The following is a 112,760-nucleotide window of genomic DNA, read 5'->3' as shown; positions in this document are numbered from 1 at the left end:
CGTCGAGGGCGTCGCTCAGCCGTTCGGCCTGGTTGGGCGGGTGCTGGCCGAGCTCGTGCGCATAGACCTCGTGCCGCAGCCGGTAGATCCACTCTCTGTCGGACGCGGACCCGGGGCGGATCTCCAGCATGACCATGTCTAGTCCGACGTACGCCGACACCAGCCGGTTTCCTGGTGAATGCTAGGGGTGGGCGGCCAGCAGGCGGGCGCGGCTGTTGCTCAGGTGGACGCGGGTCGCGGCGCGCGCGCCCTCGCCGTCCTGGCGCTCGATGGCCGCGTAGATGTTCTCGTGCTCGACCACGATCTGCTCGAAATGCCCCTGCCCGGCGGGCGACAGCCGGTCACGCGGCACGATGATCATGGAGGGGCCGAACGACGTGATCAGGTCGGCGAAGTAGCGGTTGCCGGTCGCCAGCGCGATGCGGAGGTGGAACTGGAAGTCGGCGTTCACCGCCGTGCTCGGGTTGTCGGCGCTCGCGGCGAACCGGTCGAGCGCCGCCCGCAGGTCGTCCAAGCGTGGCCCCCCACCCCGGCGGGCGGCGAGCGCGGCGGCCTCGACCTCGAAGGCCATGCGGAAGTCGAGCAGGTCGACCACGTCATCGACGGTCAGCTCGCCGCTCTGGCCGAACTCGAACCTGGCCGAGCCCGGCCGCGCCAGGACGAAGCTGCCGCGGCCGTGCTGGGTCTCGACGAGCCCGGCGGCCTGCAGCCGCGAGATGGCTTCGCGGACGACCGTCCTGCTCACGCCGTACGTCTCCACCAGGCTGCTCTCGGTCGGCAGCTTGTCGCCGGGGTGGATGACGCCTTCCTGGATGCGCGCCGTCAGGTCGTCGACGAGGGTCTGGGTCAGGCTCGCCATCGCGGGGTCAGTCCTTTCTGGTGCCGAACTCGCACTGGTCCGCGGTCCACTTGGCGGCCTGCTCGCTCGGGGTCAGCCCGAGGCCGGGGCGGTCGGGCACGATCATCCTGCCATCGCGGATCTCCAGGCGCTCCTCGAACAGCGGCTCCAGCCACTCGAAGTGCTCGACCCAGGGCTCCAGCCCGTAGGCGGCGGCCAGGTGCAGGTGGATCTCCATCGCGAAGTGCGGGGCCAGTTGCAGGCGGTTGTGCTCGGCCAGCGCCGCCAGACGCAGGAACGGCGTGATGCCACCGATGCGCGGCGCGTCGGGCTGGATGACGTCGGCGGATCCGAGGCGGATGAGCTCGGCGTGCTCGGCGACGCTGGTGAGCATCTCGCCGGTCGCGATCGGCGTGTCGAGCGAGGCGGCGAGCGCCGCGTGGCCGGCGCTGTCGTAGGCGTCCAGCGGCTCCTCGATCCAGACCAGCCCGAACTCCTCCAGGGCCCGGCCCATGCGCTGGGCGGCCGGCCGGTCCCACTGCTGGTTGGCGTCCACCATGAGGGGTACGCCGTCGCCCAGGTGCTCGCGCACCGCGCCGACCCTGGCCAGGTCGATCCGGGAGTCGGGGTGGCCGACCTTGAGCTTGATGCCGCTGATGCCGCGTTCGAGCGCGGCGCTCGCGTTCTCGATGACCTGCTCGATCGGGGTGTGCAGGAAGCCGCCGGAGGTGTTGTAGCAGCGTACGGAGTCGCGGTGGGCGCCCAGCAGTTTGGCCAGGGGGAGTCCGGCGCGCTTGGCCTTCAGGTCCCACAGCGCGACGTCGAGGGCCGCGATGGCCTGCGTGGACAGCCCGCTGCGCCCGACCGACGCGCCCGCCCAGACCAGCTTCTCCCACAGTCGGGCGATGTCGCTGGGGTCCTCGCCGAGCAGGTCCGAGGCGATCTCCCTGGCGTGCGCGTACTGGCCGGGGCCGCCGGCGCGCTTGGAATAGCCGAAGCCGAAGCCCCGATGCCCGCTCTCGGCGCCGATCTCGGCGAACAGGAAGGCGATCTCGGTCATCGGCCGCTGCCGCCCGGTGAGCACTTTGGCGTCACTGATCGGGGTGGCGAGCGGTAGATAGACCGAGGAGAGCCGGATCCAGGAGATGCGGTCGGAGGTAGTCATGGCGGTCATCGTACAACTCGCCATGTCATCATACAACTACTAGAACTCGCTGGTCCCCGACAGGTCCATGGGGGCCATGCGCTCGATGGCCAGCCTGGTGCGCTCCATCGCCTCGGTGATCTCCTTCGTCCGTTCCTCGGTGAGGTTGGCGATGGGCACCGAGCAGCTGATGGCGTCGGTCGGCGGGCTGGTGTAGCGCAGCGCGAAGCCGAAGCACATGACGCCGGCGTAGTTCTCCTCGTCGTCGATGGCGTAGCCGCGCCGGCGCGTCAGCTCCAGATCCCGGGTCAGGGCGTCACGGTCTACCAGCGTCTTAGGCGTCAGGGGAGTGAGCTGCGCGGGGATCGGCACCTCCAGGCCGGTGCCGAGCCGCTCGGCCAGCAGCGACTTGCCCATGGCCGTGCTGAAGGCGGGCAGCCGGCGCCCGACCCGGCTGAAGGGGCGCAGATACTGGCTCGACTCCTTGGTGGCCAGGTAGACGATGTCGCCCCGGTCCAGGCGGCCGAAGTGGATGGTCTCGTCGAGCAGCGCGCTGAGGTCGTTGATGTGCGGCTGGACGATGCGCAGGTACGGATCGGTGTCGAGATAGGTGGTGCCCGCCAGCAGGGCGCGGATGCCGATGCTGTACAGCGTCCCGCTCGCGTCGGTGCGCACCCAGCCGCGCTCGACCAGCGTGCGGATCAGCGCGTAGATGCTGCTGCGCGGCGCGCCGAGCGCGTCGCTGAGCTCGCGCAGCCGGGCCGGCCGGTTCTGTCGCGAGGCGAGGAGCTCAAGGAGTTCGACCGTGCGGGCGGCGGACTTCACGCCCCGCACGCCGCTCTGCGCCGTGCCCTCGGCCTCGTCTAGGGGGAGTGTCATCGCACCTCATCTGTCGGGGGACGGCCTGTTGACACATTACCAATTTTGGAGCGAGACTGCTCGCCACGTAACAGGCATCTACATATGGAGACAGGATGACCGCTACGTATACAACTGACGATGTACGCGCCAGGCTTCGGCGGGGCATGGAGACCGGCGTTCTGTCGTTCCCCCTGACGTCGTTCGACGCCGACGGGGCCCTGGACATCGACGCCTTCCGCGCCTACCTCCGCGGCCAGATCGCGGCCGGTCCCGGCGCGGTGTTCCCGTGCTGCGGGACGGGGGAGTTCTTCTCCCTGGCCGAGGACGAGTACGAAAGAGTCGTCACGGCCGCGGTCGAGGAGGCGGCCGGAGCGCTGCCGGTGGTCGTGGGGGCCGGCTACGGCTGGGCCCAGGCCGCCAGGTTCGCCGCCATCGCCGAGCGGGCCGGGGCCGACGCGTTGCTGCTGATGCCGCCATATCTTGTGGAGGCGCCCCAGGAGGGCTTGGTCGAGCACGTACGGCGGGTCGCCGCCAGCACGTCGCTGCCCGTGATCGTCTACCAGCGCGCCCAGGTGAAGATAGCGGTGAGCAGCATCGCCGGACTGGCCGCGATACCGAACGTGATCGGCTTCAAGGACGGTCACTGCGACCTCGACCAGTTGCAGCGGCTCAAGCTGGCCGCGCCGCCGGAGTGGCTGTTCTTCAACGGCGCCGCGACGGCCGAGATGCAGGCCCGCGCCTACCGGAGCATCGGCGTGCCCGCCTACTCCTCCGCCGTGCACGCCTTCGCCCCCGAGATCGCCAAGGACTTCTTCCGCGCCTTCCGCGCCGACGACGACGAGCGGGTCGAGCTGCTGCTGAGCCGCTTCTACGTCCCCCTGGTCGAGCTGCGCGACAAGGGCATCGGCTACGGGGTCTCGCTGGTCAAGGCCGCGGCTAGGCTGCGAGGACTCCCCGTGGGCTCCGTACGCGCCCCGCTCGCGGATCCCCCTCCCGAGCACCTGGAACAGCTCCGCGCCCTGCTGGACACCGGCCTCGACCTCGTCCGGTAAGGAAGGAATCCCCATATGTCGCAACCCATCTCTCGGATCGTCAAGGCGACCGTCACGCCGATCCTGATCAGCGACCCGCCGCTGCTCAACGTCCTCGGCGTGCACCAGCCGTACACCCCGCGCACCATCGTCGAGCTCGAGACCGACAGCGGCGCCACCGGGGTCGGCGAGACCTACGGCGACACCGAATACCTGGAGGTGGCGCGCAACCTCGCCAAGGCCGTCATCGGCAAGCCGCTCACCGCGCTGAACGGGCTGCACGAGCTGGCCTACGACTCGGCGGGGCTGACGCCCGGCACGATCAACGAGTTCGACCCGGCCGGGCTGCGCGGCAGCCGTACCAACGAGAAGATCGTCCGCAGCGTGGTCTCGGCGTTCGAGGTCGCCAGCCTGGACACCCTCGGCAAGACGCTCGGCCTGCCCGTGCACGCGCTGCTCGGCGGCAAGGTGCGCGACCGGGTCGACTACAGCGGCTACCTGTTCTACCGCTGGGCCGAGCACCCCATGGAGGACGCGCCGCGCGACGACTGGGGCGCCGCCCTCGACCCCGAAGGCGTCGTACGCCAGGCACGGCGCTTCACCGACACCTACGGATTCCGCTCCTTCAAGCTCAAGGGCGGCGTGTTCCCGCCCGAGGAGGAGATCGCGGCCATCAAGGCGCTGGCCGAGGCCTTCCCCGACCACCCGCTGCGCCTGGACCCCAACGGCGGCTGGTCGCTGGAGTCGAGCGTGCGCGTCGCCGAGGAGCTCGACGGCCTGCTGGAGTACCTGGAGGACCCGACCACCGGCATCGACGGCATGGCGCAGGTGCGCGCCAGGACCGGCGCGCTGCTGGCCACCAACATGTGCGTCACCACGTTCGGCGAGATCCCCGAGGCGTTCGCCAAGGACGCCGTCCAGGTGGTGCTGTCCGACCATCACTACTGGGGCGGCCTGCACGCCACGCGCGAGCTCGCGGCACTGTGCCGCACCTATGGAGTCGCGCTCTCGATGCACTCCAACACCCATCTCGGCATCAGTCTCGCCGCGATGACCCACGTCGCCAGCGTCATTCCGGACCTGGAGTACGCCTGCGACAGCCACCGGCCCTGGCAGACCGAGGACGTCATCACCGAGCCGCACCGCTTCGTCGGCGGCGCCCTCGAGGTGTCCGACGCCCCTGGCCTCGGGGTCGAACTCGACCGCGACGCCCTGGCCGCCCTGCACGAACGCTGGAGCGCGCTCAGCGGTTTCCGCGACAGGGACGATGTGGCCGCCATGCGCGTGGCCGACCCCACGTGGGTCCAGCCCCCGCTTCCACGCTGGTGAAAGAGAGAACACTGTGATGAGAATGTCATCCACGATCGGCCTGCGCATCGGTGGCGCCCTGCTGGCAGTGGTCGCCATGTCCGCCTGCTCGGTCAAGGGCGGCGGTGCCGGCGACGGCGCCGCCTACCCCAGCAAGGCCGTGGAGTTCACCGTCCCGACGGAGCCGGGCGGCAGCACCGACCTGGTCACCCGCGCCCTGGCCAAGAGCATCGAGAAGCCGCTCGGCAAGCCCGCCGTGGTGGTCAACAAGCCGGGCGCCAACGGCAAGATCGCCGGTAAGGACGTCTTCAGCAGCAAGCCCGACGGCTACCGGGTGGCCGTGATGCCGCAGTCGCTGTTCGCCATCGGGCCGCTCATGGTCCAGGACCCCGACGCCATCAAGCTCGAGGACATGACCTTCGTCAAGGGACTGGCCGTCGAGGACTACGCACTGGTCGTGCCGGCCACCTCACCGTACAAGTCGCTCAAAGACCTGCTCGCGGCCGACGGCATCAAGTACGGCACCACCGGCGCGGGGACGGGCAGCCAGCTGTCGCAGGCCCTGCTGTTCGGGGTGGCGAAGGTGAAGGCGACGCCCGTGCCGTTCGACGGCGGCGCCCCCACCATCACCGCGGTCCTGGGCGGCAAGGTCGACGCGGCGTCCGTGCAGATCGCCGAGGCAGCCAAGCACGTCCAGTCCGGCAAGCTCCGGGCGCTGGCCGTGTTCGGCACCAAGCGCGTCGAGGCGCTGCCCGACACGCCGACGGCCACCGAGTCCGGCTATGACGTCGTGGTGGACCAGCGCAGGTTCGTGGCCGGGCCCGCCGGGCTGCCGGCCGACGTACGCGACAAGCTGGCCGGCGCCATCGACAAGGCCATCGCCACGCCCGAGTACGGCGAGCTGCTGAAGTCCAACTACATCGGCCGCTGGGAGGTCGGCGGCGACGAGGTCAAGACGCAGCTCACCAAGGCCCAGGGCGAGTTCGCCGCGCTGACGAAGAAGCTCGGGATCGACCTCACGGGCCAGCAATGACCAGCGTCGTACCCGAGGAAGGCGTGCCGGAGGAGGACGGGCTTCCCACCCCGCCGACTCCGGCCTACGCCCGCCGGCAGAACATGGTCGCGGCGCTCGTCCCGCTCGCCATCGGCGTGATCACCGCGATCATGTCCTGGAGCCTGGGGGTGGGCACACTGTCCAACCCGGGCCCCGGGCTGTGGCCGCTGGCCGTCAGTGTCGCCATGGTCGTGACCGCGGCGGTGCTCGTGCTGCGGTCCGGGCCGACCGGCGAGGAGGAGACCTTCACCCGCGAGGCCCTGATCGTCGTCGTCGCGGCCGTGTCTCTCGTGGGCTACGCGCTGCTGTTCGAGCGGATCGGCTTCGAGATCCCCACCGTGGCGCTGCTCGTCCTGTGGCTGAAAGGACTCGGACGAGAGGGCTGGCGGATGACCGTGATCATCTCGCTCGGCTCGACCGCCGTCCTCTACCTGCTGTTCGTCACCGGGCTGGGCGTGTCACTCCCGCACATCCTGCCCTTCTGAACCAGATCGGCTGACCATGGATTTCTTCTCCCCGGTGATCGCCGGGTTCGGGGTCGTCTTCCAACCGGAGAACCTGTTCTACTGCCTGCTCGGCGTCACGCTGGGCATGCTCGTGGGCGTCCTGCCCGGCCTCGGGCCCGCCGCCACGATCGCGATCCTGCTGCCGGTCACGTACAACATCGAGCCGACGGCCGCGATCATCATGCTCGCGGGCATCTTCTACGGTGCCCAGTACGGCGGCACGATCACCTCGGTGCTGCTGCGGCTGCCGGGCGAGGCGTCCAGTGTGGTGACCGCGATCGACGGCCACGAGATGGCCAGACAAGGGCGGGCCGGCTCCGCGCTCGGCATCGCGGCGATCGGCTCCTTCATCGGCGGCACGGTCGCGGTCATCGCGCTCACCTTCGTCGCCCCGCTGGTGGCCGGGTTCGCGCTGGACTTCGGCCCCGCCGAGTACACGGCTCTGGCCCTGCTGGGCATCCTGCTGGTCTCGACGCTCGGCACCGGCTCCACGACCAAGAGCATCCTGATGGCCACCGTCGGCCTGCTCCTGGCGACCATCGGCCAGGACCCGCTGGCCGGCACCTCGCGTCTGACGTTCGGCAGCGACCAGCTGCTCGACGGCATCGACTTCGTGATCGTCGCGATGGGCCTGTTCGGCGTCGGCGAGATCCTCTACAGCCTGGAGTCACTGCGCGGTAAAAGTGCCCCGGCGCCCAGCGTCGGCTCCGTCTACCCCTCGCGCAAGGACCTCGGCGAGTCCAAGGGGGCCATCACCCGCGGCTCGCTGGTGGGCTTCATCCTCGGCATCCTGCCCGGCGGCGGGGCGACCATGTCGTCGATGGTGGCCTACGCGGTGGAGAAGAAGACCGCCAAGCACCCCGAACGCTTCGGCAAGGGCGCCATCCAGGGCGTCGCCGGACCCGAGACCGCCAACAACGCCGCCGCCACGTCCTCCTTCATCCCGCTACTCACCCTGGGCATCCCGGCGAACGCCACCATGGCCATCATGTTCGGCGCGCTGCTGCTTCAGGGCATCACGCCGGGGCCGCTGCTGGTGCAGGAGAAGCCGGACCTGTTCTGGGGCGTCGTCAACTCGATGTACGTCGGCAACATCCTGCTGCTGGCCATGAGCCTGCCGCTGATCGGGATCTTCGTCAAGATCCTGCGCATCCGGGCGGCCATCCTGGCGCCGCTGACGATCCTGATCACCATGATCGGCGTCTACACCGTCCGCATGAACGTCTTCGACATGTTCCTGATGGTCGGCCTCGGGGTCGTGGGCTACCTGATGAAGAAGGTCGGCTTCGAGCCGGGGCCGTTGGTGCTGGCCTTCGTTCTCGGCAGCCTACTGGAGTCGTCCTTCCGGCGCTCGATGCGCCTGTTTGACGGCCAGCTGACCGGCTTCTTCGGCCAGCCGATCGCCGCGACGCTGCTGGTGGCGATCCTGCTCATCATCGTCGTCCCGCCGCTGAGCCGGACCCTTCGCAAGCAACGTAGAAAGGCCGCAGCATGACGGTCATCGTGGGATATGTGCCCAACCCGCTGGGCCGGGTCGCGCTCGAGCACGCGATCGCGGAAGCCGCGCTCCGAGGGGCGCCGCTGAAGATCCTCAACGTCTCGCGGCCCGGCGCCTACGTCGACGCCTCGACCGCGGACGCGGCGGAGATCAAGCGCCTGGTCCCGGCGGAGGTGTCGTACGACTTCGAGCAGGTGGCCGAGGACGACGTCGCCGAGGCGGTGCTCGCGGCGGCGCAGGCGGCCTCGGCGAGCCTGATCGTCATCGGGCTGCGCAGGCGCTCACCGGTCGGCAAACTGATCATGGGCAGCAGCGCCCAGCGGATCCTGCTCGAAGCCGGCTGCCCGGTGCTCGCGGTCAAGGAGCCGGCCGCTCAGTGACGGTCCCCGCCGGGTTGACCGGCATCCATCCCGGGCCGGTGATGCGGCCGGGATGGATGCCGGTGGCCGGGAAGCCGTCACAGTGGGCGCGGTCGAGCCTCGATGGTGGCCTTCTGCCGGCCGTTGTACGCGATCGGCCTTAGTACTCGTAGGCCCCGGCTTCGATGGTGCCGTTCCCGCCCACCGGGGCTCCGTCCAGGTCGATGGGGTTGAACTTCTTGACGCCGAGACCGATCGCCGGACTCCCGCTCAGCAGCCGCAGGGGCCTGCTCGGGTCGGTGTCGAACTTCGGGTCCTTGCGCACGTTGGCGGTGCCGGCCGTCATCTGGTATTGGCCGCCGTAGAAGACGTTGTGGTCGTTGGCGGTGAAGGTGGAGTCGGCGTAGGCGCTCTTCTTCCCGGCCACGACGATGTTCTGCGAGAGCTTGAAGTGCGCGTTCGTGCAGCTCGCGTAGCAGACGACGCCCTCGGCGTCGGGGTTGGGCAGGTTCATCGAGTTGTTGCGGAACACGGTGCCGAACACCGGGCCGTTCGTCTCGATCTCGCCGTCGTCCTTGACCGGGCCGCGGGTGACGATGCCGGAGCGGGTCCTGTCTCCGTAGATCCCGTTGTACTCGAAGACGTTGCCGGAGGTCCCGTCGGGGTCGTTCGTCGTTCCGTCGTCGTTGCGGCTGGTGCCCAGCTCGGTGAAGGTGTCGTTGTCGAGCGCGAGGTTGTGGTGGACGTAGTTGCGGGAGCCCATGAAGATCTCCACCGCCGCGCCGTCGAACTCGTAGTCGTAGCTGAAGGCCACCGATCCGGTGATGGTGTTCCAGCCGATGTTGGAGTCGTCGCCCTGCACCAGAAGCGCGAACGCGCCGGAGTCGTCGTTGTCGTTCTCCTCCTGCGGCGTGAGCTTGCTCATGAAGTTGTTGTTGACGAACTCGTTGCTGGTCACCGAGGTGTACTGGGCGCTCGTCTCGATGTAGACGCCCGCCGCCGCGCCGGTGATGTAGTTCTGCTCGATGACGTTGTTGCTGCCGCCTACCTTGATCCCCGCCCACGAGCAGCGGCCCTGGTCCGAGTCCACGCCGATCTGCAGGTTGTAGACCTCGATGTGGTCGCCTCCGAGGTACAGGCACGCCTCGTTGTCGTCCTTGAGCACCGGACGGGCGCCCGTGCCGTAGGCGTCGACGACGATCGGGTTGTCCTCATCGCCCGACTTGGTGATGGCCAGCTGCCCGGACCACGTGCTGCCGCGGCTGAGCATGAGTTTTTCGCCCGGCCCCAGGTCCGCCGTGCCAGCCTTGGCCAGCGTCTTCCACGCCGTTTCCGGGGAGTCGCCGGCGGCCGAGTCGTTGCCGTGGACGCTGTCGAGGTAGTAGGTGTCGATGTTATCCGCGGAGGCGGGGGCCGCGACGGCCCCCGCGAACGCTAACGCGAGGGCCGCCACACCCGCCGCGTACGACGTCATTCGGGTAGATAAGTTCCAGGCGCGCAACTGAGTTCTCAGCCTCCTGATCGCGGTGACGAAGCAGCCAGATGAAGATCATCTGGCGTGCGGGGTCACTGTAACCGCGATGCCTGGATAATTTCGACACCCAAAATGACCATTTTGTATCCGGAACGTGTAAGGAAGCCGAATACCCTCCCCAAAGGGGCGTTAGACGATCACCCTGCACACCAGGGCGTCGGACGTGCCCCGCCTGGCGCTCATGACGACCTCCGTGGTGAGGAACTTGCACGCCAGGTAGGGGTCGCCGGATCCGGCGTACTGCGGCGGGCCGCCGGTGCCGCTCGCGTAGCACCTGAGGCCGCCCGCCTCGTAGAAGCCGATCCACGAGGCCGAGCTGACCTTCGCGTGGCAGTAGTCGCCGATCGACGTCGGCCCGAAGGTGACGTCCATTTCGGCCGCCTGGGCGGGCAGGGCGAGGGTGATCAGGGTGGCGGCGGCGACCGAGGTCAGGGTGAGGACACGACGAAGCACGGCGACTCCAGATTCGGGGGGTGAACACTCAATCCGGAGTATCTGTTAGGAAAGTTTCTTGTGCAATAGGGGCGCCCTCGCGGAAAAATCCCGTCATTTGGCGGAAACCCGGTACCGTACCAGCCATCTCTGACGGATCACCGCATTTCGCAGGGCGGCAAAACAGCCCGCGGACGGCTCGCCACCCCACCCCCGTGCGCGCAGTCAGAGCCTCTGGAGGACCACGAACGGGTTTGTCGGTCGGGGTCGCTAACGTTCGGCGCAGTTGCACAGCAGGGGCTGGAAAACCCCTGCTCATTCGACGTTCGTGCACGGTGAAAGGCGGGGACCGTTGGGTTGGCTGGCAGCGGGCGACGGGTATGAGGTCGCCCTCATAGAGGGCCGGGTGGCGGCGCGAGCCACCTCCGGCCGGGCGGCGGGACGGCAGCTGAAGTCGCTGCCGAAGGCATTGCGCGATCACCCCGAGGTGGACCGGCTGCGCCGCTTCGCCGAGTGGCTCGACCGGCACGCCACCGCGTGCGTGGCGCAGGTGGACCTCTGGATGGTCTCCTCCCTGCCGGTGCCGACCGGGCTGCTGGCCCGCGTGTGGCCGGACGAGGCGTGGCAGTCGGCCCTGCGGGACCTGGCCGTGGTCGGTGACGACCCCGACGAGGTCGGCTTCCTGCGGGACGCCACCGACACCGGAGAGCTGCGGGTGGTCAACCTCGACGGCGAGACCGTACGCCTGTCGCCGCAGACGGTGACCCTGCCGCATCCCGTGCTGCTGCCCGACCTGGACGACCTGCGGGAGTTCGCCGCGGAGCTGGGCGTGGTCCAGAAGGTCGAGCAGATCCACCGGGCCACCTGGCGCAAGCCCGCCGACCTCAAGGCGACGGAGACGGCCGTGTCGGAGTTCTCCGGCGGCACCTACGACTCCAGGTTCGGCCTGGCCGCGCGGGCCACCGCGCTCGGCTACCGGGTCTCCGGCGGCTACGCCACCTGCCGGGTCCGCGACGGGGGCAGCCTCTCGGAGGCGACCGTGTGGATCGGCGAGCCCTACTGGGACGGCGAGATGACGACGGGCGACCTCAGCTGGCAGGACCTCGACGGCAGGACACTGCCGCTGCGCGAGGTCGGGCCGGTGGCCTGGTCGGAGGGGATGCGGATGGCCGCGGCGCTCTACGCCGGGCGGCGGGTCGAAGAGGGGAAGGACGCGTGAGCATGTCTCAGACCGCGGAAACGCAGGAAGGGTCTCAGGCCGCAGGGCCGCAGAAGGCGTCTCAGGCCGCTGAGCTGCTGAAGGCCGGGGGCGTGCTGCCGCTCGGCACCAAGGGCGGCGGCGAGCGGGCGGTGCCGATGACCGCCCGTACCTACCGTCATCCCGGGCTGGACGACCGGGTGGTCGTGCGGCTGGTCGCCGGGGAGCTCGGCTCGGCCGAGGACCTGGCCGCGAGCTTCCTGGGCCTGGCGCCCGACGGGGAGCCCGCCGAGGTCGGCCTGGGGCTGCGGCGCTCGCTCGGCTTCCCCGAGTGGGTGCTGGTGCACCACCCCGAAGACGGGCACCACGCGCTCGCCGTCGTGCCGGAGCTGGAGCGCGCGGCCCGGCAGGCGAAGTCCAAGCCGAAGGCCGCGCTCGACGCCTACCAGCAGCTGGCCGCTCAGCTGGCCGCGTCCGTGCCCCACTTCCTGCCCACGTTCTACGAGCAGAGCGGCCGGGTGTTCCTGGGCGTCGAGAACGCCGTCTACGCCGCGCAGATGTTCGCCAGCGCGCGCCGCGCCGAGGCGCAGCACGGGCTCGCCGTGGACGAGGACCGGCTCGACGAGGTGTTCCTGGAGTTCGCGCTGGCGGGGGCGCTGCCGGTCAAGGTGCTGTCCGGCTACGCCAAGGAGCTGGCCATCCGAGTGCCCGCCGACGAGGCGCTGCGCCGCTTCACGCGGCTGTGCGTACGGCGCACCGCGGGCGGGCTGCCGCCGTCGGCGCAGATGACGACGGACCTGCGCCGCCTGGCCAAGGCCGCCGGGGTCGACGTGGACGCGGGGGAGCAGACCTACCTGGCCGAGCTGCTCGCCCTGCCGGCCGCCCATCGGGCCGCGACGGGCTGGTGGAAGGCCCACCGTACGGGCATCGCGGCCTTGGCCTCGCGCGAGCCCGAGGTGCGGGTGACGTTGCTGAACATCATGCCGCAGGCCCGGGACGAGGAGCTGGCGGGCCTGTGGCTGGAGATCCTCGAGGCGTCCGGCGCCACCGCCGGGCTGGTCTCCGGCGAGGTGCCGGAGCGGCCCGGTGACGGCACCGTCGGCTGGCTCGAACGCTTCCTGAAGGCGCGCAACTACGGCTGGCGGGTGCCGTCCCGCCTGCCCGCCCTCTACACGCTGGTGGAGCGGGCGGCCGGCCAACTGCGCGCCGAACTGACCGGGCAGAAGCGGACGCTGACGGTCTCTTACGACGTCGACCTGCTCGACCTGCTGCTGGCCCTCGACATTCCGGTACGCGATCCCAATGACGGCGACTCGCTGCGGCTGGAGCCCTGGGCGAAGGGGGAGGGGCAGCGCGACCTGGTCGCCCTGGCCGCCGACGCCCGGTTCCGGCCCTCCTTCGAGCGCGCGGCCGACGGCTTCAGCGACGACGAGGACGGCCGGCGGGCCGTCCGCCTGCTGGCCACCTCCCCCGGCGGCCGGCCGATGCTGGCCGAATGGACCCGCAAGGTGGCCCTGCGATCCACCGCCGCCGGACTGCCGGACCTGCCCGACGCCCTGCGGCGGCTGGCCTGGCTGCCGGGCGAGGCGCTGGTCCTGGCCGAGGACGAGGTACGCCGGGCGGCGGCGGCGCAGATCGCGCCGGTGCTCGCCCGCACCCTGCGGGCCGGGCTGTTCGACGAGCTGGGCTGGCCGGCCTGGGAGGAGGCGGCCGCGTCGCTCGTACCGAAGAAGGACGTCGACGACATCGTCGTCGCCGACGCCTGGCCGTACCTGCTCACGGCGGGCGCCGCGCAGGCCCGGGTGCTCGGTCCCGAGGGCACCGTGCTCACCCATGACCTGCGCATCCCGGCCGGAGACTCCTGGAACGCCGTCGGCCTGCACTATGTGGACGGCGAGCTGCTCGTCTACTGGCAGTCCCGCGACCTCGACTTTCGGCTGCGCGGCTACTGGCACACCGCCCCTGACCGCCTCCACCCGATGGAGGGCGCCACCCACACCCGCGGGACGCGCATGGACTGGTACCGCGGCGACGACGCGGTCACCCTGCCCCTGCCCGGCGGCGGACGGACCACCGGCCAGGGGATGCTGCACCGCGGCGACACGGCACTCCCCGAGGAGTCGTCGGTGATCACCGACGGCACCTCCTACTGGGTATGGACCTGGGACGGCTCCGATCACGCCACCAACGGCTGGTACGAGTACGACCCGGTCAGCGGGCAGGTGGGCAGGAAGGGCATGCCCGCCTTCCTCGCCGACGCGCTCCGCGACGCCCCGGCCGGCAGCGAGTTCCACGCGGGTTGGCTGCTTCCCGCGCCCTCGGATGAGGCCACCCCCGTGGGCACTCCCGTGGGCGGGCTGTTCGGCTGGCGCGTGGTGCGGCTGCCCGACGGGTCGATGCGCGGTGAGGACGTCTCCGGCCGTACGGTCACCCTGGCGCCCGACGCCGGGACACCGGCGCGCGCCCTGATGTTCCCCGGAGACGACCGGCCGCGGACCATCGTCAAGGGGGGCTACCGGCTCAGCCTGGTTGATCCGGACGGCGTGGTCACGGCCGTGGCCCGCACGGACGACGCCCCCGGCCACTTCGCCAGTGGCAGCCTCATCCTGCCGCCGGTGCGCTACTGGTGCTACCTGCGCCCGAGGGATCCGGAGGGCTCCGCGGCCCTGCGCGCCCTCGACCTGGACACCGCGGCGGCCCTGCTGGCGGTCGCCGGGGAGGAAGACCTGGAGGCGCGGGTCCGTACGCTGCTTCCGCAGGTCAGCCATGACGCGCTCGTGGCCGGCATCGCGGGGGTCGTCCGCTTCGCCGGGACCCAGCAGACCTCGCTGCACACCGTCGCGGCCAGGCTCTCCGAGGCGCTCGCCGGCGGACACCAGGAGCAGGCGCCCGCCGGTCCTACGGACTCCCTGCTCGACGAGGCGCTCCGTGGGCTCGGCTACTTCGTCGAATACTCCTGGCGCCTGCGGGCCGACGGCGCCTTCCAGCAGATCCAGACGATCGGGCGGCGGCTGGCGTCGGCGTCGGCTCCGTCTGAGTCGGCTCCGTCTGAGTCGGGAGTCTTGGCGTCTGGAGTGTCGGCGTCCGGGGGCTTGGCGTCGGGGCGTTTGGAGCCGGGCCCCGCAGGGGCGGCCCCGTCCTCGTCGAGGTTGGGCCGCACTCACCTGGACCTGCCGGAACTGCCGGGCTCGGGCCTGCGATGGGACCCCCTCCTCGACGAGGCCGCCGCCCTGGCCTTCCGCGTCGCGACGGTGACGGCCGAGGAGGAACACCGCGCCACGCTGCACGAGCTGCTCCGCGTACTGAGCGAGCTCGGACTGCCCACCACGGCCGATCCGTCCCGCTGGCGACGGATGGACCTGCACCTCGACAAACGTCTCCTGATCAAGCCCGACGGCAACTGGCGCGACGGCAACTGGCTCGGGACCCTGCCGCTGCAGGATGGCGCGTTCCTCGCCTTCGTGAGCTCCGGATCCCCGGACGACTCCGGCTGCGTATGGACGGCGCTGTTCCACGACCCGGCCGGGCGGTTCGACGTCCCGCACCCCTACACGGCCCGGCCCTCGGTCCCGGTCGGGGTGGCACGGGAGGCGGGCTGGCTGGAAGCGCTCTTCACCGAGCTGGCCGCGCGGGGACCGGCGCCCTGGCGGCCCGAGGCGGCCGAGGAGTTCGCCCGGCTCACCGGCGTCTCCGAGACGATGGCCCGGCTCATCGTGGCCGGTCTGCCGTCCGTGGACACGCACGAGCGCAACTTCCTCACCAAGGAAATCCGTACCACGATCGGCGTGAAGCTGGCCGACGCCACCGTGGCCAGGGACGAGCTGCGCAAGACGGACGCCGGCATCCGGCGGGCGGTCGTCGCGGCGCTCCTGCCCAGCGACCCGGCCCGGCTCTGGAGCGACGGCCCGGACGTGGCCGCCGCGGCGGCGCTGTGGAACGACAAGGTCGGGCCGCAGGCGGCGATTCCCGAATGGCTGCTCGGGGAGGCGGCTCGCGCGGTGCGGGGCAACTGGGACACGAGCCGGGCGCTGCGCGCGGTCATCGATCCGGCCGCCTCGCCGGAGCTGAGCCACGATCTGGCCTGGACCGTACGCGGTGACCGGGTCGCACCCGTCGACGACAACGCCACCGGGTTCACCACGAACTCGCTGGTCATGGCCGTCACCACCGCGCGGTGGCTGGCGTACCGGCTGCCCGCCGGAGATCCGATCCGGGCCGCGCTGCCGACGGCGCTGGCCGCGGTCCGCAACCGGCTGGCCAACGCCGACCTGATGCTCGACCTGGGCCGATACGTCGACCTGCCCGCGTTCAGGAAGGCGGCGGGAGCCCCGACCGAGACCGGCCAGGGCTACGAGAGATACGGCGCCGTCGTCATGGCCACCCATGACGACAGACCCGCTCCCGGCATCCGCGTGGCGTCGCTGGACGCGGCAGGTGAGGATCCGTACCTGCGCGCCCTGCTCGGCACCGAGGAGCCGTTCCCCGTCGAGATCGCGTTCCGGACCGCCCGCGACCCGCGGTTCGCGGCGCTGCTCGCCGATCCCGGCGACCCGGTGCGGGGGGAGCGGGACGCGGACGGGACGTGGTGGCCGCAGGATCCCACCCGGTCCGTGCCCGATCTGGTCATCGAGGTGGCGAAGGAGTACGGGCTCGGCGAGGACGCCGCGGCCCACTACCTGATGCTGCTGGCCCTGCCCGACCCCACCGACCTCAACATCGCCCGGTGGACGGGCTGGAAGCCCGCCCGGCTCAAGGCGGCCCGCGTCGAGCTGGCCGCGACCGACCTCGTCGTCGAGGCGAGCCGGAGCCGGGCGGCGCGCACGCTGTTCCTGCCCGGCGGGTGGGCGGAGCAGTCGGCGCCGCTCCTTCCGCTGGAGCAGTGGAAGCTGGCCATGTTCGACCTGACCACCTTTGATGGCATCCCGATCGAGCCCGTCGCCGACCTCTACGCCAAGGCGTGGCAGCGGGTGCGCGACGGCGACGTTCCGCGCTTCGAGGAGCTCAAGGTCAAGCGCGGACGGCGACGCTGAGCCCGCACCCTCCCCGACTCTCTTAAGGACTTCACCTCATGACTTTGACCGAAGACCGGGCTCCGGCCCGGCAGGTGCTCTCGGCCGAAGAGCGATACGCCGACGAGCTCGCCTTCCTCGCCTCCTACGACGACGGCCCCCGCCCGCCCGGCTGGGCGCTGACCCCGCGCGCGGTGGTGACCTTCATCTGCGGCAGCGGCGAGGAGACCCTGCAAGGGCCCACGTCCCGCATGAAGGTGGCCACCAAGTTCGTCGGCGAACGCGCCCTCGTCGAACGCTGCGTGGTGACCCTCGCCGGCGAACGCGGCCTGCTGCTGGTCGGCGAGCCCGGCACCGCCAAGTCGATGCTGTCGGAGCTACTGGCCGCCGCCGTCTGCGGCACCAGCGCGCTCACCGTGCAGGGCACCGCGGGCACCACCGAGGACGCCTTCCGCTACGGCTGGAACTACGCCCTCCTCCTCGCCCAAGGCCCCAGCCCCGCCGCGCTGGTCGACTCCCCGGTGCTCACGGCCATGCGCTCCGGCCGCGTCGCCCGGGTGGAGGAGATCACCCGCTGCCTGCCCGAGGTACAGGACGCCCTGGTGTCGATCCTTTCCGACCGGCGGGTCAGCGTACCCGAACTCGCCGGCACCGAGGACGCCCAGGTGGCGGCCTCGCCCGGGTTCACCGTGATCGCCACGGCCAACCTGCGCGACCGCGGCGTCTCGGAGATGTCGGCCGCCCTGAAGCGCCGGTTCAACTTCGAGACCGTCGACCCCATCTCCGACGCCGAGGCGGAGACCACCCTGGTCCGCCGCCAGGCCACCGCCGTGGTCCAGCGCGCGGGCGCCGCCTTCGGCGTGGACGACGCGGTGCTCGACGCGCTGGTCACCGTCTTCCGCGACCTGCGCTCCGGGCGCTCGGCCGAGGGCTGGGACGTGGAGCGCCCCGGCACCGTCATGTCCACCGCCGAGGCCGTGCAGGTCGCGGCCTCGCTGGGGGTCGCGGCGGCGTACCTCCCCAGAGGGGACGTCCTAGACCTGGTGCCGGGGCACCTGCTGGGCGTCGTACGCAAGGACGATCCCGCTGATCACGGGCGGCTTCTCGGTTATTGGGACGGGCCGGTGCGACGGCGGGCCGAGGACGGCTCCGCGATGTGGCGCCGCCTCTGGGACCTGCGGGAGAACCTCCGTTGACCACCCAGGACATCGATCCGCCCGCCAAGTCCGCGGGCGCCGTCCAGCCGGGCCAGTCCGTGGAGCCCGTTCGGTCCGTCCAGACCGCCGATTCCGGCCGGTCCATGCGTGCTGTGCAGCGGGGCGAGCCTGCGAGGGCCGTCCGGTCCGCCCAGACCACCCACTCCGCACGATCCGTACAGACCGCGCGGTCCGTTCAGCGGACCGACGACGATTGGGGCGATGATCCCAGGCGGGTGGTCGACGCGCTGGCTGCCTCCTCCCGGCCCTTCCTGCTGGGGGTGCGACACCACAGCCCGGCGCTGGCAGTGGTCATGCCCGCGCTGCTGGACGCCGCCGACGCCGAAGTGGTCTGCGTCGAACTGCCCGCGGACTTCCAGCCGTGGCTGACGCACCTGGCCGACCCCGGAACCGTCGCACCGGTCGCCCTCGCGGGGGCACGTGGCGACGGGGGCTTGGGTTTCTACCCGTTCGCCGACTTCTCGCCGGAGTTGGCGGCCATTCGGTGGGCTTGGAAGCGCGGCGCCGAGGTGCTCTGCTGCGACCTCCCGCTGTCCGACCCCGGCTGGCACGCCACCGACCAGGCCCCACTGCCGGGCCTGCCCGAGGGCTCCGGCACGCCGCAGGAGACGCCGGTGGGTACGGCCAAGGAGCCCAGCACGTCGTCGGATACGGCGGATCAGTCCGGCATAGCGGATGCGGCGGAGGATCCCGGAACACAGCCGGGGGCGTCGGCGGGTGGCGTGGGCTCACGAGGGATGTCCTTCGCGGAGGCGCTGGCCGCAGCAGGGACCGGCCGCGATGGGGACGACATGTGGGACCGGGCCGTGGAGGTCCTCGCCCCCGGCTGCGAACCCGAAGCCGTCCGCCGCGCCGCCCTCGGCGTCGGCTGGGCCTTGCGCCGGGACGCGGCTGCGGCAGGCGGCGTACCGGCCATGGACCTGGCCCGCGAGGCGCACATGCGCCGCGTCATCGCGGGCGCCGCGGCGGGTGGCCGACGAGTCGTCGCCGTGGTCGGCGCCTTCCACGCACCTGCGCTGACCTGGTCCGACACGGACAGTGTCACCGGCTCGTCCGCGGGCGACGGCTCGTCGTCGGTCACCTCGCTGGTGCCGTACGCCTTCGATCTGCTCGACTCGCGGTCCGGCTACCCGGCGGGGATCCGTGACCCGCGCTGGCAGCAGGCGGTGCTCGTGGCGGGCGGCGATCCCGAGCGGGTCAGGGACGGCGCCGCCCGCGCCATCACCGACCTGTGCCGGGAGCTGCGCGCCGCCGGGCACACCGCGGGCACGGGGGAGGCCGTCGAGACGCTGCGGCTCGCCTGCGACCTGGCCCGGCTGCGCGGCCTGCCCGCCCCAGGCCGGGGCGAGTTGCTGGAGGCCGTGACGACCGTGCTCGGCCAGGGCGAGCCCATGGGCAGGGGACGGGCTCTGGCCAAGGCGCTCGACACCGTGTTCGTCGGCACCGAACGCGGCCGGACCGCGCCTGGCACACCACGCTCGGGGCTCGGCCCGGCCGTCGAGGCGGATCTCGCCGCGCTCAGGCTCCCGTCCCCGGACGATCCCGAACGCCGTGAGCTACGCCTCGACCCGCTCCGCTCCGACCTGGACGCGCGCCGGGAAGTTCTCCTGCGGCGCCTGCTGGTCTGCGGCGTCGGCTACGGCGAGCCGATCGAGGTGGTGGGTACGGGCGATTCCACCGCGCTCACCACCAGATGGCGGATGGCCTGGACCCCGGCGGTACCAGCCCTGCTCGACCTGGCGGGCGTACGCGGCGTGACCCTCGCCCAGGCGGCGGCCGGCACGCTGCGGGAGACGTTCCGCCGCGAATCCGCGGAAGGGGGACCCACCTGCGCCCTGATCCTCGACGGGCTCCGTGCCGCGGCCGGCTGTGACCTGCCCGACCTGGTCGCGGACCGCCTGGCCGACGCGGCCGTCGCGCTGCCCGCCACCGCCACGCTCACCGAACTGCTCGATGCCCTCGACCTGCTGGAGGCGCTGCGCCGGCAGCACCTCCCCGGTACCACGCCGGAAGACCGCGAGCACGCCACCGAACTGGTCGGCACCCTGCTGGAGGCCGCGGTCCGCGCCCTGCCCGGTCTGGCGGGCAGCGACCAGCCGGAGGACGCGGTCGCCCTGGTCGCCCTCGCCTCCCGGGTCGGCGAAGAGCGCCTCGGACTGCGGATGGACGACGCCTTGGCGGTGCTGGCGCGCACCGCGTCCCCGCTCATGCAGGGCGCGGCCCTGGCCGCCCGGGTGCTGCTCGACCTTGACAGCGCCGACGCGCTCGGCGACCGGGCCGCCGGCTGGGTCGACACCGCCACCGGCCCGGACGGGCGCCTGCGCCTGAGCCGCCTGCTGACCGGCGTACTCACGGCGGCGGGGCCACTGCTCCAGTCGGCGCCGGCGGCGCTCGACCCGCTCATGGACCGCGTGGACGGCTTGTCGGACAAGCAGTTCCTCGACCGGTTGCCGGCGTTGCGCGGGGGGTTCGACACACTCAGCCCAGCCGGCCGTACGCGGTTGCTGGGGGCGGTGTCGGAGCGGCTGGGCGACCGGCTCGACCTGGCACTGGACGCGCCGCCCGCACTCCTCGCCCTCTGGACCGCCGCCGACTCCGCCGGCCTGGCCGCCCTGAACGCACTCCGGCTCCCCATGCCCGCCGTGGCGGGCGCGGCATCCGACAAGACGGACGTGCGGACCGTACCGGCTGGGCGGGAGGCCGAGGCAGCTCGCCGTGAGGAGGCCGAGGCAGCTCGCCGTGAGGAGGCGGAGGCAGCTCGCCGTGAGAAGGCGGACGCGGTCTTTTCCGAGCCGCAGTCGTCGCTGGGGGGCGAGGTGGATGCGGTCCTTCCCGAGTCTTCGTCGTCGCTGGGCGGCGCGGCTCTCTCCGAACCCCCGCTCCCGGTCGACGAGGATGGGCGGGCTGAGCGGAGGCTGCTGCCGGCTGACCGATGGCGGTTGCTGCTCGGGCGGGAGTCCGAGCGGCTGCCGGCCGACGCGCGCGCGTACGCGCGAGCCCTGGACGAGCTGTACGGCGCGGGGCGCGGGGAAGGCGCCAACGACTTCGGGCCGGGCGGAGACTCCGGCGGCAGGGAGCACCCGTTCCCCACCGCCCGTGAGTGGGGCGAGGAGCTGGAAGCCCTCTTCGGTACCGAGGTACGGGAGGAGGTACTGGCCAAGGCAGCCGATGCCGGGCGCATCGACGTGCTCAGCGAGCTCGACCCCGCCTCGGTACGGCCGTCCGTCGAACTGCTGACCTCCGTACTCTCGCTTGCGGGCGGCCTGCCGGAGCAACAGGTTGCCAAGCTGCGGCCGCTCGTACGCCGCCTGGTCGAAGAACTCACCAAGGAGCTCGCGACGCGGATGCGGCCCGCCATGACCGGGCTGGCGACCCCGCGCCCGACCCGCCGTCCGGGTGGGCGGCTCGACCTGCCGCGCACCCTGCGAGCCAACCTGTCGCACACGCGCCGCCTCGACGACGGCCGGCTCGTGGTCGTCCCGGAACGGCCGGTGTTCAGCACCCCTTCCCGGCAGGAGGCCGACTGGCGGCTGATCCTCGTGGTCGACGTGTCCGGGTCGATGGAGGCGTCGGTGGTGTGGTCCGCTCTCACGGCCGCGGTCCTGGCGGGCGTGCCCACGCTGTCCACCCACTTCCTGTCATTCTCCACACAGGTGATCGACCTGACGGACCGGGTGGCCGATCCGCTGTCCCTGCTGCTCGAAGTGCGGGTCGGCGGGGGTACGCACATCGCCGCGGGACTCGCCCGGGCCCGGTCGCTGGTCACGGTGCCGAGCCGCACGCTCGTCGTGGTCGTCAGCGACTTCGAGGAGGGCTACCCGATCGGGGGCCTGCTCGGTGAGGTGCGGGCGCTGGCCGGGTCCGGTGTCCACCTGCTGGGGTGCGCGGCCTTGGACGACAGTGGCGTACCCCGTTACTCGATTCCCGTCGCCCAGCAGCTCGTGGCGGCCGGCATGCCCGTCGCCGCTCTCAGCCCGCTCGCCCTCGCCCGATGGGTGGGCGACCGCCTTAGGGGAGAGAACCGATGAATGCCCCCACTTCGCTACCGCCGGTGGCGCCGCAGGTGGTCGCCGCCGCGGTCGAGAGCCTCACGTCCCGGCTGCGCAAGAAGCTGGACGCGGCGGTCGAACAGTACGCCGCCGTGCCCGTCGTCGCCGATGCCGAGGGCATCCGGATCAGCTGTGGCGAGGACGCCGTGGTCACGCTCTCGCCGGGACCGTCCGGTGCGATCGCAGACGACGGCCAGGCGCGGTGCAGCTGCCTCCTGGCGCCACGGTGTCTGCACCGCGCGGCCGTACTGAGTGCCTGCCCGGTGGCGGACCCGGAGCTAACGGAGGCGGACCCCTCCGACGGATCCCTCGCAGGTGCCGACCCGCTCGGCACCGACATGGTCGCGGGGTCCGCGCCCGTTGGGACACCCACGGACTCGGCCACAGAGCCCGCGCACGCGGCTATTGCCGGACAAAGTGCCGCGCAGGCAAGCACCACAGCGCCAGGCGCTACCCAGGCCCCAGGCCCGAACACCACTCAGGCCGCAGGTCCGAACGCCGCTCGGGCCGCAGGCTCGAACACCACTCGGGCCGCAGGCCCGAACGCGGCTCAGGCATCGGGGACGGATGCCGCTCAAGCCGCAGAGAGGAACCCCGCTCAGGGCACTTTGGGACCAGGTGTTGCGCAGGGAACCGCGGGACCAGGCGCCGCGCAAGTGCCGGTTACCGCGCCGGGTTCCGCGCAGGTGGCGGCCGCGTCAAGTCTGTGGACCGCCGCCGCGGCCATCCTTGCGGCCGGGGTGCCCGCGGCCGGTGCGGTGCCGCAGGCTGAGCTGCTCAGGGCCGCGCACTCGGCCAGGCTGGCCGGGTTGCCCAAGGCCGAGGCCGCCGCTCTGCGGGTCGTACGCGGGCTGCGGGCGGCCCGGGCCCGACACGAGAGCCACCGCCTCGCCGACCTGGTGTCCGCGCTGCGCGAGCTCCTGCTCATCGCGGGCCGGCTGGCGGGGGCCGATCCCGACCCCGCGCTGGTCGGCAGCGTGCGCCGGAGCTATCAGCCGGGCGGGAGCCTGCGGGTGTACGGCGTCTTCCGGGAGCCGGTGATCAGTGCCACCGGCTATGGCGGGGTGGTCACCCACCTCGTCACGGAGGATGGCCGATGGTTCTCGGTGGCGGACGTCAAACCGGGCGGTTCGGCCCGCGCCCGCGGGGCCGCCACCGCGCCCGTCTCGATCGGCCCCGCCATGCTGAACCACGCCCAGCTGGTACGGGCGGGACTGCTGATCACCGGAGCCACGATCTCGCCGGACGGGCGTCTGGGGGCGGGCGGTGGCGTGCGGGCTACCCCGGTGAAGGGGATGCCGTGGACGGAGGGGCCGATGGCGGCCCTGTTCGCCCGCCCGCTGGCGGAGGCTGTCGGCCCCCGGCTCTCCGGGCACGCCTGGAGCGAGTCGGACACGGAGGATAGGGCTCGCGAACCAGTCGGATGCGACCTGGTGATCGTCGGTGCGGCGGGCGACCACGTACTCGCCCGCGAACTACTACCGGCGCGCGACCACCTGGGCGCCCCCGGAGTGGGACCCGAAAGCGACCACCTGGGCGCCTCCGGAGTGATACCCGACGGCGTACCATCGGCCCATCCCCCGAGCCCGGTGCGCGCGCACGGCCCACTGATCCGGCTCGTCCCGGCCACCAGCCATCCCGACCTGGCCCATGTCGCCAATCTCCAGCGGCTCGCGTCCCGCCCCGGTCTGCTGGTGCGGGTGGTGGGCAGGGTGGATCCCGACCGGGCGGCCACCCTGCGCCCGCTCGCGGTGGGCCCGGTGCCGGGCGCCGAGGCGACGCTCCGCCTCCCGGCCGAATGGCACGACCGGGCCGATCTCGGGTACGACCGCCTGCAGGGCTCCCACCTCCCACGGCAGGACGCGTGCCTGCCGGGGCAGCCGGGCGCCGGGACAGAGGTGGACCCGGTGGCGAGCGCACCGCTCTGGCGGGTTCGACGGCTGGTCGAGCTGGGCGTCTCCGGCGGGCGACGCGCGGTGGCCGAATCGGCGCGTAACGGTGACTCCCACGCCTCGCTGCACCGGGCCGGGTTCCGTTCCGCCGCCGACCTGGTGACCAAGCTGACCGCGGAGGCCGACCGCAGGTCGCGCGACGTGTTCGGCCGGTTGGCGGACTCCGGCCCCGACCGGTACGCCTGGGCGTGGCTGGCCGCGGCCACCCACCTCGTCGCCACGGAACGGGCCATGATCCACTCCTCCTGGCAGGCGGATCACCCCAGGTGATCGGGTGCGTCACATTTTCGATCATGAGTCACCGATCTGCTACGCCGCGCCGACGTGTGGAGCACAACCTCGGGTTCGTCGATCTGATCGGCTCTTGCGCGGCGGCGGCGTCTCAGCGCAGGGTGAGGGTCGTGTCCGGTTCCAGGCGGCCCCCCGCCAGCGGCACCAGGCCAGGACGCTAGGGTAGGGGCGGCAGGCATCGCTGAGGGCAACGCCGCCGCCCTGACCATGGGCACGAGGGGGACCGGTTACCGGTCCTCCTACGAAGAGGCGTTCGCCGTCAACGTGCGTGCGCCGTACTTCCCCGCGGCGGCTCGGGCCCCCACCAAGCTCGCCGAGGGTAAAGGCAGCATCATCAGCTCGCTTGCCACCAAGATCGCCATGCCGGGAATGTCGACATACGGAGCAACCAAGTCCGCGCTGGAAGGACCCACCAGGCGCTGAGCTGCGGGTGCGGCCTGTGCCCGTAGGCAGTGATCAGCCCCCTGCCTACGCCCGATAGATATGTAGTTGATGAAATGTTCGCAAATGTGGGAGTAGAGCAATCCGGTGACTGATCCGACCATCATTTACACGCACACTGACGAGGCCCCTGCCCTGGCGACGTATTCCTTCCTGCCAGTGGTCCGGGCGTACGCCTCGCAGGCGGGTGTCGCTGTGGAGTCCCGTGACATCTCGCTGGCCGGGCGCATCCTCGCGGTCTTCCCCGAATACCTCAACGAAGATCAGCGGATCAACGACGACCTCGCGGAGCTGGGCGAGCTGGCCAAGACCCCCTTGGCCAACATCGTCAAGCTGCCCAACATCTCCGCCTCCGTCCCGCAGTTGAAGGCGGCCGTCGCCGAGCTGCAGGCCAAGGGCTACGCGCTGCCGGACTACCCGGACGAGCCGAAGACCGACGAGGAGCGGGAGATCCGCGCCCGTTACGACAAGGTCAAGGGCTCCGCGGTGAACCCCGTGCTGCGCGAGGGCAACTCCGACCGCCGCGCTCTCGCCTCGGTCAAGAACTACGCCAAGACCCACCCCCACCGGATGGGCGCCTGGACCGCCGAGTCCAAGACCAACGTGGCGACCATGGGCGTGGACGACTTCCGCTCTACCGAGAAGTCCGCGGTGATCTCCGAGGCCGGTTCGCTGCGCATCGAGCTGAAGGGGGACGACGGCTCCACCATCGTGCTGCGCGAGTCCGTGCCGGTCCTCGAGGGCGAGGTGGTCGACGCCTCGGTGATGCGCGTCGCCGCCCTGCGCGAGTTCCTCACCGCGCAGGTCGCCCGTGCCAAGGAGGAGGGCGTCCTGTTCTCCGTGCACCTGAAGACCACGATGATGAAGGTCTCCGACCCGATCATCTTCGGTCACGTGGTGCGCGCCTTCTTCCCGAAGACGTTCGCGAAGTACGGCGGGACGTTCGCCGCGGCCGGTCTGACCCCGAACGACGGTCTGGGCGGCATCTACAAGGGACTGGAGAACCTGCCCGAGGGCGCCGAGATCAAGGCATCCTTCGACGCCGAGCTCGCCGAGGGCCCGAAACTGGCCATGGTCGACTCCGACAAGGGCATCACCAACCTGCACGTGCCGTCCGATGTCATCGTCGACGCCTCCATGCCGGCCATGATCCGCACCTCCGGCCACATGTGGGGCCCGGACGGCCAGGAGCACGACACGCTCGCGGTCCTCCCGGACTCCAGCTACTCCGGCATCTACCAGGCCGTGCTCGACGACTGCCGCGCCAACGGCGCCTATGACCCGGCCACGATGGGCTCTGTCCCGAATGTCGGCCTGATGGCACAGAAGGCCGAGGAGTACGGCAGCCACGACAAGACCTTCGAGATTCCCACCACGGGTACCGTCCGTCTCGTCGACCAGGCCGGCAACGTCGTGATCGAGCAGACGGTCTCCGCCGGGGACGTCTTCCGCGCCTGCCAGACCAAGGACGCCCCGATCAAGGATTGGGTGCAGCTCGCCGTCACTCGCGCCCGCGCCACCGGCGACCCGGCCGTGTTCTGGCTGGACGAGGACCGCGCCCACGACGCCGTGCTCATCGAGAAGGTCAAGCGGTATCTGACGGAGCACGACACCGAAGGCCTGGACATCCGCATCCTGTCCCCGGTCGAGGCGACCAAGTTGTCCGTGGAGCGCATCCGCCGCGGCGAGAACACCATCTCCGTCACCGGCAACGTCCTGCGCGACTACCTGACGGACTTGTTCCCGATTCTGGAGCTGGGCACCAGCGCCAAGATGCTGTCGAGCGTCCCGCTGATGGCGGGCGGCGGCCTGTTCGAGACGGGCGCCGGGGGCTCCGCCCCGAAGCACGTCCAGCAGCTGGTCAAGGAGAACTACCTGCGCTGGGACTCGCTCGGCGAGTTCTTCGCGCTGGTGCCGGCCTTCGAGCAGTACGCGAAGACGACCGGTAACCAGCGTGCCCAGGTCCTCGCCGACGCCCTCGACCGCGCCACGGCGACCTTCCTCAACGAGGACAAGTCCCCGACCCGTCGCGTCGGCGGTACCGACAACCGTGGCAGCCACTTCTACCTGTCCCTGTACTGGGCACAGGAGCTGGCCGGCCAGACCGCCGACGCCGACCTCGCCAAGGCGTTCGCCCCGCTCGCCGAGACGCTCGCCGCCAACGAGCAGAAGATCGCCGACGAGCTGATCTCCGTCCAGGGCAAGCCGGCCGACATCGGCGGCTACTACCAGCCGGATCCGGCGAAGGCCGCCGCGGTCATGCGCCCGTCGGAGACCTTCAACGAGGCGCTCTCGACCCTCGCCTGACCCACTGTCCGCGGTCCCGCAGATGGTCTCTGGCCGCAGCTCGGGGAATCTGGGCGGCGCTGCCGTCCGGTAGAACCCGGTAGGCCAGAGATCATCCTCAAGGCGGGTTCGGGGTAGACGAAAGGAGACGCTGCTCGACCAGTCGCGGACCGCGGGCTTGCCGATCGTACGGCGCATCGAAGGGGAGCGGCGCCCGTTTCCGGCGGTGGTGGAACGTGCCGCCTACCGGGTCGTACAGGAAACACTGGCCGATATCCACAAGCACACGGACCGGGCCTCGGCGGAGTGCGGCTGGGCTACACGCCTGCCGAACTCCTCGTGACCGTGACCAACGCGCCACCGCCCTGTCGCGCCGTCACCCGGCAGCAGGTGGGCCTGCGCGAGCGGGTCGAACGCCTCGGGGGCGAACTGAGCGCGAGCTGGGCGCCCGACGGCGGGTTCACCTTGACCGCGTGCATCCCCGCCCGCGATGGGGACGCCGCGGATCACCCGCATCCCCGCTCTCGAAGGAGGCGTCGCGTGATCCGGGTGCTGATCGTCGGCGGCGCAGCGGCCTCGCTCTCATTCTGACGCCATCCGGCACAGTACGCCGCCGGGTGGCGCACTGGCCTCGAACGCCCAGCCGAAAATTAATGTCCGGCAAACGCCCTCGCGATGCCCTGGAAAGAGCTCTCCGGCGGGCTGAAAATCTACAGATATGCAGAACTTACGACGTACCGCCATCGCAATCGCGGCATTTACCGCCCTCCTCGGAGCCGCCTCGCCCAGCGCTGCCGCTGCCTCGCAATCAACATCGTCCGCGGCCGGCGCCCTTGCCACTCCGCCGTGTGCCCAAGGATTGGTGTGCGCATGGACGGAGCAGAACCATGCGGGCAGCAGAGTTTCCTGGTATCCGCCTACATCGGGATACTGCTGGGGGACCGGCGGCGTGAGTCAGGCCTTTTACTCGGTGTGGAACGCGACTTCTTCTGTTGTTCGCGTCTGGGAACTTCCCAATTGCACCGGCCGCAATGCATTCGTCAATCCGCAAAGCGGGCAACCCATCACGCCGTTCCCGGTAAGGGCTTTGTCCCCCAGCGCGGACTGACGGTCGCTCCGGGGGCACTTTACGGCTCGTAGTGGACGTGGATCGAGGTGATCTGGTCGTTGAAGTCGGCGCCGACGTAGTTCACCTGGGTCCAGTTGTGCCAGTACGTGTGCTTGCCCTGATATGCCTCGTCGGTCCACACGTTGACGTAGTTGCAGCGGGAATGGCCCTGTCGCCACGAGGACATCGTGTCGTTGAAATCACCGAGATTGCGGATGCCGTAACCCGCGGTGTCGCAGGGGCCGGCCGTTCCGCTCCAGTTCTTCACGGTGCCTCCCATGTTGATGTCGGTGGCCAGTTGCAGGAGCAACGTGCTGGCGGTGGTGCCCGCGGCCTTGGCCGCCGCCTGCTCGGTGTCCGCGCATGCCTCGCGGACCACCCGGGAGAACTTCTCTCCCTGCTTGATCGGGTCCAGTAGAACAGAGCAGTAGCGCGTTGGGGCCGGCTTGGCAGCGGATGCCGACGCCGGCGCGGCTGTGGCGCCGCAGGTCACCAGTAAGGCGAGCGCGGCCAAGCTGAGCCTGCGGGTGCGGGTGGCTGTGAACTGGTGTGCCGAGAAATTCATGGGTGCTCCAGTTTCGCGATTTTCGGTCATTGCTGATTTTTTCGAGGGGCGCCGAAGCGCTCGCAATTCTTGCCATGATCGCCGGGATGTTCTTTACTTTTTCATCGCTACAGACCATCGGGCCAGGGCGCGGACCGGACACTTACCGGACGTTCTTGACTGGCATTGCGCCTGTCGTCAACGCCATCCATGGGTTTTCAGGCCGCTTGCTGATATGGGTTGATCAGCCGACGGCGATGGCCGTCAATAGGTCGGTACGGGCGGCGCGGCGGGCTGGCCCGCAGGAGGATGTTCTCCAGCGCGGTCAGGGTAGGCAGCAGGTTGAACGCCTGGAAGACGAACCCGATCCGGTCCCGGCGCAGGTCGGTCAGCCGATCGTCGGACAGTACGGAAAACTCGGTGTCCCCGACCCAGACCTGGCCTTCCGTTGGCTGGTCGAGACCTGCGGCCTCCTTCTCAAGAAGGGGACTGCTGCGGCGGCCGCAGGCGGAGCCGCATGGCGGGGTCGCGCGAAAGGGTGAAGCCCAGGGAGCGGTAGAGCGGTTCGCCCTCGGAGGAGGCGCGCAGGTCGATCGTCCGGATGTCACGGTCGCGATACCAGTCGAGCAGCGCGGCCATGCAGCTGCGCGAGTAGCCGCGTCGCCGGTGGGCGGGGTCGGTCACGACGTTGAAGACGTATCCGATCTCGCCGCTGGGGTTGCCCGGCCCCGGGAGCCGGTACTCCACGGTGCCGACAGCACACGCGGCCAGCAGGCCCGCCCCGTCCGGACGGCCCGCGATGTTTGGCAGCCCCGCCCCTTCCGGCAGCCCCGCCCCTTCCGGCGGCCCCGGCCTTTCCGACAAACCCGCCCGGTCCGCCAGGCCCGCTCCGTCCGGCAGCCGCGCCCGGTCCACCAGGGCCGGTCGGTCCACGACGAAGGCGACCAGCGTGGGATCCGGCTCGGCCAGTCGCTCGCGGAGCATCGCCTCCGCGGTCTCCTTCCAGCTGCCGTCGGCCGACCGGTGCCCTGCCAGCTGGGTCATCAACACTCCGCGCAAGCGGACCAGCTCCGCGGCGTCCGCCGCGGTCGCCCTGCGTGCCTCGTTCATTGGCCAGAGCCTAGCCGCGTGGACATGGAGCAGGCGATCTTCACCCGTTGACGGTCGGGTGGCGCGGGCGAGCCGTCCACGCGCGGCCTGCCGGCTTGTCCAGGGCCTCGGCGGGAATTCCGCCGCACGCCTTCATGGACTCCGGCGCGCGCCGGACCACAGAGCGGACCAAACCCCGGAGAGCTGCTTGCACTTAGTGCAGATGCGTCGTACGCGCCGAGGTCCTACTGTCTTGGAGTGACCCCCACGTCCCCGGGCGCCCGGACCACAGGCGGCGCGGACAAGGCCGAACGCCGGCGACGGCTGCGTCAGGCCGCCCTGACGTTGGCCGAGCAGCGCGGATTCGCCGCCGTGTCGATCGACGACATCGCGGCGGCCGCCGGTGTGTCCCGGCGCACCTTCTTCAACCACTTCGACACCAAGGCGGGCGCCCTGTTCGACCCGGCCCCCGGCGAAGCGGCCCAACTCGCGGATCTGTTCGTACGGGAGGTCGGCACCGACACGTGGGTCGCCCTGACCAGGGCTCTCAAGGCATTCCTGACCGCGGAGTTCCGGACGGTGTCCGCGCGGCGGCGCATCCTGGCCGGCCAGCCCGAGCTGAACCGCTTCCTCCCGGGGGCCGACGCTCATCTCGAGGAGTCCATCGCCGACTGGCTCGGCAGCCGCGGCATCACCGGCCTGAGTGCCAGGACGATGAGCGGCATGGCGCTCGCCTGCGTCCGGGAAAGCGTCATGGCGTGGGACTCCGAGAGCGGCCCGGCGCGGCTGTTCGAGATCCTCGACCAGATGTTCGCGCTGGCCGCCGCCGGTACAGCGGCCATCTGCGCCGCGCCGGCGGCATGCACGGACACCGCCATCGGCAAAACCACACCGAAGGCATGCACGGACACCGCCATCGGCAAAACCACACCGAAGGCGGGTCAGACCCGGAGCCGGATCCTGCTGGCCGCCGAACGTCTGTTCGCCGAGCACGGGGTATTCGCGGTCTCCAACCGCCAGATCAGCGAGGCCGCGGGTCAGAGCAACAACGCCGCGGTCGGCTACCACTTCGGCACCAAGGCCGACCTGCTGCGCGCGATCGTCGAGCACCACACCACGCTGATGGAGCGGATCCGCGAACGATTGCTGCGGACCAGGAGTGACAGTACGGATCTGCGCGACTGGGTCGCCTGCGTCGTGCTGCCGTTCACCGAGCATCTGAGCAGCCTGGAAACCCCGACCTGGTATGCCAGGCTCGCCGCTCAGATCATGACCGAACCGCAGCTACGCGAGCTGGCGGCCGCGGGACTGCAAGACGCGCCCAACTTCTACACGGTCGTCGGCGGCCTGCACCGCTGTCTTCCGGCGCTTTCCCCCGAGCTGCGCCGCCGACGTGACGACATGGCACGCACGCTGCTCGTGCACATCTGCGCCCATCGCGAGCGCACGCTGCCGTCCGACGTGGAGGCGGCCAGGGAGGCATGGTCGGCCACGGCCGCCGAGCTGATCGATGCCATCGAAGGGCTGTACCTCGCCCCGCGGGCAAACTTTAAAGCAGTCGTTTGACTTAATTTTACGCATTCGGTTAGCTTCTCTCCGACGGGGCGATCATTCGCCGCTGCAAACGTGTCTGCCGCCTCGTCCGACCGGCTCCGCGCCGGACGATGTCCCGTGCCATCTCCTCAGGCGCGGCAATGACTCAGCGGCTCCCGCATCGGAAGGGCATGCATGGACCACTCTTCGCCGCCTGCGCGTTTCACAGTCGCGGAACTGGGCTTCGACCCGGAGGTGCTGCGCGCCAGGTACCGCCACGAACGCGATCGTCGGCTGCGGCCCGACGGCAACGCCCAGTATCAGGGCGCCCGCGGCAAGTTCGGCTACTACGCCGCTGACCCGTACACCGAACGCGCCGAGCGGGAACCGGTCCGCGACCGAGTCGAGGCGCTGGTGGTGGGTGGCGGCTTCGGCGGGCTGCTCACCGGGGCCAAGCTCCGTGAGGCCGGCGTGGACGACATCCGGATGCTCGACGAGGCCGGCGACTTCCGCGGCACTTGGTACTGGAACCGCTACCCGGGCATCCACTGCGACATCGAATCATCGATCTACCTGCCGCTGCTCGAAGAGGCCGGCTACCTGCCCACCATGCGATACGCACCCGGCGAGGAGATCCGCCGGCACGCCGTCGCGCTCGCCGAACTCTACGACCTGTACCGCGACACGCTGTTCCACACCCGCGTCACCGAGCTGCGCTGGGACGACGCCGCGGCCGAATGGCAGGTGCGCACCGACCGTGGCGACGACTTCAGGGCCCGCTATGTCGTGATGTCCGCCGGCACCCTGGTCCAGCCGAAACTGCCCGGCATCCCCGGCATCGAGACGTTTCGCGGGCACACCTTCCACACCAGCCGCTGGGATTACGGCTACACCGGCGGCGGCCAGAACGGCGGCCTGCACGAGCTCGCCGACAAGCGCGTCGCCGTGGTGGGCACCGGCGCCACCGGGATCCAGGTCATCCCGCACCTGGGGCGCGACTCGCAGCACCTGTACGTCTTCCAGCGCACCCCCTCGTCGGTCGACGTGCGCGACAACCGCCCCACCGACCCGGCCTGGGCCGCTTCGCTCAAACCCGGCTGGCAGCAGGAGCGGATGAGGAACTTCCTCACCGTCGTCACCGGCGGGCTCGCCGAACGGGACCTGATCGATGACGGCTGGACCAGCACCGCACGGCTGCAACGTCACCTGATGGCCGGCACCGTCGACACCGACCTGTCACCCGAGCGGCGCGAATACCTCGACGAGATCGCCGACTTTCAGAAGATGAACCAGATCCGCGCCCGCGTCGATGAGATCGTCGGCGACCCGGCCACCGCGGAACTGCTCAAGCCCTGGTACCGCTACATGTGCAAGCGGCCCACCTTCAGCGACCACTACCTGCAGACGTTCAACCGCCCCAATGTCACTCTGGTCGACACCGCCGACCACGGTGGCATCACCGGGATGACGGAGTCGGCGGTCGTGGTCGGCGAGCAGGAGTACGAGGTCGACTGCGTCATCTTCGCCACCGGCTTCGAGGTCGGCCTCTCCGGCATCGTCTCCGGCTCCCTGCCGGTGTACGGCCGGGGCGGCGCGGCCTTGCTCGACACCTGGCGGCGGCAGGGCCCTCGCACGCTGCACGGCTTCTACAGCCACGGCTTCCCGAACCTGTTCCACCTGGGCTCACTGCAGAACTCCTCCGCGGTCAACTTCGTGCACATCCTGCAGGAACAGGCCACCCACATCGGCGCCGTGGTCGCCGAGGCCCGCCGACGTGGCATCGCGTCGGTCGAGCCGACCAGTGACGCCGAGGACGCATGGGTCACCACCATCCGGGAGCTGGCACCGGACAACAGGGCGTTCCAGGCCGAATGCACGCCGGGCTACTACAACAACGAAGGCAAACCACGCCCGGTCAGCCAGACGTACGGGCCCGGCCCCGTCGCCTTCCACGACCTGCTGCGCCGCTGGCGCACCGAGGGCGGCATGGACGAGGTACTGGCGGGCAACCGATGAACCGCCGGAAAGTCGAGCAGCTGATCCGGGCGCGCCCGCTGTGGGGATCGAACGGCATGGCCTTCGGACCCGACGGACGCCTGTACGTGGCCCAGTTCCTCGCCGGGCAGATCAGCGCCGTCGACCTGGCCACCGGCGACGTCGAGGTGGTCGTGCCATCGGACGGGCCACTGCAGGCCCCCGATGACCTCGCCTTCGACACCGACGGCGCGATGTACGTGACCGACCTGGTCCCGGGCCGGGTGTGGCGACGTGACCCGGCCGGAGACTTCGCGCTGGTCACCGATGAGATCACCGCACCCAACGGCATCGCCTGCGTCGGCACCCGGGTGTTCGCCAACGAGATGATCCCGGGCGGACGCCTGCTGGAGCTGTCCCCGGCAGGCGAGGAACCCACGGTGCTCACGGCCGGCCTGGCCATGGGCAACGCCATGCAACTCGGCCCGGACGGGCGGCTCTACTACCCCCACATGCTCACCGGTGAGGTGTTCCGCATCCCGCTCGACGGCGGCGAGCCGGAACTGGTGGCCGCGGATGTCCCGGATCCGGTCGCCGTGCGCTTCGATCGCGGTGGCGCCCTGCTGGTCCTCTCCCGCGGCGCGAGCGGGATCGTCACGCGCGTCGACCTGGCCGGCACAGGTGACCGGTCCGCCATCGTCAGCGAACTCAACGCCCTGGACAACGCCGCCTTCGACGCCGACAACCGGATGTTCGTCTCCAGCTACGCCCACGGCGGCGTCGCCGAGCTCATGGCCGACGGACGTACCCGCCAGATCGTGCCCCGGGGACTCGGGGGCCCCTTCGGGGTGACCATCGATCTCGGTGGCGGCATCCACGTGGCCGACCACTACCGCCTCACCCAGCCCACCGACCAACAGGGCGAAGCAGACCAACAGGGCGAAGCCGACCAATCTGGCGAAGACGTCACCACCACCCAGCTGCTGAACTTCGTGCACGGCGTGGCCGCCGACGGTGACCTGCTGCACACCACCTCCCAGTACGGGCACGTCCGCACTTACGACCGGCGCTCCGGCACGGTGCGCACCAGGGCCAGCGGCCTGAACCGTCCGCTGGGCATCGCCGTGCGCACCGACGGCACCCTGGTGGTCGCCGAATCCGGCACCGGTCGCGTCGTCGCGATCGACCACGACGACCAGGTCAGTGTGCTGGTCGAGGGCCTCGGCCGCCCGGTCGACGTGGCCGTCGACGCCGACGAGCGCTGCTACATCAGCGACGAGCGGCTCGCCGCGGTGTACCACGTCGAGGACGGCGTACCCCGGCTGCTCGCCGACGGGCTCGGCACCCCGCAAGGCATCACCGTCAACGACGGCACCGTGTACGTCGTCGGGCAACTGATCGCCGCCCGCGCCCTGCAAGGCGTCGGCGTCGGCGCGGTGCAGACCCTGGTCAACATCGCGATCGGCGCGTTGGTGTCGCCCCGGGAACGTGGCCGCTACGCCGGATACCTGTCCAGTGTCACCTCGATCTCCACCATCGGCGGCCCGCTGCTGGGCGGCTTCATCGTCGACACCTCGTGGCTGGGCTGGCGCTGGTGCTTCTTCGTCGGCATCCCCGTCGCGATCGTCGCGCTGATCATCCTGCAGCTGACCCTGCGACTGCCGATCTACCGCCGCGACAACGTGAAGATCGACTACTGGGGCGCCACGCTCATCACCGCTGGCGTCAGCCTCCTGCTGATCTGGGTCTCCTTCGTCGACGACGCCTTCGCCTGGGCCTCCTGGCAGACCGCCGCCATGGTCGGTGGCTCGATACTGCTGCTCGGCGTCGCGCTCTGGGTCGAATCCCGGGTCTCCGAGCCCATCGTGCCGCTGCGTGCCATCCGGCAACGCGCCACCGCCCTCGCGATCCTCGGCAGCCTCGCCGCCGGCACCGCCATGTACGGCGCGACCGTCTTCCTCACCCAGTACTTCCAGATCAGCCGCGGCCACACCCCCACCGAGGCCGGCCTGCTCACCATCCCGATGATGGCCGGCATCCTGATCTCCTCGATCGTCGGCGGCCGGCTGGTCACCCGTACCGGAAAGCTCAAGCCGTTCCTCATCACCGGGACCATCGCTCTGACCGCCGGATTCGTGATCCTCGGCCTGCTCGACCAGCACACGCCGATGCCGCTCATCGGGTTCGCGATGGTGCTCGTCGGCGCCGGCGTCGGCCTGACCCTGCAGAACTTCGTCCTCGTCGTGCAGAACGCCGTCGCGCTGACCGACATCGGCGCCGCCAGCGCTACTGTCGTGTTCTTCCGCTCCCTCGGTGGCACGGTCGGCGTCGCCGTGCTCGGCGCGGTCCTGGCCCGTCAGGTCGGCGCCGGCACGGCCGACGGCGTGCCACCGGCCACCGCCTACGGCGACGCCACCGGACACGTCTTCCTCATCTCGGCCGCCGTCGCCGTCGTCGGTGTGGTCGCCGCGCTGCTGCTCAAGCCGATCACCCTGCGTACGAACGCGGACGCGCGTAAGCCGCAGGCTATGGAAGCCGTGGTGAAAAGCCAGAAATGATCAATAGGGTGGACCCTTGGACGTCAGCTGCGGGCAGATGTCGCGATAGGGGGCACCTGTCAGATACTGGTCCCACTCTTGGGGGCTCAGCGTGCGACCCGCCCGCCCGCACACGAGCTCGGCGACGCGGTCCCCAGCGACCGGTATCTGGGCGATGGTCCCCGATTGGTTGCCCGAGACATACAGCATGCCGTCGTCGGCGCTGAACGCCAGCCGGTCGAAGATGTCGATGGTAAACGAGCCGAGCCGCTGCCGTGAGGCGACGTCCCAGATCTGGGCGGTGTACACGTCATCGAAGGTCTCACCGATGGACCTGCTGATCGCTGCCAGCAGGGTGCCGTCATGGCTGAAGAGCACGGATTCGACCTCGGCATGGCTCGCCACGCGCATGGCGGGCGACAGTTCGACGCCCTTCGCGCTGTCCCACAGCTCGATCGTGCCTGTGCCGAGGGCCAGGAGCGGCGCCGTGGGGCTGACCGCGATGCTGTAGCCCGCCCGGTTGAACCCGGTGCCGACGAGCTTGCCGGTGTCCAGGTCGAGCACTCTGCCGGTGGTGGTCACCATGGCCGTGCCGTCGCGGGTCGAGGCGACGAGCCCCGTGCCGGTGTCGAGCTTGTGCCGGGTGAGCACGCGGCCGCTGTCGGCGGCCAGGACGATCAGCTCGTTTCCGGCGTCCCGCTGGCTCATCTCCACGAGCGAGAGCACCAGCTTGGCGCCATCGGGAGTGAACGCCGTTGAATTGACGGACCGCTCCTTGGGAATGGGATAGTGCCAGAGCCGCCTGCCCGTGGCCACGTCCCAGACGGAGACCCCCGAGCCCTCGCCGGTGGCGGCCAGCCTCTTGCCCGCCGGATCGAACAGCGAACCGGTGGTGCCCTCGCTGCCGGCCAACGGCACGCCCAGGCGGCGCGTGTCCCAGACGCGTGTGGGCGCGTCGTCCTTCTCGGCGGCGATCAATCGGCCGTCCTGGCTGAACCCGCCGACCTCGTACCCGCTCGGCAGCCTGCCGCGAGAGACGCGGGAGCCGATGCCGAGGGTGATGATCGAGTTTTCGAGCAGGTATCGGATGGTCTTGCCGTCAGGGTCCGGCCAGGCCTCGTCCGGCTCGCCCTCCGCCACGTAGGTGTAGAGATCATCGCCTTTCTCGGCGTCCCACAGGTGGATCGTCCTGCCCTCGACACCCAGCAGCCTCCTGCCGTCCCGGCTGATCCGCAGAGACGTGGCCAAGAAGTCGTCCGAGGCCGACTCCTGCCAGAACGGCCGATCCTCGTCGGGCAGTTTCCTGGCTGTGCGCAGATCCCAGGCCACGATGTCGCCGTTGGCGCACAGCAGTCGCCGGCTGTCCGCCGTGAACGTCGCGGCGGTGCCGCACTTCTTCGGCATCCGGGTGTCCACGGTGAGGTCAGGCAGGCGGATCAATTTCAGCCCGCCCTGGTTGATGCCGATCCCCGCGATGTAGGCGCCAGAGGGCGCGATGGCCGGGCCGGAGTCGGCCTCCAGCCGCGGAGCGTAGGACCTGCCCGTCCGGGTGTCCCACAGGAACACCATCGTGGTCTCGCGCATCACCGCGACCAGGCTCTCATGCGCGTCGAAGACCACGTCCACGCCGGGGGACCCCGCTGCCACGCGGTGCTCGTGCAGCTTCTTGCCCGTCATGGTGTCCCAGGAGTACGCCGTGTCCCGGCTGACGATCACCAGTGTCCTGCCGCTCGGGCTGAGGGCGGCCACCGACGGCAGCGCGGCGAATCCGCTCGGCCACTTCCAAGAGGTCGTCTGCCGTCGCGAAGGGACGTCGTAGACCCGTACCCCGTCCTCGTCGGCGATGACCCGCGTGCGCCCGTCGGCCGCCGCCGCGGCCGCGGAGACCCCTTTGGCGCCCGGGTCGCGGAAGGCCATGCTCTCCGGCATCGTCAGCGAGGTCATCAGACTCTGCCTGGTGTCGGGGCCCGAGGCCAGCCGCCAGCCGGCCACGCTGAGCAGCATCGCCTTGGCCGGGTCGGTGGTACGCAGCTTGTCGGCCTCGGCCGCGACCTGCCGTCCTATGGCCTGGTCGCGCTGCCGGGCCACCACGCGACTCTGCTCGGCGACCTGCCTGCCCTGCACCACCGCGACACTTCCCGCGGCCACCGCCACCGCCAGCAGTACGCCCAGCGCCACCGTGGTCAGCCGCCTGCGGCGGATGTTCTTCCTGGTCAGCTCCGTGCCCGCGGCAAGGAAATCACGCTCCCTCGGGGTCAGCGTGACGTGCCTGCGCCCGGTGGCCGCCCAGGTCAGCGCGTGGTCCAGGCTGCTGCCCCGCAGCAGATCGCCGTCCTTGCGCCCGTTCTCGGCCCACTGGCGCGCCGCGTAACTGATCTGACCCAGTACGGCAAGGCCGTCACGGTCACCGTCCACCCACATCCGCAGCCGTGGCCAGGCACGCAGCAGAGCGGGATGCGCCAGCGCGACCGCCTCGTCCTTCTGCGTCACCAGGTAGGAGAAGGCCCGCAGAATCCGCTCGATGGCCTGGACCTCCGGCTCCGAGCGGCCGGCGAACAGTTCGTCCTTCAGCACCCAGCGGACGCTCTCGTGCCCGTCGTCGGTGACGGACACCATACGGAGGAAGACCTCGGCGGCCAGTTCCCGCACCTCAGGCGCGAGCGCGCCGTAGGCGTCCTCGGCGATCGTGCCGAGCGCCGGATCGGCGGTGCCGGGCACGTGCACGCCACTGGCCGCACGGCTGCCCGCGGTCAGCAGCCCGCGCATGTCCGAGTCGCCGCCGCTGACCAGCGCGAGGAGCAGGTCGCGTGCCGAGGGCCGGGCCGAAGGGTCCTTCTCCAGCGCGGCGGCCACCAGCGAGGTCAGTCGCGGCGGCAGCTCACTCAGGTCGGGCCGCGCCGACAGTACCCGGTGCATGACCCCGCCCAAGTTGTCCGCTCGGAACGGGTCCTCGCCCGTGGCGGCGAACACCATGATCGCACCCCAGGCGAAAACGTCGGCGGGCGCGCCCGCCCGCTGCCCGGTGAACACCTCAGGCGCCATGTAGGTGGGCGTACCGGACACCTCACCGGTCTTGGTCAGCGACATGTCCAAGGTCCGCGCGATGCCGAAGTCGATCACCCGTGGACCGTCGGGGCTGAGCAGCACGTTGTCCGGCTTGAGGTCTCGGTGTATCACGCCCGCGTCGTGCACCGTGGTCAATGCGGTGGCGATCGCGGTGGCCAGCCTGTGCAGGTCGTCCCCGGTGAACTTGCGCCCCTGGCCGACCGCCTGGCGCAGGCTCGGCCCCGGCACATACTCGCTGACGATGTACGGCTTGCTGCCCGACATGTCGGCGGCCAGCACCCTGGCCGTGCAGAACGAGGCCACCCGGCCGGCGGCGGTCGCCTCCTTGGCGAACCGGTCGCGGCCCTCGTCGCTGGCCGAGTGGAGCACTTTGAGCGCGACCCTGCGCCCGTCACGATCGTAGGCGTCGTACACCACACCTTGGCCTCCGGAGCCGAGCCGGCCCGCGAGCCAGTACTCCCCGATGTGCTCCGGATCTCCCGCGATCAGTGCTTCCACGGCGGGTTAGATGCCCGACCGGCCGGCAAAGTTCCCGCGTCGGATCGATGCCGGTCGGCCGGCGCACGGCGAGCCAGGTCAGGTGCGGGTCCAGCGTTGGTTGGAGCCGCCGTTGCACGTCCAGATGGTCAGCTTGGTGCCGTTGGCGGTGGCGTTGTTCGGCACGTCCAGGCATTTGTTCGCGCCGACCGCCGTGATGGTGCCGTCGGAGTTGAAGCGCCATTGCTGATTGTCCTGGCCGTTGCACTCCCAGATGATGACATTGGTGCCATTGGCGGTTCCCCTGTTGTAAACGTCCAGGCACTTGCCGCCGTAGACCCGCAGCTCACCGCTCGCGGTCGGCGCCCACTGCTGACTGGCCTGGCCGCCGCAGTCCCAGATCTGCGCCTGCGCGCCGTTGGCCTGCGAGGCGTCGACGACGTCCAGGCATCGGCCCGAGCCCACCCCCTTGATCGCGCCCGCGGGCGGCGTGACGATGCCTCCTCCGGTCACGACGTACATGGCCGCCCCATGCCCGGGGACCGACGCGCTGATCGCCCCGGACGAAGTGGACGTCGTGTGCGCCCACAGGTCGCGTACCGAGTAGGAGGACGCGGTCCCGAGCCCCAAGGCGGAGGCGGTGGTGGAGACGGTCGAGGTCGAGGTGCCCCGGTTGAGCAGCACGACCGCGACCGAGCTGTTCGACATCGGTTTGCGCCAGACCTCCAGGTTCCCGTTGTCGCTGATCTTGTGGCCCTGCCTGCCGCCCCAGTCCTGGTCGACCGCGATGACCTCGGTGTTGGTGAGGATCGTGCGCGTGTCGGCGCTCATCGTGCGGATGTCGTTTCCGGCGAGGAGCGGCGCGTTCAGCAGCGACCACAGACTGAAGTGCGCGCGGCCCTCGGTCCCCGTCACCCCGCCGACGCCCACCTCCAGCATGTCGGGGTCGTTCCACCCGCCCGGGCCCGAGTAGGCTTCGAGCCCGACCTGCTGGTCCAGGATGCCCATGATCGAGTTCCAGTTCGCCCCGATGTCACCGGTGTCGCGCCAGGAGTTGCCCACCGGCATCCCCCAGGTCCACACGCTCTCCTGCCCCCAGTTGCACAGGCTGTACACGATCGGACGGCCGGTGGCGGCCAGTGCGTCGCGCATGGCCGTGTACCGCTGCTGTCCGTTCATGCCCTTGTGGTCACCGCAGTTGTCGTACTTCAGGTAGTCGATCCCCCAGGACGCCCACAGGGCCGCGTCCCGCCGCTCGTTGCCCAGGCTGGCCGGGTACCCCGCGCACGTCGTGGTTCCGGCCGAGGAGTAGATGCCGAGCTTGAGTCCTTTCGAGTGGACGTAGTCGGCCAGGGCCTTGATGCCGTTGGGGAACTTCTGCGGATCCGGCACCAGGTCGCCGCTGGAATTGCGGCTCTTGGTGGACCAGCAGTCGTCGATGTTGACGTAGGTGTAGCCCGCCGCCGCCATGCCGCTGGAGACCATGGTGTCGGCCGACTGGCGGATCAGGCCGTCGTTGACGTTGCAGCCGAAGCTGTTCCAGTCGTTCCAGCCCATCGGGGGTGTACGGGCCAGACCGTTGTCCAGCGCGGCGGCGGGCGATGCCGCACCGCCGATCGCGACGATGGAGCCGGCCAGGAGTGCCGCCGCCGTTACCAGGCCAAGAATTCTGCGCATCTCATCCCTGCCTACTGGGTGTCAAGAAGATCTCGGTCTGCCCTCGCTCTTCGCGGGCGCTCTCGTGACGGTCGCGGGAGCTGTGACGGCGCGCAGGCGGACGGCCGGCCCCGGAGAGAGATGTCATGGGTCGGAACGGCTCCAGCGCTGGTTGGCGGCGCCGCCGCAGGACCAGATCTGCAGCTTGACGCCGTTGGCGGTGGAGTAGTTCGGCACGTCCAGGCATTTGTTCGCGCCGACCGCCGTGATGGTGCCGTCGGAGTTGAAGCGCCACTGCTGGTTGCTCTGTCCGTTGCAGTCCCAGATCACCACCTGGGCGCCGTCGGCGCTGCTGCGGTTGTACACGTCCAGGCACTTGTTGCCGTAAACCCGCAACTCGCCCGCGCTGGTCGGCGTCCAGCTCTGGTTGGACTGACCGTTGCAGTCCCAGATCTGCACCGCCGCGCCGTTCGCCTGCGAGGCGGCGGAGACATCCAGGCATCGGCCCGAACCCACGCCTCTGATCGCCCCCGCACCTGGCGTGGGGTTGCCGCCCCCGGGTTGGCCGATGCTGCCGGATACCGACTGCAGCGCGCTGTACCAGGCGGCGGCCATCTTGTCGTATCCGCCGGCGGTGGGGTGGATGCCGTCGATCAGGTCGGAGGTGGTCAACTTGCTGTGCATGTCGACCAGGTGGACGTGCTTGCCGCTGTTCACCTTGCTCTGGACGATGCCGGGGATCGCCGCGTTGAAGGTCCGGGCGGCGGACTCCTGACCGGAGTTGGACAGCGGGATGATGGTCGCGACGAGGACATCGGCGTCCGGCACGGCTGTGGTGATGTGGTCGATCAGCGTGGACAGTCGCTGCGGGGCACCGGCCAGGTTGTAGTTCTGCAGGACGTCGTTGGTGCCGATGTGCAGCAGCAGCGTGCGCGGTGTGTACGTACGCAGCCAGCCGGTGATGTTCGCGTCGATCTGGTCGATCCGCCACCCGGGATGACCCTCGTGATCGTGGTCACCCAGGCTGCCCGGCCCATTGAACTGCGAGCCGACGAAGTCGACCGTGTAGCGGCCGGCGGCCAGGCGCTGCCACAGCCCGATCCGGTACCCGCCCGGCACCTGCGTGCCCTCGGTGATCGAGTCGCCCAACGGCATGACCCGCACCCCGCCGTTGGACTCCGCGCCGGCGACCCCCGCCTGTGTCGCTACTCCCGCTACCACCAAGGCGACGGCCGTGAGCGCGACGGTCCACCATCGTCTCCATGTACGCATGCTCAACGCCTCGCCACTGTCAGCGAGCAGGGAGCGTCGATCGGTAGTGTTCGCGCTAACATACTGGATCCTTAACCTCGTGAACGAGTTCTCGGAGTACGGATACGGCAGCCGAGGGTGAGCCGGAAGGACTCCTCATCTGCCAGAACGTGCGAAAAAGGGGGAGTGCGTCGCTCCCGTTTGCCATTGTGAGCGCTAACAGTCCATCGGGACCCAGAGCTCCTTCCACGTACACCGACTGAGATGGTGTGGTGTGGCGGAGCAAATATGACGTGACAAGATCCGTCAAGGGTCCGCCCCCTCCATCACGGTTCCGCCGCTCCCCGGAGCGGCCCGATCTGGCCTGACGGCGTGCGGTCCCGCTGCCACAGCGGGGCAGGTGATGAAACGTTCATCCCTTGGCGGCGTGGCATGACGATGTCCCAGCCGCCGCCCGAACGCGGCCTGGCCGTGTCCTACATCGCGGGGCTGACCAGTCCTGTCTGGTAAGCGATGACGACCAGTTGCGCACGGTCGCGCGCACCCAGCTTCGCCATGGCGTGGCTGACATGGGTGCGCGCGGTGGCCGGGCTGAGAAACAACTCGGTACCGATCTCGCTGTTGCTCAGGCCCTGCCCCACCAGGGCCAGCACTTCGCGCTCGCGCCCGGTCAGCACCGCGAGCCGGTCCTCCGCGGCCTGCGCGGCTGTTCGGCGCGCGGTGAACTGGCCGATGAGGCGTCGGGTGATCCGCGGCGCGAGCAACGCGTCCCCGGCGGCGACCACCCGGATGGCATGCAGGAGCTCGGCCGGTCCGGCGTCTTTGAGCAGGAAGCCGCTGGCACCGGCCTGCAAGGCGTCGAAGACGTACTCGTCGGTGTCGTAGGTGGTGAGAATGAGGACCCGGACCTGCTCCAATCCGCGCGTCTGGGCGATCCGGGCGGTGGCCTGAATCCCGTCCACCTTCGGCATGCGGATGTCCATGAGCACGACGTCGGGGCGGGTGGCGCCGGCCCGCTCGACGGCTTCCGCGCCGTTGGTGGCCTCTCCCACCACCGTGATGTCGTCCTCGAGGTCGAGCAGGACCTTGAACCCGGAACGCACGAGACCCTCGTCGTCGGCGACGAGCACCTTGATCGGAGCGTCGGTCAACGGTGAGCCGGCCGCCGCGTTCACAGGCGCGACCCGGTCGGCGCGAGGGGCAGTCGTGCCTTGACTTCGAACCCGCCGCCCGGAAGCGGCCTGGCGTCGAGTTCTCCGCCCAGCAGTTGACAGCGCTCGCGCATGCCGAGGATCCCGCGGCCGGGCGCCGGCTGGGCGGGGGCCGAGCCGGCGGTGCCGGTCAGCTGCCGCGCCGGTGGGTGCGCAGCCGTGGGCTCATCACCTGAGGTGGCACGGCGGCCCTCGTCGGTCACGCGGATCTCCAAGACCTCCAGCCCGGGGTTCAGCGCGACCGTCACCCGGGTCGGGCCGACGTGGCGGATCACGTTGGTGATCGATTCCTGAAGGATCCGATAGGCGACACTGCCCACCGCACTCGGCAACGGCGCCGCGGACGAGGTCTCCTCGAGCTCGATGTCGAGTCCGGCCGCGCGGGCCTTGGCGGCCAGTTCGTCGATCTGCCCCAGCCCGGGGTACGGCACGCGCCCGTCGTTGTCGTCACCGTCGTCGTCACGGAGTACGCCGAGGATGGCCCGCATCTCCCGCAGCGCCCGGGAACTCGTCTGCTCGATCGCTCGCAGCGCCTCGCGCGCCACTTCCGGCCTCTTGTCGAGCACGTGCGCGGTGACACCGGACTGGACGTTGATGATCGCTATGGCGTGCGCGACGGTGTCGTGGACCTCGCGCGCGATCCGGAGCCGTTCGGCGTCCACCCGCGCCCGCGCCTCCTCCTCGCGAGTCCGTTCGGCCAGCTCGGCGCGCTCCTGAGCTTCGGCCGCGATGACCTGCCGGGACCGGACGGACTCGCCGAGGGCCGCGCTCATGACCGCCGCGCCGATCCGGAAGTACACCCAGCCGATGGCGGCGCGTGGCTCGATGTCGGCCGCGGCGACCAGCCAGGCGATGGCGAGCACCGAGGTGCCCACGCCGGCGATCACCAGCGACCGGCGCCCGTCCCCGTAGGCGGCGACGGTGTACAGGGCGACGAAGAGCCCGAGCCAGCCGGGCCCGTCGGGGAAGCCAAGGGTGTAGTACACCAAGCTAGCGACCGCGGCGGTGACGAAGACCGGCACCGGCCACCGGCGGCGGACGACGACGACCACACCACTGGCGACCAGCAGGACATATCCCAGGTTTCCGAGGTCGGTAAGGGGGCGCTGCACCACCTCGCCGGTGTTGCGGACTATCGTCCCCTGAACCTGCATCACGGTGATGAACAGCGCGAGCAACACATCCTGCGCCGGCACCGGCAGGCGCAACGACACGGCGCGATGTTCCATGCCGTGATCCTACGGTTCCCGCGCGTGAGAAGACTCCGCTCAGAGGCGCGGCCGCCTACGACGACGGGCGTACCGAGGCACGAGTCGGCTACGCGGAACTGCGTAGTGGCCGCCATCCGCTGCCGGAGGCCGCGGCCGCCTCGACGGCGCGATGATCGATTCCGCGAACCTTCCCAGACGCTCGCTTTCGTCACCGGCACCGGCGATCCACCGCGCTGGACACGCTGCGGGCGTCCGTCATCCGACCGAAAGGAAGCTCAATGTCCGTCCTGCTGGTGCTTGCCGCACAGGCGACCTCGCCAGTTTGTACGACGCAGGCAGAATGCGCGGCCCAAGGTGTGGATACTTTCATCGGAACCCCCGCGCGAATCTGGGCCAGTGTGGCCGCACTGGTGGCGCTGGGCGGCGTGGTCATCGGCTGCCTGGCGCTGCGCTCCGCCCGTCGTACCAGCAACGGCGGGAGGAGGGGAGCCAGCGTGGCCCTGGTGGTGGGGCTGACCGGCGGGCTCAACGGCGCGGTGAAGCTGGCTGTCGCCGACGGCGGTCTCGGCACCGGCAACGGAGTATTCGGGGCGGCCGTGGCCCTGGTGCTGGGGCTGGTCGGTGCGGTCCTCGGCGGGCTGGCTCTGACCCGCTCCCGCCAACCCGAGCTGAGCGACTGACTCCAGCGAATACAAGCCCGCGATCGAGACCCTGACGACCGTACACACCTCGATCATCGCCCAGCCGGTTCTGTTCGCCTGTACGCACGGGATCGGCACACCCTGCCTCACCAGTCCGACACCTACGCCAAGGCCGCGGTCAACGTCTGCCGAAAGGTGAACGCCGCGGCCGCTACAGCAGGAGGCTGACGTGTTACACGTGATCGGCGCGGGATTCCCGCGTACCGGAACCAGATCGATGAAGGCCGCGCTGGAAAGGCTGGGATTCGGTCCTTGCTACCACATGGCCGAAATCGGGAGCAATCCCGAGCACGTCGACCGGTGGCTGCCCGCCGCCTCCGGCCTGCGGCTGGACTGGGACAGCGTGCTCGACGGCTATCCATCCACCCAGGACTGGCCGGCGAGCTTCTTCTGGCGCGAGCAGGCGGAGGCCTACCCGGACGCGAAGGTCGTCCTGACCGTCCGCGATCCGCATCGCTGGTATCTCAGCATGCAGACTCTGATCGCCACCCGCCGGGACGTGCCGCCGGATCTTCCTGAAGCGGGGGCCGCGGTACTCAGGACGATGGAGAGGCTCCGCCCGGTTCTCGATCTCATCGGAGAGTCCACTTTCGGCGACACCTGGGATTTCCAGCGGGGCATGCCCGACGAGGAGATCGCGGTAGCGGCGTTCCACCGTCACGTGGCCGATGTCCAGAAGAGTCTGCCCGCGGATCGCCTCCTGGTGTTCGACGTCCGCGAGGGCTGGGAGCCGCTCTGCCGGTTCCTGGGCGTCGACGCTCCCGCCGGCGAGCCGTTCCCGCACCTCAACGACTCCGAGACCATGCAGCGCGCGCTGCGACAACTGTTGACCGATGGCGGCATCGACTCGGCTTTCATTTCCGGCACGCCCGATTGAACGGCATCACCGCGCCTGCCGACCCCCGTCATACATCAGAAAGGATCTTCATGTCCCTCCGTAACTCGCTAGCCGCCGCGGCCGCGCCCGTTTTGGTCCAGCCCGTCGATGCTTACACCTTGACCGCCGGGCGTCTCTGGTCCGCGGTGGCCGCGCTGCTGGGGCTGGCCGGCGTCGTCATCGGCGGGCTGGCTCTGGCCCGCTCCGCCGGTCGTATCGGCACCGGAAACGGGAGAAGGGGGGCCATCGTCGCCCTGCCTGCGGGGCTGGTCTGCACGGTCATCGGCGGACTGGTTGTGGCCGCCGCCGACGGTGGTCCCGGCACCGGCTACGGAATAGTCGGGGGCTACGTGGATCTGGTGGTCGGCCCGATCGCCATGGTCCTCGGTGGGCTGGTTCTGGCCCGCTCCCGCCGCAAGGCTTGAAGCCCACCGACGGAGGAGCTGACGCGGCCTACTTGATCGCGCCCGCGCCGATGCCCTTCACGATGTGACGCTGCGCCAGCAGATAGAAGACCACCACCGGCACGATCGAGATGGTCGTGGCGGCCAGGAGGATCTGCTGCTGTGGCGTCTCGGCGGAGGTGAAGGCGGTCAGACCGCGCTGGACGGGCATGAGGGAGTTGTCGTCGAACAGGACGAGCGCCATGAGGTACTCGTTCCACGCCCCCAGCCCCGTGAACACGCCCTTGCCCGCGAAGTCGAGTCGCGCGAGCGCGTACCCGGCGAGGCTGGACACCAGCAGGATGCCGAGGACGGCGGAGCCCGTGTAGATCACGCTGTTGCGCAGGTAGACGCCGAGCTCGCCCTGGACCCACGCGGTCACGTAGTTGCCCCACTGCGGGTCGGCGGGCAGGAAGCTGTCGTTCGACAGCAGCTCCGTGAGGCTCTGCAGTGATCCGGACAGCATCCACAACAGGGGGAACAGCGCGATCAGTGCGGCGACGCCCAGCAGTCCGTACAGGCCGACCTTGTCGAGGCGTATCCTCCGACGAGGTTCTGAAGCGATGGACATCTCGTCGGCACTTCCTGTCGTCCGGCCGCTCATACGCGGGACCTCCGTCTGGTGATCGCGAGCTGGATCACGGACAGCAGTACGAGGGCGCCGCCGAAGATGACCGACATGGCCGCGGCGCTGCCGTAACGCCAGTTGACGAACGCCTCGTTGTAGATCGCGAGGGTCGGCACCATCGTGTGCTGGCCCGGTCCGCCGTTGGTCAGCACCTGCACGGTCCCGAAGATCTGGAGCGCGGCGAGCAGGGTCAGAAGACTCACGATCGACGTGACCGGTGCCAGCTGTGGCCAGGTGATGTACCGGAACTTCGACCAGCGGTTCGCGCCGTCGAGGTCGGCGGCCTCGTACAGTTCCTTCGGCACGTCCTGCAGCCCCGCGAGGAAGAGCAGGAAGCCGAACCCCCCAGTGAAACCAGACGAACACCGCCGCCACGACGGGCAGCGCGGCGGCCTTCGCCGCCCCACGGGAACCGCGAGTCGCGACGTCGTCATGACGTGCGGTCCTGCGCCGCCTGGACCTTGGCGAGTACGTCGTCCACCATCGCCCCCAGCACCAGGCGCTGGGACTCCGCCTTGATCGCGGTGATCACGTCAGGCTTGAAGGTCGTCGACATGACCTGCATGCCCTTCACCCCGGCGGCGAAGCCCGCGAGTTGGTCGGGGATGTCCTCGCCGGCGAGGAGTTCCGGGTTGCTGGGCAGGATGCGAGCGACCTTGGCGAACACCGCCTGCTGCGCGGGCTCGGTCAGCCACTTCACGAACGCGAGCGCCTGCTCAGGATGGTCGCCCCTCGGGTTGATCACCGCGCCCTTCCCGGGGACACCCGGCGAGCGCGGCTCGTGGACGCTTCCGGGGGCCTTGGGCAGCCCGGTGGAGAAGTAGTCCTCGGCCGGCCAGATGCCGCGCATCAGAGCCGAGACCTACGAGCGCGTGATGCGTGATCACGGGTTCGCCGACGAGATCGCCGTCGCCGCGACCTCCTACTCCGAGGAAGGCGGCCATCGCGGCGCCCGCGAGTTGCTGAGCCGCTCTCCGCGCCCCACCGCGATCTTCGCCGGTTCCGACGAGGCGGCTCTAGGCGTCCTGGCCGCGCTGCACGAGGCCGGCCTGTCCGCCCCGGGCGACGTCTCCGTGGCCGGCTACGACAACACCAGGCGCACGACGCGATGATCAGCCGCGACCGTGAGGCCACCGCGGACGGCGTGGCGACCGCTTACTTCCCCGGGGGCGCGTACGAGTACCGCAAGATGTTCTCCGCTCCCGAGGAGCACCGGGGCAAGCGGATCATCCTGGAGTTCGAGGGCGTCTACCGGGACGCCACCGTGTTCGTCAACGGAAACTACGCCGGGCAGCGCCCGTACGGATACTCGCGGTTCTTCATAACGGGCGTGGTGCCGGACTCGGGCGCGTCGGGCGTGGTGCCGGACTCGGGCACGTCGGACGTCGACGCCGTGGAGGTCGCCTTCGGCATCCGGTCCTTGCGCTTGGACCCCGAGCACGGGTTGCGGATCAACGGCGAGACGGTCAAGCTGCGCGGCGCCTGCGTGCACCATGACAACGGACCGCTGGGCGCCGCCACGTTCGCCCAAGCCGAGGAGCGCCGCGTGCGGCTGCTCAAGGACGCGGGTTTCAACGCGATCCGCATGTCCCACCATCCGATGAGCATCGCGATGCTCGACGCCTGCGACCGTCTGGGCATGCTGGTGGTGGACGAGGCGTTCGACATGTGGACCTGGGGTAAGAGTCCGTTCGACTACAGCCTCGATTTCCCCGAATGGTGGGAACGCGATATCGAGGCGATGGTGGCCAAGGACTACAACCGGGCATCACGGCTGACGTCGGCGACCTCGCCTACATCACCGTCACCTTGGTCGATGCGGCCGGGACAGTGCACACCGCGGCCGACCGGCCCGTACGCGTGGAGGTCTCCGGCGACGGGACGCTGCTCGGCTTCGGCAGCGCCGACCCGTCGAACAAGGAACGGTTCGACGCGACCGAGCACCACACCTACCAGGGCCGCGCACTCGCCGTGGTGAAGCCGACCGCACCCGGCGCCATTCGCCTGACCGCCGTCGCCCCAGACTGCGACCCGGCCGAGGTACTGGTCACGGTCGAAAACCGGACCGGTGACCCGCGGGCTGGATCCAGCAGCGTGTCGGTGGGCTGCGGGCGACCAGTCCCGGCTGGGCGTCCTTCGACATCCGCCCGGTCGTCGATGACCGCGTCACCTGGGGCCGCATCTCCCATGGCACCGTCCGCGGCGTCGCCACGGTCGAGTGGGCGCGCACGGGGGACCAATGGGACGTCGGCCTCCAGGTCCCCGCCGGTGCGACCGCGCGGCTCGTCCTTCCCGGCGGCCACAGTCGCCAGTTCGGCGGCGGCTCACACACATTCTTGACTGATCTGTACAGAAGCCGCTAGCTTCAGCTCATGGGCAGACCCCGGGAGTTCAACGACCATGCAGTAGTGGACGCCGCGATGGAGGTGTTCTGGGAGAAGGGCTACGAGGCGGCCACCACCCAGGACCTGTGCGCGCGCACCGGGCTCGGCCGCGGCAGCCTGTACAACGCGTTCGGCAGCAAGCACCGCCTGTACGAGGAGGCGGTCCGCCGATACGCGCAGACCAAGGGCGCCGCCCAACTGGCGATGCTGGCCGAACCCGGATCGGTGCGGGAGCGGCTGCGGGAGATGATGCTGGGCGTCATCGACGCCGACCTGGCCGACCCCGGCCGGCGTGGCTGCCTGGCCCTGAACGCCGCCACCGAGCCGAGCGGGCGCACCGGTGACGTCGCGGCGCTGGTACGCCGGCAGTTCACCGACCTGGAACAGGAGCTCTGCCACCTGGTGGCGGTCGGCCAGCGCACGGGCGAACTGTCCGCCGACCGGCCGCCGCTCCAGGTGGCTCGGACATTCCAGAGCGCGTACTACGGGCTGCGCACGCTCGCGAAGGTGACCGACGACAGGAACGCCCTGCTGGACGTCGTGGAAGGGGCGCTCGCGGCCCTTTAAGCCCCGCGGCCGACGGCCCACGTATCACGCTGCCCATTTTTTGTACTGATAAGTCAACTATTAGAGGTGAACCGCATGCCCGTCCTCTCCCTCATGCTGTGCGTGTTCGGCATCACGACCGGCGAGTTCGTGATCGCGGGGATCTTGCCGGACATCGCCGATGACCTGGCCGTGTCGATACCGGCGGCCGGACTGCTGGTGACGGCCTACGCCATCGGAATGATCATCGGCGGCCCGGTGCTGACGGCGCTCACCGCGCGCTTCGACCGCAGACCGCTCATCCTCGTCCTCCTCGCGGTGGTGATCGCCGGGAACCTCGCCTCGGCGCTCGCGCCCACATACGCCGTGCTCTTCGCGGCCCGGATCATCACCGCGCTGGTGACCTCCACGTTCTTCGCCAACGCGATCGTCATCGCGGCGTCGACCGCCCCGCCGGACAAGCAGGCGTCCACCGTGTCCAAGCTCGTTTTCGGGATGAACCTGTCGATGATCCTCGGCGCGCCCATCGGCACGTTCATCGGCAACGGCTTCGGGTGGCGATCCACCTTCGTCACCATCGCCGTGTGCTGCGTGCTCGGGTTGCTGCTGGTGCTGCGCTTCGTACCGGATGTCCGGAACGCCACGCCCGGCACCTCCGCGCTGGCCGAGCTCCGGGTATTGCGCGGCGGTGAGGTGCGGCGCGCCATCGCGGTCACGGCGGTCGGCAACGCGGGGCTGCTCATCGTGTTCACCTATTTCGCGCCGCTGCTCACCGGCGTCACCGGATTCGCCGCCGACGCGATCGCCGTGCTGCTGCTCGTGTACGGCGTCGGCGCCGCGGTGGGCAACTTCGCCGGCGGCTGGCTGTCCGACCGGGCGCTGATGTCCTCACAGCTCAGTCTGCTCGCCGTGCTCGCGGCGACGCTGGTGCTGATGTGGGTGGTCAGCGGCGGTACGGCGATCACCGCGGTGCTGGTCTTCGTGATCGGCGCGCTGGGCTTCTCCGTCATTCCCGGCATGCAGACCCGGGTGCTGACCACCGCGTCCGCGGCGCCGACCCTGGCCATGGCGGTGAACGCGTCCGCCTACCAGTTGGCCGCGGCCTTCGCCGCCTGGCTCGGCGGCCGGGTCATCGACGGCGGGTTCGGGCTGCGGTCGCTGTATCTCGTCGGCGCCGCAGTCACTGTGGCCGGGATCGTGGTGAGCTGCTACGCGTGGTTCCGGGACCGGTCGAGCGGCAGGGTCCGCGCCGTCGAACAGGTCTGACCTTCGGGCGCGGGTCACACGAGGTCGCGGCGGCTGGCCTGGGCGCCGGCCTGGAAGCGGGTCTCGGCGTTCAGCTGGTCCAGGAGGTGACGCAGGCGGCGGCGCAGGCTGCGCGGGCTGGTGCCGAGCTGGCGGGCGATGGCGTCGTCCTTGAGCCCGGCCGCGAGCAGCGCCAGGAGACGCCGATCCTCGGCGCCGAGCTCCGTCGCCTCCGGCCCCCCGTCTAAGGGCTCCGCCTCGACCCGCTCCCCACCGGCGAGGTCCGCCGCGTCGGCGGGCTTCTGCGTCGCCGGTGCGTCCTGCCACAGCTCGGGGCGTACCGGCAGCGCCTCCCGCCACAGGCGCTCGAAGAGCTCCACCAGGGCCACCACCATCGTGGAGCCGCTGATCAGCACGCCGCGGGTCAGCGGCGGGTCCATGTGCATCGGCATGACCGCCCGCCACCGGTCGACGATCGCCATCTTGAACGGCAGCCGGGGCAGGACCCGCGCCTCCTCGCCCGCCTTGATCAGGCTGCCCACCTCGTCGAGCGCTCCCGCGTGGTCGAACGCCTCCGGCACGTAGATGGTCCGGTAGCGGACGCCGCTGCGCAGCAGGTCGGTCTGCAGCGGGTTGTGATAGTCCAGCACGTACGGCGGGCAGTCGAAGGTCAGGACCTCCTCCTTGGCCTCCTGCTGCAGCCGGACGTACCAGCGGGCCTGCTCCTCGGGACCCGCGAGGACCTCGAACTGCCCGCCCTCCTCCGGATCCTGGCCGACGGTACGGAAGGCCGCCTCCAGTTCGTCGGCCGTGTCGGTGAGCTGATCCAGCTCGCTCTGCAGGCCGCGCACCAGCGAACGGATCGCGGTCCCCGGGTTCGTCACCGTCCACCGAGGCGAGCGCCCCCACAGACGGCTGACCAGGCCCTTGGCGCGGAGCCTGCTCAGCGACGCCTGGATGCGTCCCGCGCCCTCCCCGCTCCGCATGACCAGCTCCTGCACCGTGATGCCGGGGCAGGCCAGCACCCCACGGTAGATCCGCTCATCGAACGCGCTGATCCCCACGACCTCCAGCGCCCGGCTGTCCTCAAGCATGCTCATGATCTTGGCCACTTCCGGCAGTTGCCGCAATAGGCCACTTAAATCACCTTGTCATCAAAAGTCACAAAGAATTAGAAAGCGGAGGTGCTTCAGAGAACCGCGCTCCTGGGTGTCGTGATCACGGCCCTGATAGCGGCCGCCGCTCCGGCCCAGGCCGCACCGACGCCCGCTCCGTCGGCCACCCCGACCGCGGCCCAGTCTGCCGCGAAGGCCGGGCCGCCCAAGACCATCACCCTCCTCACCGGGGACAAGGTCGTCCTCCGTACGCTCCCCGACAAGCAGACCCAGCTGGACGTCCAGTCCGGCCCCGGCCGGGAAAAGATCAACTTCATTCACCGCCGGTCCAAGGACGGGCTCAGCATCGTCCCCGTCGATGCGCTGCCGCTGCTGGCCGCGGGCCGGCTGGACCCCCGGCTGTTCAACGTCACCCGGCTCGCCGCCCTCGGCTACGACGACGCCACCAGCTCGGCGCTGCCGCTCATCGTGACGTACCCGGACCAGACCGCCGCCGCCACGCTGCGCGTCGCGGGCGGGCGCCCGCTGCCCGCGATCAACGGGATCGCCCAGAGCGAGCCCCACGCCGCGGCCGGCACGCTCTGGAAGTCCCTGACCGGGCAGCAGGCCAGGGCGGCGGCCGCGCCCGCGAAGGTCTGGCTGGACGGCAAGGCCAAGCTGTCCCTCGACGTCAGCGTCCCGCACATCGGCGCGCCCAAGGCGTGGGCGGCCGGTCAGACCGGCAAGGACGTCAAGGTCGCGGTGATCGACACCGGTTACGACCCCGGCCATCCCGACCTCCAGGGGCTGGTGGCCAAGTCGGAGAACTTCACCTCGGAGCCCGACGTCCGCGACCTCAACGGCCACGGCACCCACGTCGCCTCCACGATCGCCGGATCCGGCGCCGCCTCGGACGGCCGGTACAAGGGCGTCGCCCCCGGCGCCAAGCTGCTGATCGGCAAGGTCTGCGTGCAGAGCGGAGACTGCCCGGACTCGGCGATCATCCAGGCCATGACCTGGGCGGCCGAGAACGGCGCCCGTGTCGCCAACCTCAGCCTCGGAGAGGCCGACACTCCCGGCGACGACCCGGTGGAGCAGGCCGTCAACAGCCTGTCGGACAAGTACGGCACGCTGTTCGTCATCGCCTCGGGCAACGACGGCCCGCAGACGGTCGGCTCGCCGAGCACCGCTGACAGCGCGCTGTCGGTCGGCGCCTCCTACCGCGACGACGACACGGTGGCGCAGTTCAGCAGCACGGGCCCGCGCGCGTTCGACGGCGCGGTGAAGCCCGACCTGATCGCGCCGGGCGTGGACATCGTCGCCGCGCGGGCCGAGGGCACCTCCGCCGGCTCCCCGGTCGACGACTCCTACACGGCACTGAGTGGTACGTCCATGGCGACGCCGCACGTGGCCGGAGCGGCCGCGATCGTCGCCGGGCAGCACCCCGACTGGAAGGCCGCCCAGATCAAGGCCGCGCTGATGGCCTCCACCGCGCCCGGCGACGAGCTGGGCGCCTACGTCCAGGGCTCCGGCCGCGTCGACGTCGCCCGCGCCGTCACCCAGCAGGTCACCGCCGAGCCCGCCGCGCTGAGCATGGGCGACATCGAGCTGCCCAGCCCCGCGCCCAAGGAGAAGACGCTCACCTACCGCAACGACGGCGACGCCGCCGTCCGGCTGAACCTGAGCGTGCTCGCCAAGGACGAAAAGGGCGCGGTGGTGACGCCGTTCAAGCTCGGCGCCACGACAGTGGAGGTGCCCGCGCACGGCACCGCCCAGGTCAAGGTGACCGCCACGGCGGGCCCGACCGGCCTGTTCAGCGGCACGGTCATCGCCGCGAACGCCGACGTCTCCGTACGCACCGGCATCGGCATGCGGGTCGCGCCGGAGAAGCGCGCGCTCAAGCTGCGCTACACCGGCACGGACGGGCAACCCGTCCAGAACGCCTTCGCCGGGGTGATCGACCTCGACACCGAGGAGCAGCGCAACTACGACATCTCCGGCGGCACGCTGGACCTCCGGCTGGACAGGGGCCACCGCTACACCGTCGTCGGCCTCATGTTCGACCACGACGGCACTCTGGTGATGTCCTCCGATCCGGAGTTCACCCTTGACGCCGACCGTACGGTCGCCGCCGACGCCCGCAAGGCCAAGCCGGTGGACGTGCGTACGGAGGAGCCGACCGCGCGGCTGGCCGTCGGCATGCTCGGCATGCTGCAGCTCATCGACGGCCAGCCCCTCGGCGTGGACGTCGATCTGGCCGGCATGTGGGGCGCGGACCGCGTCGAGGGCATCAAGGCCATCCCGACGACGCGTACGGTGAGCAAGAAGTTCGCATACTACCGCTGGACCCAGTGGGCCAAGCCGAAGGGCGACGGCGGCTACGACGACAGCCCGTACTTCTACCACCTGATGAAGGCCGAGCCGCGGATCCCCGCCGACCCCGGCTACCGCCCGCGCCGCCGCGACCTCGCCGAGGTCGATTCCACCTATGCCACGCAGAACGACGTCAAGTTCGGCGAGCACTTCGCCCTGCCCGTGCTGTACGGGACGGAGCTGGCCTGGACGCCGTACGGCCAGGTCTCCCGGTTCTCGCTCCCGTTCCACCGGACCGAGTACTACACGCCCGGCGACACCGGCTGGTATCCCTCCTTCATCCAGTACCGGACGCCGCCGGACGGTTGGAACGACACCGACCAGTTCTTCTTCGGGAAGACCACCGTCTACCGCGCCGGTAAGAAGACCGACGACCGGTGGAACACCGGTGTCTTCGCCGCCGCGCTCAACCCCGGCGGCGACTACACCTGGCGACAGGAGAACACACTGCAGTTCGCGGCGGGCCTGTTCGAGGACGGCACGGCCGATCGCATCTCCTACGGCGAGTACACCGCTCCGCAGGCCCGGCTCTACCGGGACGGCAAGGAGATCTACGCCGCCGACTACCTTCCCGGCACGGTCGACGCGCCCGCGGAGACGAAGGAGAGCGAGTACCGGCTGACCATGACGGCCGACCGCGTACCGGCCCAGACCCAGGTGTCCACGCGGGTCAGCGCCGAGTGGAAATTCAGGTCGAAGACCCCTCAGCCGGGCAAGCAGCAGGTGTTGCCGCTGCTGACCCTCAAGATCAATCCGGAGCTGGACGATCGCAACCGGGCCCCGGCCGGGCTCGCGCGCATCCCGCTGCGCGTCCAGCGTCAGAACGGCTCGCCCGATCTGAAGTTGCGTACGCTCACCGTGGAGATCTCCTACGACGACGGCCGCACCTGGCTGCCGACGCTGGTGCACCCGGCGGCCCAGGGTACCTGGGCCGCCGAGACCTGGCACCCGATCAGCGCGCGCGGCAAGTTCGCCTCGCTGCGGGTCAAGGCCGTCGACACCGGCGGCAACGGCTTCGCCGAGACCATCACCAGGGCCTACAAGATCAAGTAGCCCGCGCGGACGCCCCGCCCCGCCTGGACAGGCGCGGCGGGGCGTCTTCGTGTCCGTGCCTTGGTCATGCGGCCCGCAAGGTGGAACGTTCCCGTCACGCGGGCTCCAGGTCGAACTGGTCGGCCCGCTGCGGTACGACCATCGCGATCAGCGCGCCCAGCACCGTGGTGCCGATCAGCAGCCCGAACGCGGCGGTATAGGAGTAATGGTCGACCAGCCAGCCCATCAGCACCGGCGCCAGGACGCCCGCCACCTGCCCGCCGACGTTGACCACCCCCATTCCCGAGCCGATCACCGCGGGGGGCAGCGCGCGTACCGGCATACCGAGGATGCCCATCATCGACAGCCCGGCCACCGCCATGGCCAGCGTCTGGAACAGCGTGAACCCGGCCGCGGTCTGCGCGCGCAGCATCAGCGCCAGCAGCACGGCGGTGCAGAGCAGCAGGGGGATGACGAAGAGCCGGCCCCGGTCGTGGAAGTAGCGGTCGAACAGCCAGCCGCCGAGGATGATCGTCGCGGTCATCACCAGGCCGGGGATGGCCGCGTACAGGCCCGTGTTCAGCAGCGAGACCCCGCGCGCCTCCAGCAGGTAGCTGGGCACCCAGGTGATCATCCCGTACCCGAGCATGTTGGTCGCGCAGAACAGCGCCGCGAACTTCCACACCGCCGGTGCCCGCAGCACGGAGGCGGGCGGGGGAGCGGGGCGCGACAGGTCGCCGGAGCCGTTCAGTTCGGCGGGCAGGGGCGGGGGGAGCAGCGCCCACAGCAGCAGCCCGATCGCCACGCCCGCGGCCGCCGTCACCCAGAACGTGGGCCGCCAACCGAACGCCAGCAGCAGCGGCGCCACGACCAGCGGCGCCAGGCCCGCGCCCAGCTGGGTGGCGGCCAGCATCGTGCCCGCCGCCGTGGCCCGCCGGGCGGGCGTGGTCCGCTCGGACAGCGCCTTGAAGGACGCGCCGGGGAAGATCCCCTGCCCCACGCCGAACAGCGCCCGGATCACCAGCAACGCGCCCAGCCCCCACGCCAGACCGGTCAGCGCGGTGAACGCCGACCACAGCGCGAGCGAGACGACGAGCAGCCTGCGCGCCCCGACCCGGTCGGCCAGCAGCCCGCCGGGGATCTGGCACAGCAGGTAGACCAGGGCGAACACGGTGATCAGCGCGCCCTGCTCGGTCTTGGTGAGGGCGAACTCCGCCCCGATGAACGGCAGCGCGACCGCCATCATCACCCGGTCGATGTAGTCGACGACCCAGACTCCCATGAGCAGGCCGACGGTGAGGGTCGCGGTCTTCCTGACGTCGAGCGTGTACGTACTCCCCAAGGCGACCTCCGGTGATGCGGGCGTTCCGCATTCTTCATACAGACCAGCCGGTGGTGCTCGGGACTGTTCGATGATTCGTCCGGAGAGGCTATCTCAGGTGGCTTCGGTAAGGGATTGGGTCATTCGGCCGAGCGTACGCTGCAGGTCGGCCAGCTCGCTCATCCGCAGCCCGGTGGCGCCGAGCACGTGCTCGGGCACCCGCAGGGCCGACTGCCGCAGCTCCGCGCCCGCGCCGGTCAGCCGCACCATCACGGAACGCTCATCGCCGGCATTGCGCTCCCGCTGGACGAGCCCGGCCGCCTCCATCCGCTTGAGCAGCGGTGACAGGGTGCCGGAGTCGAGCCGCAACGCCACTCCCAGCTCCTTGACCGTCACCGGCTCCCGCTCCCACAGCACCAGCATCACCAGATATTGCGGATAGGTCAGCCCCAGCTCCGCCAGCTCGCGCCGGTAGAAGCCGTCGAGCGCGCGGGACGCGGCGTGCACGGCGAAGCACACCTGGTTCTCCAGCAGCAACGCGTTCATGACCCCAGCATACCCGGGGTTGACGGCAGGCAATTAAATTGTGCACAATCAAGTTGCACACAATCGATTAGGAGCGATCATGAGCACCCTTTACACCGCCATTGCCACCGCGACGGGCCGCGAGGGCCGCGCCGTCTCCTCCGACGGGCGCCTGGACGTCACGCTCTCCCCGCCGAAGGAGCTGGGCGGGGCCGGCGCCGGCACCAACCCCGAGCAGCTCTTCGCCGCCGGCTATGCCGCCTGCTTCGCCAGCGCCCTCGCCCTGGTGGCCAAGCGCATGAAGGTGGAGGCCGAGCAGGCGTCGGTCACCGCCGAAGTGGGCCTGGCCCCCAACGGCGACGGCGGCTTCACCCTGGAGGTCGCGCTCCGCGTCGAGCTCCCCGACCACCTGCAGGGTGAGACCGGCCGCGCCCTGGTGGAGGCCACGCATCAGGTGTGCCCGTACTCCAATGCCACCCGCGGCAACATCCCGGTGACCCTCGTCATCGAATAGGCCCTACCGGCGATTTCCGTCCTTGGCGGGCCCGAGCAGCGCCGGCAGCACCACCGGTCCTTCGGTGATGAACGACGGGCTGTAGACGATCTGATCCTCCCCGACCGCCAGACGCAGCTCGGGGAACCTGCCGAACAGCGAGGACAGCGCGATGCGGGCCTCAAGCCTGGCCAGCGGCGCGCCCAGGCAGAAGTGCGGCCCGCGGCCGAACGCCAGATGCGTCTCCTGGCCGCGCGCGATGTCGAACCGCCCGGCGTCCCCGCCGAACCTGGCCGGATCCGTCCCCGTGCCGCCGATCCCGACCATGATCGGCTCCCCGGCCGGGATCGTCACCTCGCCGAGGCGCACGTCCTTCAGCGGGTAGCGGAACATCACGTTGATCACCGAGTTCCGGGTGCGTAACCCCTCCTCGACCACCTGCGCCCAGGCGTCCCGCGTGCCCGCCAGGGTGAGCTGGTCCCGGTCCGCGCACAAGGCGATGACCGTGTTGGCGAGCAGGTGCACGGTGGTCTCGTGGCCGGCGATCAGCACCAGCCACAGGATCCCCACCATCTCGTCGTCGGTCAGCCGGTCCCCGTCGTCCTCCTGCGCCCGGATGAGCCCGGAGGTGAGATCGTCCCCCATGTCGCCGCGCTTGCGGTCGATGAACTTGGCCAGGTAACCGAGCAGGCCGGCCCCGGCCGTGCCGGCTTCCTCCGGGGTGGCGGTGTGGGACAGGAGCACATTCGTCCACTCGCGGATCTGGTAGCGCTCCTCCTCGGGCACGCCGAACAGCTCGCAGATCACATTGACCGGCAACGGCTCGGTGAAATGGCGGACGAGATCCACCACCTCGCCGTCGTCGGGCAGCCGGTCGAGGAGTTCGTTCGTCATCTCCTGGACACGGGCGGCGAGACCCTGCACGCGTGCCGGGGTGAAGGCCCGGTTGATGAGGCCCCGCAGCCGCCGGTGGTCCGCTCCGTCCTTGGTCAGCAGGTGATCGCCCTCGATGACCTGCCGCAGCGGCCAGTCAGGAGGGATGGTGCCGTCGTGCAGCGCGGGGCAGTTGCGGGCGTTCTTGCTGAAGAGCGTGTCGTCGTTGGCGAGGACCTCGTTCACCATGTCGTACGAGGTCACGGCCCACGCTTTGACCTTGCCCGGGAGCTCGATGGGGATCACTGGCCCGTGCTCATCGCGAAAGCGGTGAATCGTGCTGGACGCTCGCTCGCCGGGAACCGGGATTCGTAGAGGAGAGGTAGTCATTGAGAGGCCTCCAAAATGTGAAATGTCCTCCCAACTGTCTGCGATGGGCAAGATCCGGAAAAGATGAGTTAGACGTCACCGCAGGACCCGCAACTCTTACCCGACCGCGTCAGAGGCGGGTGGTGAGGTGAGTCAGGGTCGCGCCGAGGGGTGCGTCCAGGGTGAGTACGGCTTGGGCGTCTCCGCCGGTCGGCCCCTGGTTCACGATGGCGATCGGGATGCCGAGCGCGGCGGCCTTGCTGACGAATCGCAGGCCGGACCGTACGGTCAGCGACGACCCGAGGACCAGGAGCGCCCGCGCCGCCGCGACGAGCGCGAAGCACTCATCCACCCGGGCTCTGGGTACGTTCTCGCCGAAGAACACCACGTCGGGCTTGAGCAGCCCGCCGCAGGCCGCGCAGTCCACCACCTGGAACCCTTCGACCTGATCGTCGGTGAGCGCGGTGTCACCGTCGGGGTTGATCTGCCCGCTGGCCGCCCAGCCGGGATTGGCCGATCGCAGGCGGGTCTCCAGTTCGGTGCGGCGGGTTCGCTCGCGGCAGGACAGGCACACGACCCGGTCGAGCCCGCCGTGCAGCTCGATCACCCGCCGCGCTCCGGCCGCCTGGTGCAGACCGTCGACGTTCTGCGTGACGATGGTCTCGATCAGCCCGCGCCGTTCCAGCTCGGCCACGGCGCGATGCCCGGTGTTGGGTGCGGCCAGGCCGATCTGCCGCCAGCCGGCGTGGCTGCGCGCCCAGTATCGCTGCCGCGCCTCGGCGCTGCCGACGAAGCGCTGGTACGTCATGGGCTCGGCCTTCCGGGCGCGACCTGTGGGTCCCCGGTAGTCCGGGATTCCCGATTCGGTCGACAGTCCTGCCCCGCTGAGCACCACCACGCCGCCCCTGGCCACCAGCTCGATCAGGGAGTCGAGCGCGCTGCCGCGGGTTCCCACACTTTCGGTCACAGCACTATGGTGCCCGACTCGTCACGCCGTGCCGTATTCCGGTAACCGGAAAGGGTTCTCCGGTTGGCTAAAGTGAGAGGCATGTCCACCGAGCCGTCTCAGATGCCGTACGCGCCCGCCGACGCACCCGGGCAGCCCGCCGAAACGCCGGGGCCGCGGGCCGGCGCGCCTGAGCCGCAGGCCGAAACGCCTGGGCCGCGCGCTGACGCACCTGGGTTGCGCGCCGATGCGCTGCACAACCGCAACCGCATCCTCGAGGCCGCCCGCGAAACCTTCGCCACGCTCGGACTGGACGTGCCGATGGTCGAGATCGCCCGGCGCTCCGGCGTCGGGATCGCGACCCTCTACCGCCGCTTTCCCACGAAGGAGTCGCTGGTCGTCGAGGTGTTCGCGGACGACCTCCACGCGTGCGCGAAGGTCGTCGACGACGCGCTCGCCGACCCCGACCCGTGGCGCGGCTTCCGCACCGTCATCGAGAAGGTGTGCGCCATGCAGGCCGTCGACCGTGGATTCGCCGCGGCGTTCCTGTCGAAGTTCCCGGACGCGATCGCCTTCGAGCACGAACGCGAATGCGCCGAGCGGGGCTTCGCCGAGCTGGCGCGGCGGGCCAAGGAGGCCGGGCGGCTGCGGGCCGACTTCGTCCAGGACGACCTCACGCTCCTCCTCATGGCCAACAGCGGCATCGTGACCGACTCGCCCGAGGCGGCGCTGACCGCGTCCCGGCGGCTGGTGGCCTTCCTGCTCCAGGCGTTCCGCGCCGAAGGCGCCGACCCCCTGCCACCGGCCACCCCGCTCGGCCTGGACCAGGTGCTCCGCCCGGCGACCTGAGGATGGGCAGCCCGTCGAGATGTGGGAGCGGCTGGGCCTGCCGTTGTTCCGGGCACGCACCTTTAGTGCGTTCTTGGAGAGGATTTGTAGCGCGGTCACCGAACATTCTCCTTGACCTGCCCCCTTCCCTAAGGAGAACGTCGTGCCGGACATCGTGCTCATGTCGGACTCGCGGGTCGCCGAGATCCGGGTGGAGGATCGCGGCGAGCCGCTGGTGGACCTGCGAACCGTACCGGGCCTGCTGGTGGACGAGCGCCAGGCCGACCCCGACGGCGCGTACGCCCACGTCCGCCGGGGGCATGTCGAACGCCTCCTGCGTGCTCAAGCGGGCCTTCCCGACGGTCTGCGGCTGCTCATTGTGGAGGCGTACCGGCCGCCCGCGCTGCAGGAGCGGTATTTCTCCTCATATGCGGCCAGGCTCGCCGAGGCCAACCCGGACTGGCCGGAGGAACACGTCTACGTGCAGGCCAGCCGTTCCCTGGCCCCGCCCCACATCGGCCCGCACGTCTGCGGCGCGGCCGTCGACCTCACCCTGTGCACCGAATCCGGCAAGGAGCTGGACATGGGTACAGAGGTGAACGCGAGCCCCGAGGAGAGCAATGACGGCTGCTATACGGCAGCGCACAATATTTCCGCTCGGGCTCGCTCGAACCGTGGCATCCTCGGTGGCGTCCTGAGCGAAGCCGGTTTCGTCAACTACCCGACGGAGTGGTGGCACTGGTCGTACGGCGATCGCTATTGGGCACTGTGCACCGGTGCCCCCGCGGCCCTGCACGCCCTGATCGACTGGCCACTCCCAGCCGGTTGATCGTGCAGGACCGCGGCGCCGTCATCGGACAGCCGCTAGAGGCGGGCGGCCTCTTCCAGGGCCTTGATGTCGATCTTCCGCATGCCCAGCATGGCCTTCATGACCTGCTGCGCCTTGGCCGGGTCGGGGTTGCCCAGCAGCTCGGGCAGTACCTTGGGGACGATCTGCCAGGACAGGCCCCACCTGTCCTTCAGCCAGCCGCACTGCGATTCCGAGCCACCCTCGGTGAGCTTGGCCCACAGCTCGTCGACCTCTTCCTGCGAGGCGCAGTCGACGTACAGCGAGATCGCCTCGGTGAAGGCGAACTCCGGGCCGCCGTTCAGCGCGACGAACCGCTGGCCCGCCAGCTCGAACGACACCGTCATGGCCGTCCCCGCCGGACCCGGCCCGGCGTCGCCGTAGCGCTGGACCTCCAGGATCCGCGAGTCCTCGAACAGCGAGGTGTAGAAAGCCGCCGCCTCTTCGGCCTGATTGTCGAACCACAGGAACGTGGTGATCTTCTGCATGATGCGCTCCTCCGAGTGCGGGAGTCCGGAACGGTGAGTCCCGGGCTGTCCTGTCACTAACGCGTCGAACACATCGACGGCGATTCGACACGGCGGCGCCAGATTTTTTTCCCCGATGCCGAGCGATCGTGTCGTCGCAGCTCCAGGGGCAGGTCCAGAGCGGCTCCAGGGGCAGCTCAGGGCAGGGATGCCTTGGTTCCGGCGATGATCAGTTCGAGGCCGGCGCGGAAGGTGCGGTCGCGGAACTCTCTGGGCTGGGTGGCGATCGAGCGGGCCTGTTCCTCGGTCGTGTAGCCGTTGACGTAGGCCATGACGGTGTCCACGGCCGCGGCGGCCGTGTCCGCGGGGACGCCCGCGGCGGTCAGGGTGGCGATGAGATCGTGGTAGAAGGCGACGGCCTCGCTGCCCGGGTTCTGGAAGGTGGACATGAGGCGCGCCCCGTCGCGGTGGGCCAGCATGAGCTCCCGCGTGCCGATCGCGAGGAGGCGCAGCCGCTCGTCCCAGGGGCCGTCGAGCGGCGGCACGGCCTCGCCCGGCGGGACGGCCAGGTGCGCGACCATGGCGTCCAGCAGGGCCTGCTTGCTCGGGTAATGCCGGTACAGCGCGCCTGCCCGCACGCCGAGCCGGCTCGCCAGGAGCCGCATGGTGAGACCGTCCAGGCCGACCTCGTCGAGCAGCTCGATCGCCGCCTGAAGCACCTGGGCGCGTCGCTCACTCATCGAATCCTCCAAGACGTGGTTGACAATGCGGCTCTCTGTACGTGAACAATGTACACGTGAACGTCGTTCACGTCGGAACGGCGTCGGAGACGGAGGGTGTCATGACCGAGCAAGGCGTGGGACGGGTGCTGGTGATCGGGGCCGGGCTCGGCGGGCTGACGCTCGCCCACGCGCTCGTCCGAGCGGGCCTCGACGTGCGCGTGTACGAGGCGGACGACGGCAGCGGCGAGCGGTTCCAGGGATACCGGATCGGGCTGGCGGAGCCGGGGCTGACCGCGCTGCGGGCGAGCCTGCCGCAGCGGCTCTACGAGCTGGTCGAGGCCACCAGTGGGGACCTGACCGGGCCGGGGCTGCTGTTCGACGAGCAATTAACGCTCCTCAGCCGCGACCTGGAGGGGCCGGTGGAGGGAAGCAGGGCGGTGGACCGGCAGGTATTGCGGCGGATCCTGCTCGGCGACCTGGGCGACCGGGTCACGCACGGCAAGCGGCTGACGGGCGTCGTGGAGGGGGCGGCCGCGCGCTCCGCCCACGGTGCGGAAAGGGCGGGCGGGAGCGCGTCCGCGCGTTTCGCTGACGGGGCGGGCGGGACCGTGACCGCGCGCTTCGCCGACGGTACGGAGGCCACGGGAGCGGTGCTGGTCGGCGCCGACGGCGGCAACTCGGTGGTTCGGCGGTATCTGGCGCCCGAGGTCGGGCTGGTCGACGCGGACCTGTGCGGCGCGATGGGGCGCACCACGATCACCGACCGCTTCCTGCGGCTGGTGCCGGGGCGCGGCACCATGGTGAAGGGCCCCGGAATCACGCTGATGCTGGGCCGGATGCAGTTCGACAGGGAGCCGTCCGCGGCCGCCGCCGAGCTCGTCCCCGGGCTGGAGATGCCGTACCGGGACAGCTATGTACGGTGGGTGCTCCTTGTGCCGCCGGAGCACCCGGCGGCCACCAATCCGGGGTCCGCCGGGGAGGACGCGCGCGAGTTGGTGCTGGAGCTCCTCGAGGGCTGGCATCCCGACCTGCGGGATCTGGTGCGCTCCGCCGACATGAGCGCCGTCGGCCGGTCCAAGATCTATGACCGCCCGATGCCGCCCTGGCCGGTGGGCCGGGTCACGCTGCTCGGTGACTCCGCGCACCTGACACTGGCCAGCGGCGGGAACGGCGCGAACACCGCCATGCAGGACGCCGTACGGCTGAGCGCCCGGCTGGCCGAGGTCCACCGAGGCGAGCGGGACCTGATCTCGGCGCTGGGGGAGTACCAGGACGACCTGCTCGAACGCGGGAACGCGGCGGTGCGGGTCGGCAAGGAGGCGCTGAAGAGATTCGTCCCCTCAGGGCCGCAGGAGGCTGCCCGCTGATCCGTCCCCCAGGCCCCCAGGAGACGTGGGCTAGCGGTCTTGTTTACCTGCTTCTGGAGACTCTTGTCCGGGGTTCGATTGACCTGTCCGGATCACTCCTGGTCAGGTGGTGATTACGGAGCGGAGGGGGATGACATGGCCGACAATGTGATCGCGCGCAAGCCTGGGGAAGGCGACGCGTTCTGGGTGCTCGGCGGTCTCTACGAGGTCAAGGCCGCGAGCGACGAGACGGGTGGCGGCGTGACGGTCATAGAGATGACCGTCCCGGCCGGAATGGGCCCCCCGCCGCACACGCATCCGGGAACGGAGATGCTCTACATCCTGGAGGGGACGGTCCGCGTCTACATCGACGACGAGGTGGTGGAGGGCGGCCCGGGTTCGTTCTTCTACATCCCCGACAGGACGTGGGAGCGCTTCGAGCCCCTCACGGACGCGCGCATTCTCGTGTTCTACGCGCCCGGCGGCATCGAAGGGTTCTTCACCGAGATCGGGGAGCTGGCGCCGACCCGGCAGGCTCCACCGGCGGACCATCCCTTGCCCAGTCTCAAGGCCGTGACGCAGGTCGGGCTGCGTTACGGACTGGAGATGAGACTGCCGGACTGACCCGAATGGGCGCAGGCGTCGGCCTCGCGCTCTCCCGAGGGCTGACCGAGGCCATGGGCGGCACCCTCGTACCGGAGGAGACGCCCGGGGGAGGGCTCACCATGACCCTCACCTCGCCCGTCTCGACATGAGCTATTTTTTGGGCTTGTCGTTGCCACGGCGGCCGGGCAGGCGCATGGTGAGCAGCCGCGCGCGGGGTGCGACCCGTTCGGCGAGGTTGAACATGGCCTCGGTCCGGGTGCGGTCGGCGTCGAGGTGGGTGAAGAGGTTGACGCCCAGGTAGAACGTGATCGCCGCGTACGCCAGATCGCGCGGCGGCAGCAGCCTGGCCAGGGGCGATCCGCCGATGACCCGCTCCAGGGCCTGCTCGATGAAGTCGATCCAGGGCTCGGAGCGCGCGGTGATCTCCGCGCGGAGTTCGGGCCGGGCGATGCTCGCGCCGACCATCTCGGAGAACAGCGTGATGTGGCCGCCTTCGAGGTCGGCCCGGTAGATGGCGCTCGCGGTCTCGACGAGTTCCTCGAGGTTCTTGGCCTTGTCCACGGCCTCCCGGTAGGTGGCCATGCGCTGCTCCGACGAGCGGTCCAGCGCGGCGAGCAGCAGCGCGTCGACGCCGCCGAAATGGTAGAAGACCAGCGCCGAGTTGACCTCCGCGGCCTTGGCGATGGCTCGCGCGCTGGTACCGGCGTAGCCCTGGCTCCGGATCGTCTCGGCCGCGGCGTCGATGAGCCGGTCTCGGGTCTCCGCGCCCTGCTGTTGCTTCTCGGCCACCCGCACCCCCATTGACAGAATCCCGCGTCCTCATCGTACAGTTTAATCGCCTGATTAAATCTACTGGTTAAGGGGGGCGGATGGAGCCTGAACGCCAGCCGCAGGTGAGGGCGCGGTGGACGCTGGCCGGGGTGCTGGTCGCGCTGTTCGCGGCGATGTTGCTCGACAGGGTCCTGCACGAGGGGCATCTGGAGCAGACGGCGCTGTTCTACGTCGGCATCCCGGCGGTGATCGCCGTCACCGTCGCCCTCACCGCGCGGCCGCGCAGCACCATCGGCATGATCATGGCGTCCATCACCGTCGCCTTAGCCCTGGCCGGTCCGCTGCTCGGGGAGGGGATCGTCTGCCTGGTCATGGCCGCGCCGCTGTTCTACCTGGTCGGCCTGCTCGTCGGATTGCTCATCGACGAAGTCCGGCGCCACCGGGGCAAGGGCCGGATGAACCTCCTTCTCGCGCCGCTTCTCGTCGCCGCCACGCTGGAGGGCACGGCGGTCTCGCTGCCCCGTGACAACGAGGTGAGCGTCACCGGGGCGATGGCGGCGACGAACCTCGAACGGACGGCGGCGAATGCCGAACAGGCGGCGGCGAACGTCGAGCGGGCGCTGGCCGCCGAACCCCGGTTCGGGCCCGTGGAGTCGCGGTTCCTGTCGCTCGGCTTCCCCCGGCCGTTACGGGCCGAAGGCACCGGGCTGGCCGTCGGCGACACCCGGAAGATCATCTTCACGCCGCGCCGCTCGCTGGGCATCGGCGCGCCCTTGGAGCCCCGGTCCATGACCCTGCGGGTGAGCGAGCGCATGCCGGGGCGGGTGGTGTTCGCCGTGGTGGAGGACACCACGCTCGCGCGCTGGCTGGACCTGCGCCGGGCGACGTTCGACTGGCGAAGCGGCCGTCTGACGGTGACCTTGGCCTACCGCCGTACCTTCGATCCGGGCTGGTACTTCGGCCCGCTGCAGAGCTACGCGCTGTCCGAGGCGGCCGGCTACCTGGTCAAGACGTTCGCCGGATGAGTGATCCCACGCTCATCCGGGGTGTCGCGCTCTTCGTCCCGATGGCCGCCGTCTGGATCGCGGCGGCCGTACGGCGGCCGGGGGAGCGGGATCTCGCCGCGATGATCCTGGCCACGGCCTGGAACCTGGTCAGCCTCACGGTCGTGAACGTCGTCGCCGCGTACGCGGGCTGGTGGCGCTTCGCCGCCGAGGGCGCCGTGGTGGCGGGCGTCCCCGTCGATCTTCTGCTGGGCTGGGCGTTGCTGTGGGGCGCGCTGCCCGCGTGCGTGGCGCGGGCGTACCCGCTGCCGCTGGTCCTGGCGGGGTTCGCCTGGCTGGATCTGGGGGTGATGCCGCTGGCCGAGCCGGTCGTGGCGCTGGGTCAAGGGTGGCTGTACGGGGAGGCCGCCGCGATCGCGTTCTGCCTGCTGCCCGGCCTGCTGCTGGCCCGCTGGACCGCCGCGGACCGGCGGCTCACCTGGCGCGTGTCGTTCCAGGTGGGCCTCGTGGGCGGGCTCATGCTCGGCGTGCCCGTCGCGCTGACCGGCGTATGGCGGCAGCCCGAGTGGGTGATCGGGCTGCTGGGACAGGTCGTGGCGGTGCCGCTGCTGTTCGGGTTGGCCGCCGTCCGCGAGTTCGCCGTCGCCGGGGGAGGGACGCCGGTGCCGTACGATCCGCCCAAACGCCTGGTCACGAGCGGGCCGTACGCCTATCTGCGCAATCCCATGCAGTCCTCGATGGCGGGCGCCTACCTGCTGCTCGCGGTGCTCGACCTGCGCTTCGCCGCCGCCGCGGTGAGCTGCGTCGCCTACGGCGCGGGGCTGGCCGCCTGGCACGAGGGGACCCAGCTCGTGTCGCGGTACGGCCAGGACTGGACGGACTACCGTGACCAGGTACGCGCCTGGCTGCCCCGCAGCCGCCCCTACCCCGGTCTGCCGCCCGCAGACCTTCACGTGGCCGCGACCTGCGAGCGGTGCGACGCGGTCGGCCGGTGGTTCGTCCGCCGGCGGCCCGTCTCGCTGCGGATCCAGCCTGCGGAAAGGCATCCGGGGGGTTTGCGGCGGATGACCTACGAACGTGCCGACGGGCTGCGTGCCCAGGGAGTGGCGGCCTTCGCCCACGCGGCCCAGCACCTCCACCTGGGGTGGGCGCTGCTCGGCTGGGTGCTCCTGCTGCCGGGGGTGGGGTGGTTCGCCCAATTGTGCGCGGACGCCTTCGGCGCCGGCCCCGCCCGGCCCCGAGCCACCGGACCGGCGGAAACCTGACGCCCGCACGGCCGTGGGGGCCACCGGACCGGCAGTGACCTGACACCCGTTAGGCCCCGAGATGCCTACCCGACCACTGGCGTGCGACTGTGACCGGCATCACATTTTTCACCTGTCCCCAGAAGCGTGGCCTGTTCGTCCTATGCCCGACAAACCGGTTACGTGGAGGTTCAAGGTCATGAGTAAGGTGATCGTCATCCAGTTCGTCTCCCTCGACGGGGTCATGGAGGACCCGGACGGGTCGGCCGGCTCGGCGCAGGGAGGGTGGGCGTTCCGCCACGGGCCCGAAAGCGTGGCCGGCGACAAGTTCGAGCTGGGGGAGGTGCTGGACACCGGAGTCATGCTGCTGGGCCGGGTCACCTGGCAGCTGTTCTCGCGCATCTGGTCCCCCAGGCAGGACGAGTTCTCCCAGAAGATGAACGCCATCCCCAAGCTCGTCGCCTCACGCTCGCTGGACCACGTCGAGGGGTGGCACAACTCCACCCTGCTGCGGGGGGACCTGGCCGAGGAGGTGGCCAAGCGCCGGCAGAGCCAGGACGTTGTGATCGCGGGCAGCGCTAGCATCGTCGATGCGCTGCGGACCCACGACCTGATCGATCAATACCGGCTGCTGGTCTTCCCGACAGTGCTCGGCGCGGGTCGACACCTGTTCGACCAGCCCCTCGGTTTGGACCTCGTGTCCGCCGAAAAGGTCGGCCAGGCCGTCCGCCTCGTCTACGACCGTACTTCCGGGTTTGGAGAGCACCGGTGAAATACGCCCTGCTGATCAATGAGCGCCCCGGGGCGTACGAGGGCCTCAGCGAGGACCAGCGCGCCGCCATCAGCGCCGAGTACATCGCGCTCATGAAGGACGAGCGCATGCTCGGGGGCGAGCGGCTGCAACCGGCCGACACCGCGACCACCGTCCGCGTCCAGAACGGCGAGCCGCTGCTGACCGACGGGCCGTTCGCCGACACCAAGGAGATCTTCGGCGGCTTCTACATCGTCGAGACGGACGATCTCGACTCCGCGCTGGAGCTCGCCGCCCGGATCCCGGCCGCCCGCCTCGGCGGCTCGGTCGAAGTACGGCCGCTGGTGGAGTGGTAGGCCGTGCTCGAGGAGGTCTTCCGCGACCAGTGGGCACGCGTGTTCGCGGCCCTGGTGAGCTTCCTCGGCGACGTCGACCTCGCCGAGGAGGCCGCGCAGGAGGCGTTCGTCATCGCCGCTGAGCGCTGGGCACGCGACGGGCTGCCTCAGAGCCCTCGACCTCGCCACCACCGAGGCCGAGCGTCGCTTCCTCAGCGGTCGTCTCGCCGAGCTGTGACTCGCCTCGCGACCTCGACGGCGGTGGTCGGCTGCTCGCGCGTCTATCGTGCGCGGAGCGAGGTCAGGGTCGATGGCGGAGGGCGGTGGCGAGGTCGTCGAGGTGCGTGGCGACCGAGCCCAGGGTGAGCAGCCCGCTGCCCGCCCCGGCCGGCTCCGCCGCCGCCGGAGTGAGCTCGGTGTGGGCGCGCTCCATCGTCTCCCGGTCACCGGCGGCGATGGCCGCCCGCGCGATCAGGCACCACAGGGCCTCGTACAGCAGGTCGCGGGGCGGGTCCGGAACCAGGCGCAGAGGTCGCCTCCGCCCCCGATGTTTGTCCGGTCGCGGCGAGCCGCAGCGCCCGGTACCACTGGACGAACACCCCCACCAGCGGCAATTCATGCCGCCGGGCCAGCAGTTCGGCGGCGGTCGCGTGCCCGTCGGCGCCGGGGAAGTCCGCTAGCGCGCTGCGGGCTTGGAGGCGGATGAGGTGCCCGAGCACCTCGAAGGTGACCAACCCATGCCGGGCGGACAGGGCGACCAGCTCGGCGCCGATCTCGTCGCGGCGCGGCGCGAGCCCCGCCCGGTGGAAGGTCTGCATGAACACCCCGTTGAGGGCGAACGCCAGCAGCCGGGATCGTCCAATTGGCGGGCGATCTCCTCGGCCTGCCGGGAGGCCTGGGGTCCGCGTGCCGCGCGGGTGCCGCGCGACTCCAGGGCGATCGTGGCCAGGAGCCGCGCCCGCGCCGCCTGGTGCGTGCCGGGTGGGAGAGCGGTCAGGGTGCGTTCGGCTGCCGCCACGATCTGTGCCGCCTGTGCCGGGTCGTCCGAGCGGGTCCAAATCGCCGGTACGTCGTACGCGCCGATCACGCGGGCGGTCAGCTCCGCGTCGCCCAACTCCTCCGCCGCCGCGACGGCCATCCCACGATAGCGTCGGGCCTCCTCCAGGCCGCCGCCCCCGGTCACCGCCAGATTGCGCAGCAGGCCCACCGTCGACTCCAGCCGCGCTCGCGAGCCGGACGCCACAGTGCGGTCATAGGCGGCGGCCGTCTCTGCCCGCACCCGGCCTGTGGCCTCGGTCGGGTCGAGGTGGCCGGCTTGGTGGAGGATGTCCGTCTCCAGGCGGCGCAGTCCCGGGCCTGGATCCACTCCCAGCTGCTCGACCAGGAGCGTACGCGCCCGGCGCAGGACCGCGAGCGCGTCGCCCTGGCGTCCACCGCGTCCGGCTCGGCGCGCAGCGCGTACCCCGGCCCCTCGGTGACCAGCAGCCGGGCCGCGGCGCGGGGCGGGCGTTCGGGCTCCAGCGCGCGGCGCAGGGCGGCCACGAAGGTGCGTACGGCGCCCACCGCGCCTGGAGGGGGATCGATCCACAGGTCCTCGACCAGGCGGGAGACCGGAACGACGCGGCGGCGGGCGACGATCAGCCGGGCCAGCACCGCGCGGTGCCGCGGCCCTTTCGGAGCGACCGCGCCCCCGGCTCGTCCCAGGCCACCACCGGCCCCAGAAGGGGGTGTCCGTCCCTGGGACTCCAGCCACGACGGACCGTCTTCCTCTTCTCCACCGAAGGAGGTATCCCTCTCAAAGACCCCAGCCACCACGGACCGTCACAAAGATCGAACCGGTCGTGTGACGAACCACCCGGGAGACCATTGCGGTCACCCCGCCACCGCCCTCCGCCCGTTTCCGGTCCGGTACGGCCTGGGCGCGTTCCGGTTGGCCTGTCGGCTTGAGCCGCGAGAGTCTTGGCGCCAGGAGTGGACCTTCCCCCTGGGTGAAGGGGCAGCATCGTGGTGCCGGTCGCTCTGGCCGGCGCGAGGAGGGCGGGTATGGGGCTGCTGACGATCGGGGCGTTCGCTCGGGCCGCGCGGTTGTCGCCGAAGGCATTACGGCTGTACGACGAGCTCGGGCTACTCCGCCCGGCCGCCGTGGACGGGGAGTCGGGTTATCGCTTCTATGATCCGGCGCAGCTGGAGCGGGCCCGGTTGATCGTCTGGTTGCGGCGGCTGGGGATGCCCTTGGCCGGCATCCGTCAGGTGTGCGATCTGGAACCGGAGGCGGCGGCCGAGCAGGTCGCCGGCTATTGGGCGCAGGTCATGGCCGCCACCGCCGTACGGGAGCAGCTGGCCACCTTCCTCGTCGATTACCTGTCGGGAAGGGGCAGCGCCGTGGAGGACGCGGAAGCAATGATCGGGATCCGTTATGCGGCCCGGTCGGAGTCGGGGCTGGTTCGTACGAGCAATGATGACTCCGTGTACGCCGGCACCCGGCTCCTGGCGGTGGCCGACGGAGCCGGGCCGGGCGGCAACCTGGCGAGCGCGGCGGCGATCGAGGCCCTCAAGCCGCTGGAGCTGGCGGCCGTACCCGCCGGGGATCTGCTCGGCGCGCTGGCTGATGCGGTGACCCATGCCGATCGGGCCCTTCAGGGCATCGCCGAGTCGACATTGTCCGGTGAGGCGATCACGACGCTGACCGCGATGCTGTGGTCGGGCTCCCAGCTGGCGCTGGTGCACATCGGTGACACGCGGGCGTATCTGCTGCGCGACGGTGAGATCTTCCAGATCACCCACGATCACACCTATGTGCAGGGGCTGGTCGACGAGGGTCGTCTCAGCCCGGAGGAGGCCGCCTCGCATCCGCAACGCTCGTTGCTGGCCCGTGCGCTCATGGGTAAGGGAGGGGCGCAACCGGACCTTTCGCTGCATACGGCTGTCGCCGGCGACCGTTATCTGTTGTGCTCCGATGGTCTGTCCACTGTCGTCTCGGCAGAGGCACTGCACGGTGTCCTGAGCAGTATGGAGGGGCCGGAGCAGGTTCTCGACGAGCTGGTCAGGCTGGTGTACGCCGCTGGGGCACCGGACAACGTCGCCTGCGTGGTGGCCGATGTGGTGATGCTGTGACCGGCCTGGCCCCTCGCTCCCATGGCGGCGCGTCGGTGGTCCGTTCCTTCGGCGCGTACACGATCGACCGGCGGCCCCTGGCGATCCCCGCCTTTCGGCGGCTGTGGGTCGCCTCGGCCGTTTGCGCGGTCGGCGGCTCGTTCAGCGTGGTCACGGTGCCGACGCAGTTGTTCACGATGACCGGCTCGTCCGCGGCCGTCGGCGGTGCGGCCGTGGTGTCGTTCGGTGCTCTGGTCGTCGCTTCGCTGGGGGCCGGAACTCTCGCCGACCTCATTGACCGGCGGTTGCTGCTGCTGGTGGCTCACTGCGGGCTCGCGCTGACCTACCTGGCCTTGTGGGCTCAGGCGGGCCTGGGAAATCGCTCCGTCGCCGTCCTGCTGGTGCTGGCGGGGTGCCAAGGGCTGGCCTTCGGGGCGATCATGGCGACGATGGGCGCCGCGGTGCCCCGCCTGGTGCCCGCCGAGCTGCTGACGGCGGCCAACAGTCTCAGTTCGCTGGCCCGGTACACCGGATCGGTCGTGGGGCCGCTCCTGGCCGGTGTGCTGATTCCGGTGGTGGGGCTCGGCACGCTGTACCTGTTCGACGCCGTCGCGTTGTCGGCCGTCATATACGCGGTGATCAAGTTGCCGCCGATCCTGCCCGACCCGGCCCGCCCGGTGTCGCGGGGCGGGCCGTACGGCGCCGCCAAGTCCTACGGCGGCTCAAAAGCTTCGACAGTGCGGCGGCCGTCGATTCTCGGGCAGACGTTCGCCGGGTTCCGCTACCTGCTCAGCAGCCGGGTGCTCGTGGCCGTGCTGGCGGTGGACCTCGCCGCGATGGTCTTCGGGATGCCGTCAGCGCTTCTTCCGGAACTGGCGCAGCGCACCTACGGCGGACCCGTGGGAGGAGGCGTGGAGCTGGGTCTGCTCTACGCCGCCTATCCGGCCGGCGTCTTCGTGGCGGGGCTGATGTCGGGGACGTTCACGCGCGCCCGCCGGCACGGTGCCCTGATGGCGTCGGCCGCCGCTGCCTGGGGAGGGACCGTCGTCTTCCTCGGGTTGGCGCCGCGGCTCTGGGTCGCGCTTACGGCCCTCCTGCTCGGCGGTGCGGTGAACTTCGTGCTCAGCACCTTCCGCAACGCCATTTCCCAGGCGTACACCGACGACGCCATGCGCGGCCGGATCCAGGGATCTCTCACCGTCGTCCTCATCGGTGGCCCCCAACTGGCCAATCTGCTGCACGGGACCGCGGCGGCGGCTTTCGGCCCGCGGGTGACGATCTGCGTCGGCGGGCTGCTCACCGTGACGACCGTCGCCCTGATCGTACGGGCGGTGCCTCGGCTGTGGCACTACGCCGCCCCAGGGACAGATCACTGACAGTGGCACTACGCCGCCCCACGGACCGACCCAGGACAGAACAGCGTCTCGCCAGGCGGGTGACCGGGCGCCTATAGTTAGTTAGGTGACTGACTCGAAAGGCTCCCGGTTGAAGACGGCGACCGCCAAGCGGCAGCGGCTGATGATCGCCGCCGCCCGGGTCGTGCACCAGCAGGGCGCGGAACGTACCACCATCGCCGACATCGCCCGCGCCGCCGACGTGCCCGTGGGCAATGTGTACTACTACTTCAAGACCAAGGACGAGCTGGTCTCGGCCGCGCTCAGCGAGCACGTTCGGCAGCTGGGGATGCTCACCGAACACCTGGAGAGCCTCGGCGGCCCGCTGGAGCGGCTCAAGGGCCTGGTGGAGGCGTGGGTCAGCCAGCGCGAGCTCGCGGCCCGCTACGGCTGCCCCACCGGAACGCTGGCCGTCGAGCTGGACAAACGTGACGAGGGCGGCCTGGACGTGGAGGCGGGCAAGGCCATCCGGCTGCTGCTGGACTGGGTCGAACGGCAGTTCCGCGACCTGGGGCTGCCTGATCCTGACGGGCTCGCCCTGACCCTGGTGGGCGCCTATCAGGGCATGTCACTGCTGGCCAACGCCCTGCGCGAGCCCGACGTCATGACGCGGCAAGGTGCCCGCCTGGTCGCTTGGCTGGACTGCCTGCCGGGCGACGGCTGCCCAGAGCGGCCCGGCGACGGTTCTCAAGCGCGCTGATAAAAGGCATCCCGATAAAGGACATATCGCTAAAGAAATGCTGATAACGACATTTAGTGGGTGGAAAGTGGGGCCGTCAGGTTCTGTTTGTCGAGCGAGTAGAGCGTAGCCGCCAAGCGCCAATAGATCATGACAAAGGAGTCGCCAGTTGCTTGTAGGAGGCGTTTCCGGACGTCTCGTGCAGAGCAGGATTTGATCGACATGTTGGCGCCCTGGGGGCGGGGCGAATTCGATAGGGGGTCGGCCATGGGAATGAGCCGATTTAATGCTATACGGGCGGGCACAGCCGCCGCGATGGTCACCACGGCGCTGGCATGGGCGACCTCCGCCCAGGCGGACACGTGCGCGGAGTCGACCACCTGCTCCACGACGGTGACGTTCACCGTCAACGCGGGAGAGGGGCTGGAGATCAGCGTGCCCGACGGGCCGGTCAGCCTCGGCAGCGGTCAGCCCGGCGACCAGGTCAGCGGGCAGCTCCAGGTCGTCACGGTCATGGACCAGCGGGCCGCGCTGAACGCCACCTGGACGGCGAGCGTGTACGGCACGCCGCTCACGACCGGCGGCGGTACGAGCGCCGAGACCGTGCCGCTGAGCGCGCTCGGCTACTGGTCGGGGCCCGCTACGGCCACCACCGGTGCGGGAACCTTCGTGCCCGGCCAGCCCACCGCCGCCGACGCGGAGGTGCTCGACGAGGTGTACACGGCCTTCAGCAAGATCAACGGCGCCGGCGACAACTCCGCCAGCTGGAACCCGACCATCGTGATCAACGTCCCCGCCCAGGCGGTGGCCGGTACCTACACCGGCACCATCAGCCACTCGGTCGCCTGAGCCGATGACCAGACGCCCCCGGCCGCACCGGAGCCGATCGCCGCTCAGCGGCTCGAATCGGCTCCGGCGGCGCTCTTCCGGCGGGCGCGCAGACGGCGGAAGGTGATGATCAGGACCGTCCCGGCGGCGAGGGCCGCGAGGCCGGGGAGGACGAGGATCAGCGCCAGCGGGGAGTCCGACGCGGCGGCCAGGCCCCACGACCCCGCCTTGCGCGGGAAGGTGAGCGTTCCGGTCTCCGTCCGGTCGATCCGGCCGCTCTTGAGCGTGAGGCTGAACTTCCACGGCCCGTCGGGAAGATCCTGTCCCAGATGTACGGAGACATTCCCCTGCTGGCCGGGGGCGAGGGTCGTGCCCCGCTCGATCGGGAAGGGCCCCGCGCTCAGAGAGCTCGGCCCATCCGTGAGCGACAGCCTCCCTTGGAGATCGATGGCGCGTTCGCCGGTGTTGGCGATGGTGGCCACGATCTTCGGCTGCCCGTCCTCGGCCCGCTGGGGCAGAATCTCGCCGATCTTGAAGTCCGAGGGTGGCTCACCGCCCGGACCGACGTCGAGGTAGGCGCGCAGTCCTACGCGGTTGACGAGGGTGATGCCCTCCTGCTGCCCCGCCCCGGGCGAGGAGATCTGTGCCCAGATGACGGCGTACCGCTCGCCTTTGGGAGCCCACGCGGGAATGCCGACGGTGGCCTTCACCGACGTCCTGCCCTGTGGCGGCAGGTCGGTGGCGGCCTGGTTGAGCTTGATCCAGGAGCTCAGTTCGTTCGGCGTGCGTTCGGGCTCGAAGGTGAAGCGGCCGTGGCTGATGCCGGCACCGGCGGTGTACAGCTGCACGTGCTGGGTTTTGTCCGAGATGTTGTACACCTCGAAGCGCCGGGTGAACGTGGTGCCGGGATTGACGTGGTCGACGATGAAGGCGTGCGCGCGCGGGTCGTCCATCCGGTTGGCGGGGATCTCCAGCAACCTGATGCCGATGCTGTCCTTGCCGGAGGGGCGCGCCGCGCCCCGGCTCGAGTCCGCGATCGCCGGCGCGCTGAGCATCGCGTACGCGAGCAGCGTCACGGGGACGAGCCGGGGCAACAATGAAGTGGGCATCTGGGCTAGGCGACGGAGTGGTTCACCGTGCCGGTGTAGACGCCCGCCACCACTTGGTCGGGGACGTTGATCACGATGGTCGGGTTCCAGGTGGCGGAGTTGTCGCCGGAGCCGGTCGTCTTGCTGAAGGCGGTGCGGGAGGCGTCCAGCGACTGCGCGGCTGCCGCGTTCACCTGACCGGGAACGAAAGTCCCGGTCCCTGTGGTGGCGGTCGCCCCGCCGGACCAGTACAGGACAGCCGTGTTGGGAACGGTCTCGGCGGCGGTGCCGCCGCCCGTGGTGAAGCCTCCCGACGCGGCGATCACGGACGACACCCAGGTGGCGCTGAGCGCGGCGCGCTGGTCGGCCACCGTGACCGAGCCGAGCTGCGTGCTGATCTGGCCACCCGAGCTGCCACTACCGAGGTTGGCCGTGTCGGGTACGGTGATCTCCAGCCCGCCCTCGGCGGCCACGGTGAAGGTCACCGTGGTGGAGCAGGTGGTGGACGCGGCACAGGTGTCGGCCTGTGCGGGCGGCGCCACCGCCACGGTCGCCATCATGCCGGCGATGCCTATCAGGGAAAGGCCCAGACGGCTTTTGAACACTGCTGTCTCCTTCATTGCATTTCCCGCCCTCTCTGGGCCGTTCTCAGCACATTCTCCTCAGTGATCAGATTTCGGAAACCGTTCCCGAGGGCACCTGGAACACTTTTGGCGATCAAATGACGACAATCGGAAATTAGCAATTCACCGTGTGGAGCCATGTGTGAGGAATAACGGTGGTTATGCCGATTTGTCCCTGCACTCTGGTTCACAACGGCATCGGCGTCCCCGGATCCGAGAGCTCTTGTCGTTGTCTTTACGTGGGAACCGCCGCCCACGGATCTGGCGGGGGAACGAAGACAGCGGCAAGTGATCTATGATGCCGGTCCACCAGCACTCTCACGCCCCGCCACCAGCACCTTCACGCCGGGGCCTCCGCCCGTACGGACGTCGGCGGCAGTGAGACGGTGACCCGCAGGCCGCCGTCGGGCCGGGCCCGCAGCTCCAGGCCGCCGCCGTGCGCGGTGGCGATGGCCGCGACGATCGACAGTCCGAGCCCGGAGCCGTCGCCCGAGCCGGTCCGGTCGGTGCCGAGCCGCTCGAACGGCTGGGCCAGCCGCGCCACCTGCTCCTGGTCGAGGACCGGCCCGCCCGTCTCCACGACGAGCAGCGCGGTCGCGCCGTCGGACGTGGCGGCCAGGCGGATCCAGCCGCCGTCGTGGTTGTGGGTGATCGCGTTGTCGATCACGTTCTCGGCCAGGCGGGACAGGAGCGTCCGGCTGCCCGACGTCCACGCGCTGTCGTGGACGTCGCCGTCATCGACGGTGAGGTTCTTGGCGGTGATGTCGGCGGTTCGGGCGGCCAGGGCCGTGGACACCGTACGGCCGAGCGAGACTTCCGCCCGGTCGGCCAGGGCACCGTGCTGGGTGCGAGCGAGCACCAGGAAGCCTTCCAGAAGCCGGTCGACCTGGTCGAGTTCGGTGCGGAGCCGCTCGGACAACACGACCGTCTGCGCGGGTACGGGTTCCGGCTTGGCCAGGGCCACATCCAGCGACGCCCGCATGGTCGCCAGCGGGGTACGCAGCTCGTGAGAGGCGTTGGCGACGAACCGGCGCTGCGCGTCGAAGGAGCCCTCCAAGCGTTCCAGCAGGTCGTCGATGGTATCGGCGAGGTCCTTCACCTCGTCGGCCGGGCCCGGCACGGCCAGCCGCTCGTGCAGGTTGTCGGCGGAGATCCGCCGGGTGGCCGCGGTGATCGTCCGCAACGGGCGCAGCACCCGGCCCGCCACCATCCGGCCCAGCACGATCGACACCACGGCCATGACGGCCAGCGCGACCGCCGAGCCGATGAGGAGCCGGCGTGACTGGAGCGCCTGGACCTCTGACAGCTGACTCTGGAGGCGGGCGATGAGCTCCTGGGCGGCGCCGGGCGTGAGCCGCTCGACCGGCGCTGTCCCCACAGGGGAGGTGACCCGCGTCCCCAGGCTCACCAGGTTAGTGATGGCCAGCAGCCCGACGCCGGACAGGAGGAACAGGGCGCCGTACAGGGCGGTGAAGCGCAGCCGTACGGTCCCGTCCCGCAGTTTCCTCATGACTCCAGCATGCTGTTTCGCACCTAACAACGACATGACGGCCTCGGTTCGGCCCACGTTATGGCGTCTTGCGTACAACCGAACCCATGCGAGCAACCATCGAGGTCGCCGGGCTGCGTAAGCGGTTCGGCCAGACCATGGCGTTGGACGGGATGTCCTTCACCGTGGAGCCGGGGCAGGTCACGGGCTTCGTCGGCCCCAACGGAGCGGGTAAGTCCACCACGATGCGGGTGATCCTCGGCCTGGACGCGGCCGACGAGGGCACCGCGCTGGTGGGCGGGCGGCCGTACACGGGCCTGCGCGACCCGCTGCGTCACGTCGGTGCGCTGCTGGACGCCGCCGCGTTGCAACCCAGCCGCACCGGCCGCAACCACCTGCTGTGGCTGGCCCACTCCCAGGGGTTGGGCGCCCGGCGGGTCGATGAGGTGATCGAGCGGGTGGGGCTCGGGTCGGCGGCCGGGCGCCGGGCGGGCGGCTTCTCCCTGGGCATGCGCCAGCGGCTCGGCATCGCCGCCGCGCTGCTCGGCGACCCGCCCGTGCTCATGCTCGACGAGCCGTCCAACGGCCTCGACCCCGAGGGCATCGTGTGGATGCGCGGCTTCCTGCGGGCGCTGGCCGCCCAGGGCCGGGCCGTGCTCGTCTCCAGCCATCTGATGAGCGAGCTCGAGGACACCGCCGACCATCTCGTGGTGGTGGGTCGCGGCCGGGTCGTCGCCGACACCAGCGTGGCCGGCCTGATCGCCGCCGCCTCCACCGGCCGGATCGCGCTGCGCACCACCGCGCCGTCGGAGGCGATGGCGGCGCTGGCACACGCCGGCGCCGCCGTGGCCGCCACCGGCCGCGACACCCTCACGGTGGCCGGGCTGGCGGGCGAGCACGTCGTGGCGGTACTCAACCGGGCCGCGGTGCCGTTCTCGGAGGTGTCGGCGCATCGCGCGACGCTGGAGGAGGCGTACATGGAGCTGACCCGCGACGCCGTCGAGTTCCGCGCCGCAGGGCAGGAGGCGGCACGATGAGCGCCGCCACCTACCGCTCCGGCTTCGCGCGGCTGCTGCGCGCCGAATGGACCAAGTTCCGGACGGTCCGCGGCTGGGTGCTCGCCATGGTGGGCGCGGCGCTGGTCACCGTGCTGCTGGGGCTGCTGTCCGCCTCGGGCAGCCACACCTCGTGCGGCGGCGCATGTCCCGCCGTACCGGTGGGGCCGGGCGGCGAGGCGGTGGAGGACAAGTTCTACTTCGTCCACCGGACGCTGGACGGAGACGGCAGCATCACCGTCCGCGTGACCTCGATGACCGGTCAGAAGCGCCTGCCCGACCTCACCCCGGGGGGCCGGAACGTCGTCTCCGGCCTCGTGCCGTGGGCGAAGGCCGGAGTCATGATCAAGGAGAGCATGAAGCAGGGCTCCGCCTACGCGGCGGTGATGGTCACCGGTGCGCACGGGGTGCGGATGCAGCACGACTTCACCCAGGACGTGGCCGGCCGGCCCGGCGGCGTCTCCCAGCAGTCCCCGCGCTGGCTGCGGCTGACCCGTTCCGGCGAGGATCTCACCGGCTACGAGTCCACCGACGGCAGGCAGTGGACCCGCGTCGGCACCGCGCGCCTGGCCGGGTTGCCGGACACGGTGCAGGTCGGGCTCTTCGCCGCCTCCCCAGGCGACCTGACAGTGACGCCGGGCGATTTCGGCGGGTCCAGCGCGGCCTCCCGCTTCGCCGAGGCCACCGCCGTCTTCGACCAGGTCAGTCTCCAAGGCTCGGCCGCCAGTGGGGCGTGGCACCCCGACGACGTGGGCGTCACCCTGAACCCCGACGGGTCGGCCCACCATCCGGGCGGCTTCAAGGAGTCCGGCGACACGTACACCGTGACCGGCGTCGGCGACATCGCGCCGCTCTCGGACGGTCAGCAGATCGAGAACACTCTCACCGGCGTACTGACCGGGCTGATCGTGGTGATCGTGGTGGCGGTCATGTTCATCACCACCGAATACCGGCGCGGCCTGATCCGCACCACCCTGCTCGCCGGCCCGCGGCGCGGCCGGACGCTCGTGGCCAAGGCCCTGGCCATGGGCGCGGTCACCTTCGTCGCCGGACTGGCCGCGGCCACGGCGGCGGTCACGCTCGGCAAGGGGATCCTGGTCGCCAACGGCAACTACGTCCTGCCGGTGGCGCCGTTCACCGAACCGCGCGTCATCGTCGGCACGGCGGTGCTGCTCGCCGCCGCCGCGATCCTCGCCCTGGCCGTGGGCACGTTGTTCCGGCGCAGCGTCGCGGCGGTCATCACCGCCATCGTGCTGATCGTCGTCCCGTACATCCTCGCGACCGCCTCGGTCCTGCCCGCGGGCGCGGCGCAGTGGCTGATGCGGCTCACCCCGGCCGCCGGCTTCGCGATCCAGCAGAGCATTCCGGCGTACGCGCACGTGCTCGGCAACTACACCCCATCGGGCGGTTACTACCCGCTGGCGCCCTGGGCCGGGCTCGCCGTGCTCTGCGGATACGCCGTGCTCGCGCTCGGCCTGGCCGTCTTCCAGCTACGTCGGAGGGACGCATGAGACGACATCTGCAGGCGGAGTGGACGAAACTCCGAACCGTGGCCGGCACCGGCTGGCTGCTGCTCGGGCTGGTCGCGCTGACCGTCGCCGTGAGCGTCGTGGCGGCCGCCGCCGTGTCCTGCACGTCGGCGGGCTGCGCCTACGATCCGGCCAAGATCAGCCTGTTCGGGGTCCAGGTGGGCCAGGCGATGGTCGCCATCCTGGCCGTGCTGGCGATCAGCGGCGAGTACAGCACCGGCATGATCCGCACCACTCTGGCGGCGATGCCGCGCCGGGCCACCGTGCTGGCCGCCAAGGCGGCCGTCGTCACCGGGCTGACGCTGGCCGCGGGGACCGTCGCGGTGCTCGCGTCCCTGCTGGTCGGGCGGCGTGTCCTGCTTGAGAACGGCTTCACCCGCGGGCCGGGCACCCCGATGCTGTCCCTGCTGGAGGGGCCGATGCTGCGCGCGACGTTCGGCTCGGTCCTGTATCTCGCGCTGATCGCCCTGCTCAGCCTCGGCATCGCCGCCGCCGTACGGGACTCGGCCACGGCCATCGGGGTCGTGCTCGGCCTGCTCTACATCCTCTCGATCCTGCCCTTCATGATCGCCGACCCGGACTGGCAGAAACTCCTCTGGCAGCTGTCCCCGATGAACGCCGGGCTCGCCATCCAGGCGACCACCCATCTGTCCACCCTGCCCCTGAGCCCATGGGCGGGACTCGGCGTCCTGGCCCTCTGGGCCGCCGCGGCGCTCCTGGGCGGCGGGCTGTCGCTACGGCTGCGCGACGCCTGAGCCACACCCGCTCGCACACCGGCTGGAACGTGGTGGAACGCCCCAAAGAGCACAGAGAGGTGCCGCAAGGAGGCGGCGCGGCGCAGGACGGGGCGGAGGAAAAACCCCATGGAGAATCTCTTTCGATTGATGCTCACACGGCCGGCCGTGGCGCAGGGTCCGGATAATCCCAGCATCCCGCTGAGCCAGGACACGCCGTTTCAGCAGTCACTGCGGGAGGCCGTCGAGGCACCCCAGCGGCGTACTGCCATAGAGGAGGCCGCCACGGCGTTCGTGGCGGGACCGGAGTTCATCGGCGACCCGGCGGACACCCCGCTGGGCGCCGAGCTCGACGAGCTGGCCGACCGGCTGGACGAGATGGAGACCGTCGACCGGAGCGCCTCACCGCTGGGTTGCGACGGATGGTAATCGGGAGGTGATTTTCTGTCACAGCCGGGTGCCTGACTGGCGCTCGGTCCCCGCCCCCGTTGGTGTCCACATCAACGGGACAGCGTCCGGCGGGGCGGTGGCCCAAGAGGCGCACTTCCTCCAGCAGTGCGCAGTCAGGCCCTGACAACGCGGTTCTCACCCACGGTCCGCCCGGCTTGCCGGACGGACGCGGCTTCGGCTTCCACCAGATCACTTCCCGGCCTCCGCCGGGTGCGACGAGACTACGCCGACGTCCGTTTTACTGAGGTAACACAGGGAACCGAAGACGCTGTCGACCCGCGAGGCGGAACAGGCGCGGCGGCAGCAGCACGAGGCGGCGGTGGCCGCGCGCCAGGAGGAGCCCGACGCGACATCCCCGGCCGCCGACGCGACCTCGACGGCCGCCGACGCGACCTCGACGGCAGCCGCGACCACCTTCCCGGCCGCCGAGACCACCGAGGAGATCAACGCGCCGGTGGCCCAGGCGTTGCTGCAGACGGCCGCCCCGGTGCTGCGCGGCCGTACGGACTTCCAGCCGACGCCGCTGACCGAGGTCGGCTTCGTCCTGCTGCCGACGGCCAACGAGCAGCTGTCCGCGGCCACCCGCACGCTGCTCACTGACCGCGGCCTCGACCTGACCGCGGTGCCGCTCGACCGGCTCACCCACCGGCTGGAGGCCGACCTGGCGGCGACGGCGGCTCGGCTGGAGGCGGTGGCGGGACACCGGGTGCGCCAGTCGCTCCTGCGGGTCGGCGACGCCCTCGTCACGGTCCAGACGCCCGTGACGACCGGCTGGGGAACGCTTGGCACGGGTGGCTCCCTACCCCTGCCGACGCTCCCGCTGGACGGGCGCGTCCCGCACACCAAGGGCGAGGTGGCCCCGGCCGGCATCGCCGACCTGCTGGTGGTCAAACAGCAGCTGACCGGATACGAGTCGGCCGACGTCGCGCACATCGAGAGCGTGCTGCGCGGCGAGCGCAAGCTACGCGACCACAGTCGCCGCGACACCACCGAGCTGATCACGATCAACGAGCAGGAGACCAACACCAGCGAGGACCGCGACCTGCAGACCACCGACCGCTTCGAGATGACCCGGGAGACCGAGCAGACGGTCAAGGAGGACGTCGCGCTGAAGGCCGGGCTGAACATCTCGGGCAGGTACGGCCCGGTCGTGGAGTTCGCCGCCGGCGCCGAGGGCTCCATCGCGCGCGGCAAACAGGAGGCCACCAAGTCGGCCGCCAGGTTCTCGCAGGACGTCACCGAGCGGACTTCGCGCAAGATCGCCGAACGGGTGCCTGATCAAGCCCCCGGACTTCCCCCTCAACCCGGCGCAGATCGACGAGATCAAACAACCGCGGGCGCGGCGATCTGTACGAGGTCGACCACATTCTCGAGCAGCGTTTCTGGCGCAACGATCCGCGGGTGAGCACAGCGTTCGACGAGAAGGGCGAGGGCATGGCCATGGTGATTCCCAAGAATCCGGCGGTGGTGGCGAAGATGCCGGGAAGAGCCATCGCTTATGTGCACACCCTCAAGACCCGCCTGCTCACCGAGCTGATGCCGAACGGGCGGGAGGCGGAGTTCACCGTCCAGCAGATCTTCGACGCCCACATGTGGGTGCTGGAGTCGTTGCGGGTCGACCGCTCGGTGACGTCGGGGGATCGCCTCCTGGGCGACTTCCGGCTGCTGGCCAGGGCGCGCCGCGAGCGGCTCGAACTGCGCATGCCGTCCGCCGCCACCTTCACACCGCAGGGCGGCTGGCCGGTGCTCGTGGGGGTCCAGTGAGACAAGCGACAGGGCGGGGGAGTAGCGCTCTAAGGCGTCTGCCTTCCCGCCCGCCACTCCGGCGCGAGCACCGACCAGACCTCCATGTCGAGCCGCTTGCCCCGATACGCGTAGCTCTCGCGCAGCACGCCGTCCTTGGTCATCCCGAGGCGCTGGGCCACCGCGACGCTCGCCGCGTTCTCCGCCGAGACGATCCACTCCACGCGGTGGATGCCCCGCTCCTCGACGGCCCAATCGATGATCACGCGCGCGGCCCTGGTGACCAGACCCTTGCCCGCCGCGGCCGGCTCCAGCCAGCAGCCCACCTCGGCCGTACCGTGCTCGATGTTCATCGTCCGGAAGAGGACTCCGCCGACCAGCTTGCCGTCCGTCCAGATGCCATAGATGCGGCCCACGTCGGCCGCGGCCTTCTCGGCGTACGCCCGCAGGTACGAGCGGCTCGACTCCAGGTCCGTGACGACGTCCGGCAGCGCGATGTGCTGGCCGATGAACTCCCGCCCCCGGTCCATGTGGGCCAGGAACTCCGCCGCCCGCCACGGCTCCAGCGGGCGTAGCTCCGCGCCGTCGTCACCCAGGGATATTGCGTACATAGCTCACCTCAACGGTCGAAAACATCCCAAACGGTGAACGGATCTTCTCACAGGCGGCGCGACGTCATCTCCCGGCACCGTCAGGCGGCGTCATCTCCCGGCACCGTCAGGCGGCGTCGCGGTCGCGACGGCGTGGGCCGCGCCGCGTCCGCGGGCTCGGGCGACGATCTCGCCCGCCTGAACGCGTACCGCGGCCTCAGTGGCGTCGCCGATGTCCGGGAGGCCGACGGCCGAGGCGATGGTGGCGTGGTCGTCGAGGACGAGCCGGAAGCCCGGCCGGGCCTCCGGCTCGAACACCCGCCGCAGGCACCCGGTGAGGTCGCCGACCCTGAGCCGTACGAGACGTCCGATCTCGGCGGGATCGTCCGTCACCACCGCCACGGTGATCTGGTCGCCCGGCCGGGCGGCGCGGACGGCTTCCTCCGCCGCCTCCAATCGTCCGGCCCCGAGGACCACGAGCACGCCGTCGGCGTCGAACCCGACCCGGCGGCCGGTGATCTGATCCGGCAATTCGGCGGGCGGCTCCCAGCGGTCCTGGACAGACTGCGCGGGCGCGACGAAGGGCAGGTGCGGCGGATCCCACGTGTCGGCGAGGTCGAGGCCGGTCAGGTGCTCGCAGGCGCGCGCCACGTCGAAGGGGTCGGCGAATCCGGGTGCCGTGTCGGCCAGGTGACCGGCCCCGTTCAGCAGTGTGAGGACCAGTTCGGCCAGTCGTACGCACCGCGGGTGGTGCGGCGGGCGTGACTCCAGCGCGAGAGCGAGCAGCAGCGCCTCCAGCCGGGTGACCTGCGCCAGCGCGGTACGGCCCGGCTCGTCGTCGAAGACCCCGGCCAGCGAGCGCAGCCGCAGGCTTCCGTCGGCGGGCGTGTCGCCGGCCAGCGGCAGGCGTTCGAGCCAGCTACGGGCGAACGCGCCCATCGCCTCGGCCAGACCGGGTGGCGACGGCGCCTCAGGGGCGTCCGCGTGCCCGATCGAGCCGACAGGGGCGTCGGCGTGCTCGATCGAGTCGTTGGGGGCGTCCGGGTGCTCGATCGAGCCGACCAGGACCGCCAGGTAGAGCGCGCGCTTGCTCGGGAAGTTCGAGTAGACCGCGCCACGGGTCAGCTCCGCCCGCTCCGCGATCCGGTCGACCTTGGCGTCGGCGTATCCACGCTCGCCGAACTCCGCCCGCGCGGCCACCAGGACGGCCGCCCTGGTGCGCTCCTGCTGCTGCGCCCGGGTCAGCCTGACCATCGCGACCTCTTCGTCCCCGTCATGGTCCCAGGATACTAAGGGCATTCGGATGCATATATCATCTGAGCCTGGCGCGGATGAGCTGCACGGTTGTGACCGGCATCCATCTTGTCCGGGTATTCCGGACTGATCGGCATCACGGGTTGAGGTCTTGAACAGGATTTGCTCACCCGCGAACCTGATGCGTTGACCGGAGCCGATCTCCTCCACGAAGTAGTCCCAGCCGAAGTTCGGCCCTGAAGTGTCGATCCGGATGTCGATCGCGGCGCTCAGCGAGCGGTAGAACTCGGCCACTCATCCAGCGGAGTGCTCGCTGACCTTATGCCTCAGTGCTTCCCGGGAGGTGGAGGGCCTCCATCATCATGGAAACCACCAGAACTCGGCTTGACGTCCACCGGCGTAGCGTCGGTGTCATGAGAGGGATGGCGGTCGGTCTGGCTGGACGACCTGAGCCGGGAACCGCTGGTTTCAGGCAGTTTGGCGGATCTGGTCGCGCGGGACCACGTGGCGGAGGTCACCACCAATCCCACCATCTTCGCGAACGCCATATCGCGCGGTGATACGTACAACGCACAGATGAGCGTTCGAGGCGAGATGGGACCGGCCGCGCGAGCAACCGGCCACCACCCTACGAGCAACTGACAGAAGTGCTGGACATGGCCGTTGACATGACGTACTTGATCGCCGGAGCAGGTCTGGCGGGGGCGAACCGAGCGGGAGGAGATCTACGTCCACCCGCAGCCGTGGTACGGCGAGCACGACGTCGATCTGCTCCTCGGTACGGCGATCACCGGCATCGACCTCGCCAGACGCGAGATGAGGCTGTCCGACGGCACCTGGATCGGCTGCGCCAAACTGCTGCCGGCCACCGGCTCCTCCCCACGGCAGCTACCGATTCCGGGCGCCGACCTGGATGGTGTGCTCTACCTGCGCCGGGTCGAAGACAGCAACCGGCTCAAGGCGGTCTTCCCAACCGCGTCCCGGGTCGCGATCATCGGCGCCGGCTGGATCGGGCTGGAGACCGCGGCCGCCGCCCGCGCCGCCGGAGCCGAGGTGACCGGCCTGGAGAGCAGGGAGTTGCCGCTGCCGCGGGTGCTCGGCCGCGAGATCGCCGAGGTCTCGGCGGGCTGCACCGCGAGCACGGGGTCGACCCGCGCTGCGGCGTGCGGGTCGCCGAGATCGTCGGCCGTACCGTACTTCTTCGCCGTCAGTACAACCCCGGGATGGAGTATTCCGGCTACGTCGAACCTGACGGATATGAGGAGGTGATCTTCCGCGGTGACGTCCAGACGCACCACTTCGCCGCGTTCTGGCTGCGCGGCGGGCGAGCGCTGGCCGGTACGAACGTCAACATCTGGGACGTCAACGACGCCATCCAAGATCCCGTACGCGCGGACACCAGCGCGCTGGGCGACGCCGAGACACCACTGGGCTCTCTGGTCGGCGCTTCGCCCAAAGCAGGAGACGGATGAAGGTGCCCGCCATACAGGGACGCGCACGACCGTGAGGAGGCAACCATGGCTGGCAAGGGCAGGGGCAAGGTTCAGGTGCGCCGGGTCTATGAGGAGCCGGCTGGAGACGACGGCACCAGGGTGCTGGTGGACCGGATCTGGCCGCGAGGGCTGACCAAAATCAAGGCAGGCCTCGACGAATGGTGCAAACAGGTCGCTCCATCGACAGAGCTGCGTACCTGGTATCACCACGATCCCGAGCTCTTCGCGGAGTTCGGCCGCCGCTACCGCGGCGAACTGGCAGATCCCGAACGGGCAGCCGCGGTAACGCACCTGCGCGAGCTCGCGAACAGCGGAGTGCTGACCCTGCTCACCGCGACCAAACAGCCGGAGATCAGCGAGGCCGCCGTGCTCGCCGAACTGCTCCAGCAATGACCACGGCCGCCGGCAGGACGGCCGTGCTCGCAGGGCCGCTGGCAGGATGGCCGTGCTCGTAGGGCCGATACGCACAGGCATCAACCGACAGCACCCACCACCAAGCCGGGAAGCGGTGTTTCCCACCCGACCACATGCAGCGCATCCCATGCCAGCCGTTCGGCTCGTGCGCAGTCGGGTCATCGACGACATCTACCGCAAGGCAGGACTCCCACTGCGCGGCACCGTCCAGTTGGCCGCCCCAGGCGGCGGGTGGTCGCGGACTAGGTAAAGCGGGTTCGACGTCGCCGGGAAAGGCACAGGGCGAGGACCAGAGTGGCCACGACCGTCGTGGCGAGGCCGATGATGAGGATCCACGGCCAAGACGAGTCGATCAATGCCGGGATGCCCCAGCTGGCGGGTTTGCCGGGGAACAGGAGCGTCGCGGTGACGGTGCGGTGGACACGGCCGCTTTCCAGCAGGAGTTCGACCTTCCACGGGCCGTCGGGCAGCCGTTCGTCGAGCACGACGGCGACCGGCGCACTCGCGTTGAGCGCCAGCGTGGTGCCCAGCTGGGCTGGGAACGGTCCGGCGCCAAGTCCGCCGGGCCCCTCGCTCAGCCGCATTTGCCCGCTGATGTCCAGGGCGCGCTGGCCGGTGTTGTGCACCGTGGCCTGGACCACGGGCATGCCGTCGGCCGTGCGGCCAGGGGTCAGCCGGTCGATGTGGAAGTCCGATGGCGGGTCACCACCGGGGCCGACGTCGAGATAGATCCTGATACCGACCCGGTTGACCATTTGGACGTTGCGAGCGGCGCCGGGTGCGGCTGGGGCGGTCGCCTCGGCGAAGATGGCGCCGTACCGTTCTCCCTTGGTGGCGGTCTGGGGAATGGTGATCGTCGCCTTGAGCGGGATGTGGCTGTGCGGCGGCGCGACCAGCTCGGTGCGGTTGATGGACACCCACGAACTCAGCTCGTTGGCGTCGCGCTCCGGCGACGGCACGAACTTGCCGTCGCGGATCTCCGCCGCCCCGGGATAGACCGCGATGCGCTGGGGACTGCTGGAGGTGTTCTCGATTTCGAAGCGCCGGGAGATCTTGGAGCCGGGGTTGATGTGGTCGACGATGTACAGGTAGGCGCGGGGATCGTCGCGACGGTTGGCGGAGGCCTCCAGCAGCTTGATGCCGATGACGCCGCGTGGGGCGCGGGCGGACGGGTCCGAGCCGCCCGATCCGCCTTGTGCGAGGGCGGGGGCGCTGATCGAGCTGAGCAGCAGCGTCAGCGCCCCGAACGAGGAGAGTAGCAGCGAGGAGAGCGGCGGCGAGGAGAGCGGCGGCGAGGAGAGCGGCGGCGAGGAGAGCGGCGGCGAGGAGAGCGGCATGGTGCGCAGGCCCACGTGGTCAGGTCACCGTGTGCGTGATCGTGCCGGTGTACTGGCCTGCCACGTTGCTCAGGGCGGTTGCGATGGTGATCAGCGGGTTCCACGTGGCCGAGTTGCTGCCGGTGCCGCCCGAATGGCTATAGGCGGTGCGCGAGGCGCTCAAGGCCTGTCCCGTCGCGGGAGGTGGTGCGGCACAGCCGGTCTGGCCGGCGGTGAAGGTTCCGTTGCCGTTTGTGGCGGAGGCGGTTCCCGAGCAGTAGGACACGCTGGCGTTGGAGATGGTCTCCCCGGGGTCGTCGCCGCCGCCGGTGGTGAAGGCCGTCGAGGTCACGGACGCTGTCCAGGTGGGGGTGGCCGAGCCGCGCGCGTCGTTCACGGTGACCGCCCCCAGCTGGCCGGAGGAGTAGCCGCCCGGTGCCGCGTCATTGGTCAGGTCGACCGTGCTGTTGGGCACGGTGATCTCCAGCGCACCCACGGTCACATCGAAGGTGACCGTGGTGTTGCACGCCGTGTTGTTGGCACAGGTGGCGGCTCCGGCCGGCATTCCGGTCAGCGTTCCCACCGTCATCACCCCCGCCAATCCCACCAGGCCGGTCCGCAAAAGCGCTTTCATGCTGGTGAATTCTCCTTGAACTCGCAGACATCGAAAACCCCCGGCCCGCTCCGGGTGCAGGATGTGGGAACATTAACACGGAGCGAAAGCGACTCCTTTGCCGATACAGTCAATCGCCCCACCAAAAAACGCCAAGCCTTCGAATGCCGTGATTGACCTGGCCGCAGCCCCCGTTCTATGAGGTGCCCGCCCAAATACTGCATAATGTTTGGCGATGAATTTACCGGACGCGGGGATTGCCCTACGAACGCGGCCCGCCATTCGCCACTTAGACTGCCGACGGCATTCGCTCGTCGCCTGAACGGTCGGCGGACCGGCTCATGCAGATTCATCGGAATCGAGGGAGATACGTGGGGACATTCGCCTCGCTGATGGCGTCGATCGTCGTGAGCCTCGGGCTCGGTGCTCCCGCGGCCCCCGTGGCCGCCGCCGGTGCCATCGGTGCCGCGACGAACTCCACGTTCGCCTTGCACGTCAACACCCTCACGATCACCGTGCCTGCCTCGGCCGGCCTGGGAAACGGCAGTCAGGGCAACTCGCTCAGCGCCAGCATGGGCACGATCACCGTGGAGGATACCCGTAACGGGTCCATGACCTGGACGGCGACCGTGACGTCCACCAACTTCACCACCGGCGGCGGGAGCGCAGGCGAGACGATCGCCAAAGGCAACGTCGCGTACTGGTCCGGCCCGACCACCAGCCAATCGGGCGGTGGCACCCGCGTCCCGGGGCAGCTCACCGCGGCGGACAAGGTTCCGCTGTCTTCGCCGGTGATCGCGTTCAAGGGGACCAAGGCGCCGCTCAGCACCACCACCAGTTGGCAGCCGAAGCTCGTGATCAGTGTCCCGATCGCGGCCATCATTGGCCACTACACCGGCGTCATCACCCATACGGTTACGTGATCACTCGCTTCCCGCCATCGCGCGGGCCCCGGTTCGACATCTTCATAGGGGCTCGTTGCGGCGAAGCCGACATTTCCCACTAACCGCCCGCCCGCTGCTTTGGCAACGCGGCCGGTGAATTGGCGGACTCATGACCGGCCACAAACGAAGACGGCCGAGGTGGAACGGTGGCGCCGGGAGATATTGGGACGGCTGAGCCGGGCGGAGGTGAGGAATGTCCGATGTATCGATATTCGGCGGTGTTCGCGGCGGATATTCGAGCATTCCAGACATTGCTTGTGGCGGTAAAAGCGCTCATCCAGCCGATATATTTCCATTCTTCCTGAAAGGGGATGTCATGCGTCGACGCTCCAGAATCCTCGGATATCCACTCGCCGTCATGGCCCTGCTCCTGGCGGCCCACATACCAGCCGCCGCATCCGACGCCAAGCCACCCCACCTCCCCTCGCCCCTACGCCCCTGGGTCAAGCTCTGCCTCACGCTCAAGCAGCGGCCGCACCATAGGCACATCCGGTGCATCTTCCCGCCCGCCGACCGGCACGCGAACGTCCCGATGCGCATAGCCGACTCCCTGCGCACACCGACGATCAACGAGAGCTCCGTACCGACTTACCAAGCGAGCCCTGTCGGAATCACCTCCGGTCCGGACGGCAACATCTGGTTCACCGAGAACAACGGCAACAAGATCGGGAAAGTCACCCCGGGCGGCGTGTACACCGAATACAGCCTGCCCAACGCGGACTCACAGCCCGGCCACATCACCACCGGACCTGACGGCGCCGTGTGGTTCACCGAAGCGAACGCCAACAAGATCGGGCGCATCACCACGTCCGGGACGATCACCGAATACAGTCTGCCCACTTCCGGCGCCTACCCATGGGGCATCACTTCCGGTCCGGACGGCAACCTGTGGTTCACCGAGACCAACGTCGACCAGGTCGGAAAGATCACCACGTCCGGGACGATCACCGAATACAGTCTGCCCACTTCCGGCGCCTACCCCATGTTCATCACCACTGGCCCCGACAGCAACCTGTGGTTCACCGAGCCCCTTCTGGGCAGTCTCGCGAAGGTCACCACCAGCGGAACCGTCACCGAGTACGCCGGTCCCTCTGGCGCGTTGCCCATAGGGATCGTCACTGGATCCGACAGCAACCTGTGGTACACCGACGCCCAAGGAAGGATCGGCAAGGCCACCACCGCCGGGAGTTTCACCGACTACTCCCTCAGTGATCCCAACAGCTTCCCCTGGGGAATGACCCTCGGCCTGGACGACAACGTGTGGTTCGTCGAACAGAGCGCCAACAACGTCGCCAACATCACCACAACCGGCACCATCAGCGAATACGCTCTCCCGACCAGCTACGCCGGCCCCATGCAGATCGCCGTCGGATCAGACGACAACCTCTGGGCCACCGAGAACCCCGTCGACCAGCTCGCCATCGTCACCCCCTGACCAGACCGGCCGGCAGCCGCATCGCCTGCGTGCCGCGGCTGCCGGCCGACCTCCCGTCCGAAGATTTCGCATCCGGTGGGCATATCCCGGACAGGAACTGCTCGCAGCGCCGCAGTGGCGCTGCGGACCGGGATCTCCATCCCCAGGAGCTCACGGTAGAAATCCACGCTGACGTCCAGATCGCGGACGAACATCACCACCGACGCCAACTGCACTCGGGGGGCCCTTGGAAGGGAGGCGGTGGAACGTCATCGGGCCGGGAAGTAGGCGTAGGCGTCCACGGAGACGGTCACCTGTGAGGTGCCCTCGTTCCTCAGCACGACCGTCCCGTCCTGCCGCAGTGCGGCCGTTGTGAAGCCGCTGGTGTCCTTGTTCGCCGGGTATGCCACCACCCGGGCGGTGTTCGGGCCGCTCTGGGGCACCACCGAGACAATCCCGGCCGCGCTCGCCTTCGCGGCGACGGACAAGCCGACGGCGGCGACGCCGGACGAGGGGATGTCCGGCACTCCGGTGAACCTCAGCACGCGGGTGCCGCCCGCGGTGATGGTGACGGCTTTGGCCACCGACGCCGGCCGGATGGCCCTGGTGGTCGATCCTCGCTGGGCCGAGGTGTAGTAGCCGCTCACGTCGACGGAGATCTCCACCGTGCCGGCGCCGAGATTGTGCAGGTTGATCTTCCCGTCGGGGCCGGGCTTGACGATGGTGAAGAACTGCGCCGCGGTGTTGGCCGGGTAGTCGATGTTGGCGTCGATGGGATAGATGTCCCCGGCGGCGTAGACCCGTATCGTCCCGGTGGCGGCGCTCTTGACCATCACCGTGAGCGCGACCGTGTCCACCCCGGAGGCGGGGACGCCGGACATGCTGGAGGTGGCCAGCTGGACGTTGCCCCAGGCCGGGATGACGGTCCGCTCCGCCGGCCGTACCGGGGAGATCGGCATGTAGGTGCCGCCCACGGCGGCGTCGGCCGCCGCGCGGGTGTGGCCGTGGACGTCGAGCGTCACGCGCACCGGCGCGCCGCTCCTGTTCACCACCTTGACCTTCCCGTCCGCGCCGACCTTCGCGATGACCATGGTGGAGGTGTAGCGGCTGCTGTCGTAGAAGAGCACGTTGCTCTCCGGCTCCGCTTCGTCGGAGGGGTACACCGCCAGGGAGCCCGAGTTGAACCAGTCGCCCTTGGCGGCGATGTTGAGCGCGACCGCGCGGATCCCCGTCGCGGGCAGGCCGGCCACGCCGGCGACCTGCACCGACATGCTGGAGTTGGCGCTGAGCTGGACGCTGTCCAGAATCCGGCCGCGCGTGTTGAAGTACTGGTCGGGCCCCGGCCTCGGGGTCGCTCCCAGGGCGGCGTCGTCGAGCTGGATTCGTGGAGTGGTGGCGCCGGGATAGCTGATGCTCCTGCCGTTCTCCTTGAGCATCGACTCCAGCTCGGTCACGCTCGCGGTGGGGAAGGCCTGGCGCAGCACCGCCAGGGAGCCGGCGACGTGAGGGGCGGCCATGGACGTCCCGCTCATGGAGCGCCACGCGTCACCGGGCACCGAGGAGATGATGTCGGTTCCCGGAGCGAAGAGGTCCAGGAGCGGGCCGCGGTTGCTGAAGGAGGAGACCGCGTCGTCGTTGGTGGTGCTGCCCACGGCGATGGCCGAGGAGACGCAGGCCGGAGCGCTGATCGCGTCCGTGTAGCCGTCGTTGCCCGCGGCGACCACCGTGGCCACCCCGGCGGCCAGGAGGTTGTCGATGGCCAGCTTGCGGGGGTCGCCGTCGCAGGGCGCGGTGTTCCGGCCGCCGCCCAGACTCAGGTTGGCCGCCACGATGGGCAGCTCGCCGTTCAGCTCCCGTACCTTCTCCAGCCCGGCCAGCTGGGCGCTGGTGAAGCTGAGCACGCACGGCGTCCCGCCCAGCCCGCAGAAGTCCTCGCTGTCGAACTTGCTGAAGACCTGGATGGCCACGATGTCGGCGGTCGGCGCGACGCCGCTGCCGTCGTCGCCGTCCAGGCCCTCGCCGTCGCCCGCGACGATGCCGGCCACGTGCGTTCCGTGGTCGCAGTCCAGCGCGGCGTCCGCGCACGGGCCGCTCTCGGAGTCCGCCGAGCCCAGCCCGTCCTGCTGGTCCGCGCCGTTCGGGCACAGGCTGGTGGCCGAGTAGTCGGGGTCGATGGGGGAGAAGCACGCCTCGGCCACGACCCGGCCGCCCAGGAAGGGATGGTTGACCGCCACACCGGTGTCCAGCACCGCCACCGCGCTTCCCTCGCCCGTCAGACCGGCCGCGCGCGTGCGGTCGGCGCCGATGAGCGGGATGCTCTGGCCGAGTGTCGGCGGCACCGGCCGGTCCTCCGACACGCTGACCACGCCGGGCTGCGCGGCCAGCCGATCCAGTGCCGCCTGGTCCGCGCGCAGCGTGACCACGGGTAAGACGGACAACGTCTGGAGCACCTGCCCGGCACTCGCGGCGGCCGGCAGGTCCGCGCGGGCCTTCGTCACCACGTTCACCCTGACGTGGGCGCCACCCGCGAGTTTCTGCGCCAGGCCGGGCTCCACCCGCGGGCCCGCCGCCTCCTGCGGGCTCAGCGCCGACGCGGAGACGCCGGGGGAGAGCGCCATCGAGGAGAGCAGGATCGCCGCCAAGGCGATGATGCGGCGAATCGGACGTCGGTTCATTTACGGTCTCCGCTTGAAGGAGTTGCGGAAAGAACATGGTGGTAGGCCGCGGACGCCACCACGGGGCGCTTTCTGCGGTGGTGGCGTCCGCTGACCCGTTAGTCCCTGGTCGCGTTCGCGCCGTTCCTGGGGTTGCCCCTGCGCACGCCTTGCCGGTACGTCCACGCGATGTTCCTGCAGAGCGGTCGCACGAACCGGTTGTAAGCGGAGCACGTCCAGTCACGCAGGGTCGTGTAGAAGAGGACGTCTACATCGGTCTTACGGCTCCAGTCGAGGTAGTACGGGTAGTACCACCTCTTCAGGTTGTTGCCGATCAGTCCATAGCCGTAGTCGTGCATGTCGCAGGCCGAGCGGAAGTTGAATCCCGACGGGGCGTCCGGCGAGTTGGTGCAGTGGTCGTAGGCGATGCCGACGACCCAGCGCTTGGTGGGCAATTGCCTCCAGAGCGGCTTGTGCCAGCCGTAGTGCGCTGCCCAGGCCGCGCACGCGCGGCTGTAGTACAGCCAGTGCACGGCTGCCCAGCAGGAGGCCGGGTAGGACATCGGGCCCGCGACATCGCCGCTAGGGGTCCCGCCCGGAGCGGTGGGGTCGAGGGCCGGCGGCGGGCTGTCGGAGGCGTCCGGCCACCTGGTGGTGGAGGTGGCGGTAGCGGCGGGCAGCGCGGACTCGCCGGTGTAGACCAGCGACCAGGCGCCCGACTGGCGCGAGTCGATGGTGCTCAGCCGCCCGGTCGTGTCGTAGACGTACGTCGCCGGCGGGATGCCGCTCTCGCGCGGATCGGCCATGCTGCGCAGCAGGCCGGAGGCGTCGTACGTGTAGCCGGCCACGGTCTCCGGTGCCGCCGAGCCGGACGTCTGGGTGATCTGCTTGAGGCGGCCCGCGTAGTCGCCGAAGGCCGTGCCGGTGGCCGTGGTGGACGTCGCGTAGGTGAAGGCCAGGACGCTCTGAGGCTCCTCGCCGGCGGCGGGCTCGGTGACGGTGGCGACCCGGCCCTGTGCGTCGTACTTCACGGTCGAGGTCCCGAAGGCCTTCGTGCCGACGTCCGTCACCCGCCAGGTGTCGCCCTGGGAGACGCCTGTCTGCTGCCAGGTGTAGACCTGGTCGAGGTCCGCCGAGCTGATCGGGTTGCCGATGTCGTCGGTGAATCTGTCGTCGCCCGCCTCCGTCGTGCCGAGGCCGGTGGCGATGGTCTCGCTGATGGTGCTGCGCATCGCGCCGGCCGTCGCGTCCCACCGGGTGGTCTCGGTGAGTTTGGCGCCGCCTTCGGCCTCGTAGCGCCGTACCCCGCCGCCGTCGGGGAAGGAGACGCTGCTCTTGAGCGCGTATCGGGCCTTCTCCCCCGAGTCGAGCTCGGTGACCTGGACGGCGTCGCTGAGGACTTCGAGTTTCCTGCCGGTCATGCCGCCGAGGAACTCGGCCTGCCAGCCCGGCCCGAACACCGACAGGTCGGCGCGGGAGGCCGGCACCGCCTTCGGCTGGGCCAGGCTGCCGTCGATGGCGGCCACGCCGTGCTTGCGGCCGATCGCCCCCACCGAGGCGTCGATCTCGTTGAGCTCGAAGGTCTTGGTGTCGCCGAAGTACTGGCCGGGGCCGACGGGCTGGTCGCTGTCCGACGCCGTGGCGGCGACGGCCGCCTGCCCGGGAAGGACGGTCAGCAGGGGCAGGATCACCGCGGTGACCGCCGTGACGATGGCTAATCGCCTCATGAAGCTCTCCTTACGTCGTTGGGTAAAGACGCTCGCGGTCCCGCTGGACGAGTGCCGGGGGTCGACGATCACTCTTCGTGGAGCGCGGGGCTCCCCTGCGAGGAGGGGACTTCGAGGAAAGGAATGGTGCTCGAAATCTATGGAGAGATCGGCGGCCCGTCTTCAATCCCTGGTTTGAACCAGCGGTCCACCATCCGCGGTAGCCGCTTCTACTCCGTTCGCTGACACCGGGGGTGTGGCCTACCACGGAAGTCGCAGACGCGCCTCTTTGCCATACCGGCAACAGAATTTGCGGCTGCGGTCCATGGGGTCGCATAGTTCGTCGCGGAGGTGGTCAAGGTGACCGATGAGCTGAAGGACGGCTATGACGTGGTGGTGGTCGGCGGTGGCGCCGCGGGGTTGAGCGGGGCGCTGATGCTGGCTCGGGCGCGGCGGTCGGTGGCGGTGATCGACGCGGGAGCCCCGCGCAACGCACCGGCGCAGGGCGTACACGGGCTGCTGGCCCGGGAGGGGATCCGGCCGGCCGAGTTGCTGGAGCGCGGCCGGGCCGAGGTTCGCGGCTACGGCGGTCACGTGGTGGCCGGGGAGGTCGCCACGGCGGTGCGGGACGCCAAGGGGTTCACGGTGACGCTGGCCGACGGCAGGTCCGTCCGGGCGCGTCGGCTCCTGGTGGCCGCCGGGCTGGTCGACGAACTGCCGGACGTGCCGGGGCTGCGGGCTCGGTGGGGCCGGGATGTGATTCATTGCCCGTACTGCCACGGCTGGGAGGTTCGTGACCGGGCCATCGGCGTACTGGCCAGTGGGCCGATGGCGGTGCACCAGGCGCTGCTGCTGCGTCAGTGGAGCGCCGATGTCACGCTCTTCTCCCACACCATGCCGCCGCCGGACGAGGAGGAGGCGGAGCGGCTGGCCGCTCGCGGCATCACCGTGGTGCGCGGCGAGGTGGCGTCCCTGGAGATCGTCGAGGACCGTATCGTGGGAGTACGGCTGGGCGACGGCACGCTGGTCCGCCGCGAGGTGATGGCGGTCGCCACACGGATGGTGGCGCGCGCGGGGTTCCTGGCGGCGCTCGGGCTGCGGCCGGTCGAGCATCCCACGGGAGCCGGCGAGTACATCCCCGCTGACGCGACCGGCCGTACAGACGTGCCCGGGATCTGGGTCGCGGGCAATGTCAGCGATCTGGTCGCGCAGGTGGGCACCGCCGCGGCGGCGGGCGCCACCGCGGCGGCCCAGATCAACGCCGACCTGATCGACGAGGAGACCCGAGAGGCGGTGGCCGCCTACCGGGACCCGTTCTCGGCCGAGGCCGAAGCGCGTCTGTGCGAACTGGCGATGGGCGAAAGCCGCCACGGCCTGTGAACTATCGTGGCTGGCCGCCGTCCTCGTGGGACATATCATGACATTTCGTGATCCGTACCTGGCGTGGCCGAGTCGCGCGTACGTTGCGCGGTGAGCTCGCGTACATTCGCGGCAGCTGGCGCGGGCTGGCCACCAAGGGCTCCCACTAACGGCTGCAGGCCCGCCAGATCGGCAAAGCCACCCTGGCCGCCGTGCTGGCCTGGTTTCTGGCCAGCCGGCTGCTGCCGCACGAGAGCATCTGGATCGCCCCCGCCACGGCCGTGATCATGGTGCACGCCACGGTGTACCAGACCCTGACCAACGGGTTACGCCGGGTCGCCGCCGTGGCCGCCGGGGTCATCCTGGCCGGCAGCATCGGCTCCCTGATCGGTCTGACCGCGCTCAGCCTCGTCCTGGTCATCCACCCGCGCTGCTGGCCGCGCGCTGGCGCCGGATGGGCAGGTACGGCTCCGACGTGGCCGCCACCGCCGTCCTCATGCTCTCCTTCGGAGCCGCCTCTCAGGAGCGCTACCTGCTGGCCTACATCATCGCCACCGCCATGGGCGCGGTGAGCGGGGCCGCCATCAACACCTTGCTGTGGCCGCCGCTGTATCACCGCCGCCCCGACGCGGCCTTCCGGCGCCTGGCCGAACAGGGTGCCGCGCTGCTCGGCGACGTGGCCGACGGGCTGCGCCAAGGCTGGGACCTGTCCGGCCTGGCCGAGTGGCAGGCCCAGGCCACGCGGTTGACGGAGCGCCTGGACGCCGCCGAGGCCGCCGTGGCGGCCGGCGCCGAGAGCCGTCGCTACAACCTGCGCCGCCTCACCGCGCCACCCGGCCGCGACCACACACCGCAGGGCTGGGCCGTGAGCGGCAGCCTGCTCACCGACGCCCACCGCATCATGATCCTCTTGGCCGACGGACACGACCCGACCATGGTCGCGCCTGCCCAGGGCCCTCACTGAGAACCGCGACCGCGAGGTCAGTGGCGTTCCTGACGCGGCAGCACCACCTCGGCCGTGATCAGCTGGAGGGCGGCGGCCGCCGGGATGGCCAGCAGCGCGCCCACCACGCCGAGCAGCGCACCGCCGATCAGCGCGGCGACGATGGTGGTCGCGGGGGGCACGTCGACGGAGGACTTCATCACTCTCGGCGCGATGAGGTAGTTCTCGATCTGCTGGTAGACGATGAAGAACACCAGGGTGGCGATGGCCACCGGAAACGACACGAACAGTGACACCAAGATGGCGATGGTCGCCCCGATCCCGGCGCCGATCAGCGGTATCAGGTCGGTGATCGCCACGATGATGGCCAACGGCAGCGCGTAGGGCACGCCGGCGATCGACAGGAACATGAACGTGGTCACCCCGGCGATCAGGGAGATGAGCAGGTTCCCGGCCACGTACCCGCCGACGCTTTTGAAGATCTGATCGCCCAGCATCTGTACGCGCGGCCGCCGGCTCTTGGGGACCAGCCGGTAGCCGACCCGGGTGATGGAGGGCAGTGCGGCCAGGAAGTACAGCGTCAAGATCAGTCCCGTGATGGCGGAGAAGACCGCGCTGACCACGACGCTGGCCGCGCCGAGCAGCCCGCCGAACAACTGCTGTCCGACCTGCCCGCCGGTGAGGTAGGCCTGTGCCTGTTCCAGCAGGCCGAAGCGCTGATCGAGCTCGCGCACCTGCGCGTTGTTCTGCAACTGGCTGATGTAGGTGGGTAACTGCTCGACGAACTGGCCGCTCTGCTGGGACACGGCGGGCACGACCGCGATGACGAAGACCGCGAAGAACGCGATCACCGCGACGAACACCAGGGTGATCGCCAGCCAGCGCGGCAGGTGCCGCTCTTCCAGCCATTCCACCATGGGGTTGAGCCCCACGGCGAGGAACAGCGACATCACGATCAAGATCAGTATCGAGACGGCGGCGGTCAACGCCTGGACCAGCAGCCAGGCGGCCAGTACGCCGAGCGCGGCGGTGAAGCCGAAGAGGAAGGGGTTGCTGCCGAAGGGACGGCCGGGGCGGCCGAACGGTAACGGCGAGGGTTCCTCTCGAACGGCCCTGGCATCGCCCGGGGCCTGCGCGGTGGGGTGATCAGAGGGTTCCGGCACGGGTGCTCCTCTGCCCGGAGGTATCGCTTCATACCGTGCCGGGGGTCACAGCTTGCCGACGCGCGGCCATGCATCGGACAATGCCGATCACCAGCGCCGATCACCAGCGCCGATCAGCGGGACCGATCAGCGGGGGCTCAGGGAGGCGGTTCGTGGATGTTCGCCCCGGTCCATCCCCTCGAACAGCGCCGCGGCCCGCCCGGCCGTCTCCGAAGCCCAGCGCCCGGTGCTGAGCAGCCCCAGGGCCAGGACGCCGACGCCGAGCCCGAGCACCAGCCACCACACGCCGTGCTCCGCGCCGGTGAACGCCGTGCCGCCATGAGCCACGGATGAGCCGACGATCGTGCCGGAGATCGCGACGCCCAGGCTGGTGCCGGTCTGCCGGCCGGTGGAGGCCAACGAGGCGGCCACCCCGGTCATCGAGCGGGGCATGCCGGACACCGCCGTGTTGGTGATCGGCGGATTGACGGTGCCCAGGAACACGCCGAACAGCAGATAGATCGCGAGTACGGCCGGCAGCGGGGTGGCCGGTACAAGCCAGAGCGACGCCCCGCCGCCCAGCGCCAGCGCGGCCCCGGCGACCACCAGCGGCAGGCGCGGACCGCGCGCTCCGACCACCCGCCCGGTGAGCGGGGACAGCACCACGACCAGCCCACCGACCGGAAGCAGGCACAGCCCGGCCGTCAGCGCCGACATGCCGCGTACGTCCTGCAGATACTGGGTGGTCACAAACAGGAACGCACCGAACCCGCACAAGGCGAACAACGCCAACAGAATCGCCGAGCTGAACGGCACACTGCGAAACAGGCGCAGCTCCAGCAGGGGGTCGGCACGGCGCGTTTCGTACCCGAGGATGCCCAGCACGCCGAGCGCGGCGACGGCGAGCAGGCCGAGGATGACCGGCGAGGTCCAGCCCGAGCTGCCGGACTCGATGATCGCGTAGACGACACTGCCCAGCACCAGGATCACCAGCGTCTGGCCCACCGGGTCGAAGCGGCGCGCACGGGCGGCGCGGGACTCGGGAACGAACAGCGCCGTGCACACGATCGCGGCGGCCACGATCGGCACATTGATCCAGAAGATGGAGCGCCAGCCGAAGCCGTCGACCAGCGCGCCGCCGAGGATCGGACCCAGCCCCAGCGACAGACCGGACATCGAGCCGAAAATGCCGATGGCCCTGGCCCGTTCGGCCGGGTCGGGGAACGTGGTGGCGGTGATCGCCATCGCCACCGGGTTGAGCATCGTGCCACCGACGGCCTGGAGCGTACGCGCGGCGATCAGCCAGCCGATGCTCGGCGCCAGGCCGCACATCAGCGAGCCGAGCCCGAAGACGGCGAGGCCGACCTGGAAGGTCCGCCGACGGCCGACCCGGTCGGCGGTGGACCCGGCCAGCAACAGGAAGGCGGCCAGCACCAGGGTGTACGCGTCGACCGACCATTGCAGGCCGGACACCGAGGTGCGCAGGTTGTGACGGATCGCGGGCAGCGCCACGTTGACGATGGAGATGTCCATCACCACGACGATGATGCTGGCGCAGCAGATGGCGAGCACCAGGTATTGACGGCGCCGGCTGAGGCCGGGCACGTCAGGCGGTATCGGCCCGCGTTCGCCGGCCGTCGCCTTCGGCCGCATTGAGTCACTCATGACCACGACGCTAGGATTTAGAGCATGCTCGAAGTCAAGCGGCAGCCGGAAGTCGAGCCGCAGCCGGTCGAGTCGCAGCCGGAACCCGAGCCTGCTCCCTCTATCCCCCCTGCCCGGTCTATCCCTGACGCCGGCCTGAGCATCGCCGAGGCCGCTCGCCTCACCGGGGTCAGCGCGCACACCCTGCGCTACTACGAACGCGCCGGCCTGGTCGTCACCGCCGTCGACCGCACCGCCGGTGGCCGGCGGCGCTATCGGAAGCTGGACCTCGACTGGATCACCATCTGCACCAGGTTGCGGGCCACCGGCATGCCCATCAAGGCCATCCGGCGCTACGCCGAACTCGTCTCCGCCGGACACGGCAACGAGGAGGAACGACTCGCCCTCATGGAGAGCCACCGCGCCGACGTGCTCGCCAAGATGGCCGAGCTGCAGGAGAACCTCCGGCTCATCGACCACAAGATCGACGTCTACCGGGGCCGGCTCGCCGCCGGCGACGCCGACCAGCTCTGGGCACCCAAAGCACCCAACCGCCAAGCGGCCGACCGACAAACGCCCGACCGCCAAGCAGGCGTCAACTGAGCGTGCTGGAGCGAACGTGCATGGCCGCTATGTCATCAGCGGTCGAACCAGCGGGCCGCTGAAGGCGTGAGCAGCATGATGACGAGCACCAGCGGTAGGAGCATGGCCGGGAGCAGCGTGGTCCAGCCGAAACCGCCGTCGATCGCGTTCTTGAGGAGGGAACCACCGACCGAGACCCCTTCGACGGCGATGGCACCCCAGCGCACGAGCTTACGTCGCGAAGTCCAGCGGGCGAGCAGCCAGCACATGAACGCAGTGATCACGACGCTGTAGAGCAGCAGCAGGAGAAACGGCCCGCTGAAGGCGAAAGCGACCGTGCCGATCATGATGGCGAGCCCCAAGAGGCTGAAGGCCACATCGAGGGTCAGGACGAACATGGCGACTCGCATGGCGGTCGGCATACGCTCGACCGGGATCGCGTCCGTCACATGATCAGCGTAACCGCTTCGATGCCGGGGCGCGATCACTCCCAGGTCACGGAGTCCGGGTCCTCGTCATGGGCCCAGTCTCTCTCACTTTGGGACTCGCTCTGAGATCCCGGGCGCCTGCGGCGGCGATCTCCTCAGACGCCACCGGTCGCCCGGCGGCGGCTCCGCGGAGAGCGGATCACCGCTGGGAGGGGGTCAGGACGAGGCGTTGGCCGGGGGCGGTCGGGGTGTTCCATGCCTGCTCGACCTGGTCCAGCGGCATGGGCAGGGGGTCCACGGCCAAGGCGCCGGAGGCGATCTCCGCGGCGAGGGACGGCAGTTCGGCGATGATGCCGGCGGTGGTCAGGGAGCCCTGGCCGCTGCCCATGATGTTCAGGTTCGCCGCGCGCAGCAGGTACGAGGGCAGGGTGATGTCCTGGCCGGCCATGGAGCCGATCTGGACCCAGGCCAGGGCCTTGGACCGGTCGGAGCGGGCGGTCAGCAGGGCGGGCATGGCCTGCTCGGTGGGCCGGCCCCACAGGTAGTCGATGACGACGTCGACGTCCGCGGCCGCCCGCGCGAGCCGCTCGGCGACATCGTCGGAGCCGGAGCCGGAGCCGGAGCCGGAGCCGGAGCCGGAGCCGGAGCGGGAGTCGGAGTCGGAGTCGGAGTCGGAGTCGTCGAGCCTGACCACCTCGTCGGCCCCGAGGCTCTTCAGCAGGTCGAGACGTCGCGGGTCGCGGCCCGCGCCGATCACGCGGGCGGCGCCGAGGTGTTTGGCGATCTGGACGGCGAGTTGCCCGGCGTTGCCGGTGGCGCCCATGACCAGGACGGAGCCGCCGGGCGGTAAGGACACGCGGCGGCGTAGCGCTACCCAGGAGGACATGCCGGGGTTCATGGCCGCGGCCACGGCGGCCGGGTCGGTGCCGGTCGGCAGGGTGATGGCACGGCGGCGGTCGACGACGGCGTGTTCGGCCATGGTGCCCAGCGCGGCGTCGGGGGCGGCGAAGTAGAGCAGTTCGCCCTGCGGCGTACGGCCGACGGCGTCGATGCCGGGCACCAGGGGCAGGGTGCCGTCGGAGGTGTAGTGGCTGCCGTTCGCCGCCGAGCGCACCCGTGGGTGCAGCCCGGCGGCCAGCACGTCGACCAGGACCTCGTGCTCCCCTGAGGGGATGGGGGTCGGGAAGGTGTCGAAGCGGGGCGGGGCGTCGAAGGCGCGGACGACTGCGGCGCGCATGGGGGTTCTCCTGTCATAGTTGGTTTGCGGCGCGTACTACTTTTGAAAGTAGTTTGTGCCACGTACTAGGTCAAGTAGGCTGACCCCATGACGACCGATTCCACCCCGGCCGACGGGCCCCTGAACGCGGTGGACGCCCTGGTGCAGCTGTCGTTCCTGATCCAGCGGGTCCTGTCCGAGGCCGGCGCGGAGCACGACCTGTCGATCATCCAGATCAGGCTGCTGGGCATCCTGCGCGACCGGCAGTGCGGCATGCTCGAACTCGGTGGCTACCTCGGCCTGGACAAGTCCTCCATGACCGGCCTGGTCAGCCGCGCCGAGAAGCGCGGACTGGTCCAGCGCTCGCCTTCCCCCCATGACGGCCGCGCCGTGCTGGTCCGCCTCACCCCCGAGGGCAAGCGGTTCGCCGAGGAGTGCGCCGCCGAGATCGGCCACCGCGTCATCGGGCTCATCGGCCACCTCTCCGCCGCTCAGCGCGCCCAGCTCACCCAGCTCGCCACTGCCGTCGTGGGGATCCGGCCCGCATCGGGCTGAGCGGATGTCGTTATCCCCGTCGTATATACCCTCGGGGTATAGTGGCGACCCATGAGCGTCCCCCTTGCCCTGCTCGGTCTGCTGGAACGGGAGCCGAGCCATGGATACGACCTGAAACGCGACTACGACACCTTCTTCGGCCGCGGCAAGCCCCTGCCCTTCGGCCAGGTCTATTCCACGCTCGGCCGGCTGGTCAGAGACGGCAAGATCACCGCTGGGCCGAGCGAGCCGGGCGACGGGCCCGACCGTAAGCGCTACGCCATCACCCCGGTGGGCGCGGGCGAGGTCGAGGAGTGGCTGGCCGAGCCGGTGGCGGCCGAGCCGTACCTGCAGACCGTGCTGTTCACCAAGGTCGTGCTGGCCCTGATGCTGGGCCGCGACGCGGCCGGTTACCTGGACGCCCAGCGGGCGACGCATCTGCGGCGCATGCGCGAGCTGACCGAGATCAAGCGCGCCGGCAACCTGGTCGACGCGCTGCTGGCCGATCACGGGCTGTTCCGCCTCGAGGCCGATCTGCGGTGGATCGACGTCACCCAGGCCCGGCTGGACGCGCTGACGGTGGCGGTGCGCGAGCGATGATCGTCAACCCGGTGCTGCGGGCCGAGGGGATCAGCCGCGCCTTCGGCAACACGCCCGCGCTGCGCGAGGCCAGCCTGTCGGTGAGCGCGGGCGAGGTCCTGGCCGTCATGGGGCCCAGCGGTTCCGGCAAGTCGACGCTGCTGCACTGCCTGGCCGGGATCTTCACCCCGGACAGCGGCGAGGTGTGGTTCGACGGGCGGCGCCTGGACACGCTGAACGACGGCCGCCGCAGCGAGTTACGGCGCACCGCCTTCGGCTTCGTCTTCCAGTTCGGCCAGCTCGTGCCGGAGCTGACCGTGGCCGACAACGTGGCGCTGCCGCTGCTGCTCGGCCGTACCCGCCGCCGTCGCGCCTACGCGCGGGCCGCCTCCTGGCTGGAACGGCTGGAGTTGGCCGAGCTGGGCGGCCGGCGTACGGGGGAGCTGTCCGGCGGGCAGACGCAGCGGGTGGCCATCGCCAGAGCGTTGGTGACCGGGCCGCGGGTCGTCTTCGCCGACGAGCCGACCGGCGCGCTCGACTCGCTCACCGGCGAGCACGTGATGGAGCTGCTGGTGAGCCTGGCCCGCCAGGAGGGGACCACCGTGATCGTGGTGACCCACGACGCCCGGGTGGCCGCCTGCGCCGACCGGGAGGTCGTCGTCCGCGACGGCCGGGTCACCGACCCGTACGCCAGCGGGATCGTCCGATGATCCGGCTGGGCCTGCGGCTGTCGCTGAGCAGCGGCAGGGAGGCGGCGGCCAGGCTGGCGCTGATCGTCGGCGGGGTGGCGGCCGGCGTCGCGGTGCTGCTGGGCACACTGTCGCTCTTCAACGCCTTCCAGGCCACCAACGACCGCCCGTGCTGGGAATGCACGCGCGGCACGGCGCCCAACGGCTGGGCCCTGGACGCCACCGCCGACGGCGCGCTGTGGAACCTGCACGAGGACTACTACGCCGGCCAGACGATCACGAGGCTGGACGCCGCCGCGCTCGGCGCCCGGGCGCCGGTCATCCCCGGCCTGTCCCGCATGCCCGCTCCCGGCCAGTACTACGCCTCGCCCGCGCTGGCCAGGCTGCTGGACTCGGCGCCGCGCGAGCGACTCGCCGATCGCTTCCCCGGCACCCGTGCCGGGCTGATCGGCCAGGCCGGGCTGTCCGGGCCCGACGAACTGGCCATCGTGGTGGGGCGAACATCGGGGCAGGTCGCCGCCATGCCCGGCGCCGCGCAGGTCGACACGGTGGCCACCGAGCCCGCGGCCGACGGCTACGCCGACATCTACCGGTTCGGCTTCGGCGTGGGCGCCATCGCGCTGGTCGTCCCGCTGCTGGCGCTCGTGGGCACCGCCACCCGGCTGGCGGCCGCCCGCCGTGAGACCCGCCTGGCGGCGATCCGGCTGGTGGGCGCCACCTCACGGCAGATCAACGTGCTGGCCGCGGTGGACGCCGCATTGGGCGCGCTGCTCGGCGCGCTGGCCGGCCTGGCGCTTTTCCAGGTGGTACGGCCCGCGCTGGCCAGGGTGCGGATCACCGGTGTCCGCTTCTTTCCCGAGCTGATCGCCCCACATCCTTGGCAGTACGCGGCCGTGCTCGCCTGCGTGCCGGTCGCCGCGGCGGGCGCCGCCCTGTGGTCGCTGCGCCGGGTGCGGATCTCACCCCTCGGAGTGGCCAGGAAGGGCGCGGCGGCTCCGCCGAGGGCGTGGCGGGTGATTCCACTGCTGGCCGGGCTGGGGCTGTTCGCGGGCCCGGTGTTCCGCGGCGACAACGACCTCGACACCGTGCCGGCTGTGGCGGGGCTCGCCCTGATCATGGTCGGGCTGATCCTGGCCGGTCCCTGGCTGACGATGCGGGCCGCTCGCCTGGCCGCCCGGCGGACCCGGAGCGCGGCGACGCTGCTGGCCGCCCAGCGGATGGCCGCCGACCCCAAGGCCGCCTTCCGCGCGGTGAGCGGGCTCACGCTGGCGGTGTTCGTCGGTACGGCGCTCGCCGGCATCGTCCCCGCGGTGCTGTCCGGCCAGCGGGCCGTGGCCGGGGGAGCGCTGAACCACGTACTGCGCGCCCAGTTCGACCGACCCGGCACCGCGGGTCTGTCCCAGCCGGCGCAGAAGGACGTGCTCGCCCGGCTGCGCGGCTTCCCGGGCGTGGACGTACTGCCGATCTACGCCTTGGCGGAGCCGGCGGCCGCCCCTATGCCCACAGATGGCCCGCCGCCCCCGCGAACCGCCGTCGAATGCGCGAGCCTGGCCCGCTTCCCCGTGCTCGGACGGTGCCCGGCGAACGCGCACGCCGTGGCGGGCGTCTTCAACCGCGTGGCCGGCGCCGACAACCCGCTCACCATCGACAAGATCCTGCCCGTCGCGGGAGCCGGTAGCCGATCCGTCCCCACCACCACCGGCCTTGCCATGGAGGCGATCCTGATCTCCACGGCCGACCCGGCGGCGGTGGAGCGGCTCCGCACGCTGCTGGCCGAGCACACCGTCGAAGCCCCGATGACCTTCGCCGAGGTCGCCCAGGTCAGAGCCGCCCTGTACACCCAGGGCCAGAACATCGCGCTGGCCGTCGTCGCCCTGACCCTCATCGTCGGGGGCTGCAGCCTCGTGGTGGCGGTCGGCGGCGGGCTGGTCGAACGCCGGCAGCCGTTCACCCTGCTGCGGCTGGCCGGCACCCCCACCCGCACCCTGGCCGGGGTGGTGCTGCTGGAGTCCGCGCTGCCGCTCGTCTTGGCCGCCGTGCTCGCCGCGGGCGCCGGTTTCGGCGTGGCCGAGCCGCTCATCGACCAGCTCGCGATGAAGAAGACCGCCCTGGCGCTGCCCGGCCCCGTCTACTTCGCGACCGTCGGCGGCGGCCTGACCGCCTCCCTGCTGGTGATTCTGGCCGGCCTGCCGCTGCTCAGGCGCCTGACCGCGCCCGACAACGCCCGTTTCGAATAGGAGCCACATGAAGCTCATACCGCGACCGGCCGTGCTGGTCGCGCTGGTCGCGCTCGCCTCCGCTGTGGTGGTGAACGCGACCGCGCCGTCCGCCGCTGCCGCCGACGAACGCTACTCCGCCACGATCCGGCGCACCGAGTACGGCATCCCGCACATCTCCGCCAAAGATTACGGCGGCCTCGGGTTCGGGTACGGCTACGCCTTCGCGCAGGACAACCTGTGCGTGCTGGCCTCGTGGGTGGTGACCATGCGGGGCGAGCGGTCCCGCTACTTCGGCGCCACGGCCATGTCCGACGACCCGGTCCGCCCGGTCACCAACCTGTCCAGCGACGTTTACTACAAGAGCGTCACGGACTCCGGCGTCGTGGGGCGCCTGCTGGCCCGGCCCGCGCCGGTGGGGCCGGGCGCCGAGGTGCGCCGCCTGGTCGACGGCTACGTCGCGGGATACAACCGCTACCTGGCCGACACCAGGGCGGCGAACCTGCCCGATCCCACCTGCCGGGGCAAGGCCTGGGTCGGCCCCATCACCGCCACGGACATCTGGAACAACCTGCTCGACCTCAACCGCATGGTGGGCAGCGCCGGGCTCAAGGACGCCATCACCGGGGTGCGCGGGCCCGAGGCCGACGGCCCGGACCGGAGACCGCCCGCGGGCAGCAACGGCTGGGCGCTGGGCCGTCAGGCGACACGCGACGGCCACGGCATGCTGCTGGCCGACCCGCACTTCCCCTGGAACGGGATCCGCCGCTTCTACCAGGTGCAGCTCACCATCCCCGGCGTGCTCGACGTCTCCGGCGGCAGCCTGTACGGCACCCCGGTCGTCCAGATCGGCCACAACGCGAGCCTGGCCTGGACCCACACCGTCTCCCACGCCCAGCGCTTCACCGTCTACCAGCTGAGGCTCGCGGGCGATCGGAGCAGCTACCTGGTTGACGGTCACGCGGAGCCGGTCGGCCGCCAAGAGGTGGAGGTCACCCTGCAGGACGGCACCACCAGCGGCCACACGCTCTACACCTCGCGCTACGGCCCGGTGCTCGCCGTCGGCCAGACCGACAAGGTCGCGTACGCGCTGGCGGACGTCAACGGCGCCAACCTGCGCGCGGCCGACGAGTGGCTGGCGATGGGCAGGGCGAGGAACCTCACCGAGCTACGCGCGGCCCAGAACACCTACCAGGGCATGGCGTTCGTCCACACGCTGGCCACCGACGTCGGCGGGACCGCCTACTTCGCCGACGCCTCGGTGGTCCCCCACGTCACCGACGCCAAGGCGCGCCGCTGCGCCAAGCCTTCGCCCATCCCGGGCCTCGAGGCATACGTCCTGGACGGCTCGACCTCCGCGTGCCGGTGGGGCAAGGACGGCGACGCCGTGGTGCCCGGCATCTTCGGACCGGCCGAGCAGCCCAGGCTGACCCGCGCCGACTATGTGGCCAACTCCAACAACACCTTCTGGATGACGAACCCGTCGGCGCCGCTGACCGGCTATCCGCTCGCGTGGGGTAAGGCGCGTACCGAGCTGGAGCCGCGCCCCCGGGTCAGCCTGGACATGATCGCCCAGCGGCGATCCGGCGCCGACGGCCTCGGCGCGCCTGGCTTCACCCTGGAAACGCTGCAGGCCACCGCGTACGGCAAGCGCAACCACACCTTCGAGCTCATGCGCTCGGACCTGCTCCGGATGTGCCGGGCCAACCCCGAGCCGACCACCTCCGAAGGCGAGCGGGTGAACGTGCGCGAGGCCTGCCGGACCCTGGCCGACTGGGACGGGCGCGCCACTCTGGACGGCCAGGGTGCCATCCTGTGGCGGGAGTTCTTCACCCGGCTTGAGGGTCCCACCAAGCCGGGAGAGCCCAGGTACAGCCCCTGGCGGGTGCCGTTCGATCCCGCGCGTCCGCTGACCACCCCTCGGGGGCTCAAGGGCGACGATCCCACGGTGCGGCAGGCCCTGGCCGATGCCGTGTTCTTCTTCCAGACCAACCGCGTCCCCCTGACGCTGACTCCGGGCCAGGCGCAGCGCTACGCCTCGATCCCGCTGCCCGGCTGCACCGAGGGGGAGGGCTGCTTCGACAGGGTGCGCATGAGGGGTCTGCTCGGCGCCGACGGGCGTTACCCGGAGGTGGACACCGGCTCCAGCTTCATGATGGCCGTCGAGCTCACCCCTGACGGGCCGCGTACCCGTACCGTCCTGACCTACTCCCTGTCCGCCAACCCCGCCTCGCCCCACCACACCGACCAGACGGTCCTGTTCTCGCGCCGTCAGTGGGTCACCGAGCGCTTCACCGAAGCCGAGATCGCCGCCGCACCGCAGCTGAAAACCGCCACGGTGCGAGGGTGACGGCTCAGCTCAGCCGTCGAGGCGCACGGTGACGGTGACGCGGCCCGCTCCGTCGCGCCGGGCGACCGCGTGCCCGGTGCGCTCGGCGCCGTCCAGGTCCAGCGATATCGGGCCGCCCTCGTCCAGGAAGTTGCGCCACCACTTCTTGGCGTCCGGCATCTGCACGCCGATGGTGACGACGTCGTCCGCCCGCCGGTAGGCGACGGGTGTGCTGAAGACACGTCCTGAACGACGTCCTGTGTAGGTGACGATCGTAAGATGCTTCCGCACCAGCCTGCCCCAGCGAGGAGAGGAGCGCAGCGCGCTCGCGCAGGCGTTGACACGGGTGACCACTTGCTTCGGCAGGGGTCCTTTGTAGGGCACGAATCCTCCATCCCGGTAACTGGAGGGGCTTTTCCAGTTACCGGGATACCGTAGCACGGTAAGTGGAGCGCCCCCTCCACCTGAAGGGGGCCTACCGTCCGCGACGCAGCCCGCGCAGGAAGTTCCACAGCGCGGAACGGGGCGACCCTTGACCGGTGGCGGCCTCACCCGCCGGGGATGGCTGCGCGTCCACGGGAGCGGGGGCGGTCGCGGGGACGTGGGGGCCGGCGAGTTCGTACTGGACGGGCAGGGACCGCAGCGCCCGCATGAAGGGAGAGGGGCGCCAGGGCAACTGGTCGGCCGGTAGCGCCAGCTTCATCTTGGAGAACCTGTTGAAGAGCCGGCGTACGGCGATGGTGGTGATCTGGGTCGCGAGCCGCTGACCCAGGCAGCTGTGCGGCCCCGCGCCCCAGGCGAGATGAGCGCGGGTGCTGCGGATGGCCTGCCGATCGATCGCTCCGGCGAATCGCGGGTCGGCGTGCGCGCCCGCGACCGAGAGCATGACCGGATCCCCGGCGGCGATCGTGTAATTGCCCAGTTTCACGTCCGTCATCGGGAACCGGAAGGTCAGGTTGGCCATCGGCGGATTGAGCAGGGCGACCCGGTTGACCGTCTCGTCGATCGAACCCACCGACAGGCTCTCCCGGACATCCGGATTGGAGATGACCTCGACGACCACGTTGCAGACGAGGCTGGCGGTGAAGTCCAGCAGGCCGGGCAGCATGAGCAGTTCGCGGGCCAGCTCGTCCAGCGTGAAGTCCGGCTTCGCCTCGATCATGTAGGAGGGCAGGTCGTCCCCGGGGCTCTCGCGCTTGCTCGCCGCGAGCTCCGTCATGGCGGCGTACAGCCGCTCGAACGCCGCGGGCGCGTCCGGCCCGGCGTCGATCATCCGCCAGAGATCCATCACGACGTCCTCGCCACGTGAGGCGGCGAAGCCGAGCATGCGGTTGGCGACCATCAGGGGGAGTGGCCGCGCGTACTGCGCCGCCAGGTCCGCCCACCCCGTGGCACCGCCCTCCGCCAGCGTGTCGAGGAGGTCGTCGGCGTACCGCACGATCGAACGTTCCAACTGCTGCGCCTGGAGGTGGCCGGGGTTCTGGAACGGCGCGAGCGCGCTGGTCCACGCGCCCCGCAACTCGCGCTGCGTCGCGCCCTCCTGGAAGGCCGAGCTGTTGACCTGGAAGACGGGCAGCAGCGGCCAATCCGCCGGTAGCCGCCCCTCGATGTTGGCCTGCCACCTGTCGACGTGCTTGCTCCAGATGCCGCCCGTGTTCTGCAGGACACGCAACACTTCCTCATAGCCCAGGACGAACCAGACCGGCACCCCGAGGAGGTCGACCGGGGCGACCGGTCCGTACGTGGCGCGCAGGCGTTCGTGCACGAGGGCGGGATCGGCGTCGTATTCCCTGGTCAGCAGCGGTTCTATGGACGTCGATGGTGGTGTTTGCGCAGGCTGCTGGGGCCACGAGCCATGGGTCACGGGGACGAACTACCTCTCTGGTCGCTCCCGTCGCCACGTCGGTGCAGACGTAACAGCACGAGTGATGCGCTCTGGGAGCTTTCGGCCGATTCACATAAGAGGTCAGTAAGCATCACGTATCCCGCTGGTCATGGCAAGAGTCCAGCCCGATGGACGGCTCCGGGGGCACCAGCTCCTTACCTGCCCCTTTCCGGGGGCGCCGGCTCCTTACTGCCTTCTTGGATCGCACTCCAAAGTCCTAGAAGTCTAGATAAATGGAGTGATCGTGATCGAGTTCCATCTGGACGGAGCGCTATCGGTCTCGCGCCCCGAGGCTGGCCTGGTCGGCGGCGGTACGGCCCGCCGCCCAGCCCTCCCGGTCCCAGGACGTGCGACCGCCTGCTCCACCTCCTGTTCGCGGGCCGCCAGCACCGGCACCAGGTCGGTGCCCCGGCTGGCGCTCTCCTGCGACACCGTCTCCGCCTCCGCCTCGTACGTCGTCGACTCCGCCTTGGCAAGCAGCGCCCGCACCCGCGTGAGCGTCTTCTCGCTGACCGCGTGCGAGCGTGCCTGGACCGTACGGCGAGCGGCCCCGGGCGGTGGGCTCAACGACTCCAGCCGGGGCAGCCCGGTCAGCGACCCCAGCAGTTCCAGCACGCCGGAGACGGTCATCAGACGGCCGGCCCCGTCGCGCGCCTGCCGCGCCGCCAGGTAGCC

Annotated in this window: 105 protein-coding genes and 6 pseudogenes (1 of these 111 running past the window's edge); 64 read left to right on the top strand and 47 right to left on the bottom strand. The window is 70.4% G+C overall.

Features of this window, described 5'->3' with window-relative positions; translation table 11 throughout:
- The 4 genes in view from AB0J16_RS45775 to AB0J16_RS45760 are tightly spaced (at most 39 nt apart) and all read right to left on the bottom strand, a layout consistent with a single transcriptional unit that may run on beyond the window.
- Positions 1–160 carry the 5' portion of a histidinol-phosphate aminotransferase family protein gene (locus AB0J16_RS45775; RefSeq protein WP_358551926.1) on the bottom strand. Its footprint begins 1,694 nt before the window's first position, so 160 of the gene's 1,854 nt are visible here — the first part of the coding sequence; its start codon is at positions 158–160; the stop codon falls past the left edge of the window.
- A gap of 21 nt (positions 161–181) precedes the next feature.
- Positions 182–859, bottom strand: coding sequence for a FadR/GntR family transcriptional regulator (locus AB0J16_RS45770; protein ID WP_357954095.1), 678 nt, complete (start codon positions 857–859; stop codon positions 182–184).
- 7 nt (positions 860–866) lie between these two features.
- Positions 867–2,003, bottom strand: a complete 1,137-nt coding sequence (locus tag AB0J16_RS45765) for a mandelate racemase/muconate lactonizing enzyme family protein (protein WP_358551924.1) — start codon at positions 2,001–2,003, stop codon at positions 867–869.
- Positions 2,004–2,042: 39 nt separating this feature from the next.
- Complete coding sequence (locus tag AB0J16_RS45760; RefSeq protein WP_358551922.1) at positions 2,043–2,861, bottom strand: IclR family transcriptional regulator; 819 nt, start codon at positions 2,859–2,861, stop codon at positions 2,043–2,045.
- Positions 2,862–2,956: 95 nt separating this feature from the next.
- Between AB0J16_RS45760 and AB0J16_RS45755 the strand changes: the two genes are divergently transcribed.
- From AB0J16_RS45755 to AB0J16_RS45730, 6 genes are read left to right on the top strand one after another with little or no spacing between them, the layout of a single operon-like run.
- Complete coding sequence (locus AB0J16_RS45755) at positions 2,957–3,895, top strand: 5-dehydro-4-deoxyglucarate dehydratase (RefSeq protein WP_358551920.1); 939 nt, start codon at positions 2,957–2,959, stop codon at positions 3,893–3,895.
- 15 nt (positions 3,896–3,910) lie between these two features.
- Positions 3,911–5,203, top strand: a complete 1,293-nt coding sequence (locus AB0J16_RS45750; RefSeq protein WP_358551918.1) for a glucarate dehydratase family protein — start codon at positions 3,911–3,913, stop codon at positions 5,201–5,203.
- 22 nt (positions 5,204–5,225) lie between these two features.
- Positions 5,226–6,215 (top strand): tripartite tricarboxylate transporter substrate binding protein, encoded by a 990-nt coding sequence (locus AB0J16_RS45745; RefSeq protein WP_358551916.1) that lies wholly within the window; start codon positions 5,226–5,228, stop codon positions 6,213–6,215.
- Entirely contained in the window at positions 6,212–6,721 is a 510-nt protein-coding gene (locus AB0J16_RS45740; RefSeq protein ID WP_358551914.1) for a tripartite tricarboxylate transporter TctB family protein, read from the top strand. The genes AB0J16_RS45745 and AB0J16_RS45740 overlap by 4 nt, the downstream gene beginning before the upstream one ends.
- A 16-nt stretch (positions 6,722–6,737) precedes the next feature.
- Positions 6,738–8,237, top strand: a complete 1,500-nt coding sequence (locus AB0J16_RS45735) for a tripartite tricarboxylate transporter permease (protein ID WP_358551912.1) — start codon at positions 6,738–6,740, stop codon at positions 8,235–8,237.
- The gene (locus AB0J16_RS45730) at positions 8,234–8,620 is read left to right on the top strand and encodes a universal stress protein (RefSeq protein ID WP_358551910.1); all 387 of its coding nucleotides are present in this window, start codon (positions 8,234–8,236) and stop codon (positions 8,618–8,620) included. Before AB0J16_RS45735 ends, AB0J16_RS45730 begins: the two co-directional genes overlap by 4 nt.
- Before the next feature lie 139 nt (positions 8,621–8,759).
- Here the strand turns inward: AB0J16_RS45730 and AB0J16_RS45725 are convergent, their stop codons facing one another.
- Complete coding sequence (locus AB0J16_RS45725) at positions 8,760–10,073, bottom strand: hypothetical protein (protein WP_358551908.1); 1,314 nt, start codon at positions 10,071–10,073, stop codon at positions 8,760–8,762.
- Positions 10,074–10,262: 189 nt separating this feature from the next.
- Complete coding sequence (locus AB0J16_RS45720) at positions 10,263–10,586, bottom strand: hypothetical protein (protein WP_358551906.1); 324 nt, start codon at positions 10,584–10,586, stop codon at positions 10,263–10,265.
- A 331-nt stretch (positions 10,587–10,917) separates the two neighbouring features.
- Between AB0J16_RS45720 and AB0J16_RS45715 the strand changes: the two genes are divergently transcribed.
- The 4 genes from AB0J16_RS45715 to AB0J16_RS45700 are packed head-to-tail and all read left to right on the top strand — an operon-like array spanning position 10,918 to position 22,017.
- On the top strand, positions 10,918–11,784 hold the full coding sequence (locus AB0J16_RS45715; protein WP_358551904.1) for a DUF4132 domain-containing protein: 867 nt from the start codon (positions 10,918–10,920) through the stop codon (positions 11,782–11,784).
- Positions 11,785–11,786: 2 nt separating this feature from the next.
- On the top strand, positions 11,787–16,793 hold the full coding sequence (locus AB0J16_RS45710) for a DNA-binding protein (protein ID WP_358551902.1): 5,007 nt from the start codon (positions 11,787–11,789) through the stop codon (positions 16,791–16,793).
- 38 nt (positions 16,794–16,831) lie between these two features.
- Positions 16,832–17,968: an AAA family ATPase gene (locus AB0J16_RS45705; RefSeq protein WP_358551900.1), complete on the top strand. Its 1,137-nt coding sequence runs from the start codon at positions 16,832–16,834 to the stop codon at positions 17,966–17,968.
- On the top strand, positions 17,965–22,017 hold the full coding sequence (locus AB0J16_RS45700) for a DUF5682 family protein (protein WP_358551898.1): 4,053 nt from the start codon (positions 17,965–17,967) through the stop codon (positions 22,015–22,017). The genes AB0J16_RS45705 and AB0J16_RS45700 overlap by 4 nt, the downstream gene beginning before the upstream one ends.
- A gap of 14 nt (positions 22,018–22,031) precedes the next feature.
- Here AB0J16_RS45700 and AB0J16_RS45695 read toward each other — a convergent pair whose 3' ends face one another.
- A complete protein-coding gene (locus AB0J16_RS45695) occupies positions 22,032–22,274 on the bottom strand; it encodes a hypothetical protein (RefSeq protein WP_358551982.1) in 243 nt (80 codons plus the stop codon).
- Here AB0J16_RS45695 and AB0J16_RS45690 point away from each other — a divergent pair.
- The 5 genes from AB0J16_RS45690 to AB0J16_RS45670 all read left to right on the top strand — a co-directional run bounded on the left by AB0J16_RS45690 (position 22,185) and on the right by AB0J16_RS45670 (position 28,116).
- Positions 22,185–24,260: a hypothetical protein gene (locus AB0J16_RS45690; RefSeq protein WP_358551970.1), complete on the top strand. Its 2,076-nt coding sequence runs from the start codon at positions 22,185–22,187 to the stop codon at positions 24,258–24,260. The genes AB0J16_RS45695 and AB0J16_RS45690 overlap by 90 nt on opposite strands.
- A gap of 228 nt (positions 24,261–24,488) precedes the next feature.
- A complete protein-coding gene (locus tag AB0J16_RS45685) occupies positions 24,489–24,704 on the top strand; it encodes an SDR family NAD(P)-dependent oxidoreductase (RefSeq protein WP_358551896.1) in 216 nt (71 codons plus the stop codon).
- Between the two features lie 105 nt (positions 24,705–24,809).
- Positions 24,810–27,029, top strand: coding sequence for an NADP-dependent isocitrate dehydrogenase (locus AB0J16_RS45680; RefSeq protein ID WP_358551894.1), 2,220 nt, complete (start codon positions 24,810–24,812; stop codon positions 27,027–27,029).
- A 285-nt stretch (positions 27,030–27,314) separates the two neighbouring features.
- On the top strand, positions 27,315–27,599 hold the full coding sequence (locus AB0J16_RS45675) for a hypothetical protein (protein ID WP_358551892.1): 285 nt from the start codon (positions 27,315–27,317) through the stop codon (positions 27,597–27,599).
- A 127-nt stretch (positions 27,600–27,726) separates the two neighbouring features.
- Positions 27,727–28,116, top strand: coding sequence for a peptidase inhibitor family I36 protein (locus tag AB0J16_RS45670; protein ID WP_358551890.1), 390 nt, complete (start codon positions 27,727–27,729; stop codon positions 28,114–28,116).
- A gap of 19 nt (positions 28,117–28,135) precedes the next feature.
- Here the strand turns inward: AB0J16_RS45670 and AB0J16_RS45665 are convergent, their stop codons facing one another.
- The 3 genes and pseudogenes from AB0J16_RS45665 to AB0J16_RS45655 form a co-directional block, all read right to left on the bottom strand.
- A complete protein-coding gene (locus tag AB0J16_RS45665; protein WP_358551888.1) occupies positions 28,136–28,681 on the bottom strand; it encodes a hypothetical protein in 546 nt (181 codons plus the stop codon).
- Between the two features lie 281 nt (positions 28,682–28,962).
- Positions 28,963–29,127: pseudogene (locus AB0J16_RS45660) on the bottom strand (ABC transporter ATP-binding protein); the annotation flags it as partial.
- 10 nt (positions 29,128–29,137) lie between these two features.
- Entirely contained in the window at positions 29,138–29,770 is a 633-nt protein-coding gene (locus tag AB0J16_RS45655) for a GNAT family N-acetyltransferase (protein ID WP_358551886.1), read from the bottom strand.
- A 237-nt stretch (positions 29,771–30,007) separates the two neighbouring features.
- Between AB0J16_RS45655 and AB0J16_RS45650 the strand changes: the two genes are divergently transcribed.
- From AB0J16_RS45650 to AB0J16_RS45640, 3 genes are all read left to right on the top strand, one after another.
- Positions 30,008–31,315 carry a TetR family transcriptional regulator gene (locus AB0J16_RS45650; RefSeq protein ID WP_358551884.1) on the top strand — a complete coding sequence of 436 codons (1,308 nt, stop codon included), beginning with the start codon at positions 30,008–30,010 and terminating at the stop codon, positions 31,313–31,315.
- A 162-nt stretch (positions 31,316–31,477) separates the two neighbouring features.
- On the top strand, positions 31,478–33,298 hold the full coding sequence (locus AB0J16_RS45645) for an NAD(P)/FAD-dependent oxidoreductase (protein WP_358551882.1): 1,821 nt from the start codon (positions 31,478–31,480) through the stop codon (positions 33,296–33,298).
- On the top strand, positions 33,295–35,814 hold the full coding sequence (locus tag AB0J16_RS45640) for an MFS transporter (protein ID WP_358551880.1): 2,520 nt from the start codon (positions 33,295–33,297) through the stop codon (positions 35,812–35,814). The genes AB0J16_RS45645 and AB0J16_RS45640 overlap by 4 nt, the downstream gene beginning before the upstream one ends.
- On the opposite strand, the gene AB0J16_RS45635 is transcribed toward AB0J16_RS45640, so the two are convergent.
- The 5 genes from AB0J16_RS45635 to AB0J16_RS45615 all read right to left on the bottom strand — a co-directional run bounded on the left by AB0J16_RS45635 (position 35,815) and on the right by AB0J16_RS45615 (position 44,683).
- Entirely contained in the window at positions 35,815–39,357 is a 3,543-nt protein-coding gene (locus tag AB0J16_RS45635) for a serine/threonine-protein kinase (RefSeq protein WP_358551878.1), read from the bottom strand.
- Positions 39,358–39,435: 78 nt separating this feature from the next.
- Complete coding sequence (locus AB0J16_RS45630; protein WP_358551876.1) at positions 39,436–41,013, bottom strand: ricin-type beta-trefoil lectin domain protein; 1,578 nt, start codon at positions 41,011–41,013, stop codon at positions 39,436–39,438.
- 123 nt (positions 41,014–41,136) lie between these two features.
- A complete protein-coding gene (locus tag AB0J16_RS45625) occupies positions 41,137–42,264 on the bottom strand; it encodes a lectin (protein WP_358551874.1) in 1,128 nt (375 codons plus the stop codon).
- A gap of 455 nt (positions 42,265–42,719) precedes the next feature.
- On the bottom strand, positions 42,720–43,418 hold the full coding sequence (locus AB0J16_RS45620; RefSeq protein WP_358551872.1) for a response regulator transcription factor: 699 nt from the start codon (positions 43,416–43,418) through the stop codon (positions 42,720–42,722).
- The gene (locus AB0J16_RS45615; RefSeq protein WP_358551870.1) at positions 43,415–44,683 is read right to left on the bottom strand and encodes a sensor histidine kinase; all 1,269 of its coding nucleotides are present in this window, start codon (positions 44,681–44,683) and stop codon (positions 43,415–43,417) included. The genes AB0J16_RS45620 and AB0J16_RS45615 overlap by 4 nt, the downstream gene beginning before the upstream one ends.
- Before the next feature lie 260 nt (positions 44,684–44,943).
- Here AB0J16_RS45615 and AB0J16_RS45610 point away from each other — a divergent pair, with 260 nt between their 5' ends.
- From AB0J16_RS45610 to AB0J16_RS45600, 3 genes are all read left to right on the top strand, one after another.
- Positions 44,944–45,345 carry a DUF6223 family protein gene (locus tag AB0J16_RS45610; protein ID WP_358551868.1) on the top strand — a complete coding sequence of 134 codons (402 nt, stop codon included), beginning with the start codon at positions 44,944–44,946 and terminating at the stop codon, positions 45,343–45,345.
- A gap of 190 nt (positions 45,346–45,535) precedes the next feature.
- The gene (locus AB0J16_RS45605; protein ID WP_358551866.1) at positions 45,536–46,243 is read left to right on the top strand and encodes a sulfotransferase family protein; all 708 of its coding nucleotides are present in this window, start codon (positions 45,536–45,538) and stop codon (positions 46,241–46,243) included.
- A 50-nt stretch (positions 46,244–46,293) separates the two neighbouring features.
- Positions 46,294–46,668: a DUF6223 family protein gene (locus AB0J16_RS45600; RefSeq protein ID WP_358551864.1), complete on the top strand. Its 375-nt coding sequence runs from the start codon at positions 46,294–46,296 to the stop codon at positions 46,666–46,668.
- 28 nt (positions 46,669–46,696) lie between these two features.
- Here the strand turns inward: AB0J16_RS45600 and AB0J16_RS45595 are convergent, their stop codons facing one another.
- Genes AB0J16_RS45595 through AB0J16_RS45585 form a run of 3 tightly spaced genes read right to left on the bottom strand, consistent with a single transcriptional unit; the run spans position 46,697 to position 48,164 of the window.
- On the bottom strand, positions 46,697–47,257 hold the full coding sequence (locus AB0J16_RS45595; protein ID WP_358551862.1) for a carbohydrate ABC transporter permease: 561 nt from the start codon (positions 47,255–47,257) through the stop codon (positions 46,697–46,699).
- A gap of 29 nt (positions 47,258–47,286) precedes the next feature.
- Positions 47,287–47,748, bottom strand: a complete 462-nt coding sequence (locus AB0J16_RS45590; protein ID WP_358551860.1) for a sugar ABC transporter permease — start codon at positions 47,746–47,748, stop codon at positions 47,287–47,289.
- A complete protein-coding gene (locus tag AB0J16_RS45585) occupies positions 47,745–48,164 on the bottom strand; it encodes a hypothetical protein (protein WP_358551858.1) in 420 nt (139 codons plus the stop codon). Before AB0J16_RS45585 ends, AB0J16_RS45590 begins: the two co-directional genes overlap by 4 nt.
- Here AB0J16_RS45585 and AB0J16_RS45580 point away from each other — a divergent pair.
- From AB0J16_RS45580 to AB0J16_RS45555, 6 genes and pseudogenes are all read left to right on the top strand, one after another.
- Complete coding sequence (locus AB0J16_RS45580) at positions 48,154–48,426, top strand: substrate-binding domain-containing protein (protein WP_358551856.1); 273 nt, start codon at positions 48,154–48,156, stop codon at positions 48,424–48,426. The two genes, AB0J16_RS45585 and AB0J16_RS45580, sit on opposite strands and share 11 nt — an antisense overlap.
- Positions 48,423–48,962, top strand: a pseudogene (locus AB0J16_RS45575) (glycoside hydrolase family 2 TIM barrel-domain containing protein); the annotation flags it as partial. The gene AB0J16_RS45580 and the pseudogene AB0J16_RS45575, both read left to right, overlap by 4 nt.
- Positions 48,963–49,030: 68 nt before the next feature.
- Positions 49,031–49,297: pseudogene (locus AB0J16_RS45570) on the top strand (hypothetical protein); the annotation flags it as partial.
- A 101-nt stretch (positions 49,298–49,398) separates the two neighbouring features.
- A complete protein-coding gene (locus AB0J16_RS45565) occupies positions 49,399–49,677 on the top strand; it encodes an alpha-L-rhamnosidase C-terminal domain-containing protein (protein WP_358551968.1) in 279 nt (92 codons plus the stop codon).
- A gap of 9 nt (positions 49,678–49,686) precedes the next feature.
- Positions 49,687–50,265 (top strand): TetR/AcrR family transcriptional regulator, encoded by a 579-nt coding sequence (locus AB0J16_RS45560; RefSeq protein ID WP_358551854.1) that lies wholly within the window; start codon positions 49,687–49,689, stop codon positions 50,263–50,265.
- Between the two features lie 75 nt (positions 50,266–50,340).
- Positions 50,341–51,510 carry an MFS transporter gene (locus AB0J16_RS45555; protein WP_358551852.1) on the top strand — a complete coding sequence of 390 codons (1,170 nt, stop codon included), beginning with the start codon at positions 50,341–50,343 and terminating at the stop codon, positions 51,508–51,510.
- Between the two features lie 14 nt (positions 51,511–51,524).
- On the opposite strand, the gene AB0J16_RS45550 is transcribed toward AB0J16_RS45555, so the two are convergent.
- Positions 51,525–52,583: a hypothetical protein gene (locus AB0J16_RS45550; protein WP_358551850.1), complete on the bottom strand. Its 1,059-nt coding sequence runs from the start codon at positions 52,581–52,583 to the stop codon at positions 51,525–51,527.
- Positions 52,584–52,673: 90 nt separating this feature from the next.
- Between AB0J16_RS45550 and AB0J16_RS45545 the strand changes: the two genes are divergently transcribed.
- A complete protein-coding gene (locus tag AB0J16_RS45545) occupies positions 52,674–56,009 on the top strand; it encodes a S8 family serine peptidase (protein ID WP_358551848.1) in 3,336 nt (1,111 codons plus the stop codon).
- 94 nt (positions 56,010–56,103) lie between these two features.
- Here the strand turns inward: AB0J16_RS45545 and AB0J16_RS45540 are convergent, their stop codons facing one another.
- Complete coding sequence (locus tag AB0J16_RS45540) at positions 56,104–57,330, bottom strand: MFS transporter (RefSeq protein WP_358551846.1); 1,227 nt, start codon at positions 57,328–57,330, stop codon at positions 56,104–56,106.
- Positions 57,331–57,423: 93 nt separating this feature from the next.
- Positions 57,424–57,855, bottom strand: a complete 432-nt coding sequence (locus AB0J16_RS45535) for a MarR family transcriptional regulator (RefSeq protein WP_358551844.1) — start codon at positions 57,853–57,855, stop codon at positions 57,424–57,426.
- Positions 57,856–57,934: 79 nt separating this feature from the next.
- Here AB0J16_RS45535 and AB0J16_RS45530 point away from each other — a divergent pair, with 79 nt between their 5' ends.
- Positions 57,935–58,348, top strand: coding sequence for an organic hydroperoxide resistance protein (locus AB0J16_RS45530; protein WP_357954004.1), 414 nt, complete (start codon positions 57,935–57,937; stop codon positions 58,346–58,348).
- 3 nt (positions 58,349–58,351) lie between these two features.
- Here the strand turns inward: AB0J16_RS45530 and AB0J16_RS45525 are convergent, their stop codons facing one another.
- Positions 58,352–59,590: a cytochrome P450 gene (locus tag AB0J16_RS45525; RefSeq protein ID WP_358551842.1), complete on the bottom strand. Its 1,239-nt coding sequence runs from the start codon at positions 59,588–59,590 to the stop codon at positions 58,352–58,354.
- 109 nt (positions 59,591–59,699) lie between these two features.
- Positions 59,700–60,536: an NAD-dependent protein deacetylase gene (locus AB0J16_RS45520; RefSeq protein WP_358551840.1), complete on the bottom strand. Its 837-nt coding sequence runs from the start codon at positions 60,534–60,536 to the stop codon at positions 59,700–59,702.
- Positions 60,537–60,617: 81 nt separating this feature from the next.
- Between AB0J16_RS45520 and AB0J16_RS45515 the strand changes: the two genes are divergently transcribed.
- Both AB0J16_RS45515 and AB0J16_RS45510 read left to right on the top strand, forming a co-directional pair.
- Positions 60,618–61,364 (top strand): helix-turn-helix domain-containing protein, encoded by a 747-nt coding sequence (locus AB0J16_RS45515; RefSeq protein WP_358551838.1) that lies wholly within the window; start codon positions 60,618–60,620, stop codon positions 61,362–61,364.
- Between the two features lie 142 nt (positions 61,365–61,506).
- Positions 61,507–62,172: a M15 family metallopeptidase gene (locus tag AB0J16_RS45510; protein WP_358551836.1), complete on the top strand. Its 666-nt coding sequence runs from the start codon at positions 61,507–61,509 to the stop codon at positions 62,170–62,172.
- A 35-nt stretch (positions 62,173–62,207) separates the two neighbouring features.
- Here AB0J16_RS45510 and AB0J16_RS45505 read toward each other — a convergent pair whose 3' ends face one another.
- Both AB0J16_RS45505 and AB0J16_RS45500 read right to left on the bottom strand, forming a co-directional pair.
- Complete coding sequence (locus tag AB0J16_RS45505; RefSeq protein ID WP_358551834.1) at positions 62,208–62,678, bottom strand: VOC family protein; 471 nt, start codon at positions 62,676–62,678, stop codon at positions 62,208–62,210.
- Positions 62,679–62,854: 176 nt separating this feature from the next.
- On the bottom strand, positions 62,855–63,397 hold the full coding sequence (locus tag AB0J16_RS45500) for a TetR/AcrR family transcriptional regulator C-terminal domain-containing protein (RefSeq protein WP_358551832.1): 543 nt from the start codon (positions 63,395–63,397) through the stop codon (positions 62,855–62,857).
- 101 nt (positions 63,398–63,498) lie between these two features.
- On the opposite strand from AB0J16_RS45500, the gene AB0J16_RS45495 reads away from it, so the two are divergent.
- The 3 genes from AB0J16_RS45495 to AB0J16_RS45485 all read left to right on the top strand — a co-directional run bounded on the left by AB0J16_RS45495 (position 63,499) and on the right by AB0J16_RS45485 (position 65,480).
- Positions 63,499–64,746 (top strand): NAD(P)/FAD-dependent oxidoreductase, encoded by a 1,248-nt coding sequence (locus AB0J16_RS45495; RefSeq protein WP_358551830.1) that lies wholly within the window; start codon positions 63,499–63,501, stop codon positions 64,744–64,746.
- A 135-nt stretch (positions 64,747–64,881) separates the two neighbouring features.
- Positions 64,882–65,349 carry a cupin domain-containing protein gene (locus tag AB0J16_RS45490; RefSeq protein ID WP_358551828.1) on the top strand — a complete coding sequence of 156 codons (468 nt, stop codon included), beginning with the start codon at positions 64,882–64,884 and terminating at the stop codon, positions 65,347–65,349.
- A gap of 5 nt (positions 65,350–65,354) precedes the next feature.
- Positions 65,355–65,480: a hypothetical protein gene (locus tag AB0J16_RS45485; RefSeq protein WP_358551980.1), complete on the top strand. Its 126-nt coding sequence runs from the start codon at positions 65,355–65,357 to the stop codon at positions 65,478–65,480.
- Position 65,481: 1 nt separating this feature from the next.
- On the opposite strand, the gene AB0J16_RS45480 is transcribed toward AB0J16_RS45485, so the two are convergent.
- Positions 65,482–66,120, bottom strand: coding sequence for a TetR family transcriptional regulator (locus tag AB0J16_RS45480; protein WP_358551826.1), 639 nt, complete (start codon positions 66,118–66,120; stop codon positions 65,482–65,484).
- A gap of 80 nt (positions 66,121–66,200) precedes the next feature.
- On the opposite strand from AB0J16_RS45480, the gene AB0J16_RS45475 reads away from it, so the two are divergent.
- The 4 genes from AB0J16_RS45475 (at position 66,201) to AB0J16_RS45460 (ending at position 69,457) form a co-directional block, all read left to right on the top strand.
- Positions 66,201–67,127 carry a hypothetical protein gene (locus tag AB0J16_RS45475; RefSeq protein ID WP_358551824.1) on the top strand — a complete coding sequence of 309 codons (927 nt, stop codon included), beginning with the start codon at positions 66,201–66,203 and terminating at the stop codon, positions 67,125–67,127.
- Positions 67,124–68,371, top strand: coding sequence for an isoprenylcysteine carboxylmethyltransferase family protein (locus tag AB0J16_RS45470; protein ID WP_358551822.1), 1,248 nt, complete (start codon positions 67,124–67,126; stop codon positions 68,369–68,371). The genes AB0J16_RS45475 and AB0J16_RS45470 overlap by 4 nt, the downstream gene beginning before the upstream one ends.
- Positions 68,372–68,549: 178 nt before the next feature.
- Entirely contained in the window at positions 68,550–69,122 is a 573-nt protein-coding gene (locus AB0J16_RS45465; RefSeq protein ID WP_358551820.1) for a dihydrofolate reductase family protein, read from the top strand.
- Positions 69,119–69,457, top strand: coding sequence for a YciI family protein (locus AB0J16_RS45460; protein ID WP_358551818.1), 339 nt, complete (start codon positions 69,119–69,121; stop codon positions 69,455–69,457). Before AB0J16_RS45465 ends, AB0J16_RS45460 begins: the two co-directional genes overlap by 4 nt.
- Before the next feature lie 280 nt (positions 69,458–69,737).
- Here AB0J16_RS45460 and AB0J16_RS45455 read toward each other — a convergent pair whose 3' ends face one another.
- Both AB0J16_RS45455 and AB0J16_RS45450 read right to left on the bottom strand, forming a co-directional pair.
- On the bottom strand, positions 69,738–69,869 hold the full coding sequence (locus AB0J16_RS45455) for a hypothetical protein (protein ID WP_358551978.1): 132 nt from the start codon (positions 69,867–69,869) through the stop codon (positions 69,738–69,740).
- A gap of 10 nt (positions 69,870–69,879) precedes the next feature.
- On the bottom strand, positions 69,880–70,254 hold the full coding sequence (locus AB0J16_RS45450) for a hypothetical protein (RefSeq protein WP_358551976.1): 375 nt from the start codon (positions 70,252–70,254) through the stop codon (positions 69,880–69,882).
- Between AB0J16_RS45450 and AB0J16_RS45445 the strand changes: the two genes are divergently transcribed.
- The gene (locus tag AB0J16_RS45445; RefSeq protein ID WP_358551974.1) at positions 70,240–70,584 is read left to right on the top strand and encodes a hypothetical protein; all 345 of its coding nucleotides are present in this window, start codon (positions 70,240–70,242) and stop codon (positions 70,582–70,584) included. The genes AB0J16_RS45450 and AB0J16_RS45445 overlap by 15 nt on opposite strands.
- Before the next feature lie 227 nt (positions 70,585–70,811).
- Here AB0J16_RS45445 and AB0J16_RS45440 read toward each other — a convergent pair.
- Positions 70,812–71,024 (bottom strand): annotated as a pseudogene (locus AB0J16_RS45440) (hypothetical protein); the annotation flags it as partial.
- A pseudogene (locus AB0J16_RS45435) lies at positions 70,949–71,248 on the bottom strand (helix-turn-helix domain-containing protein); the annotation flags it as partial. The pseudogenes AB0J16_RS45440 and AB0J16_RS45435, both read right to left, overlap by 76 nt.
- A gap of 231 nt (positions 71,249–71,479) precedes the next feature.
- On the opposite strand from AB0J16_RS45435, the gene AB0J16_RS45430 reads away from it, so the two are divergent.
- The 4 genes from AB0J16_RS45430 (at position 71,480) to AB0J16_RS45415 (ending at position 75,451) form a co-directional block, all read left to right on the top strand.
- The gene (locus AB0J16_RS45430; protein ID WP_358551816.1) at positions 71,480–72,550 is read left to right on the top strand and encodes a MerR family transcriptional regulator; all 1,071 of its coding nucleotides are present in this window, start codon (positions 71,480–71,482) and stop codon (positions 72,548–72,550) included.
- Complete coding sequence (locus AB0J16_RS45425) at positions 72,547–73,905, top strand: MFS transporter (protein WP_358551814.1); 1,359 nt, start codon at positions 72,547–72,549, stop codon at positions 73,903–73,905. Before AB0J16_RS45430 ends, AB0J16_RS45425 begins: the two co-directional genes overlap by 4 nt.
- Before the next feature lie 85 nt (positions 73,906–73,990).
- Entirely contained in the window at positions 73,991–74,623 is a 633-nt protein-coding gene (locus tag AB0J16_RS45420; protein ID WP_358551812.1) for a TetR/AcrR family transcriptional regulator, read from the top strand.
- Positions 74,624–74,917: 294 nt separating this feature from the next.
- Positions 74,918–75,451 carry a hypothetical protein gene (locus tag AB0J16_RS45415; protein ID WP_358551810.1) on the top strand — a complete coding sequence of 178 codons (534 nt, stop codon included), beginning with the start codon at positions 74,918–74,920 and terminating at the stop codon, positions 75,449–75,451.
- A 44-nt stretch (positions 75,452–75,495) separates the two neighbouring features.
- Here the strand turns inward: AB0J16_RS45415 and AB0J16_RS45410 are convergent, their stop codons facing one another.
- From AB0J16_RS45410 to AB0J16_RS45400, 3 genes are all read right to left on the bottom strand, one after another.
- On the bottom strand, positions 75,496–76,539 hold the full coding sequence (locus AB0J16_RS45410) for a hypothetical protein (protein ID WP_358551808.1): 1,044 nt from the start codon (positions 76,537–76,539) through the stop codon (positions 75,496–75,498).
- 5 nt (positions 76,540–76,544) lie between these two features.
- Positions 76,545–77,123: a hypothetical protein gene (locus tag AB0J16_RS45405; protein ID WP_358551806.1), complete on the bottom strand. Its 579-nt coding sequence runs from the start codon at positions 77,121–77,123 to the stop codon at positions 76,545–76,547.
- A gap of 358 nt (positions 77,124–77,481) precedes the next feature.
- A complete protein-coding gene (locus AB0J16_RS45400) occupies positions 77,482–78,651 on the bottom strand; it encodes a HAMP domain-containing sensor histidine kinase (protein ID WP_358551804.1) in 1,170 nt (389 codons plus the stop codon).
- A gap of 86 nt (positions 78,652–78,737) precedes the next feature.
- On the opposite strand from AB0J16_RS45400, the gene AB0J16_RS45395 reads away from it, so the two are divergent.
- The 6 genes from AB0J16_RS45395 (at position 78,738) to AB0J16_RS45370 (ending at position 84,162) form a co-directional block, all read left to right on the top strand.
- Positions 78,738–79,667, top strand: a complete 930-nt coding sequence (locus AB0J16_RS45395; protein ID WP_358551802.1) for an ATP-binding cassette domain-containing protein — start codon at positions 78,738–78,740, stop codon at positions 79,665–79,667.
- Entirely contained in the window at positions 79,664–81,196 is a 1,533-nt protein-coding gene (locus AB0J16_RS45390) for an ABC transporter permease subunit (protein ID WP_358551800.1), read from the top strand. Before AB0J16_RS45395 ends, AB0J16_RS45390 begins: the two co-directional genes overlap by 4 nt.
- Entirely contained in the window at positions 81,193–81,969 is a 777-nt protein-coding gene (locus AB0J16_RS45385) for an ABC transporter permease (RefSeq protein WP_358551798.1), read from the top strand. Before AB0J16_RS45390 ends, AB0J16_RS45385 begins: the two co-directional genes overlap by 4 nt.
- A gap of 129 nt (positions 81,970–82,098) precedes the next feature.
- Complete coding sequence (locus AB0J16_RS45380; RefSeq protein ID WP_358551796.1) at positions 82,099–82,377, top strand: hypothetical protein; 279 nt, start codon at positions 82,099–82,101, stop codon at positions 82,375–82,377.
- A 340-nt stretch (positions 82,378–82,717) separates the two neighbouring features.
- The gene (locus AB0J16_RS45375; RefSeq protein ID WP_358551793.1) at positions 82,718–83,803 is read left to right on the top strand and encodes a hypothetical protein; all 1,086 of its coding nucleotides are present in this window, start codon (positions 82,718–82,720) and stop codon (positions 83,801–83,803) included.
- On the top strand, positions 83,800–84,162 hold the full coding sequence (locus AB0J16_RS45370) for a hypothetical protein (protein WP_358551791.1): 363 nt from the start codon (positions 83,800–83,802) through the stop codon (positions 84,160–84,162). Before AB0J16_RS45375 ends, AB0J16_RS45370 begins: the two co-directional genes overlap by 4 nt.
- Positions 84,163–84,191: 29 nt before the next feature.
- Here the strand turns inward: AB0J16_RS45370 and AB0J16_RS45365 are convergent, their stop codons facing one another.
- Positions 84,192–84,752, bottom strand: a complete 561-nt coding sequence (locus tag AB0J16_RS45365; RefSeq protein ID WP_358551789.1) for a GNAT family protein — start codon at positions 84,750–84,752, stop codon at positions 84,192–84,194.
- 90 nt (positions 84,753–84,842) lie between these two features.
- The gene (locus tag AB0J16_RS45360) at positions 84,843–86,030 is read right to left on the bottom strand and encodes a helix-turn-helix domain-containing protein (RefSeq protein ID WP_358551787.1); all 1,188 of its coding nucleotides are present in this window, start codon (positions 86,028–86,030) and stop codon (positions 84,843–84,845) included.
- Positions 86,031–86,423: 393 nt separating this feature from the next.
- Between AB0J16_RS45360 and AB0J16_RS45355 the strand changes: the two genes are divergently transcribed.
- The 4 genes and pseudogenes from AB0J16_RS45355 (at position 86,424) to AB0J16_RS45340 (ending at position 87,871) form a co-directional block, all read left to right on the top strand.
- The gene (locus AB0J16_RS45355) at positions 86,424–86,627 is read left to right on the top strand and encodes a hypothetical protein (RefSeq protein ID WP_358551966.1); all 204 of its coding nucleotides are present in this window, start codon (positions 86,424–86,426) and stop codon (positions 86,625–86,627) included.
- Between the two features lie 75 nt (positions 86,628–86,702).
- Positions 86,703–87,254: pseudogene (locus AB0J16_RS45350) on the top strand (FAD-dependent oxidoreductase); the annotation flags it as partial.
- Positions 87,251–87,457, top strand: a complete 207-nt coding sequence (locus tag AB0J16_RS45345) for a hypothetical protein (protein ID WP_358551785.1) — start codon at positions 87,251–87,253, stop codon at positions 87,455–87,457. The pseudogene AB0J16_RS45350 and the gene AB0J16_RS45345, both read left to right, overlap by 4 nt.
- A gap of 45 nt (positions 87,458–87,502) precedes the next feature.
- Complete coding sequence (locus tag AB0J16_RS45340; RefSeq protein WP_358551783.1) at positions 87,503–87,871, top strand: DUF488 family protein; 369 nt, start codon at positions 87,503–87,505, stop codon at positions 87,869–87,871.
- 263 nt (positions 87,872–88,134) lie between these two features.
- Here AB0J16_RS45340 and AB0J16_RS45335 read toward each other — a convergent pair whose 3' ends face one another.
- Together AB0J16_RS45335 and AB0J16_RS45330 are read right to left on the bottom strand one after the other, a co-directional pair.
- Positions 88,135–89,244, bottom strand: coding sequence for a hypothetical protein (locus tag AB0J16_RS45335; protein WP_358551781.1), 1,110 nt, complete (start codon positions 89,242–89,244; stop codon positions 88,135–88,137).
- A gap of 4 nt (positions 89,245–89,248) precedes the next feature.
- The gene (locus AB0J16_RS45330) at positions 89,249–89,842 is read right to left on the bottom strand and encodes a hypothetical protein (RefSeq protein WP_358551779.1); all 594 of its coding nucleotides are present in this window, start codon (positions 89,840–89,842) and stop codon (positions 89,249–89,251) included.
- A gap of 350 nt (positions 89,843–90,192) precedes the next feature.
- Here AB0J16_RS45330 and AB0J16_RS45325 point away from each other — a divergent pair, with 350 nt between their 5' ends.
- Positions 90,193–90,744 carry a hypothetical protein gene (locus AB0J16_RS45325; protein ID WP_358551777.1) on the top strand — a complete coding sequence of 184 codons (552 nt, stop codon included), beginning with the start codon at positions 90,193–90,195 and terminating at the stop codon, positions 90,742–90,744.
- Positions 90,745–91,081: 337 nt separating this feature from the next.
- Positions 91,082–92,200 carry a virginiamycin B lyase gene (locus AB0J16_RS45320; RefSeq protein ID WP_358551775.1) on the top strand — a complete coding sequence of 373 codons (1,119 nt, stop codon included), beginning with the start codon at positions 91,082–91,084 and terminating at the stop codon, positions 92,198–92,200.
- On the opposite strand, the gene AB0J16_RS45315 is transcribed toward AB0J16_RS45320, so the two are convergent.
- The 3 genes from AB0J16_RS45315 to AB0J16_RS45305 form a co-directional block, all read right to left on the bottom strand.
- Complete coding sequence (locus AB0J16_RS45315) at positions 92,107–92,397, bottom strand: VOC family protein (protein WP_358551964.1); 291 nt, start codon at positions 92,395–92,397, stop codon at positions 92,107–92,109. The genes AB0J16_RS45320 and AB0J16_RS45315 overlap by 94 nt on opposite strands.
- Positions 92,398–92,448: 51 nt before the next feature.
- The gene (locus tag AB0J16_RS45310; RefSeq protein WP_358551773.1) at positions 92,449–94,854 is read right to left on the bottom strand and encodes a S8 family serine peptidase; all 2,406 of its coding nucleotides are present in this window, start codon (positions 94,852–94,854) and stop codon (positions 92,449–92,451) included.
- Positions 94,855–94,952: 98 nt separating this feature from the next.
- Positions 94,953–96,560, bottom strand: a complete 1,608-nt coding sequence (locus AB0J16_RS45305) for a phospholipase A2 (RefSeq protein WP_358551771.1) — start codon at positions 96,558–96,560, stop codon at positions 94,953–94,955.
- Positions 96,561–96,899: 339 nt separating this feature from the next.
- Here AB0J16_RS45305 and AB0J16_RS45300 point away from each other — a divergent pair, with 339 nt between their 5' ends.
- From AB0J16_RS45300 to AB0J16_RS45290, 3 genes are all read left to right on the top strand, one after another.
- Positions 96,900–97,919 (top strand): NAD(P)/FAD-dependent oxidoreductase, encoded by a 1,020-nt coding sequence (locus AB0J16_RS45300; protein WP_358551769.1) that lies wholly within the window; start codon positions 96,900–96,902, stop codon positions 97,917–97,919.
- Between the two features lie 191 nt (positions 97,920–98,110).
- Positions 98,111–98,470 (top strand): hypothetical protein, encoded by a 360-nt coding sequence (locus AB0J16_RS45295; RefSeq protein ID WP_358551767.1) that lies wholly within the window; start codon positions 98,111–98,113, stop codon positions 98,468–98,470.
- A complete protein-coding gene (locus tag AB0J16_RS45290; protein ID WP_358551972.1) occupies positions 98,353–98,862 on the top strand; it encodes a hypothetical protein in 510 nt (169 codons plus the stop codon). The genes AB0J16_RS45295 and AB0J16_RS45290 overlap by 118 nt, the downstream gene beginning before the upstream one ends.
- Before the next feature lie 17 nt (positions 98,863–98,879).
- Here AB0J16_RS45290 and AB0J16_RS45285 read toward each other — a convergent pair whose 3' ends face one another.
- Positions 98,880–100,004, bottom strand: a complete 1,125-nt coding sequence (locus AB0J16_RS45285; protein WP_358551765.1) for an AI-2E family transporter — start codon at positions 100,002–100,004, stop codon at positions 98,880–98,882.
- Positions 100,005–100,130: 126 nt separating this feature from the next.
- Positions 100,131–101,648 (bottom strand): MFS transporter, encoded by a 1,518-nt coding sequence (locus tag AB0J16_RS45280; protein ID WP_358551763.1) that lies wholly within the window; start codon positions 101,646–101,648, stop codon positions 100,131–100,133.
- A 24-nt stretch (positions 101,649–101,672) separates the two neighbouring features.
- Here AB0J16_RS45280 and AB0J16_RS45275 point away from each other — a divergent pair, with 24 nt between their 5' ends.
- Positions 101,673–102,230: a MerR family transcriptional regulator gene (locus AB0J16_RS45275; protein WP_358551761.1), complete on the top strand. Its 558-nt coding sequence runs from the start codon at positions 101,673–101,675 to the stop codon at positions 102,228–102,230.
- Positions 102,231–102,265: 35 nt separating this feature from the next.
- On the opposite strand, the gene AB0J16_RS45270 is transcribed toward AB0J16_RS45275, so the two are convergent.
- Together AB0J16_RS45270 and AB0J16_RS45265 are read right to left on the bottom strand one after the other, a co-directional pair.
- Positions 102,266–102,658 (bottom strand): hypothetical protein, encoded by a 393-nt coding sequence (locus AB0J16_RS45270; RefSeq protein ID WP_358551759.1) that lies wholly within the window; start codon positions 102,656–102,658, stop codon positions 102,266–102,268.
- A gap of 178 nt (positions 102,659–102,836) precedes the next feature.
- On the bottom strand, positions 102,837–103,874 hold the full coding sequence (locus tag AB0J16_RS45265; protein ID WP_358551757.1) for a zinc-binding alcohol dehydrogenase family protein: 1,038 nt from the start codon (positions 103,872–103,874) through the stop codon (positions 102,837–102,839).
- An 87-nt stretch (positions 103,875–103,961) separates the two neighbouring features.
- Between AB0J16_RS45265 and AB0J16_RS45260 the strand changes: the two genes are divergently transcribed.
- The 5 genes from AB0J16_RS45260 to AB0J16_RS45240 are packed head-to-tail and all read left to right on the top strand — an operon-like array spanning position 103,962 to position 110,221.
- The gene (locus AB0J16_RS45260) at positions 103,962–104,408 is read left to right on the top strand and encodes a MarR family transcriptional regulator (protein ID WP_358551755.1); all 447 of its coding nucleotides are present in this window, start codon (positions 103,962–103,964) and stop codon (positions 104,406–104,408) included.
- A gap of 51 nt (positions 104,409–104,459) precedes the next feature.
- Positions 104,460–104,987 carry a PadR family transcriptional regulator gene (locus AB0J16_RS45255; RefSeq protein ID WP_358551753.1) on the top strand — a complete coding sequence of 176 codons (528 nt, stop codon included), beginning with the start codon at positions 104,460–104,462 and terminating at the stop codon, positions 104,985–104,987.
- Positions 104,984–105,676 (top strand): ABC transporter ATP-binding protein, encoded by a 693-nt coding sequence (locus tag AB0J16_RS45250; RefSeq protein WP_358551751.1) that lies wholly within the window; start codon positions 104,984–104,986, stop codon positions 105,674–105,676. The genes AB0J16_RS45255 and AB0J16_RS45250 overlap by 4 nt, the downstream gene beginning before the upstream one ends.
- Positions 105,673–107,892, top strand: a complete 2,220-nt coding sequence (locus AB0J16_RS45245) for an FtsX-like permease family protein (protein ID WP_358551749.1) — start codon at positions 105,673–105,675, stop codon at positions 107,890–107,892. Before AB0J16_RS45250 ends, AB0J16_RS45245 begins: the two co-directional genes overlap by 4 nt.
- Positions 107,893–107,899: 7 nt before the next feature.
- A complete protein-coding gene (locus tag AB0J16_RS45240; RefSeq protein WP_358551747.1) occupies positions 107,900–110,221 on the top strand; it encodes a penicillin acylase family protein in 2,322 nt (773 codons plus the stop codon).
- A gap of 9 nt (positions 110,222–110,230) precedes the next feature.
- On the opposite strand, the gene AB0J16_RS45235 is transcribed toward AB0J16_RS45240, so the two are convergent.
- From AB0J16_RS45235 to AB0J16_RS45225, 3 genes are all read right to left on the bottom strand, one after another.
- Positions 110,231–110,584: a hypothetical protein gene (locus AB0J16_RS45235; protein WP_358551745.1), complete on the bottom strand. Its 354-nt coding sequence runs from the start codon at positions 110,582–110,584 to the stop codon at positions 110,231–110,233.
- Between the two features lie 91 nt (positions 110,585–110,675).
- Positions 110,676–112,064, bottom strand: a complete 1,389-nt coding sequence (locus AB0J16_RS45230; RefSeq protein ID WP_358551743.1) for a cytochrome P450 — start codon at positions 112,062–112,064, stop codon at positions 110,676–110,678.
- 246 nt (positions 112,065–112,310) lie between these two features.
- Positions 112,311–112,760 (bottom strand): DUF2786 domain-containing protein (locus AB0J16_RS45225; RefSeq protein ID WP_358551741.1); only part of this gene is annotated, 450 nt, incomplete at its 5' end.

The sequence above is a fragment of the Nonomuraea sp. NPDC049750 genome (genome assembly GCF_040659625.1).
Lineage (GTDB): Bacteria > Actinomycetota > Actinomycetes > Streptosporangiales > Streptosporangiaceae > Nonomuraea.
Note: the sequence above shows the minus strand (reverse complement) of the source record. Positions and strands in the feature narration are given on the sequence as shown.

Excerpts from the sequence above, each read along its gene's own strand:
- AB0J16_RS45455 (WP_358551978.1), bottom strand. The coding sequence starts at position 69,869 with ATGGAGCGCGCCCACACCGAGCTCACTCCGGCGGCGGCGGAGCCGGCC.
- AB0J16_RS45755 (WP_358551920.1), top strand. The coding sequence starts at position 2,957 with ATGACCGCTACGTATACAACTGACGATGTACGCGCCAGGCTTCGGCGG.
- AB0J16_RS45385 (WP_358551798.1), top strand. The coding sequence starts at position 81,193 with ATGAGACGACATCTGCAGGCGGAGTGGACGAAACTCCGAACCGTGGCC.
- AB0J16_RS45615 (WP_358551870.1), bottom strand. The coding sequence starts at position 44,683 with ATGGAACATCGCGCCGTGTCGTTGCGCCTGCCGGTGCCGGCGCAGGAT.
- AB0J16_RS45240 (WP_358551747.1), top strand. The coding sequence starts at position 107,900 with ATGAAGCTCATACCGCGACCGGCCGTGCTGGTCGCGCTGGTCGCGCTC.
- AB0J16_RS45490 (WP_358551828.1), top strand. The coding sequence starts at position 64,882 with ATGGCCGACAATGTGATCGCGCGCAAGCCTGGGGAAGGCGACGCGTTC.
- AB0J16_RS45595 (WP_358551862.1), bottom strand. The coding sequence starts at position 47,257 with ATGTCCATCGCTTCAGAACCTCGTCGGAGGATACGCCTCGACAAGGTC.
- AB0J16_RS45730 (WP_358551910.1), top strand. The coding sequence starts at position 8,234 with ATGACGGTCATCGTGGGATATGTGCCCAACCCGCTGGGCCGGGTCGCG.
- AB0J16_RS45465 (WP_358551820.1), top strand. The coding sequence starts at position 68,550 with ATGAGTAAGGTGATCGTCATCCAGTTCGTCTCCCTCGACGGGGTCATG.
- AB0J16_RS45725 (WP_358551908.1), bottom strand. The coding sequence starts at position 10,073 with ATGACGTCGTACGCGGCGGGTGTGGCGGCCCTCGCGTTAGCGTTCGCG.
- AB0J16_RS45555 (WP_358551852.1), top strand. The coding sequence starts at position 50,341 with ATGCCCGTCCTCTCCCTCATGCTGTGCGTGTTCGGCATCACGACCGGC.
- AB0J16_RS45340 (WP_358551783.1), top strand. The coding sequence starts at position 87,503 with ATGGCTGGCAAGGGCAGGGGCAAGGTTCAGGTGCGCCGGGTCTATGAG.
- AB0J16_RS45320 (WP_358551775.1), top strand. The coding sequence starts at position 91,082 with ATGCGTCGACGCTCCAGAATCCTCGGATATCCACTCGCCGTCATGGCC.
- AB0J16_RS45515 (WP_358551838.1), top strand. The coding sequence starts at position 60,618 with ATGTCCACCGAGCCGTCTCAGATGCCGTACGCGCCCGCCGACGCACCC.
- AB0J16_RS45500 (WP_358551832.1), bottom strand. The coding sequence starts at position 63,397 with ATGAGTGAGCGACGCGCCCAGGTGCTTCAGGCGGCGATCGAGCTGCTC.
- AB0J16_RS45390 (WP_358551800.1), top strand. The coding sequence starts at position 79,664 with ATGAGCGCCGCCACCTACCGCTCCGGCTTCGCGCGGCTGCTGCGCGCC.
- AB0J16_RS45550 (WP_358551850.1), bottom strand. The coding sequence starts at position 52,583 with ATGCTTGAGGACAGCCGGGCGCTGGAGGTCGTGGGGATCAGCGCGTTC.
- AB0J16_RS45380 (WP_358551796.1), top strand. The coding sequence starts at position 82,099 with ATGCTCACACGGCCGGCCGTGGCGCAGGGTCCGGATAATCCCAGCATC.
- AB0J16_RS45665 (WP_358551888.1), bottom strand. The coding sequence starts at position 28,681 with ATGAATTTCTCGGCACACCAGTTCACAGCCACCCGCACCCGCAGGCTC.
- AB0J16_RS45745 (WP_358551916.1), top strand. The coding sequence starts at position 5,226 with ATGTCATCCACGATCGGCCTGCGCATCGGTGGCGCCCTGCTGGCAGTG.
- AB0J16_RS45610 (WP_358551868.1), top strand. The coding sequence starts at position 44,944 with ATGTCCGTCCTGCTGGTGCTTGCCGCACAGGCGACCTCGCCAGTTTGT.
- AB0J16_RS45710 (WP_358551902.1), top strand. The coding sequence starts at position 11,787 with ATGTCTCAGACCGCGGAAACGCAGGAAGGGTCTCAGGCCGCAGGGCCG.
- AB0J16_RS45395 (WP_358551802.1), top strand. The coding sequence starts at position 78,738 with ATGCGAGCAACCATCGAGGTCGCCGGGCTGCGTAAGCGGTTCGGCCAG.
- AB0J16_RS45365 (WP_358551789.1), bottom strand. The coding sequence starts at position 84,752 with ATGTACGCAATATCCCTGGGTGACGACGGCGCGGAGCTACGCCCGCTG.
- AB0J16_RS45765 (WP_358551924.1), bottom strand. The coding sequence starts at position 2,003 with ATGACTACCTCCGACCGCATCTCCTGGATCCGGCTCTCCTCGGTCTAT.
- AB0J16_RS45265 (WP_358551757.1), bottom strand. The coding sequence starts at position 103,874 with ATGCGCGCCGCAGTCGTCCGCGCCTTCGACGCCCCGCCCCGCTTCGAC.
- AB0J16_RS45630 (WP_358551876.1), bottom strand. The coding sequence starts at position 41,013 with ATGCGCAGAATTCTTGGCCTGGTAACGGCGGCGGCACTCCTGGCCGGC.
- AB0J16_RS45590 (WP_358551860.1), bottom strand. The coding sequence starts at position 47,748 with ATGACGACGTCGCGACTCGCGGTTCCCGTGGGGCGGCGAAGGCCGCCG.
- AB0J16_RS45250 (WP_358551751.1), top strand. The coding sequence starts at position 104,984 with ATGATCGTCAACCCGGTGCTGCGGGCCGAGGGGATCAGCCGCGCCTTC.
- AB0J16_RS45770 (WP_357954095.1), bottom strand. The coding sequence starts at position 859 with ATGGCGAGCCTGACCCAGACCCTCGTCGACGACCTGACGGCGCGCATC.
- AB0J16_RS45705 (WP_358551900.1), top strand. The coding sequence starts at position 16,832 with ATGACTTTGACCGAAGACCGGGCTCCGGCCCGGCAGGTGCTCTCGGCC.
- AB0J16_RS45645 (WP_358551882.1), top strand. The coding sequence starts at position 31,478 with ATGGACCACTCTTCGCCGCCTGCGCGTTTCACAGTCGCGGAACTGGGC.
- AB0J16_RS45740 (WP_358551914.1), top strand. The coding sequence starts at position 6,212 with ATGACCAGCGTCGTACCCGAGGAAGGCGTGCCGGAGGAGGACGGGCTT.
- AB0J16_RS45360 (WP_358551787.1), bottom strand. The coding sequence starts at position 86,030 with ATGCCCTTAGTATCCTGGGACCATGACGGGGACGAAGAGGTCGCGATG.
- AB0J16_RS45525 (WP_358551842.1), bottom strand. The coding sequence starts at position 59,590 with ATGACTACCTCTCCTCTACGAATCCCGGTTCCCGGCGAGCGAGCGTCC.
- AB0J16_RS45415 (WP_358551810.1), top strand. The coding sequence starts at position 74,918 with ATGGTCACCACGGCGCTGGCATGGGCGACCTCCGCCCAGGCGGACACG.
- AB0J16_RS45535 (WP_358551844.1), bottom strand. The coding sequence starts at position 57,855 with ATGAACGCGTTGCTGCTGGAGAACCAGGTGTGCTTCGCCGTGCACGCC.
- AB0J16_RS45580 (WP_358551856.1), top strand. The coding sequence starts at position 48,154 with ATGCCGCGCATCAGAGCCGAGACCTACGAGCGCGTGATGCGTGATCAC.
- AB0J16_RS45640 (WP_358551880.1), top strand. The coding sequence starts at position 33,295 with ATGAACCGCCGGAAAGTCGAGCAGCTGATCCGGGCGCGCCCGCTGTGG.
- AB0J16_RS45470 (WP_358551822.1), top strand. The coding sequence starts at position 67,124 with ATGAGTGATCCCACGCTCATCCGGGGTGTCGCGCTCTTCGTCCCGATG.
- AB0J16_RS45485 (WP_358551980.1), top strand. The coding sequence starts at position 65,355 with ATGGGCGCAGGCGTCGGCCTCGCGCTCTCCCGAGGGCTGACCGAGGCC.
- AB0J16_RS45655 (WP_358551886.1), bottom strand. The coding sequence starts at position 29,770 with ATGAACGAGGCACGCAGGGCGACCGCGGCGGACGCCGCGGAGCTGGTC.
- AB0J16_RS45530 (WP_357954004.1), top strand. The coding sequence starts at position 57,935 with ATGAGCACCCTTTACACCGCCATTGCCACCGCGACGGGCCGCGAGGGC.
- AB0J16_RS45280 (WP_358551763.1), bottom strand. The coding sequence starts at position 101,648 with ATGAGTGACTCAATGCGGCCGAAGGCGACGGCCGGCGAACGCGGGCCG.
- AB0J16_RS45275 (WP_358551761.1), top strand. The coding sequence starts at position 101,673 with ATGCTCGAAGTCAAGCGGCAGCCGGAAGTCGAGCCGCAGCCGGTCGAG.
- AB0J16_RS45290 (WP_358551972.1), top strand. The coding sequence starts at position 98,353 with ATGGGCAGGTACGGCTCCGACGTGGCCGCCACCGCCGTCCTCATGCTC.
- AB0J16_RS45760 (WP_358551922.1), bottom strand. The coding sequence starts at position 2,861 with ATGACACTCCCCCTAGACGAGGCCGAGGGCACGGCGCAGAGCGGCGTG.
- AB0J16_RS45750 (WP_358551918.1), top strand. The coding sequence starts at position 3,911 with ATGTCGCAACCCATCTCTCGGATCGTCAAGGCGACCGTCACGCCGATC.
- AB0J16_RS45585 (WP_358551858.1), bottom strand. The coding sequence starts at position 48,164 with ATGCGCGGCATCTGGCCGGCCGAGGACTACTTCTCCACCGGGCTGCCC.
- AB0J16_RS45625 (WP_358551874.1), bottom strand. The coding sequence starts at position 42,264 with ATGCGTACATGGAGACGATGGTGGACCGTCGCGCTCACGGCCGTCGCC.
- AB0J16_RS45410 (WP_358551808.1), bottom strand. The coding sequence starts at position 76,539 with ATGCCCACTTCATTGTTGCCCCGGCTCGTCCCCGTGACGCTGCTCGCG.
- AB0J16_RS45685 (WP_358551896.1), top strand. The coding sequence starts at position 24,489 with ATGGGCACGAGGGGGACCGGTTACCGGTCCTCCTACGAAGAGGCGTTC.
- AB0J16_RS45450 (WP_358551976.1), bottom strand. The coding sequence starts at position 70,254 with ATGCAGACCTTCCACCGGGCGGGGCTCGCGCCGCGCCGCGACGAGATC.
- AB0J16_RS45670 (WP_358551890.1), top strand. The coding sequence starts at position 27,727 with ATGCAGAACTTACGACGTACCGCCATCGCAATCGCGGCATTTACCGCC.
- AB0J16_RS45735 (WP_358551912.1), top strand. The coding sequence starts at position 6,738 with ATGGATTTCTTCTCCCCGGTGATCGCCGGGTTCGGGGTCGTCTTCCAA.
- AB0J16_RS45245 (WP_358551749.1), top strand. The coding sequence starts at position 105,673 with ATGATCCGGCTGGGCCTGCGGCTGTCGCTGAGCAGCGGCAGGGAGGCG.
- AB0J16_RS45495 (WP_358551830.1), top strand. The coding sequence starts at position 63,499 with ATGACCGAGCAAGGCGTGGGACGGGTGCTGGTGATCGGGGCCGGGCTC.
- AB0J16_RS45505 (WP_358551834.1), bottom strand. The coding sequence starts at position 62,678 with ATGCAGAAGATCACCACGTTCCTGTGGTTCGACAATCAGGCCGAAGAG.
- AB0J16_RS45255 (WP_358551753.1), top strand. The coding sequence starts at position 104,460 with ATGAGCGTCCCCCTTGCCCTGCTCGGTCTGCTGGAACGGGAGCCGAGC.
- AB0J16_RS45330 (WP_358551779.1), bottom strand. The coding sequence starts at position 89,842 with ATGAAAGCGCTTTTGCGGACCGGCCTGGTGGGATTGGCGGGGGTGATG.
- AB0J16_RS45475 (WP_358551824.1), top strand. The coding sequence starts at position 66,201 with ATGGAGCCTGAACGCCAGCCGCAGGTGAGGGCGCGGTGGACGCTGGCC.
- AB0J16_RS45310 (WP_358551773.1), bottom strand. The coding sequence starts at position 94,854 with ATGAACCGACGTCCGATTCGCCGCATCATCGCCTTGGCGGCGATCCTG.
- AB0J16_RS45430 (WP_358551816.1), top strand. The coding sequence starts at position 71,480 with ATGGGGCTGCTGACGATCGGGGCGTTCGCTCGGGCCGCGCGGTTGTCG.
- AB0J16_RS45260 (WP_358551755.1), top strand. The coding sequence starts at position 103,962 with ATGACGACCGATTCCACCCCGGCCGACGGGCCCCTGAACGCGGTGGAC.
- AB0J16_RS45400 (WP_358551804.1), bottom strand. The coding sequence starts at position 78,651 with ATGAGGAAACTGCGGGACGGGACCGTACGGCTGCGCTTCACCGCCCTG.
- AB0J16_RS45305 (WP_358551771.1), bottom strand. The coding sequence starts at position 96,560 with ATGAGGCGATTAGCCATCGTCACGGCGGTCACCGCGGTGATCCTGCCC.
- AB0J16_RS45600 (WP_358551864.1), top strand. The coding sequence starts at position 46,294 with ATGTCCCTCCGTAACTCGCTAGCCGCCGCGGCCGCGCCCGTTTTGGTC.
- AB0J16_RS45560 (WP_358551854.1), top strand. The coding sequence starts at position 49,687 with ATGGGCAGACCCCGGGAGTTCAACGACCATGCAGTAGTGGACGCCGCG.